The sequence below is a fragment of the Paenibacillus sp. JT22N7 genome, from assembly GCF_059383875.1.
Map to the genome: position 1 here is coordinate 458701 of NZ_JBXENY010000005.1, position 115343 is coordinate 574043.

80 protein-coding genes, 1 pseudogene, 1 CRISPR repeat array and 1 other annotated feature (2 of these 83 only partly in view) are annotated in these 115343 nt (G+C 50.0%); of the genes and pseudogenes, 9 read left to right on the forward strand and 72 right to left on the reverse strand.

The features are described 5' to 3' along the window. Positions 1-1801, reverse strand: the 5' portion of a protein-coding gene (locus AC50Y5_RS16500; RefSeq protein ID WP_056042050.1) for a CRISPR-associated helicase/endonuclease Cas3. It extends 560 nt beyond the left edge of the window; the window shows 1801 of its 2361 coding nt (coding positions 1-1801); the start codon lies at positions 1799-1801; its stop codon lies off the left edge, out of view. 962 nt (positions 1802-2763) lie between these two features. Between AC50Y5_RS16500 and AC50Y5_RS16505 the strand changes: the two genes are divergently transcribed. Next, positions 2764-3869 (forward strand): IS3 family transposase gene (locus tag AC50Y5_RS16505; protein ID WP_494862330.1). Its coding sequence is split into 2 segments (ribosomal slippage): positions 2764-2974 and positions 2974-3869, totalling 1107 coding nucleotides; the frame shifts between segments, so codons are not numbered across the junction. Between the two features lie 61 nt (positions 3870-3930). Further along, a CRISPR array of direct repeats spans positions 3931-5170; the repeat unit is 32 nt; unit sequence GTTTCAATCCACGCTCTCGCACGGAGAGCGAC. A gap of 236 nt (positions 5171-5406) precedes the next feature. Here the strand turns inward: AC50Y5_RS16505 and AC50Y5_RS16510 are convergent. The 10 genes from AC50Y5_RS16510 to AC50Y5_RS16555 all read right to left on the reverse strand — a co-directional run bounded on the left by AC50Y5_RS16510 (position 5407) and on the right by AC50Y5_RS16555 (position 22327). After that, positions 5407-6219 carry an SPL family radical SAM protein gene (locus tag AC50Y5_RS16510; RefSeq protein ID WP_056035257.1) on the reverse strand — a complete coding sequence of 271 codons (813 nt, stop codon included), beginning with the start codon at positions 6217-6219 and terminating at the stop codon, positions 5407-5409. A gap of 78 nt (positions 6220-6297) precedes the next feature. Further along, positions 6298-6993 (reverse strand): DNA alkylation repair protein, encoded by a 696-nt coding sequence (locus AC50Y5_RS16515; RefSeq protein ID WP_056035266.1) that lies wholly within the window; start codon positions 6991-6993, stop codon positions 6298-6300. A gap of 444 nt (positions 6994-7437) precedes the next feature. Next, the gene (gene tyrS / locus AC50Y5_RS16520; RefSeq protein ID WP_056035269.1) at positions 7438-8697 is read right to left on the reverse strand and encodes a tyrosine--tRNA ligase; all 1260 of its coding nucleotides are present in this window, start codon (positions 8695-8697) and stop codon (positions 7438-7440) included. Between the two features lie 420 nt (positions 8698-9117). Continuing rightward, positions 9118-9340, reverse strand: a binding site (T-box leader). Positions 9341-9575: 235 nt separating this feature from the next. Continuing rightward, on the reverse strand, positions 9576-10454 hold the full coding sequence (locus tag AC50Y5_RS16525; protein WP_235533157.1) for a carbohydrate ABC transporter permease: 879 nt from the start codon (positions 10452-10454) through the stop codon (positions 9576-9578). A gap of 51 nt (positions 10455-10505) precedes the next feature. Then, positions 10506-11447, reverse strand: coding sequence for an ABC transporter permease (locus AC50Y5_RS16530; protein WP_056035275.1), 942 nt, complete (start codon positions 11445-11447; stop codon positions 10506-10508). Between the two features lie 96 nt (positions 11448-11543). Further along, positions 11544-13055, reverse strand: coding sequence for an ABC transporter substrate-binding protein (locus AC50Y5_RS16535; RefSeq protein ID WP_494862143.1), 1512 nt, complete (start codon positions 13053-13055; stop codon positions 11544-11546). A gap of 137 nt (positions 13056-13192) precedes the next feature. After that, positions 13193-14755 (reverse strand): response regulator transcription factor, encoded by a 1563-nt coding sequence (locus AC50Y5_RS16540; RefSeq protein WP_494862145.1) that lies wholly within the window; start codon positions 14753-14755, stop codon positions 13193-13195. After that, complete coding sequence (locus tag AC50Y5_RS16545; protein ID WP_494862147.1) at positions 14730-16568, reverse strand: sensor histidine kinase; 1839 nt, start codon at positions 16566-16568, stop codon at positions 14730-14732. Before AC50Y5_RS16545 ends, AC50Y5_RS16540 begins: the two co-directional genes overlap by 26 nt. A 119-nt stretch (positions 16569-16687) precedes the next feature. Then, positions 16688-19486, reverse strand: a complete 2799-nt coding sequence (locus AC50Y5_RS16550) for an endo-beta-N-acetylglucosaminidase (RefSeq protein WP_056035285.1) — start codon at positions 19484-19486, stop codon at positions 16688-16690. A gap of 264 nt (positions 19487-19750) precedes the next feature. Further along, positions 19751-22327: a glycosyl hydrolase gene (locus AC50Y5_RS16555; RefSeq protein WP_494862150.1), complete on the reverse strand. Its 2577-nt coding sequence runs from the start codon at positions 22325-22327 to the stop codon at positions 19751-19753. Positions 22328-22496: 169 nt separating this feature from the next. On the opposite strand from AC50Y5_RS16555, the gene AC50Y5_RS16560 reads away from it, so the two are divergent. Next, on the forward strand, positions 22497-22634 hold the full coding sequence (locus tag AC50Y5_RS16560) for a hypothetical protein (RefSeq protein ID WP_200931617.1): 138 nt from the start codon (positions 22497-22499) through the stop codon (positions 22632-22634). Between the two features lie 134 nt (positions 22635-22768). Here the strand turns inward: AC50Y5_RS16560 and thiM are convergent, their stop codons facing one another. The 8 genes from thiM to AC50Y5_RS16600 all read right to left on the reverse strand — a co-directional run bounded on the left by thiM (position 22769) and on the right by AC50Y5_RS16600 (position 32519). Beyond that, positions 22769-23605 carry a hydroxyethylthiazole kinase gene (gene thiM, locus AC50Y5_RS16565; RefSeq protein ID WP_494862152.1) on the reverse strand — a complete coding sequence of 279 codons (837 nt, stop codon included), beginning with the start codon at positions 23603-23605 and terminating at the stop codon, positions 22769-22771. Between the two features lie 193 nt (positions 23606-23798). Then, a complete protein-coding gene (locus AC50Y5_RS16570; RefSeq protein WP_494862154.1) occupies positions 23799-24971 on the reverse strand; it encodes a benzoate/H(+) symporter BenE family transporter in 1173 nt (390 codons plus the stop codon). Positions 24972-25069: 98 nt separating this feature from the next. Then, positions 25070-26782, reverse strand: a complete 1713-nt coding sequence (gene ptsP, locus AC50Y5_RS16575) for a phosphoenolpyruvate--protein phosphotransferase (RefSeq protein ID WP_494862156.1) — start codon at positions 26780-26782, stop codon at positions 25070-25072. Continuing rightward, positions 26775-27047 (reverse strand): HPr family phosphocarrier protein, encoded by a 273-nt coding sequence (locus AC50Y5_RS16580; protein WP_056035297.1) that lies wholly within the window; start codon positions 27045-27047, stop codon positions 26775-26777. Before AC50Y5_RS16580 ends, ptsP begins: the two co-directional genes overlap by 8 nt. A gap of 35 nt (positions 27048-27082) precedes the next feature. Beyond that, the gene (locus tag AC50Y5_RS16585; RefSeq protein WP_494862159.1) at positions 27083-28540 is read right to left on the reverse strand and encodes a glycoside hydrolase family 1 protein; all 1458 of its coding nucleotides are present in this window, start codon (positions 28538-28540) and stop codon (positions 27083-27085) included. Between the two features lie 38 nt (positions 28541-28578). After that, positions 28579-29415 (reverse strand): BglG family transcription antiterminator LicT, encoded by an 837-nt coding sequence (gene licT, locus AC50Y5_RS16590; protein WP_494862161.1) that lies wholly within the window; start codon positions 29413-29415, stop codon positions 28579-28581. A gap of 32 nt (positions 29416-29447) precedes the next feature. Next, complete coding sequence (locus AC50Y5_RS16595) at positions 29448-31376, reverse strand: beta-glucoside-specific PTS transporter subunit IIABC (RefSeq protein WP_494862163.1); 1929 nt, start codon at positions 31374-31376, stop codon at positions 29448-29450. 255 nt (positions 31377-31631) lie between these two features. After that, entirely contained in the window at positions 31632-32519 is an 888-nt protein-coding gene (locus tag AC50Y5_RS16600; RefSeq protein WP_056035308.1) for a glycoside hydrolase family 43 protein, read from the reverse strand. Positions 32520-32764: 245 nt separating this feature from the next. On the opposite strand from AC50Y5_RS16600, the gene AC50Y5_RS16605 reads away from it, so the two are divergent. Next, on the forward strand, positions 32765-34066 hold the full coding sequence (locus tag AC50Y5_RS16605) for a hypothetical protein (protein ID WP_494862165.1): 1302 nt from the start codon (positions 32765-32767) through the stop codon (positions 34064-34066). A gap of 122 nt (positions 34067-34188) precedes the next feature. Here AC50Y5_RS16605 and AC50Y5_RS16610 read toward each other — a convergent pair whose 3' ends face one another. From AC50Y5_RS16610 to AC50Y5_RS16635, 6 genes are all read right to left on the reverse strand, one after another. Beyond that, positions 34189-35262: a hypothetical protein gene (locus AC50Y5_RS16610; RefSeq protein WP_056035312.1), complete on the reverse strand. Its 1074-nt coding sequence runs from the start codon at positions 35260-35262 to the stop codon at positions 34189-34191. 369 nt (positions 35263-35631) lie between these two features. Then, positions 35632-36624: a formylglycine-generating enzyme family protein gene (locus AC50Y5_RS16615; protein WP_494862168.1), complete on the reverse strand. Its 993-nt coding sequence runs from the start codon at positions 36622-36624 to the stop codon at positions 35632-35634. Between the two features lie 43 nt (positions 36625-36667). After that, the gene (locus AC50Y5_RS16620; protein ID WP_494862170.1) at positions 36668-38224 is read right to left on the reverse strand and encodes a sulfatase family protein; all 1557 of its coding nucleotides are present in this window, start codon (positions 38222-38224) and stop codon (positions 36668-36670) included. Between the two features lie 31 nt (positions 38225-38255). Next, entirely contained in the window at positions 38256-39071 is an 816-nt protein-coding gene (locus AC50Y5_RS16625; protein ID WP_494862172.1) for a carbohydrate ABC transporter permease, read from the reverse strand. Between the two features lie 12 nt (positions 39072-39083). Continuing rightward, entirely contained in the window at positions 39084-39977 is an 894-nt protein-coding gene (locus tag AC50Y5_RS16630; protein ID WP_494862174.1) for a carbohydrate ABC transporter permease, read from the reverse strand. Further along, complete coding sequence (locus AC50Y5_RS16635) at positions 39974-41485, reverse strand: ABC transporter substrate-binding protein (RefSeq protein WP_494862176.1); 1512 nt, start codon at positions 41483-41485, stop codon at positions 39974-39976. Before AC50Y5_RS16635 ends, AC50Y5_RS16630 begins: the two co-directional genes overlap by 4 nt. A 173-nt stretch (positions 41486-41658) precedes the next feature. Between AC50Y5_RS16635 and AC50Y5_RS16640 the strand changes: the two genes are divergently transcribed. Beyond that, the gene (locus AC50Y5_RS16640) at positions 41659-42459 is read left to right on the forward strand and encodes a helix-turn-helix domain-containing protein (protein WP_494862177.1); all 801 of its coding nucleotides are present in this window, start codon (positions 41659-41661) and stop codon (positions 42457-42459) included. Between the two features lie 105 nt (positions 42460-42564). Here AC50Y5_RS16640 and AC50Y5_RS16645 read toward each other — a convergent pair whose 3' ends face one another. The 5 genes from AC50Y5_RS16645 to AC50Y5_RS16665 all read right to left on the reverse strand — a co-directional run bounded on the left by AC50Y5_RS16645 (position 42565) and on the right by AC50Y5_RS16665 (position 47502). After that, positions 42565-43707, reverse strand: coding sequence for a Gfo/Idh/MocA family protein (locus AC50Y5_RS16645; protein WP_494862179.1), 1143 nt, complete (start codon positions 43705-43707; stop codon positions 42565-42567). An 83-nt stretch (positions 43708-43790) separates the two neighbouring features. Beyond that, positions 43791-44675 (reverse strand): TolB family protein, encoded by an 885-nt coding sequence (locus tag AC50Y5_RS16650; protein WP_235533154.1) that lies wholly within the window; start codon positions 44673-44675, stop codon positions 43791-43793. A gap of 63 nt (positions 44676-44738) precedes the next feature. Continuing rightward, a complete protein-coding gene (locus tag AC50Y5_RS16655) occupies positions 44739-45251 on the reverse strand; it encodes a VOC family protein (protein ID WP_494862186.1) in 513 nt (170 codons plus the stop codon). 289 nt (positions 45252-45540) lie between these two features. Next, the gene (locus AC50Y5_RS16660) at positions 45541-46554 is read right to left on the reverse strand and encodes a LacI family DNA-binding transcriptional regulator (protein ID WP_494862189.1); all 1014 of its coding nucleotides are present in this window, start codon (positions 46552-46554) and stop codon (positions 45541-45543) included. Positions 46555-46638: 84 nt separating this feature from the next. Then, positions 46639-47502 (reverse strand): helix-turn-helix transcriptional regulator, encoded by an 864-nt coding sequence (locus AC50Y5_RS16665; protein WP_494862193.1) that lies wholly within the window; start codon positions 47500-47502, stop codon positions 46639-46641. 160 nt (positions 47503-47662) lie between these two features. Here AC50Y5_RS16665 and AC50Y5_RS16670 point away from each other — a divergent pair, with 160 nt between their 5' ends. The 4 genes from AC50Y5_RS16670 (at position 47663) to AC50Y5_RS16685 (ending at position 58568) form a co-directional block, all read left to right on the forward strand. Beyond that, entirely contained in the window at positions 47663-49390 is a 1728-nt protein-coding gene (locus AC50Y5_RS16670; protein ID WP_494862196.1) for a glycoside hydrolase family 2 protein, read from the forward strand. Positions 49391-49641: 251 nt separating this feature from the next. Further along, entirely contained in the window at positions 49642-50430 is a 789-nt protein-coding gene (locus AC50Y5_RS16675; RefSeq protein WP_494862198.1) for a class I SAM-dependent methyltransferase, read from the forward strand. 195 nt (positions 50431-50625) lie between these two features. Then, entirely contained in the window at positions 50626-57255 is a 6630-nt protein-coding gene (locus AC50Y5_RS16680) for a DUF7507 domain-containing protein (protein WP_494862200.1), read from the forward strand. Next, on the forward strand, positions 57252-58568 hold the full coding sequence (locus tag AC50Y5_RS16685) for a DUF11 domain-containing protein (protein ID WP_056035338.1): 1317 nt from the start codon (positions 57252-57254) through the stop codon (positions 58566-58568). The genes AC50Y5_RS16680 and AC50Y5_RS16685 overlap by 4 nt, the downstream gene beginning before the upstream one ends. 174 nt (positions 58569-58742) lie before the next feature. Here the strand turns inward: AC50Y5_RS16685 and AC50Y5_RS16690 are convergent, their stop codons facing one another. The 37 genes from AC50Y5_RS16690 to AC50Y5_RS16870 form a co-directional block, all read right to left on the reverse strand. Then, complete coding sequence (locus AC50Y5_RS16690) at positions 58743-59666, reverse strand: nicotianamine synthase family protein (RefSeq protein WP_056035342.1); 924 nt, start codon at positions 59664-59666, stop codon at positions 58743-58745. Positions 59667-59853: 187 nt separating this feature from the next. Beyond that, positions 59854-61869 carry an amino acid adenylation domain-containing protein gene (locus AC50Y5_RS16695; protein ID WP_494862203.1) on the reverse strand — a complete coding sequence of 672 codons (2016 nt, stop codon included), beginning with the start codon at positions 61867-61869 and terminating at the stop codon, positions 59854-59856. 190 nt (positions 61870-62059) lie between these two features. Then, entirely contained in the window at positions 62060-62944 is an 885-nt protein-coding gene (locus AC50Y5_RS16700; RefSeq protein ID WP_494862205.1) for a cysteine peptidase family C39 domain-containing protein, read from the reverse strand. Next, a complete protein-coding gene (locus tag AC50Y5_RS16705; RefSeq protein ID WP_494862207.1) occupies positions 62941-63201 on the reverse strand; it encodes an acyl carrier protein in 261 nt (86 codons plus the stop codon). The genes AC50Y5_RS16700 and AC50Y5_RS16705 overlap by 4 nt, the downstream gene beginning before the upstream one ends. A 40-nt stretch (positions 63202-63241) precedes the next feature. Then, complete coding sequence (locus AC50Y5_RS16710; protein WP_494862208.1) at positions 63242-64297, reverse strand: phosphotransferase enzyme family protein; 1056 nt, start codon at positions 64295-64297, stop codon at positions 63242-63244. Next, positions 64294-65337, reverse strand: a complete 1044-nt coding sequence (locus AC50Y5_RS16715) for a hypothetical protein (protein ID WP_056035357.1) — start codon at positions 65335-65337, stop codon at positions 64294-64296. Before AC50Y5_RS16715 ends, AC50Y5_RS16710 begins: the two co-directional genes overlap by 4 nt. After that, positions 65321-66379: an LLM class flavin-dependent oxidoreductase gene (locus tag AC50Y5_RS16720; protein ID WP_494862211.1), complete on the reverse strand. Its 1059-nt coding sequence runs from the start codon at positions 66377-66379 to the stop codon at positions 65321-65323. The genes AC50Y5_RS16715 and AC50Y5_RS16720 overlap by 17 nt, the downstream gene beginning before the upstream one ends. Before the next feature lie 5 nt (positions 66380-66384). Next, a complete protein-coding gene (locus AC50Y5_RS16725; protein WP_494862213.1) occupies positions 66385-66651 on the reverse strand; it encodes a phosphopantetheine-binding protein in 267 nt (88 codons plus the stop codon). Then, positions 66638-67933 carry a UDP-glucose dehydrogenase family protein gene (locus AC50Y5_RS16730; protein WP_494862215.1) on the reverse strand — a complete coding sequence of 432 codons (1296 nt, stop codon included), beginning with the start codon at positions 67931-67933 and terminating at the stop codon, positions 66638-66640. Before AC50Y5_RS16730 ends, AC50Y5_RS16725 begins: the two co-directional genes overlap by 14 nt. Next, on the reverse strand, positions 67930-69024 hold the full coding sequence (locus AC50Y5_RS16735; protein ID WP_494862217.1) for an NAD-dependent epimerase/dehydratase family protein: 1095 nt from the start codon (positions 69022-69024) through the stop codon (positions 67930-67932). The genes AC50Y5_RS16730 and AC50Y5_RS16735 overlap by 4 nt, the downstream gene beginning before the upstream one ends. Positions 69025-69043: 19 nt before the next feature. Beyond that, on the reverse strand, positions 69044-69826 hold the full coding sequence (rfbF, locus tag AC50Y5_RS16740; protein ID WP_056035368.1) for a glucose-1-phosphate cytidylyltransferase: 783 nt from the start codon (positions 69824-69826) through the stop codon (positions 69044-69046). 146 nt (positions 69827-69972) lie between these two features. After that, a complete protein-coding gene (locus AC50Y5_RS16745) occupies positions 69973-70776 on the reverse strand; it encodes an ABC transporter permease (protein ID WP_056035370.1) in 804 nt (267 codons plus the stop codon). Positions 70777-70781: 5 nt separating this feature from the next. After that, positions 70782-71591, reverse strand: coding sequence for an ABC transporter permease (locus AC50Y5_RS16750; protein ID WP_494862219.1), 810 nt, complete (start codon positions 71589-71591; stop codon positions 70782-70784). After that, positions 71578-72570, reverse strand: coding sequence for an ABC transporter ATP-binding protein (locus tag AC50Y5_RS16755; RefSeq protein WP_056035376.1), 993 nt, complete (start codon positions 72568-72570; stop codon positions 71578-71580). Before AC50Y5_RS16755 ends, AC50Y5_RS16750 begins: the two co-directional genes overlap by 14 nt. 14 nt (positions 72571-72584) lie before the next feature. Beyond that, the gene (locus AC50Y5_RS16760) at positions 72585-73625 is read right to left on the reverse strand and encodes a Gfo/Idh/MocA family protein (protein WP_056035381.1); all 1041 of its coding nucleotides are present in this window, start codon (positions 73623-73625) and stop codon (positions 72585-72587) included. Between the two features lie 14 nt (positions 73626-73639). Then, positions 73640-74830 (reverse strand): radical SAM/SPASM domain-containing protein, encoded by a 1191-nt coding sequence (locus tag AC50Y5_RS16765; RefSeq protein ID WP_056035384.1) that lies wholly within the window; start codon positions 74828-74830, stop codon positions 73640-73642. 79 nt (positions 74831-74909) lie between these two features. Beyond that, positions 74910-76019, reverse strand: coding sequence for a radical SAM protein (locus tag AC50Y5_RS16770; protein WP_235533156.1), 1110 nt, complete (start codon positions 76017-76019; stop codon positions 74910-74912). Positions 76020-76054: 35 nt separating this feature from the next. After that, on the reverse strand, positions 76055-77185 hold the full coding sequence (locus AC50Y5_RS16775; protein ID WP_056035387.1) for a hypothetical protein: 1131 nt from the start codon (positions 77183-77185) through the stop codon (positions 76055-76057). Positions 77186-77215: 30 nt separating this feature from the next. Beyond that, the gene (locus tag AC50Y5_RS16780; protein ID WP_494862223.1) at positions 77216-78550 is read right to left on the reverse strand and encodes an ATP-grasp domain-containing protein; all 1335 of its coding nucleotides are present in this window, start codon (positions 78548-78550) and stop codon (positions 77216-77218) included. Next, complete coding sequence (locus AC50Y5_RS16785) at positions 78547-78786, reverse strand: acyl carrier protein (RefSeq protein ID WP_056035458.1); 240 nt, start codon at positions 78784-78786, stop codon at positions 78547-78549. The genes AC50Y5_RS16780 and AC50Y5_RS16785 overlap by 4 nt, the downstream gene beginning before the upstream one ends. 2 nt (positions 78787-78788) lie before the next feature. Then, positions 78789-79631 (reverse strand): class I SAM-dependent methyltransferase, encoded by an 843-nt coding sequence (locus AC50Y5_RS16790; protein WP_235533158.1) that lies wholly within the window; start codon positions 79629-79631, stop codon positions 78789-78791. A gap of 196 nt (positions 79632-79827) precedes the next feature. Continuing rightward, positions 79828-80859 (reverse strand): hypothetical protein, encoded by a 1032-nt coding sequence (locus tag AC50Y5_RS16795; protein WP_494862225.1) that lies wholly within the window; start codon positions 80857-80859, stop codon positions 79828-79830. A gap of 429 nt (positions 80860-81288) precedes the next feature. Continuing rightward, a complete protein-coding gene (locus AC50Y5_RS16800; RefSeq protein WP_056035399.1) occupies positions 81289-82827 on the reverse strand; it encodes a glycoside hydrolase family 43 protein in 1539 nt (512 codons plus the stop codon). Between the two features lie 51 nt (positions 82828-82878). Next, the gene (locus AC50Y5_RS16805) at positions 82879-83769 is read right to left on the reverse strand and encodes a carbohydrate ABC transporter permease (RefSeq protein ID WP_494862227.1); all 891 of its coding nucleotides are present in this window, start codon (positions 83767-83769) and stop codon (positions 82879-82881) included. A gap of 24 nt (positions 83770-83793) precedes the next feature. Then, a complete protein-coding gene (locus tag AC50Y5_RS16810; RefSeq protein ID WP_056035407.1) occupies positions 83794-84720 on the reverse strand; it encodes an ABC transporter permease in 927 nt (308 codons plus the stop codon). Between the two features lie 90 nt (positions 84721-84810). After that, positions 84811-86325: an ABC transporter substrate-binding protein gene (locus tag AC50Y5_RS16815; RefSeq protein WP_056035410.1), complete on the reverse strand. Its 1515-nt coding sequence runs from the start codon at positions 86323-86325 to the stop codon at positions 84811-84813. Between the two features lie 146 nt (positions 86326-86471). After that, the gene (locus AC50Y5_RS16820; RefSeq protein WP_494862230.1) at positions 86472-88070 is read right to left on the reverse strand and encodes a response regulator transcription factor; all 1599 of its coding nucleotides are present in this window, start codon (positions 88068-88070) and stop codon (positions 86472-86474) included. Next, positions 88070-89857, reverse strand: a complete 1788-nt coding sequence (locus tag AC50Y5_RS16825; RefSeq protein WP_494862232.1) for a sensor histidine kinase — start codon at positions 89855-89857, stop codon at positions 88070-88072. Before AC50Y5_RS16825 ends, AC50Y5_RS16820 begins: the two co-directional genes overlap by 1 nt. Positions 89858-90410: 553 nt before the next feature. Beyond that, the gene (sigK, locus tag AC50Y5_RS16830; protein WP_056035418.1) at positions 90411-91109 is read right to left on the reverse strand and encodes an RNA polymerase sporulation sigma factor SigK; all 699 of its coding nucleotides are present in this window, start codon (positions 91107-91109) and stop codon (positions 90411-90413) included. Between the two features lie 260 nt (positions 91110-91369). Next, positions 91370-91966 (reverse strand): hypothetical protein, encoded by a 597-nt coding sequence (locus AC50Y5_RS16835; protein WP_494862234.1) that lies wholly within the window; start codon positions 91964-91966, stop codon positions 91370-91372. A 17-nt stretch (positions 91967-91983) separates the two neighbouring features. Then, positions 91984-94659: a YhgE/Pip domain-containing protein gene (locus tag AC50Y5_RS16840; RefSeq protein ID WP_494862236.1), complete on the reverse strand. Its 2676-nt coding sequence runs from the start codon at positions 94657-94659 to the stop codon at positions 91984-91986. Between the two features lie 542 nt (positions 94660-95201). Beyond that, positions 95202-95495 carry a hypothetical protein gene (locus AC50Y5_RS16845; RefSeq protein ID WP_494862238.1) on the reverse strand — a complete coding sequence of 98 codons (294 nt, stop codon included), beginning with the start codon at positions 95493-95495 and terminating at the stop codon, positions 95202-95204. A 131-nt stretch (positions 95496-95626) separates the two neighbouring features. Then, the gene (locus AC50Y5_RS16850; protein ID WP_494862239.1) at positions 95627-97246 is read right to left on the reverse strand and encodes a response regulator; all 1620 of its coding nucleotides are present in this window, start codon (positions 97244-97246) and stop codon (positions 95627-95629) included. 2 nt (positions 97247-97248) lie between these two features. After that, positions 97249-99054 (reverse strand): cache domain-containing sensor histidine kinase, encoded by a 1806-nt coding sequence (locus AC50Y5_RS16855; protein ID WP_494862241.1) that lies wholly within the window; start codon positions 99052-99054, stop codon positions 97249-97251. A gap of 39 nt (positions 99055-99093) precedes the next feature. Next, positions 99094-99936: a carbohydrate ABC transporter permease gene (locus AC50Y5_RS16860; RefSeq protein WP_056035437.1), complete on the reverse strand. Its 843-nt coding sequence runs from the start codon at positions 99934-99936 to the stop codon at positions 99094-99096. 3 nt (positions 99937-99939) lie between these two features. Continuing rightward, a complete protein-coding gene (locus AC50Y5_RS16865; protein WP_494862243.1) occupies positions 99940-100884 on the reverse strand; it encodes a carbohydrate ABC transporter permease in 945 nt (314 codons plus the stop codon). A gap of 198 nt (positions 100885-101082) precedes the next feature. Next, a complete protein-coding gene (locus tag AC50Y5_RS16870) occupies positions 101083-102429 on the reverse strand; it encodes an ABC transporter substrate-binding protein (protein WP_494862245.1) in 1347 nt (448 codons plus the stop codon). Positions 102430-103355: 926 nt separating this feature from the next. Here AC50Y5_RS16870 and AC50Y5_RS16875 point away from each other — a divergent pair. Continuing rightward, positions 103356-104051 carry a uracil-DNA glycosylase gene (locus AC50Y5_RS16875; protein WP_494862247.1) on the forward strand — a complete coding sequence of 232 codons (696 nt, stop codon included), beginning with the start codon at positions 103356-103358 and terminating at the stop codon, positions 104049-104051. Positions 104052-104429: 378 nt separating this feature from the next. Here AC50Y5_RS16875 and AC50Y5_RS16880 read toward each other — a convergent pair whose 3' ends face one another. From AC50Y5_RS16880 to AC50Y5_RS16900, 5 genes and pseudogenes are all read right to left on the reverse strand, one after another. Beyond that, entirely contained in the window at positions 104430-109025 is a 4596-nt protein-coding gene (locus AC50Y5_RS16880) for a rhamnogalacturonan lyase family protein (protein ID WP_494862249.1), read from the reverse strand. Between the two features lie 1093 nt (positions 109026-110118). After that, on the reverse strand, positions 110119-111246 hold the full coding sequence (locus AC50Y5_RS16885) for a response regulator (RefSeq protein ID WP_056037443.1): 1128 nt from the start codon (positions 111244-111246) through the stop codon (positions 110119-110121). A gap of 16 nt (positions 111247-111262) precedes the next feature. Beyond that, positions 111263-114352 (reverse strand): hybrid sensor histidine kinase/response regulator, encoded by a 3090-nt coding sequence (locus tag AC50Y5_RS16890; RefSeq protein WP_494862252.1) that lies wholly within the window; start codon positions 114350-114352, stop codon positions 111263-111265. Between the two features lie 195 nt (positions 114353-114547). Beyond that, complete coding sequence (locus AC50Y5_RS16895) at positions 114548-115333, reverse strand: cellulose binding domain-containing protein (protein WP_494862333.1); 786 nt, start codon at positions 115331-115333, stop codon at positions 114548-114550. After that, positions 115319-115343 (reverse strand): annotated as a pseudogene (locus tag AC50Y5_RS16900) (glycoside hydrolase 5 family protein) (its annotated part continues 1118 nt past the right edge of the window); the annotation flags it as partial. The pseudogene AC50Y5_RS16900 and the gene AC50Y5_RS16895, both read right to left, overlap by 15 nt.

The following is a 115343-nucleotide window of genomic DNA, read 5'->3' on the forward strand; positions in this document are numbered from 1 at the left end:
TCTCCAATACAGAACGTGTAACTTCTGCTGTTGCGCTGAACCACCCCGGTGGTAATCCATATTCCGTTTCAAAAACATAGGTATATCCAACAGGAGCTTTACCGTTGCGATTACAGCGTCCTGCTGCTTGAGCAATAGAATCCAGACCTGCTATTTCCCTGTATACCGCAGGAAAATCAATATCTACACCAGCCTCAATAAGCTGCGTACTAATAACGGTACAAGGTAGATTTTCTTTTTTTAATCGTTCACGTATAAGTGCTAGGATATCTGTCCGGTGGAGCGGACACATTCGAGCACTTAGATGAAAAATTCCCTCTTTCATTACATCTTCACTACTACGCTTGAGACACTGTGCATAGATTTCCCGCGCTATTTTACGTGTATTCACAATACACAGCACCTGTTTATGAGAAGCAAGTTGTTCATCGATCTGATTCAAACTTAACGTTCCGACTTGCTTTATGCACACGCGTTTGAACTGCTCGAACCTCAAGGGCACATCATCTGTTAACTCTTCTAATTCAATAGGCCCATGAAACAGCTTCGCTATTTCCGGTTGCGTTGCTGTACACAGCAATACCGTTGCCCCATAGTTATGCGTTAACTCCTGCAAAGCATAAAGTGAAGGTTTGAACAAACCGCCATTCATGAGTTGCGCTTCATCTAAAATAATGATGCTATTCGCTAAATTATGCAGCTTGCGGCAGCTTCCACGCTTATTTGCAAACAAAGATTCAAAAAACTGCACATTAGTAGTTACAATAATAGGATAATCCCAATTTTCCTCCGCGAGTTGAAGCTTCTCTTTCAAATCAATGCTACCATCCTCGTTGTCTTGTTTCTTCTCATGCTGAACGTTAGAATGATGTTCCAGCACATTTTCATCACCTAGAACTTCTCTGAATATTCGCGCATTTTGTTCGATAATGCTTGTATATGGAATTACGTAAATAATTCTTCTTATAGCCTGATCGTCATTAGTTGTATGGTGAATGGCATGACGAAGTGCATATCCGAGGGAAATAAGCGTCTTGCCACTTCCAGTAGGTAGAGTAAGTGTCTTCATTCCTCTTGGGCTTTGCGCCCTAGTTATGCAGTGAGTTAGCAATTCTGAACGATTATAATTAATTGATGACTCAGGATCACCAAACTCATCTTGTATGTAAGTTTCAAATTTCTTAAACAGCTCTGGAAAATCTGCTATTTTTCCTCGTTTGGCACTCTGCTTCTTATTCGAGAAAGCCTCAGAATTAAGCGAGTCCGCATCAATTAAACAAGAGAAAATCATTCTTGTGAAAAAAGCGAGTTGAAATTCCGGCGATATTCCTGGCTTCAGAGAGAGCGAAAGTTTATCTAGGCCGAGCTGCTGTGGCAGCTCATTAAAGGCCGCTTCTTGATAAGGCTCCACCTCTTTTTTTAGCCTATTAAGCAGTGTCGACTGTTCACCGGCATCTGTACCGCAATCCGGAAGGCCAGCATGGTGCCCTGCTATGATATAAGCCAACAACAAGGCGTAATCGCCCTTTTCACGTTCCATCATATGCTGTGCTCCTGCTGTTGCGTGATCCACGGCTATTTGAGAATCATCCAGCCTAAGTTGAAATTTCTTCGAATACTTGCCTAAATCATGTAGGATTCCAGCTGCTTTCCCCCAATCTCTTGCACCAAAAGCGGCCGCAAAATGTCCAGCTAGCTCTGCTACCTCTTGAAGATGAACTATAAGCAGCTGCCACGTTGCTTTATCATCTGATTTTGTTCGATGCGCATAGTACAGAAGAATCACCTCGACATTTTTCACTGAGACCTATATACCATTGCTTTCCATAAGTGTACGAGGTAACCTATTGGTTGTAAAGACATTTTTTACCTAAAATACTATTTTAAAAGTCATCCTGGATCAATTAAAGGATGTGGATTGAAACCCTATTTTAAAGATTCCGTTTGGCGCTCCCCGTGAGGGGAGCATAACCTCTCTTACATTCATGATGCTAACTCCCTATTGTCCAACGTAACCCCAAAACTTCAATTTTGTTTAAATAAAGGCCGTAATCCACAGAGCTCTTATCTGGCGGATTACGGCCTTTTTGGCTAAAAAAATCTGATTGTCCAAAATCCAATGCTGAATATTCGGGAGTACTTGTACCTCAGCCGTGAAATTCTATCGTCGATCTTTCTGTCGTTAGTACAAGTAAACGCTTGCATATAATCGCCCCCTCGAAATCAAGCCTTAAACATTATTATGAAAAAGACGAAGAGGTTATTCCTATGCAATGAATAAAAACAAACTTAGACTACATACAAAATTTTTAAAATAGGGAACCATGAAAAAAACATCAAACCACTATATAGATGTAACAGTTTATCAGGGCATCCATGCAGTTGTACGACTTTTAAAATAAGTTGTCAAATGGAGACCAGCCTTATAGTTCAATCATTTTAAGAGATGCCTGAAAATTTCCAAAACTTTCATACGGAGAGCGACCAGAACTTACCTTCATATACCAACTGGTTCCTTCCGTTTCAATCCACGCTCTCGCACGGAGAGCGACCTATCGGTGTAGCCGCTTATATGTGGTGGCGTAAATGTTTCAATCCACGCTCTCGCACGGAGAGCGACGATACTTGCTAAATAGATTGTTGTTAGACTAAAAAGTAGACACGTAGAACCGAGAATCGGATAAAATAGACCTATCCAAATTCGAGGTGAACGAAGTGACAAAGAAACATTATGATCAAGCCTTTAAAAGACAAGTCGTCCAGATGATTCAAGAAGAGGGAAAAACGGCCCCTCAAGTGGCAGAGGAATTAGGGCTGCACGTCAATACCGTGTATCGGTGGGTATCTGAAATCAAACAAGATGGCGGACAAGCCTTTCCTGGCAGTGGTCAATTGAAAGAAGAGGACAAGGCCCTCAAGGCGTTACAAAAGCAAATCCGTGACTTGCAAGAAGAAAATGACATTCTAAAAAAGGCCATGCACTACTTTGCAAAAGACCGGCGCTGATCTATGCCTTCATCCACAATCACCGCTTCCATTGCCGTGTCGCAAAGCTATGTGCTGCTATGGGCGTTTCCAGAAGCGGTTATTACAAATGGACCACACGTAAAGTCAGCAAACGAGAGAAAAGCCGTAAAAAGCTGGTACAGCGTATTCGGCGAATCTTTCTAGATTCTCGTAGGCTTTATGGAAGCCCGAAGGTTACACAAATGCTACATAAACAGGGCAGGAAAATCTCGGAGAAGACTGTCGCTCGAATGATGAAGGAGCAGGGTCTGAAATCCCGAACCATTAAAAAATATAAAGCGACAACGAACTCCAAACACAACCTACCTGTCGCCGAAAATGTACTCAATCGCCAATTCAGACCCGAGGCACCCAATCAAACTTGGGTGACCGACATCACCTACATTGCCACGGATGAAGGATGGCTCTATTTGGCGAGCGTCATGGACTTGTATAGCCGCAAAATTGTGGGCTTTCAAATGAGTGATCGGATGACCAAAGAATTAGTCCTTCAGGCGCTTGATCGGGCGCATCAGCAGCAGCGCCCAACGGGTGAAGTGCTGCATCACTCTGATCGAGGAAGTCAGTATGCTTCTCATGACTACCAAGCCCGTCTAAAAACCTACAATATGAAGGCTAGTATGAGTCGCAAAGGCAACTGCTATGACAATGCTTGTATCGAAGCGTTCCATAGCGTTCTTAAAAAGGAGCTCATTTATTTGGAGCGCTTCAAAACGCGGGAGCAAGCACGTAAACGCATCTTTGAATACATCCTCTGCTTCTACAATGCCAAACGCATTCACTCGACCATCGGGTATCTCACTCCCAATGAATGCGAACGCAGGTACCGAAAGGCAGCTTAAAAATCTCGGTTTCTTGTGTCTACTCTATTGACAGAGATACAGATTATACCATATATTGATAGTTTCAATCCACGCTCTCGCACGGAGAGCGACCGGGGAATGCAGGCTGGGGGAATTGTTAAAAGAACGGTTTCAATCCACGCTCTCGCACGGAGAGCGACAATGGTGGTTTTGGTTGATCGTCGTATTTGTAATCGGTTTCAATCCACGCTCTCGCACGGAGAGCGACATCTGCCTTCTTTTCCGTCGCATACTTATAGTATTGTTTCAATCCACGCTCTCGCACGGAGAGCGACAGGTCATAGCGATGAATGGCGGTGGGGACATTCCGGTTTCAATCCACGCTCTCGCACGGAGAGCGACCGGGGCTGGCTTAGCAGCTGGTATTGAGGGAACGGAGTTTCAATCCACGCTCTCGCACGGAGAGCGACCACACGTACAAGTAGGGTTTTGTGTCCTCTCCCATGTTTCAATCCACGCTCTCGCACGTAGAGCGACGTTAGCGGAGGATCGGCGGTACTTGATCGAGTCAAGTTTCAATCCACGCTCTCGCACGGAGAGCGACATAGTCGCGGTGAGGACGTTCCCACTCCTGTTCGGTTTCAATCCACGCTCTCGCACGGAGAGCGACCAACCTTGTGAATCGTTTTCTCACCCAAACCAACGGATGTTTCAATCCACGCTCTCGCACGGAGAGCGACATAATGACGGCCTTTAATGCAGTTGTGGCCTTTGTGTTTCAATCCACGCTCTCGCACGGAGAGCGACAATGAAGAGGGTGAGCAGCCATGATCCAGTTTGAGTTTCAATCCACGCTCTCGCACGGAGAGCGACTTTTTTCTCCTCAACAGTATTATATAACTCCAACTGTTTCAATCCACGCTCTCGCACGGAGAGCGACGTGTTCCCGGCTTCGCTGTAAGAGGTGGAGGCATGTTTCAATCCACGCTCTCGCACGGAGAGCGACGAAAAGTGGTGCAAGCGTGAAAAAGGAATTGCCGGTTTCAATCCACGCTCTCGCACGGAGAGCGACAAGCGCAACGCGGGCGGGTATGGAGGGCTTCAACGCGTTTCAATCCACGCTCTCGCACGGAGAGCGACCGGATACGGTGAAGGAGGCAGTGAAGCGAATTGGAGTTTCAATCCACGCTCTCGCACGGAGAGCGACAGAGCCTAGGGTGTTGGACTTAGATAAACCTGTCGGTTTCAATCCACGCTCTCGCACGGAGAGCGACAAAACCTGTACAGCGGGAACTTTGGCGAGGACTGGTTTCAATCCACGCTCTCGCACGGAGAGCGACAGCATATCTCATGAAGCCTTGCGCAGCAAGGGGAAAATGGTACATTTCCGCGAACCTCTTCATTCAACTCCATTTCCTAATGCCCATGGAAATAAAAATCCGAGTTTTCCCTGATCTGGCGCAATGTGCGAAACTCCCGGGGTTTTCATGGGAGCTTAACGTTCGCGCGACACTCCTCTTTTATCCTAGCATCCAAATCTGCCACTTACAATCATTTCCTGTGAAAATTCACCCTCTCAAGGCTCAAACCCCGCCTGACTTATAAAAAGCTGCTCTTCCGCAAATACCTCACGGAACTGCCGATAAACAGTCTCGTAAGCCGAAGGCTCATTCCATTCCTCTGCTCCCAGCTGCGCATACAGTGTCTCTAGTCCAAGTCGCTTAGTTCGTTTACCGCCGCTTCCGTCACCCATAAAATAATCGTCTATGCACACCCGATCCACGAGCGGAGCTAGCTTGTCCGCAAATGCCTCGCTGCTTGGCAGCAATGGAGCAACCGCCGCCTGAGTTGGCACTCCTGCTTCCTTCAATAATTTTAAAGCTTTCAATCGAGCTTGAATAGGCGGAGCCATCGGTGAAAAATGCTTGCGAATCGCCTCCAAATCCGTCTCCACCGTCATACTGACGCGTACCCGACTTCCCAGGCGCAGCAGCAAATCGATATCGCGAGTGACCAGCGGGCTTCTCGTCTGAACTAGCAAAAAGTCCGGCGGTTCCTCCGCCATCGCCTCCAGCAAGGAGCGAGTCACCTGCTCCTTATATTCGGCTGGCTGATACGGGTCCGTACTGGAGGACATAAAAATCGTCACCGGCCCCTTCGCTTTTCGCAGCTCTTTCTTTAGCAGTTCGGCAGCATTCAGCTTGACATCAACCCAACTTCCCCATTCCTGTCCACGGAAGATAGACACCGGCATGCCACGCACATAGCAATATGAGCAAGCAAATGCGCAGCCTGTATAAGGATTGAGCGAATGGCTGTAGCCTGACAGAAAGCCGGTTCCTTTATTGAGCAGCGTCTTCGGCTGCTTATATAAAAGCTCACTTTTCATCGTAACCCCTCCAGCTTGCAGAAAGCAGGCTTTTCAGCTTTGCTCTACTTTACTCCTCTATACTTTTCTTCTGCAGCATTAGCTTTTCACGACTTTCCGCTTCATGCTGCGGATAATCGCTTTCGTATCCGGATCGATGCGGTACGATTCGGTTATTTTTTGCAGCGCTTTGTTATAAGTGAAAGTGTCGAGCGCATTATTTTTCAAATAGGCCATCGTCGGCTCCGGTTGCTTGATATAGCAAATGGATAGCGCCCATGCGACGGCCATTTTCACATAATACGCAGGATGGTCAATCTGATCGAGCCGCTGAAGCACCCGCTCCAAATATTCCTCCATTACATAAAAATTAAGCAGCATAACCGCGGCAAAACGCAAATCGTACTCCTGCTCCGAAGCAAAATACGGCTGGATAAAATCCCATATTTCCTGCTCATGTTTTTTGGTCACCTTCAGCCCCGCACAGAAGCTGTCGCAGACGGACCAGTTGTTGATTTTCGGCACAAAATCAGCAATATAGCGCTGAAGCTCCTTCATATCCGTCTTCACGAGGCCAATGACCATGCCTTGCAGCATGACCTCCTCGAAAAATTCATCGTCCGCCTCCGCCAAATAGGCGCGCCAGTCGCCCTTCGCAATTTCCGCTGCAAGCTTGCGCAGCTCCGGCAGCCGGACTCCCATTACATTGCTAATATTCGGAATCAGCGACGCAGCGAACTTCTGATAATCCGCCTCCGCACGCATAAGCAGCTCTTCCCTTATCGTTTTGGCCATTTCCATCCCCCCGCTATTCCATTTCGTTCGTCTTATCCTTACTATACCTCAAGTGACCAAGGCTGTAAGCCTCCGAGAATGAAAGAGCAAGATAACGAAATTCCTCATAAATAGTTAAAAAATATAGCCAAACAGCTTCCTTACGCTGTTTGGCTATATTTACGCCGACCCTATTTGGCCGGGCAATGGTTCAATCCGAAACTTTGGCGGACAGAGATGCCGCTATTTTCCCAAAACAACGCTTTATGGAGAGGTTCGCGGACTCAGGAGCCGCTAATGGCTGCGAATGCCCCGCTTTTGTGCAAAATTCCCATAGATAACGGATTTCCTGTCCGCTCAAGCGCTGAAATCAACCAAAAGCTTAAAATAGCGGATCGTCAGGCCGCGAAAAAGAAGTATGCTTCTTGCTTCTTGCTTCATGCTCCATGCTCCATGCTTCCTATTCTAGCTCAGCTTCACTAAGCTGTAGCTTTTTTTGCCTTTGCGGATAATGATGAACCGTCCGCCAATCGCATGCTCGGCTGTAACGGTAAATTCCAGCTCCGTCACCTTCTCGCCGTTCATGGAGATAGCGCCCTTCGTAATATCCTCGCGCGCTTGGCGCTTCGAAGGCTCAATGCCGAGATCGACGAGCCAGTCGACGATGTTTTTCGGCTCTCCGTTTGCTGTGAAGGTCGGCATTTCTTTAAAGCCCTGCTCAATTTCATCCGCTGTCAGCGAGCGAATATCGCCGCTGAACAGCGCTGCTGTAATGCGCTTCGCCTGCTCCAGCATGTCCTCGCCGTGCACGAATTTCGTCATTTCCTCTGCCAGCGCCTTCTGCGCCTCGCGTTTATGAGGCTCAGTTTGCACCTTCTCCTCAAGCGCTTCAATTTCCGCTTTGCTCAGGAACGTGAAGAACTTCAAGTATTTCACGACATCGCGGTCATCGGTATTCGCCCAGAACTGGTAAAACTCGAATGGCGTCGTTTTATTCGGGTCAAGCCAGATCGCGCCGCCCGCCGTTTTGCCGAATTTCGTGCCGTCGGCTTTCAGCATGAGCGGAATTGTCAGGCCGAACGCTTTCGCTTCTGCGCCTTCTTTTTTCCGGATGAGGTCAAGGCCGCTCGTAATGTTGCCCCATTGATCGGAACCGCCGATTTGCAGCTGCACATCCTCGTTCTGGAACAGGTGCAAGTAGTCGAGCGACTGCAAAATTTGGTACGAAAACTCGGTAAACGAGATGCCGCTATCGAGTCTGCTGGAGACGACGTCCTTCGCCAGCATCGTATTGATGCTGAAGTTTTTACCGAAGTCGCGTAAAAATTCAATGACATTGATTTTGTGCGTCCAGTCGTAGTTGTTGACCATGCGCACCTGATTGTCGCCGTCGGTCATAAAAAGCTTTTTCAGCTGAGCACTCAAAGCATCGACATTCGCCTGTACCTGCTCCAGCGTTTGCAGCGAGCGCTCCGTCTGGCGTCCGCTCGGATCGCCGATCGTTCCGGTCGCTCCGCCAATCAGAATGACCGGGCGATGGCCTGCCAGTTGGAAACGCTTGAGCATCATAAACGGAATTAAGTGGCCGATATGCATGCTGTCGCCTGTCGGGTCAACGCCGCAGTACAGCGATACCGCCTTCGTATTCGTCAGCTCGCGAAGTCCCTCCGCATCCGTCTGCTGGTTAATGGCATCGCGCCATTCGAGTTCATCCATAATATTCAAAGCAAACAACCCCTTTTCTATTCGATAATAATGGTCATGATTTACGTTAATGAGCACAATAACGCACTGGGCTAGGCTTTTTCAAAATATAAGAATTTATAAGTTTTGCACTTATAAATGGGCTTAAATTTCTCGGAATGAAACGAGCCGCGCCGCCAAAGAACGGCGATAGCCGTTTCACCTTGAAATATAAAAATTTATAAGTTTTTCACGTATAAATAGGCTTATATTTCTCCGACAAAGCTCTTCGCACGTCCCAGAAGGACGACGAAGTCGTTTTTGCTTGAAATATAAGAATTTATAAGTTTTGCACTTATAAATAGGCTTATATTTCTCGGACTGAAACGCGCCGCGCCGCCAGAGGACGGCGACAGCCGTTTCACCTTGGGCAACAAAAAATCGCCCCTCGTCTACTGGAGACATAGGGACGATTGAATAACCGTGGTACCACCCAACTTGCACAAACAGCTTGAAAAAAAGCTGCTCATACCGCTTTCGGCGAAATATCGTTCGCCCTGCCGCTTGGCATTACCCAAGATACTCCAGAGTGTAATTCGCAGCCCATGTATGTGTCAGGTCTCATCAACCCCTGACTTTCTGCAACAGGGACAAAGCTGCTACTGCGCTCTATCAACGTATAACATGTATTAGATTATAGACAGTATAGCGGAACGTGAAAATCATTGCAAGCCTAAACGTCTAGTGAAAACGTATGGTAAAAAAGAAGCTGCGCTGCATGAAAAGCTGGGCTTACGATCGCCATTACCCTTGAATTTCTTTGAATCAGCTACAATAGGTGAAATTTCAAGGGTAAAAGCGAACGCTGACGCTTCTTCCGCTCAACCTTTTCATTCCGCTACGCTTTTTTCACCGCCCTTTTATTCCTTTACCGCCCCTATAGTCAGCCCTTGAACGAAGTAGCGCTGGAAAAAAGGATAAGCCAGCACAATCGGTCCCGTCGCCAGCACGACCATCGCCATCCGCGACGTATCCTGCGGCATGTCCTGCAAAATGCCGGTGCTGAGCGAAGCATTGGTTGAGTTTTGCATAATAAACTGCATGCTCGTTTCAATTCGCATCAGCATCGATTGCAGCGGCACCAGATTAGGCGTGTCGATGTACAAGAGCGCATTAAACCAGTCATTCCAATAGCCGAGCGTATTGAATAGGCCAATCGTCGCAAGGCCGGGAAGCGACAGCGGCAGCACGAGCCGAATAAACGTTTGCAGCTCGCTCGCCCCATCGATTTTTCCCGATTCAATAATGGCGGTTGGCACCATCGTACTGAAAAATGTTCGCATAATGAGAATATAAAACGCATTGACGAGCATCGGCATAATGAGCGCCCATATCGTATCCTTCATATGCAGCAGCTGCGTAACGACGATAAAGGTCGGCACCATGCCGCCGTTGAACAGCATCGTAAAAATCGCAAAAAAGCTGAAAAAGCGGCGATATTTAAAGCTTCTCTGAAAAATGGCATACGCATAAAGCGTAATAATGACAAGGCTCAGCAGTGTCCCGACGACCGTTACAAAAATCGTAACGCCATACGAGCGCAGCAGCGCCTCGCCTGTCCGGAATATATATTGGTACGCCTCCAGGCTCCATTCCTTCGGAATAATCCGGTAGCCGTTCGAGGCAAGCGATTTTTCATTCGTAAATGAAATGATGACGACGAACAGAAAAGGAAAGACGCAGGCAATCGCAATAGCACCTGTCAGCAGGCTCAGGAGAAAGTTGGCAGCAGGTGAGATTTGATCGAAACGCTTTGATTTTTTTACGGGCACCTATAGCTCCTCCTTCGTTTAAAACAAGGCATTATCCTTATTTTTTCTTCTGACGATGTAGTTAGATAGCAGAACAAGCAGAAAACCGACGAAGGACTGATACAGCCCGGCAGCCGTGCTCATGCCGATTTCGCCGTTCACTTTCAAGCCTCGGAACACATACGTATCAATGACGTTGGTCATCGAATAGAGCAGGCCCGAATCCCTTGGCACCTGATAAAAGAGTCCAAAATCCGCGTAAAAGATTTTTCCGACAGCGAGCAGCGTCATAATCGATATGACCGGAGCGAGCAGCGGAATCGTAATATTCGTAATTTGCTTCCATTTGCCTGCACCGTCAATCATCGCAGCCTCATAAAGCGAGCGGTCAATTCCCATAATAGCCGCCAAATACACGACGCTGTTGTAGCCGACGAGCTTCCACAGGTTGACCAATATGAGGATAAATGGCCATTTGGCAGGCTCCGAATACCAATTGATCCGCTCCATGCCCATCCATTCGAACGTTTTATTAATCAGCCCTTTATCAAAGCTGAGAAAGCTGAATACAAAATAGCCGACAATAACCCACGATAAAAAATAAGGCATAAACATCGCCGTTTGAAAAAACTTGCTCAGCCGCCTGTTCGTCAATTCAACTAAAATAATCGCCATCGCTACGGCCAAAATGAGCCCTAAAATAATAAACGCCGCATTATAGAGCACCGTATTGCGCGTAATGATATAGGCATCCGAGGTGCTGAACAAAAACTTGAAGTTGTCCAGGCCCACCCATTTGCTATTCATGATGCTGGCAAAAAAGCCATCCTTGCTGTATCTGTACTGCTTAAAGGAAATAATCGTGCCCGCCATCGGCAGGTAGGAAAACAGCAAAAACCATAGGGCGCCCGGCAGTACCATCAGGAGCATCGCCCGATTGCGAAAGATGTCCCGCAAAAATATTTTCAGCTTGTCGCTCATATCGTTCCTCTCCTTAAACCGCCAGCTTCTCAATACTCATTATCGTTATAAAAAAAGAGAGGCAAATCCGAAAATTCGCCTCTCCCTCTCCGCGGATTATTTAGGATTAGCCGCTTTCCACGCATCAAGCTGGGTCTGGGCTTCGGCAATTACCTTATCCAGTCCGGCTGCTTTAAACTTCTCAATCGCTTTTGGCAAATATTCATTTGGATCAACTGTACCCGTCATTAACGCCGACCAGAACTCGCCTTTGACGTTCTGAATCGATGCCAGCTCGGTCGTGACGCTCGTTGAATCGAAGTTGAAGCCCAGCGTTGGCGCTGCTTTGCCCGCTTCGTTGAATACTTTGTATTCATCCCATTTGTTCTCAGGATCGCCCGTATTGAGATACGTCAACGTGACATTGCCTAGCGAGAAGGTTGGCATATCATAGTTTTTCGAATCATCCAAGTTTTCCATTGCGTTGTCAGCCGTTTTCTTATAATGAACGTTTTCGATGCCGGAATCGATCATATTGCGCAATACCGGATCAGTGTTCAGCAAGTTTAAAAATGCCATTGCTTTCTCTGGATGCTCCGAATTTGCTGAAATCGCCTGCAGCGAGCCCATGACGGACCAGTTGAAAATGATCGATTCGCTCGCTGGTGTTGACACGACTGGATAGCCATAGCTCGCGCTCCACAGATTATCGGCGAATGGCGTCGTCGCTGCGCGGTCAAGGAACCATTTGCCGGATTTTTGCGTATCATCCAGCCCATTCGTCGTTGCCGCCTCTGGCGAAATGTAGCCCTTCTTGTAATAGCTGTGCATCGTATCAAGCGCTGCTTTAAGCTCCGGCGTCTCCAGCACATTTAAGACTTTGTAGTCGCCTTTATCCAAGCTTACAACCATTGGCAGGTTGGAGATCAAATAATCGTACGGCAGCACCGGCATATAGTCCTTCGTTATGGCGAATGGGGTAATGTCCGGCTCGCTGTCTTTAATCGTCTTCAGCAGCGGCTCTATGCTTTCCAGCGTATAAATGCCGTCCATGCTCAGATTGTATTTATCGAGCAGGGTTTTGTTAAAGCGCCATACTTCAAGCGCCGGGAGCTCTTTTTTCGCCGGAATGCCGTAGTTGTGGCCGTCTACTTTGGAGCCTTCGAGGAAGGCTGGATCAAGCGTCTCCACAATTCCTTTGCCCTGCTCCTTCAGCAATTCGTCAATTTCATAAAAGGCTCCTTTACGGGCATTTTGCACGTAATCGAAGGCCCATGAAGAAGTAAACATGATGTCCATAGGCGTTCCTGATGAGGTAGCGATTTGCATTTTTTGCGTGTAGTCGCCCCAATCAATTTGGGTCATTTTGATCGTTACGCCAATTTTCTCAGCCGTATATTTGCTGACCTCCTCCATGACGCGGTTTACATCCTTTTGCGGGGTACCGATTGTGTACCAGCTCAGCTCCACCGTTTCATCTTTGCCCGCATTGCCGCCGTTGCCGCTGCCGCTGCTCTCCGCCGTTGCACCTGTTTCTTTTGCGCCGCCGTTTGTGCTGCATGCCCCTAGCAGCAGCGAAAATGAAAGCAGCACCCCGAGCAGCATCATCCAGCTTTTGTTTTGTCTCATCAATCGTTACCTCCCTTTTTTTGTAGCCCCTTTACTAACGCTTAACACTTACTTGTAGATTAACGGATGTAAGCACTTTCAAATAGAGAAGAAACTAAACAAACGCTGTTCAAAATAAACATATACAACGCTGCTCTTTATGTAGGAGAGTCACCCGATTCGCCGTTTGCTGCAAATAACATGCTTTTATAATCGGCTGGCGTTACGCCAACATATTTTTTAAACTGTTTATGAAAATAACCGCTGTCCCAATAGCCGACGTTTCGGGAAATCTCATGAACCTTCTGCGCCGTTGTGCGGAGCAGCAGCTTGGACTGCTCGATCCGGTATTTATTGACGTATTCCGTAAAGCTCTCCCCGGTTTCCTTCAGAAACAGCTTGCCTAAATAAACCGGATGAATATGGTATTTGTGCGCCAGCTGCTTGAGGGACAAATCGGTGGCAAAATATTGCTCCACGTATTTCAGCACCTGCTTGACCGTAGGGTTCGTCTCCTCTTTAACAAGCATCGTGGACATGTCACGGATTGTTCCTGTCATAATGGCAAGCAGCTCCTCCCATTCCGAAGCCTTCGCCGCCTTGTAAAAGGAAGCGTTCATATGGTCCGCAATAATGGCATTAACCGTATTGGCTCCGCCCAGCTCCTGATGCAGCCAGAGCAGCGTTTGCATCACCAGCATGCGAAGCCTGCTTGGCGTCGCCGCGTCGGATGCTTGAATCGCCTGGAAGTCGCCTGTCAGCTCAGCGACAAGCGCCTCCGTATCCGCAGCGGAAACTTTCTTCCTATAGCTAGCCCAGTTTAGTTCCGTATCAGGCAGCAGCTCGTCCTTTTTTGCCGCATAATCCTCATACAAAGCAATCTCTTCCTTATGCAGCAGCAAAAAATAGTCCTGTGCCCGCAGCGCCTGCTCATAGCTGAGTGCCTCCTGCACTCCTCTTGCCTGAGGAGCGCCGATGGAAATCCGATAAGGGCACGCCTCCTCTCTCTGCCTCAGCTGCAAAGCAAATTGCAGGGCCATGGCAGCGCAATCCGCTTCCTCCTCCGCCATAAACACAAGCACGGCATCACCCTCTACATTTCGCAGAAACAGCCTGTCATGGCTGGCATTTGCCGTTTGCCGCAGCTCCTGCATGAGTCCGTCCTCCCGCTCGCCGCCCCCTCTGAGCAGCATCGTCGTCATATAACGGCCGCTGAAATGGATATCCAGCAGCGCCGCCCGCTCCTGCAATTGAATGGAATCGATCGCAGCGGTCAGCCAGCGATAAAGAATCGTATCTTTTAAAATATCAATTTTCTCAGCTTCAAGAGCGCTGCTTCGCCTTGTTTCATCCAGCTTCTTGACCGTATGGGCAAGCGTTGCGGCCAGCTCGGCGAAATTAAGCGGCTTCAGCAAATAGTTTTCAATGCCCAGCTGCATGCCTTCCTTTAAATATTCAAAATCATTGTAGCCGCTCAAAATAATAACCTTCAGCTCCGGCCTGATCGCTCGCGCAGCCCGAATCAGCTCCAGCCCATTCATAATGGGCATGGAAATATCGGTAATGAGCAAATCAGCGGGAACCTGCTGCAGCAGCTCGAGCGCCTTGCGGCCATTTTCTGCTTTGCCCGTCAGCTCCAGGCCATGGGCTGCCCAATCTATGGCATCGTATAAGCCCTCTAGTATAAACGGCTCGTCATCGACTAGAAATACGCGGTACATTTTCCATCTCTCCTTTCCTTAAAGCCGGGAAGCTGAAAATAATCTTCGTCCCTTTTCCTTGGACGCTCTCGATGTCGAATCTACCGTCTTTGCCATAAATCAATTCAAGCCTTTCTTTCACACTTCGCAGTCCAAGCGAATCCTCCTGCTCCTGAACCGTATACTTGCCAAGCGACCGTTTAATCTGCTCCAACCGTTCCTTGCTAATGCCTGTTCCATTGTCCTCCGCTACAATCGTCACCATGTCGTTTTCCAGAGTGGCGGTTACTTTAATCAAGTTGTCCTCCTCCTCCGAGCGCAGGCCATGGACAATATAATTTTCCACAATCGGCTGCAGCGACATTTTAATCATCATGCGGTCCTTCAGCTCGGGATCACAGGCAATTAAATAGGCAAAACGATCCTTGTAACGAATGCGAAACAGCTCCAAATAAAGACGGCAATTTTCCAGCTCCTCCTCCATCGTCACGACGGTCTGCTGCTGTACAAAGCTCTTGAACAATACGGCCAAACTATAAATCATCTCGCTGACATCGGCAGCGCCATGGGAAAGGGCTCTCATCCGAATGACCTCAAGTGTATTGTAGAGAAAATGAGGATTAATTCTCGCCTGCAGCGCTGCAAACTCCGTATGCTTTTGCTTCAGTTCGGCCACATACACCCGGTCGATATGGCGCGAAAGCTCATCGAGCATTTTGTTGAAGCCTTGCGAGAGCTGCCCGATTTCATCCTCCTTCTCGTCGACAATCCGAATCGTCAAATCGCCCGTCTCTACCCGCCTCATGGAGCGGATAATCCGGTTCGTCCGGCGTGAAAAATTAAAGACGACAAAGGACGGAATGGAAATCGTGATCAAAATAAACGCAAAGCTCGCTGCAATAACCGCATTTTTCATAGGCGCATAAATCGCTTCCACTTCCCGCTTCGGCATGATGCCAAATACGGTGTAGCCGAGGCTGCTGGACGGAAGCATGGAAATGTAGGACTCCTCCTCCAATAAAGCGATGCTGTCCACCGATTTGATTTTGTCCACATAGGGATAGAGCTTGCCGTAATATCGGTCCGAAGAGTCAAAAATGACCTGTCCATCTCCAGACAAAATCAAAATATTGCCCCGTCGGTCCCGCCCCTCGCTCGCCAGCGCCGTTTTTAATGCATCCGCTTGAAAAAAGACGAGCAGCTGCCCGACATTGCTCAGCGTGCCTACTTCATTAATATGTACTCTGACGGAAAAAAGCTTGTCGTCCCATTGGCCAATCGTCCTGCGAACCCACGGGTTGGGCGTAGATACGACGCTGCTTTCCAGCGCCATCGCATCCGGGACATAGGATTTAGACGCTTGCGTCTGATACAGCTTCGTCAAATTGCTTTGTCCGAACATATAAAGAAACTGCTTCTCGGAGCTGAACAGCAGCATATTCGCAATATCAACATCGTTTTCAATCATTTTTTTAAAAAAATCCAAATCATCGACACCGCTGCCCAAATTATTGTAATAGCTGTCCATTTTGAAATTCATATATTCGGAAAAAGAGTGCTTCAGCAAATAGGATAAGGAATAGGAAAAGGACGGGTCGCGATAAATGTCCTGCACCTGCTGCTGAACGACGTGAGCCTTGCCAGCAAGCTGCTGATTGACGCGCTCCATGGACATTTTCTGCTTCTCCAGCTCATTGTCAGCCACCGACTGGGACATATAATCGACTGTAAAATAAGCGAGAGTCGCCGTGGCGCAAACAATAATAACAGCAAAAACAAGCATGATTTTGACAAACAAATTATTTTTGATCGCATCAATATACAGCTTCTTCATCCCTTCCCCCTTGCCGCTTGCTCCTTCATCGACGTTAACAGGAAAAGGAAGACAGGGTATCGCCCTGTCCTCCCGCTTCTACTAGTATAAGATGATCTGATTAACAAATGAATTTATTTTTAGCTGCGAACATAGAGCGGCTGCGATTGATTTCCCGCATAATCCTCCATCACAATATAGACAGTGGCAGCTGTCGACGTGAAGCTCAGGCTTGCCTTCGTCGTTCTGCCGCGAATGATTTTCGCAAAGCTGCCCGCGCTGCCGGAAATGTACGTGACCGGGAACGACTTCGCCACGCCATTTTCATACACGTACATATAGCGCCAGTCCCTCGTATTTGGCATCGGCAAATTCAGCGTATTGCCGTTCCAGGACCATTGCTCGCTGTAAGGCTCGGCTATTTTATCAATAAAATGGCCGCTTTTGCTGACGGAGCTTCCGCCTCCCGTCGTAACCGTTACGAGAAAATCATCGCCGTTAATGGGCATATTGCTGAAGGTCACGCTAGTGGCTCCTGCCGCCGCCGTCTGCTGGGCAACAATAGGCTGCGCCGTCGTAATCCAGTTCAGCGAACGCAAGCTTACCATCGTATTTCCCGCTGCATTCGGCGGATTTACCCAGCTCACCGACAACTGGCCATTTTCCTGAGAATTCACGCTAATGCCGGAAGGTGCCGCATTCAAATTAAAAGGAAGCGTTGCGGCAAAGCCCTCCAATCCGTCCGCCCCAATCGGAACGACCTTCAGCGTGCCTGCTGTCGACGGAAGAGCTTTTATATAAAACACTTCATCATATTTGCCGCCTACATAGACGTCATTGATATAGATATCGTATTGCTTAACCTTGCTGTAGTCGGTATCCATATTCCACTTAATGTTCATTTCCCCTGTGTCCACAAAGGCTTCCGTAATGGCAAGGCCAGAAGGAGCTGCAGGCTTAATCGCCGAACCGTCGAAAATGCGAATTTGCCCCACATTGAGCTGATAACCCGCAATCGCGCTTGACCCTGGAGCAACGACAAGCCCGAAAGCGGCAAGCGATTTGCCCGCATAGGCGCCAAGCTCAAGCTGCTGCGTAATCCAGCCATTCGTCTTGCTGCCGGCATTTGGAATGGCAACCTTCACGACCTGACTCGGATTATCTTTAAAAATAAGGCCGATATAAGCAGCCGATGCATCATTAGCCGATGGCTTGTTATATGTGATCGACAGCTTGGAGTTTGCATTTACGCTCAAATCGGTTTTGAACAGACGCAGGAAATTTTCGGCGTTTAGGTTGCCGTTCAGCACAAGCGAGCTGCCGCCATTGTAGCCGCCCAGCTTTTCATATTGATAACGCTGCGTAGCCGAAAAATCATATTTTGTGCCGTAGTCATAGTCCACCGTCAGACGATTGCCTGTCGTATCCTGCCACCACTGCCAAGTGACGGGCACATCCTGCAGGCTCATATTGGACCACTCGCTGTTACCCGAGACCGCACCGTCCTTGTAATAGGAAAGGCCATGGCCCGTATTGAAATTCGTGTAAAAGTTCGTACTGCCAATAACGGAGCGCTCCGCAATGACCGAGGCGATTCCCGGCCAATAGCGGTTGTCCGCATAGACGTCGGCTGCCGTGTTCGCAGCGGAAACCGTCGTATTTTTCGGATTCAAATTCGGGCCCGACCACCACAGCTGATCACGCACATTCGTCATCCATTGGTAGTTGTTTTCCGATCGGTGGCTCACCGGCCAGCTTTGCCCCATATCCTCATCCAAGCCCGCATGGACAAAGTCCGCACCGAGCGTAGCCAGACTTAGACGGGGCAGCCCGCTGCTCAGCTTGCTCGAAAGTGCCGTTCCCTGTGCAGAAGAAAAACGGTCTCTGCCTGCCTCTAGTCCCGCAAAGCCGATATCAAAAATCGTATAGGCTGTACCATTTGCGGCATTGTAGCTGGCTAGATAAGTATTCGCGCTGTTAATTTGCGTATTGCCTACACCATAGTCAAAGAAAAAGGAATTGGTGACCGCTTGGTGATTCACCTTGTCATGCAGCATCGAAATATTGTTATTGTTGAACGTGCGGGCAAACGTATTTGCCCCTGTAGACGTACTCAACGAGTCATACCATTGCACGTAAAGGCCGCCGCTTTGCAGCACTTTCAGAAATTCAATATACGCAGGAATGTCAGCTGTCGCAACGTTGGGCGACAATTCCTCCTGGTTCATAAAATAGCCGTCATAGCCAAAATAATCGGCCATTTCAATCATTTTTTGGGCGACTGGGAAATTTCCGCTGCTGTCTTTTACAATCATTTGTTTGTAGGTTTGCTGGCCGCGGTCATTGTTGGAGAAAAAAACGCCAGCGAGGGAGAGGACGCCGTTTTTATGCGCGGCATCCGTATACGTTGGGTTAGGGATGTTCAGCATGCCGAATTCAAACCATTTTTGCTGCCAATTCGATTGGGCCAAATCATCGTAATATTCAGGCGGAGTGTAAGCGCTTGCAGTTCCATGCCAATAAGAATAATAGTCAATGTATTGCCAGAAGTTGAAATGATACTGGGCAAACTTGTTCGTATAAGGCGCATTTTCGATAAAAGCATTGCCATAATCCCCTGCGACATTCATCATCTTCACATTGGTGCTCAGCGTCGGCTTTGCCTGTGTGCTGGCAAACGGCAAAATCCGGTTTTGCAGCGGCACCTTTGAACGCAGCTTCTCGGCACCCGGGTCTGTTGCCGGGCTCCAATTCGCAATTTGGCCACTCGTATAGCCGTGGACGCTTGGCTGATTGCTACCGTGTGCGCTTTCCCCCTTGAATGGCCATGTGTCGCCGGCATACGCAGCAAGCGGCATCATGGTGATGAGCATAGAAGCGGTTAAAGCAACGGCTGTCCATTTACGGACAGCTGCTTTTGTTCCTTTTGTTAATGCCATCGTTCCATCTCTCCTCGCATGATTCGATTTACAATGTAACCATAACCGATGAAAGCCCTTTCCATAAGCAGATAAATTAAACATTGGCTGTTCAAAATAAAGAAACAGCTGCTTTTTAACAAAAAAAGATGGACCATCCGTCGTCTTTCGACGACAAGACTGCTGAAAGGCAACGTTACATCACGATGAAGCTCGCAGAGACCCCTAACACAACAAAAAGGGTTCGAGCAGGGATATCCCCGATCCAACCCTTTTGTTACCTACTTACGGCTCAATTCCCCATACGAGCTGACCATTCATATAGCCGACAACCTGTTCATTGTTTACGAACTGATTGCTGGATGCCTTGAACGAGTAATCGCCCGCTTGGTTGTAATTGGACCAGTCGGTTTTGGAGAAGCGTGCTTGAATTTCTGCGCTCTGGCCGGGATTCAGTGTTCCAGCTGAGGTCGTAAAGCCAATTTCCAAAGCATAATCGGCACCCTCAACCGGAGTCGCCAGTTTGACGAATTTGCCGGTTACATTCGCATTTCCGATACTGGCCCAGTCGATCCAGAAACTCTGATTTCTCTCCCCGTCAATCGTATAATAATACCGGAGCAACACATCACTGAGCTGAATGGCTGCATCACCGGTGTTAACTACTTTGAATTTGGGTGAAATTCCGTTGGTGGAGGCACTCGTATTGCCGTTAAAGGCTTGGACCGTCAGCTCTCCCGCGGGTACGGAAACACCGCTGTCCACAACATTTAGCGTTAATATAGCTTGATTTCCTCCGCTGAAATGAAAGGTTATGACATTCTGGCCCAGCGGCAGTGTGGAAAGATAAGATTTGCTCAGAACGACACCAGCGCTTGATGCCGTATAATCCTGGCCCGATAGAAGGGTATAATTTCCATTTGAGATACTTACAAGCTGGTGCCCGTTTAAGGTAAGGGCGACGATAATATCCTGCGCTAGAGTTGCCGCTTTATCAAATGCTGCACTCACGGGTGCAATGGATGCGCTCGGTGTTGTGTCAACAATTTTGACTTTTAATACGGGATCTTGACCTTGATTGAAATCAAAGACAATCGAATGCTCGCCAATCGGCAGCGTCGCCAGAAATGCTTTTTTCAGCAGCAGCGTATTTCCACTCAAGGTATAATCCTGATTCGCTAACAAGGCATTGGCTCCTGCGCGGAGAGCGATTAACGTATTTCCATTTGAATTCACGGTTATCGCTGGGTCGATTTGATTGGGGGCATACTTGTCAAATTCGACGGTTGCTGGTGTGATGGACGCGTTTGGAATTGGATTTTCAACCTTTAAATCGGGCAGCTCATCGAGCGTAATGACATAGTCGCTTTGGTACAGTGTTGTTAAGGTCGCTGGGTAATTGAAGGCAGAGCTCATGAGATGTTCCCCATACCAAGGCAAGAAGTAGAGCCATCCTGCTTTCTCCTCTGTCAGATTCATTACGCTTGGGACGGTGTCGTTCTCCGTCATGGCCACCATTTTCGTGCCGCCCGTCAAATCAACAAGCTGATAAAAAATAGAGGTAATAGCATCCTCATTGGGGACACCGGACAAGCCGTCATAGCGGTTGTAAATGGTATTGTATTTATCGTATCCGATAATATCCACCTGATCGCCGCCGGGATACCATGCGGGAGAAGTGCTATACACATAACTGTTGTAGGTCCAGATCAAGTTGTGCAAGTCGTATGTCTCTGTAAGCTCGGTATAGATCAGATCCCATAGCTGCTTATACACCTCCGCGCCTGCCGAAGCCCACCAGAACCATGCACCTTCCCCATTCAATCCGCCGTTGCCCTCCGCCTCATGGAAGGGTCGGAAGATCACCGGCACATTGTTATTTTGCAGAATCTCCAGTTGCTCTGCCAAATCCTCAATGGCCATCATCACGTATTGATATTCTTTCGTGCCGGGAATCACCGCACTCGCTGTATTGAAATTGGTTTCCGTCGGTTTGTAGGTGGCTTCTTTCCATTCCACAAACTCTCCAAGCTGATAGGCCGTGAAATTTCGGGGTACAGTAATATGCCAGCTGCTTGTTGCGATCCCGCCCCGGTTGTTCACCCAATCGATCATCCGGGCGGTTGTACCATCCTCCCAGCCGTAAAGCGGATTATAGTTCAGAAAATCGAACCCGCGAATGGCCGGATACTTTCCGGTTAAATTGTGAATCCAATCAAACTCCAGCTCGGAATTGCCGTCATTTCCGCCTCCGTATATCTCCTGCTGGCCGGAGAGCATATGATTGCCGTAAACCTCTGTTAAATAATTCATCAGAAGTTGTGTTTCCGCTGTGGCCTCAGAGTCGGCGAGGACAGGCTGCACATTCAAAGGATCAAGAGCAGCATAATCCACAGTGAAGGTATCAAAATAAGCGAATCCCCAACCTGCCTTCAACTGAATGGTGTTGCTTCCTTGATTCAGCTTGTGATAGCCAAAATCGAAATCCGCCCAATTGGTCGTATAGGGCAGCATATACGAACCCTTCGTAACGCCATTAACGGTTAAAGATTGCTGCCTGCCGTCAGGACTAAGCTCCTGCATATAGCGGGTGGAGATCGTATACATTCCGGTTTCAGGGACAGTCACTGTAAAGGTAATGGTACCGGAATTCTGCATCCAGACAAATCCACTTCCGGAGTATCCGGGCTTCTGTTGTCCGTAAATTTGGGTCGTCACTTGAAGATCGGAGGTGAGCTGAGCATTTTCGCTTTCAATTGTGAAAAGTGCGTTGTCTGCATGAACGGGCGGTGCTGTCATTAATCCAAGCAGCAGAGCAAATGCCAGCATCATTACGCTTGCCTTCTTGATTAAATTTTTCATCCTTTCCCTTCCTCCCATGTCAAAAATGGTAATTGCAAGTTCAATATACAAGATATTGAATGCGCTTTCATAGCAACCATATCATAATCCCCATATTATGTAAATCCTATCTATATTGAAAATTTTTGGCCTTCATTTTTCCATAATTATAAAGAAGAAGGTGCAGACAGTGACCCGTGAAGTGCGGATAGTGGTCTATGATACGGACTTGCAGCTTGAAGCGTATCAGTTCCAAGGCATTATGCTTCGGAGAGAAAAGCCAAGCTGGCAGCTTCCGGCGCATAGGGATGAGCATAGAAGCGGTTAAAGCAGCAGCTGTCCATTTACGGACATTTAACAAAAAAAGATGGACGGTCCGTCGTCCTTCGACGTCTAGACTGCATCCATCTCCTCTTAAACTTGCTCGAATCCGATTAACGTAAAACTGCTATAGTTCAACTGCTATAGTTCAGCAGCTTCTATTATTGCTCGGCCAGCAAGCAGCTCGCCGTCCATCCGGCTAACCGCATCGATAATCGCAATGTGGAACGAGCCGCTGCCTTTGCCTTCCGTTGCTTCTGCGGCAAGCTCGCCGGCAATGCCCATTGCAGCTACGCCCGCCGCGGCCGCGAGCAGCAAATCCCCCTCCTGCTTGGCGCCGCAAAATGCGCCGATCAGCGTGGAGCACATACAGCCGGTGCCCGTTACACCGGACAGCTGCGGTACGCCGTTGCGAATAAGCAGCGTTCGCTCGCCATCGCTAATGACATCGGTCGCTCCGGTAAGTGCCACGATGCAGCCAAGCTTGCTCGCTGCACGCTCCGCAACCTCCTGCGCGGTCACTTCGCTTCTGGCCAGGTCGGCCTCTGAAGCGTCGACGCCCTTCGTCAGCGATTCCAGTCCTGCTGCAAAGCGGATTTCCGATAAATTGCCGCGCAGCACGCTAATTTTCACCTCGCGCAGCAGCTGCTCCACCGCGGCATTGCGCAAGGCCGAGGCTCCCGCTCCCACCGGATCTAGTACAACAGCAATGCCCCGCTCATTCGCCCGCTTCCCGGCGGCGACCATCGACTCGATCGTACGGCGGTTCAGCGTGCCGATATTAATGACAAGTGCCGAAGCAATGGCGACGATATCGTTCATTTCCTCCAGCTCATCCGCCATAATCGGCGAAGCGCCAACAGCGAGCGCAATATTCGCGCAGTCATTGACCGTCACGTAGTTCGTAATATGATGAACGAGCGGCTTATTGCGGCGCACCGCCTCCAATGATTCAGCAATCGTTTGTATGATTTCCATGTAGGAACATCCCTCTCTGCCGCATGACTAGAGCGGCCTTTTAATCTTATATATACCACAAAGCTGGGGTGAACACCTATGAGGATTGGCACAGCTGCATAAAAAAAACGGATCGGCACGGAGCATCTGCTGCTCTCTCTGCCCATCCGTTTGTGGCGGTGCTCTTTATTGCTGCTCGTTATTACTGCTCCTTCTAAACGCTTGCTTCATTTAATGGTTTCGGCTTGCCTTCCTTCAATACTTTGGCGATAAGACAGCCAATCAGCAAAGACCAGACTGGGGATGAAATGCCAAAAAAAGATACATTAGCAATCGCGATAATGAAGGCAAACAAGGTCGAAAACCGGTACGTCGTTTCGGAAAAAACAGCTTGCAGATTGCCAATCAGCACCCCAGCCAGCGAAAAGCCTGACAGCAGCACAATAAACGTCGATGGCAGCCGATTAATCAGCACAAGCATCGCTCCGGCAAACAGGCCGAAACTAATGACCAGCACGCTGCATACGATCCCCGCCCAGATGCGGCTTTTCCTCTCGCCTGCTTCTTCGCTGCTGCATAAAGCAGTCATCATGCCTCCGACGTTGACGGCATGTCCGCCGAAAAAGCCTACGAGCAGCGTACCGAGACCTGAAAATACTACCGTCTTGTTTACTGGCGGATTATAGCCATTTTTCTTTAAGGCAGCCAGCGATACCGCAATATCGTTGCTCAAAATCAATATCGCAACCGGGACGGATATAGAGATAAAGCTGCCCGTCGTAAAGGATGGACTAATCCAGTGCGGCATACTAAATTCAGCTGCCTGAGCCGCAGGAAAGTCATACCAAATGAGCAGGCCGATGACGCCAAATGCCAGCATTCCCAGCAAGGGCGGAATTGATCTATGCAGCCTAGGAACGATAAGAAAGCCCAGAAAAGATACTAAGCCGATCATTGGAAGCTCTTTAATAGCCGGAATAATCGCCACGACATAATGCAGGACAATTCCCGCCAGCATCGCATCCAGCATCGGCTTTGGAATGAGTCCTAGAAGCTTGCCGAATAGGCCGGTGGCGCCAAGCACGACAATAAGCGCGCCTGCCATAATAAAGCTGCCCGCCAGCTCCTTTATCGGATAATGCAGCGCCGACGCGCTTAGAAAAGCGACCGCGGTCAGCGAATGGCAGCCCGCAAACGGCATTTTATAGCGGAGGATAAGCCACAAATTCAGTGCCCCGCCAATCACATAAACCGCAAACAGCCACGATAAAGCTTCCGCCCGGCTAAGTCCAAGCGCATCGGCAGCTTGTATAATGAGCACCGCGCCGCCTGTACAGGCCATAATCGCTGTCGCGAGTCCGCTCGAAATATTTTTTGTGTTCAGCATACGTTTTCCTTCATGCTCCCTTCCCTAACACTCCTGCTGCAAGGAAAAATAACAGCATAAAGCTGGCTGAAATGACAGCCAGCTTTACACACATCCTCTTATTCTAGTATTTCTTCTACTAATTGTACAACCTCATGTCCTGTCCCGCACATCAGCGCCTTCGCAGCAAGCTGCTTCATCTCTTCCTGATTCAGCTTCGCCATGAGGCTGCGAGCGGGAAGAATCGAGCTTGCGCTCATGCTGAATTCATCCAGTCCGAGCCCGAGCAGCAGCGGAATAGCGGTTTGATCGCCAGCCATTTCACCGCACATGCCCGTCCATTTGCCCGCTGCATGGGCAGCATCAATGACATTTTTGATCAGACGCAGCACGGCAGGATTATACGGTTGATACAAATAGGAAACCCGCTCATTCATTCGGTCCGCCGCCATCGTATATTGAATCAAATCATTCGTGCCGATGCTGAAAAAATCGACTTCCTTCGCAAATTGGTCTGCCAGTACTGCTGTTGACGGAATTTCCACCATAATGCCGACCTGAATGTCATCCGACACCGCTTTTTCTTCGGAAAGAAGCTTTGCCCGCTCTTCTTCGAGAATCGCTTTCGCTGACCGGAACTCCTCCAGCGTCGCAATCATGGGAAACATAATGCGCAGATTGCCGAAGACGCTGGCGCGCAATAAAGCTCGCAGCTGCGTGCGGAACATATCCTGCTGCTCGAGGCAAAGCCTTACCGCACGGAAGCCCAGAAAAGGATTCATTTCCTTCGGCATATTCAAATAAGGAAGCTCCTTGTCACCGCCAATGTCGAGCGTACGCACGACGACCGGCTTCCCTTCCATTTTTTGCAGCACAGCTTTATAAGCGTTAAATTGCTCCTTCTCCGACGGCATGCTTTCTCTGCCCATATACAAAAACTCGGTGCGGAACAGCCCCACTGCTTCGCCGCCGTTGCCTAGAACAGCTGCCACATCCGCCGGTGTTCCGATGTTTGCCGCCAGCTCGACATGAATACCGTCCTTGGTTACGGTTGGTTCATTCCGCAGCTTCGCCCATTCCGCCCGCCTCGCTTCATACTCGGCTTGCTTGATTTTGTAGCCTTCAATGGTGGCCGCATCAGGATGCAAAATAACTTCCCCTGCCAAGCCATCAATAATGAGCAAATCTCCGCTTTGCACCTGCTCCATAATTTCCTTCGTGCCGACAACAGCCGGAATTTGCAGCGTTCGCGCCATAATGGCGGAGTGGGAGGTCCGTCCTCCAATATTCGTCGCGAAGCCTTTAACGAAGCTTGGATTGAGCTGCGCCGTATCCGACGGCGTCAAGTCCTCGGCTACCAAAATAACCTCCTCATGAATGGCGGTCAAATCCTGAAGCTCCACGCCAAGCAAATGGGAAAGTACGCGTTTCGATACATCGCGCATATCAGCGGCACGCTCGCGAAGGTAGGCGCTTTTCATATTTTCGAACATCTGTACGAGAATCGCCGATACCTCTTGCAGCGCAAATTCCGCGTTGACACGCTCGCTTTGGATTTTCTCCTCAATCGGGCCTACCAGCTCGGGATCGCTGAGCACAAGCAGATGCGCTTCAAATATTTCCGCCTTCTCCTCGCCCAGCTCTTCAAGCGCCCGCTGCTTAATTTGCTGGAGCTCGATCTTGGATTTGCCCAGCGCTTCATGAAGGCGGGTCATTTCCAAAGCCAGATCATCCACCTTCCGCTTTTCTACAATGAGCGATGCCGATTTTAATATCATCGCTTTGGCGATAGCAATGCCATCCGCTGCCGCGATGCCCGTTATTTTAAGCATGAACAACACCAAGCCCCGCTTGCGTCATTACATCCTCTAAAGCTGAAATCGCTTCTGCCGCATCTGCTCCGTCTGCGCTAAAGGTAATCAGCTCACCCGCTTCAAGATCGAAGGACAATAGGCCGAGAATGGATTTCAGCGTTACCTTTTTACCATTTGCTTCTGCGTAGACTTCCGTTTCAAACTTGCTCGCCGTATTGACAAGCGCCGTCGCCGGTCTTGCGTGGATTCCGTCTTCGTCTGTAATTTTAAATGTTTTTTGCATGATTTCTCGCTCCTCATCCATTGTTTATATTTATATTAAAGCCCGTTATTCGAGATAACGTCCTTGTACCAATAAAAGCTTTTCTTCGGTGTTCTAGCAAGTGTTCCATTTCCGTCATTATCCTGGTCAACGTGAATAAAGCCGTAGCGTTTTTCCATTTCGGAGGACGAATAGCTGATTAGATCAATACAGCCCCAGCTCGTATATCCGATGAGTTCAACACCGTCGAGTATTGCCTCATGCATTTGCTCTAGATGCTGCTGGAAATAAGAGATGCGGTAATCGTCCTGGATGCTGCCGTCCTCTTCCACTTTATCGTGAGCGCCCATCCCATTTTCCACGATGAATAAGGGCACCTGATAGCGATTGTACAAGTCATTGAGGAAAATCCTTAAACCGACAGCATCAATTTGCCAGCCCCATTCACTCGTTTCCAAATACGGATTTTTAACCCCGCCGATTGTATTGCCGCTAACCTGCTCCATACGTTCGCTATCCACACTCGTCACGAGAGACATGTAGTAGCTGAAGGAAATAAAGTCTACGGTATGTGCTTTTAGCAGCTCGTCGTCGCCCTCATGCTTTTCAAGCTGTATGCCCTTCTCCCGGAACAAGCGATCGATATATTTCGGATAAGCGCCGCGTACCTGAACGTCGGTGAAAAATAAATTAAACTGGTTGTCCAGATAAGCGACGAGCACATCTTTCGGATTTGGCGTATTCGGATATTTGATCAGGCAAGTGAGCATGCAGCCAATTTGCGAGTCTGCCACAATCTCATGGCAATACTTGACGGCAAGGGCGCTGGCAATAAATTGATGATGCAAAGCCTGATAAACGGATTGCTCCAAATTTTCGAAACGGTCCGGAACCATTCCTCCGCTCGTAAACGGATGGCGGATGATGCTGTCAATTTCATTAAACGTAATCCATTGCTTGACCTTATGTTTATAGCGCTCGAACACCACTTGGCAGAACCGGACAAAAAAGCCGACCACTTCCCGGCTCGTCCAGCCGCCATATTCGTTGACGAGATAAAGCGGCATTTCATAGTGGGACAAGGTCACGAGCGGTTCTATGCCATGCTTAATCAGTTCGTCGAATAAATCGTCATAAAATTGCAGCCCCGCCTCATTCGGCTCCGTTTCATTGCCATTTGGAAAAATCCGTGACCAAGCAATGGATACCCTCAGCACCTTGAAGCCCATTTCAGCAAACAAAGCGATATCTTCGGGATAACGATGATAAAAATCAATCCCTCTGCGCTTCGGATAATCTGAGGCATCTGCCGTCTCCATCGCCTCTTTAATCTGTTCCTCGCTGATTGAGTTATGCTTCTTGTAATCCGCTTTGCTTAGATGCTTCCGATACATCGCTACATCGGCGGTCGAAAGCCCTTTGCCGCCTTCGTTCCAGCCGCCCTCGACCTGATTGGCGGCGATGGCGCCGCCCCATAAAAAACCTTCAGGAAATTTGCGAAAATTGCTGCTCATCTGTTCCACTCCTATCTTCTATTGCCTGTTTATAACGGCTAGCCTCTTGAAACGACCCGTTTAATATGCAAAATGAGATACATTTTCTCTTCGTCCGAAATCGAATAGCCAAACTTCTTTTCTATATACTGCTTGATTTTCAGCACGCATTTATTCACTTCGGGGTACATGCCTACGATTTGGTCAGCCAATGCGTGATCGTCAGAATCGAGCATTTTGTTCTCCGTCAGCCGCTGAATGAAAAATTGCAAATGCGTCATAAATCGCGAATAATTGATCGACTGCGGTTCCAGCTCAATATCGAAATATTGCTTAATCATTTGAAGAATATCTTTATACGTATCCGTCATTAAAATAACCTGGCTCATATTATCTTCCGTTTGCTGGGCATTGACCAAGTGGAAAGCAATATTCGCCGCTTCCTCCTCAGGCAGAGCAACACCCAGCCGCTGCTCTATCAACCCTAGCGCATATTCGCCAATGCTGAATTCAAACGGGTAAAACTTTTTCACTTCCCACAGCAGCCGGTTTTGAATCGTCATATTAACCTTGAACCGTTTGACCGCCATATGCAGATGATCGGTTAAAGCAACGTAGAGATGCTCGCTGAGCGGCTTGTTCAAACGCCCCTTCGCAAACGTTATAATTTCATCTGCCAGAAAAAGATAGTCCTCGGGAATTTCCTTCATCAGCTTGGACAGGTTAGCGAAAATATCGTCGCTTTGCGGCACATAGATTTTTTCAATGTCGCTCTCCCTGATTTTATCGCCAGCCTTGCTGTTGTAGCCGATTCCCTTCCCAAGCACAATCACTTCCTTCTGATCGTCGCGTTTGGCGAGAACAACGCTGCTGTTGAGGATTTTGATTACTTTCATCTGCGAGCACCCCGTCGTTGATAATATTTAATTTATATAACGGTCACCAGCCGCGTATCGGGACCTGCCGGACTATTTTCATCCTGGGTCACAATTTCCAAATAATCCGCGGTATTCGTTACAATGACCGGAGTCGTCGTATCATAGCCAGCTTGCTTGATGGCCTCAAGGTCAAATTCAACGAGAAGCTGCCCTTGTTTAATGACGTCACCCGCTGCTGCATGAGCCGTAAAATGCTGGCCTTTCAGCTTCACCGTGTCGAGGCCGATATGAATAAGCAATTCCACGCCGGAAGCAGACTTTAACCCTAAAGCATGCTTCGAACGAGTCAGCGTCTCCAGCGTGCCGTCAAAAGGAGCGACTACCCTTCCGGCACTAGGACGAACGGCCATGCCTTTACCCATCAGCTCTTTGGAGAACGCCTCGTCTTTAATGTCGCGAAGAGCGACGCTTGTTCCTTCCAGCGGGCTGTAAATATAGCTTTTCGCATTGGATTTGACGATTTGCGGAGTCGGTTTTGCTTGCTCAGACGCTCCAGCATGCTGCGTTAGCGTAGTGGAGGAAGCAGGTGGGACAACCGTTCCATTTGCAGCTGCAGCTGATTGAGCCGTATCCTGAAAACCAATGAAATAAACCGCAAGGAACGTAATCACTGCCGAAATAATCAATGTGATAATTGCATTTATTATGTTAGCCGAAGAATCCGAGCTGATGTACATGGGAAGCGAAGCAAGTCCAGGACCGACTGCTGCATAAGCTTTTAGCTGGACAATACCGGAGTAAGCTCCGGCTATTCCCGCACCGATCATACAGCCGATCATCGTTTTCTTTAAGCGCAAATGAACGCCGTACAACGCTGGCTCTGTAATGCCGAACAAACCTGAAATGCCTGCTGAAATCGCCAGCGACTTGAGCTTGGCATCCTTCGTCTTGAAAGCAACCGCCAAAGCACCAGAGCCTTGAGCAATATTGTAGGAAAGCATTGCAACCAGCAGCAATGTGTCATAACCCGGCGAAGCAAGAGATGTAAATACGACGGGATAAAATACTTTGTGCATGCCGAACATGACGATGAATGGCAAAATAATCGCCATGAGCGCAACCGTCAGCCATCCAGCCCGATCCTGAATCCAATAGACTCCCGTAGATAAGCCATTGCCTACATAAGTTCCGAGCGGCCCAATGACGATCAAGCCGACAGGCACAACGATAAGCAGGACAATTAACGGCTTCAGAAAAATTTTAACGGGCCCTGGCGATACCTTATCGGCAAATCGCTCAATGTAGGACATGAACCACACAATAAGAATAATCGGGATCACCGTCGAAGCATATTGGACGACAGGTATTGGCATGCCGAGAAAAGCGATCGGCACCTTGCTGTTGAACAAAGCCGTCAAATTCGGATGAAGCAGCACGCCCGCAATCGATACCGCCACATACGGATTAACTTTGAACTTCTGCGCACTCGTGAATGCGAGTAAAATCGGCAGGAAATAAAACGCTGCATCGCCGACAATCGATAGAATCACATACACTTGATTCTCTTTAGCCAACCAGCCTAACGAAGTAACAAGCACTAAAAGCGCTTTCAACATCCCGGCAGCGGCAATCGCCGGAATGACTGGCTGGATAATGCCCGAAATGGTGCCGGCGAACAGGTTGAACCCCGCTTTAAACCCTTTTTCCCGTTTAACGCTGCCAGATTCTGCATCAATAGTGGTCATTTGGGCTAGCTCCCTGTACACATAACCTACATCATTGCCAATAATAATTTGATATTGCCCGCTGCTATTGACGACATCCAAAACGCCATCCAGCTGTTTAATCGCCTCTGTCTGCGCTTTCGCCGGGGTTTTCAAGGTCATTCTCAGCCGGGTCGAGCAGTGGATGACGCTGGAAATGTTGCTTTCGCCGCCAACCTTGTCCAGGATGGACTTCGCCGTCTCTTTGTAGTTCATAATGTTCCCTCCAGAGATTGTAAGCATGCAAATATAGGCAACAAAAAAAGACCTAAGACGGGCAGGTAAAAGTAAAGATTACCTACCCAATCTAGGTCTTGCCTGCCGAACAGTAACATGCCTGTATTGGATAAAATATGAAGTTATTGGTTGTGAAGCTTGATTGTTTAGTCTCGAGCTGTTTGGTAAATAAGCGCTTAGCCCTATTATAGCCAGATGTTTAGAAATTGCAAATCTTTTTTGCCGACATGCCGTTTATTCCATTTGATCAAGCAAAATAAATTGGCCATCCGCTTCTTCCAAGCGGAAAATGACGGGACGCTCCTGCGGGTGCTTGTTAGGCGCATGAATGGTCAGGCATAGCTGGCCTTCAAACGTTCTAAACAGCATGCCATGGCCCCCGTCCTTCGCAAACAATGGCTCGGCGTCCTGAATCCATGGCCCTGTAATTTGCCCGGAAGCCGAGCGGGCAATACCCATCGTATAGCCTTCCTGACCAGACGTCGACCACATCATGACCAGCTCGCCATTTGCCATGCGATATAGGAAAGGGCCGTCCGTGACGTAGTTTTGCTGATTGTCGCCACCGCCGACCGACCACACAGCATCCGAAGCTTTGAACAATAAGACCGGCTCGCCAATAGCTTGCTTGAAATCACGAGTAATCCGCACCGCATACATTTCGCCGTCCTGTACCTGCACCCACTCCTTGCAGAACACCATCCACGGATCGCCATCATTGTCGATGAACAGCGTGCCATCCAGGCATTCCCAATCCGGCGGGGTCAGCGCCCGGCTCCATGGCTCGAACGGCCCTTGCGGCTGGTCTGCCGCCAGAACGCCCGTTACCCGCGGAATGCCGTCCGCTTTGAAGCTGGCGAACATATAATAGCGGCCTTCCCACTCGTACACCTCCGGTGCCCAATAGTGATGGTCCGACCAGAAGTCCGGCTCAGGCCGGAAGCACGCAATGGGCCCCTCCCACTCAGCGAGATCGTCGCTCTCATAAACGTCAAAGCCTAGCGCTTTGCCGCTCCATACATTTTGCCCGGTGGAGCCGTACAAATAATATTTTTGGCGTGTTTGGTCGACTAGTATATATGGATCGCGAAAATGAATATCTCCCAGCTGTTTTTTGCTCAAATGAAACGCCCCTTTGCGCTATTTTAATCGTATTCACAAATGAATTAATGAAATCATTAATTAAAGAGCATATAAATTAACCTTACCTCATCATATAATTTGAAGGGCCTGATCGCAATCTTTTTTTGAAGGAGACAACTCTGTGCTAATTGTGACCCAGCATGCAACAAATTGTGCGTATATTCGTCTGAAATGAAAATGCAGGAAAATAATTAATCGTTTATTTCACTAAGGGAAGTGCAAACATGAAAGCAAAACATATAACCGTTCAAGGCTGTATTTTATTCAGCCTCTTAATAAGTGGTTGTTCGAATGATAGCCAAATAGGGACACCCACAGCAACCGAGAAGCCCATTTCAACGGCTCAGCCTGCGGCTGCCGTTACGAATTCGGCTGCTGAGCTGAGCAGCCTGAGCTTTACAACGAGCCGCAACGCCGATGGCAGCCTAAGTGCAGCTTTACCCGCTTCTTTCGGCCATTATTCAATGAGCAGCAGCCCTCCTGTCGAGCTTCAAGGAAGCATCTATCACATGGTCAATCTGTACCGCGGCGACGATAACGTTACAAATGCGCTTCTTTCCCACCGCCCCGGACAGGACGAGGTAAAGGTCGAATGGAGCGAGACGATTACCGATTCCAACAATCGCTGGTACAATTCTTTTCATCCCGGGAAGGAGCGGCAGCTTCTCAAACTGGACGAGGAACGGCTCGTGTTTCTTGAACCGGAAATCATTGGCGACAGTGGTCGCTACCACCTGTCCACTTTAAATGCAAAATCAGGTGAAATGGCACGGATTAGAGAGGATTTTTGGCCGCTGGCTGACGACTACGATTACATTTATCAATATCAATGGAACGAAGAGAAGCAGCAGCTGTTTATGCAGAGCTATTTGGGGAAAGTGTGGTTTTTCGACCTGCAAGGCGAGGACAACCAGGATCGGGTGCCGGAAAAGTTGCTCCGCGTCATCCCTCATTCGACGACCGGAGCCCCTTCCTTGTTCGTTTCACCTGACTTTGAACGTTTCGTCCACAACGATGAAAGCGGGGAGGTTACTTTTTACACGGCTGACGGACAACCGCTTAAAAGTGTTAAACTTCCGGAAAAACGCTATGTCGCCTCCGAATTGATGAAATGGAATCCGGCAGGCACCGTGGCCTGGATGGATACGGCTCCAGAGCAGCGGCATCGCATTACAGGCATCGATATTGATTACTTAAAGCTGGCTCCTCAGCAAATTCATTTTTATGACCATGATGGACTGCCTATTGCTTCGTTGAAAGCCGCGGCAGGCGATCATTCAGCGATAGAAGTCGTTCGGTGGCTTGATTCTAACGTCGCTCTCATCAAAGCCTATACCTATGCACTAAAAAACACTACGAATTATGACATAGAAGAAACGGATATTAGCTACTACAGCTATGATGTCATTCATAAAGTGAAAAAGCCCGCTGATGCAGCGCCAGCAGCACCGGTCAAGGATTCGGCCGCCAAGGCGGAACCGCGCATTTCCGAGGATGGGCGAACCCTTATATATGAACAAGGTTAAAAATGGGGCGTAATAAGCGGGCACTCTGCAGCAGCAGAGCAGCCTCTCAATCTTTATGAATTGCAAAAGGCTGACGATGGATTAATGCCCATCGTCAGCCTTGCATTTTTCAAACCAAAGCCTCAGCTATGCACGGAGGACGCTTCATCCAGCGTCTCCTGCTTCAAATTAATGCTGCCCGCGTCATCAATGAACCCAATCAGCTTCTCAAGCGCTGAAATTTCCAAAGCTTTAATCGTTTCCACACATTGCTTCATTTTGCCAATGAGGAGCAGGTCCTCACTAATTTCGAGTTTCAGATAGAGATTGCGCAGCACAAGCGTTTTGTCGACTAAAAGTGCAAATTCATCAGCTAACGCAGCTGACGGCTTAATCCTTCCTGTCTTGCTTAAATAGTCAAAAAGTAAGCGCATGCATTTTTTATGCTCATACAAAATATGAAAAGGCAAGCTTGAATGCGCGGTGCTCTGTTGTTCAATCCGATCAAGAAAATGCTGTAAATCCGTATAAACATCGATGCCGTATGAGGCCTGCTCCCTCGGCTTCGTGAATAAAGGCATTCGTTCGTATGAATTTCTAGCGTACAAATAATCCTTCAGCAGCTTGCTCGCTAACGAAAAATTAAATTCATAATGCTCGACTTGATTTAATTCAATGACCACGATTTTGGAGCGATTTAACACTTGTCCATAAATCCCCTGTTTCGCAGCATGAACAAGCGCCGGAATGGAGATGGTGACAGCCATGTACTGGGCGTTGAAATAATCCATCAGCGTAAATTCATTTTTCTCCAAATCATAGCCCGTAATAAGCAATTGGCTTCTTCTATTGGCCTTCCCATAAAAATTCGAATAAGGCACATAAAAATAATCGCAATTTATATAAACATATTGATTGTTGTCAATGCAGCTAATAATGAACTCATCTAATGGAGTCAATTGGTTAATTAGACTCAATTCTATTTCTTGCGTATAAATCCACGGGTTATTGTTGTGCCTCCAAATGAGGGGCTCCCCTAAATAAAAGCTCAGCCAATGAATGTCTTTATCGAAGGGCTTATCTGTATACAGCTGTATAAAATGATTCAATATCCAGGCTTGAGACTTTTCATCATTACTCATTACTGCTAAAAAATGGGAATATCTTTTGTACCCCACAACTATTGGTATCGTTACAGGCAGCATCTTTTTTGTCAAACGATCCTTCCTTTCTCATTATAATTGAGGGCTTGTCACAATTATTTTTTGAGAAACTCTAGATGAAGATGACACAGTATGTAGATCAAACCGCAGCAAAACACCCCTCCTTACATCCTTATTTGTAATAATTATCCTATAATTGTAACGTAATCATTCACCGGCTGCAATCCTTTTTGATTAATTGAACAGCCTCAGTCCAATACCGTACAGGGACGAGTCCGCCTTTAAATTTGTTTAGTGCGCTATCGTCTCCAAAACCATCAGAGGTCGCCAGCCAAATTCAACAGAAAGACTCTCCCATCTGTTCAAGGAACAGGTTGGAGAGTCCATTATTGAAACGCTGATGAACGACAGCTGTCACCGCACTCACTCAAGAAAAGAATCAGCAGCGCACCTAAATCCAATGTTGCCAGTTGAGCTATCAGGCGTGTTGCTGGTGCGTGCCGCAACGCGATACCGGTTGCAATAGGAGTCATGGCACAGATAGGAGCCGCCTTTCATTGTTTTGGAGGAGCCACGAGCAGAATTACGTGAACCATTGGCACTATGGTAGCTGGGACTAAACCAGTCATCGCACCATTCCCATACGTTGCCGGTCACATTGTATAAACCGTAACCGTTAGGCGGGTAGGCATCCACCGGGCATGTACCGAAGTATCCGTCCGGCGCCGTGTTTTCGTCTGGAAACTTGCCGTGCCAAATATTGCTCAGATTTTCTCCCTTTGGCTGAAGCACGTTCCCCCAAGGGAAAACTTGTCCATGCAAGCCACCGCGTGCCGCGTACTCCCACTCCGCTTCCGTGGGCAAGCGTTTGCCCGCCCATCGACTATAAGCTTCGGCATCATTCCATGACACATGAATAACGGGATGATTCAGCTTGTCGTCCACCGTTGTTCCCGGCCCTTCCGGCGCACTCCAGCACGCGCCATTGACGGCGAGCCACCATGGCGTGTGGAGGACATATTGGGGGTGAAGAGCCTTTATTTCCTCAGAAACAAACAGGTGGAAAACGAAAGACCATCCGAATCGCTCCGCTTCTGTTACATAACTCGTTTCTGCTACAAACCGGCGAAATTGCTCATTCGTCACCGTATATTTATCCATATAAAATGGAGCCACGTAGACTTCACGCGCCGGTCCTTCACCATCCGCTGGAAAACCCTCCGCTCCATTTGTTCCCATCAGAAAAGCAGTACCGCCCAAACGTACGCTCTGCGATAGGTCTGGAGCCAGAACGTGACGCTGAACGTTGCTCTCTTGCCACAAATCGGTTCGATTTTCGGCAGCCCGCCGAGTGCCTTCCGCTGGCGAAGGCACCCGGCGAACTGCGCAGCAGTTGCGGGGTGTTGACTCCTGCATGCGATTCCCTCCTCTTACTTATATGAAGACGCTGAACACCAGCTCATTTGCTTGACAGAAATGTCTTCTGCCTAAGCGTTTGCTGGAATGCTTGCTTTGTAGCCGCGACCTCCTCCTTAAACTCACCGGGATGCCTGCGCTTCAGCTCTTCAATATGATGACCGCGACCGGTTTCCTGCAACCGCTGTATATAATTTTTCAAATACCCTTTGGCATGGGCAGGCCCGCCCTCCTTGATTACCGTCCACAGCGGATCGGTATCATCTCCACTTCTGGCCATCATCTCGTCATGCCACTCCTGGAGGTAATAAACGGCCTCCCTACAGATGGCCTTATGCTGACCGGCAACATTGACCTGCTCATAGGGGTCCTCTCGTAGATTAAACAGCATCTCCTTGTCGAACAGATGAAAGCCGTCGTGGTAGGTCCGAATATAGATCCAGTCACCGAAGCGGACGCTGCGCTGGGCGACATGCGCGCATTGGGAAACCACAACGTATTCCCGTCCACAATTCTCGCTTTGGGTCAGCGTTCGGGCATAGCTAAGTCCGTCCCATAACGGTGAGGGACGTTCGCCCAGCAGCTCCGCAAAGGTCGGAGCCAGATCCAGATGGTAATGCAAGCCATCATCTACCCTTCCTTGCGCGATGCCCGGTCCGCGAATAATCATCGGCAAGCGGCACGTTCCCTGATTGGCTGTGGAGTGCTCGCCGTAGATGCCGAGATGCCCCATATTTTCGCCATGATCAGCCGAGATAATAATGATGAGTTCTTCCATCACACCTTCCCGCTCCAGACTGTCAAACAGCTGCCCGATATGATCGTCCATATAGCGAATGCCCGTATCGTAGCCGTCAATCACTCTGCGAAGCTCGTCCATGTCGCGAATTTCTCCAGGGTGGCGCGGATATAGTGGAGACGTTTTGTTGTTGTAGGTTTTTTCGACAAAATCAATATTGAGCTCCTGCGCGCTATGCGGTCCGACCTTCTGGCGATGCCCTTCCAGAACCTCAGCGGTCAGCCATTCAGGCAGCTGCTGCACGGCAAAGGGATTGCCGTATTCTTCTGGAGCGCGGTATGGCGTATGCGGGTCCCAGAAATTGATATACAGGAACCAGTCTTGTTCGGAGGCAGCACTGCGCTTAATCCAATCCAGCGCCACGGGCGTGACCTGATGCGCGGATTCCATGCCAAAGCCGCCCGTGTCATGAATTTCATTAAAACCCGCATAAAAGGCAAAGGTGGAATGACGGTACGCAAACGGACTGATTAATACCGTCTTCAGCCCGCCCGTTAATTGAAGAAACGAAGGCAGCGAGCCTCCCCTGGACAGCCTTCCCATTAATTCCCGATTAACGCCTTCGAGCTTCATGTCTCCGGCCGTGCCTCCATGACCCACAAGCCCGTTGCTAATACCGAAACGGCCGCTCATCAGCGCCGTCCGCGAAGGGGCGCAAGGTGCGTCCGAGGTATAATAATTGGTGAAGCGAACGCCCTCTGCTGCGATTTTGTCTATATTCGGTGATGTCTCGCGATGATAGCCGTAACAGCCCAAATGCTGTGGGTTCGTGGAATCCAAATCTAAAAATAATACTTTCACAAAACAGTCCTCCCTAAGCAATAATTAGATTTTAGCCCTTGACGGCTCCCGCCAGGCCGCTTACAAAATAACGCTGCAGGAACAAAAATATGACAATGACAGGCACTAGCGAAATCGCAGCACCTGCCGCAATACCAGTCCAGTCCACAATATTTTCACCTTTTAGCGCATATAGCCCTACTGCGACCGTCCGCAGCTCCGGCTTGCCTAGCGTCAGCACCAGCGGCATCAGAAATGAATTCCAGCTCCATATGAACTGCATAACGATGACCGTTACGATGACGGGTTTAGCCAGAGGCAGCATTACGCTTCCGAATGTCCGGATATAGCCGCAGCCATCCATCGTAGCCGCTTCCTGAAGCTCCTTCGGCATTTGGCGAAAATAGCCCGCAAACAACAGCACGAACAAAATATTGCCGCCCCCGACTTCCGCCAAAATAACTCCCGCCAGCGAGTTAAGCAGTCCAAGCTCCTTGATTAGTTGAAAAATTGGAATAATCGACGATTCGGCAGGTATAAAGACGCTTGCCGTCAGAATCGCCACCACGATCCCTTTTCCCTTAAAAGAATACCGCCCTATGGCATAACCGCTTATGGCTGTTATAAACAAAGTAATCAGAATGACGGATGAGGTAACTATGATGGAATTCATAAAATAACGGTCAAAGCGTCCTGCGTTCCATGCCCGCTCATAGCTGGACAAATCCAGGCTGGAAGGCCACAACTGTCCACCGAAAAAAGCCTCCTCGGGCTGCACCGAAACAGACAACATCCACAAGATGGGGTATAGCCACAAAATTGCTGCAGCAGCCAGCACCAAATGTGGAAAAATACGAAGCCACTTCATGGTAATCCCCCCTTATGCGCGCTTAAGCTTGCGCGTCGCGACATGCTGCACTAACGCTACCGCTATGATGGTTATTCCGAAAAAGATGCCCGCAGCTGAAGAGTAGCCAAGACGCGGCAACCCCATTTCGCTGGAAAATGCGTAACGGTAAATGTAGGTCGACACCACATCCGTTTTGAAAAACGGACCGCCTCCCGTCATCGTCATAATTAGATCAAATGCGCGCAGAGCCGATGCAATGTCCAGCAGCGCGATAATGGCTCCAATCGGCAAAATATACGGAAGTGTAATATGGATAAAGCTCTGCCAGCGGCCCGCCCCATCCACGCGGGCGGCCTCCAGCACATCCTTCGGCACCAGTTGAAGCGCCGTCAGCCAATAAATCATGCTCATCCCCATATGCTTCCAGGAATAAACCAGAATCGTCGTAACCAATGCCCAGTCTGCATCAGACAGCCAATTAATCGGCTTTTTCAGCAGACTCAGCTTCATAAGCACACTGTTTAGCGGGCCATCTGCTCCCAGCAGAAACACCATCAAAATGCCCACCGTCGATGCCATTGTAACAACAGGCAGAAAGATAGCCGTTCGGTAGGCCGCTACCCCCTTAATGGGCTGATTGAGAAGCAAGGCAAACAATAGCGAAACGACCACAATCACGGGAACCGAGCCCGCCGCAAACACAAAGCTGTTCCGGTAGGCATTCCAGAAATACTCATCGCGTATCAGCTCCGCGAAATTTTGCAGACCAACAAAGGTTTTGTCATTTCCTATCCCCGACCAGTCCAGCATGGCGTAATAGAAGCTCAAAAGGAGCGGCCAGCCTTGAAATAAAGCGTAAAAGATCAGATTGGGGGCAAGGAATATCCAACACCACGTCATGATTTTAGCAGATTGCTTTTTCATGGCAGTGATTGATAATCCTCGGCTGTGTAATCCTCAAGCAACTTCCAGTTAGAGAAAATAAAGTCTTCCGCTGATACATTTGTGCCTTTGGCTTTTGCCGTTTCAATAGCGGCTGCCCATGCCTCGCCCAATTGCCCAGACAGCTTGGACAGCGAAGCCTCGGGATCCTTCAATGCGCCGGAAACTACGGCAGCCAGCAGCTCCCCCGCATTGGGATGTACATCCTTAAAAGCCGCAAATACTTCTGCTGTCTGCGCATTGCGAACAATCGGATTTGGAACGATCCGTCCGTATTCCTTGGCAATTTCATAGTATTTCTCCAATTGCGGCATTTTCATATGGTTTTCATTAACGCCTTTAACAACCGAAAATCCGATTCCTTTCTCCACGAACTGCTCCTGATAATACCCTCCTGTGTACAGATCCTTGAGATAAAGTGCAGCTTCAGCAGGATGCTTGGACTTGGCCGAGAGGCCGATCCATGGCTGCGATCCATAAAGCGGCAGCGAGCCCACTCTCCCGGAATCCGGCAGCGGAGGTGCCATAACGCCGTAATCCAGATCGGATGCATTGCTGTTCCATACGCCCACATTCCATGCGCCTTGTACGATAAGGCCAGCTTGGCCTTGAGCGAATAACGCCCGCGCTTCGGGAGCCGTAATCGCAGCCGTTTGCGGATGATAGCTACCGTCCTCCGCGATGCCTTGGAACAAACCGAATAATTCCGTAACCGGCTTGCTGTCATAGCTCGTCTCATTCGTAACAAGGCTGACCGGGGAGCTTGCCGTCAAACCGCTGCCTGCCAGCGAGGACCAGTCCTGAATAGCGGACGTCCATCGTCCTGCCTGCTTGCCGCCCTCAACTATGCCGTAATAGCTGCCTTTTCCAGCTTCGGTAATCCGCTTTGCCGCTTCGCGAAACTCCGTATACGTTTTCGGAGGATTTTCAGGATCAAGACCAGCTTCCTTAAACAGCTTTTTATTGTAAAAGACAAGTGTTGTAGGCAGAGATTGCCCCTCCGGTATGGAATAAATTTTGCCATCCTTCACCGTTGTTCCTTCCGTAAAGGTCCCGTCGACAAACGCACTTTTAAATTCCTCGTCAATGTAATCATCCAGAGGCTGGAACCACCCCTGCGCAACGGCCGTGGACAGCTTCATCGTTGAGGGAACGGGAAACAAATCCGGCGCTTCTCCCGCTTGAATGGCCGTCAACACCGTATTGTTGAACTGGTCAATCGTTAGCTGCGTATATTGAACTTTAATATTTGGATATTTCTCCTCAAATTGTTTATTAAACTGTTCTCTTATAGCTTTGGAGCTATCGCTCCAATCCATCACCTGCAGCACAACCTGTTCAGAGCCGCCACCTTGTGTATCCGCATCGCTAACCGCATTGACGCCCTCCTGACCGTTTACTGCCGACTGCTGAGCTGAGCATGCGCTTACCGCCAAGGCAAATAAACCGACAGACAACAAACGCAGCGTACTTTTCATATTTTGCATCATTGCTTCTCCCCTTTTTCATTAAAACCTACTATTTAACTAGGCTTAGTTGTATAATAAAAGACAGGATCATTTTAAGCAATGTACATTTCTACGATTGAAAGGACAAAACGTTTGTAAAAACAAACAACAAAATACGGATTAGCCGGATAAGAAAACAACTGGAGGATAATGTAATGCTACGTGTGATGGGTGTATTTTTTGATGATTTTATTCAAACCTGGAGGAGCCGCGAAGCCATACTTCCTATGTATGTGCTCGTGCTTGTGACGCAAGGGAAAGTCATTTACCATTTGAACGAGCAGCAGTATGTGGCGGGTAAGGGGGAGATGCTAATCATTCCCAAAGGAACGCTGCGTGGGGCTGAAAATGATGAAAGCGGGCCGCATCAGAAATTTACCGTCTTGTTTGACTATGAGCAGAACAACCAGCAATATATTCCGGTATTGGACCGCAATACCGTTTATCAAATGCGAATTCGGCATTTTGATTATCTAACTACCCGCTTCGAACAGCTTTACCGTGAGCAAAAAGGTGCCGATTCCATTGACCGGCTCATCACACTGAATGGTCTACAGGAAATCCTGCTGCTGGTTAGCCGGGAAGCAGAGCTTGTTAATATATCGCCAATCAAGCTAACACTAGCCAAAAAAATAGAAAACTACCTAGTCGCCAACTTTCGTCAACCGGTGGAAATTGACGATCTGGCTGATTTAATCAGCCGCTCGCACAATTATACCTCTTCCATATTCAAGAACGTGACGGGGCAATCTCCCATTCAGTTCATGCATCAATTACGGATTGCGGAAGCACGGCGGCTCCTGCTGCATACGGACATGGGGCTTTCAGACATTTCCCAATACTTGGGTTATTATGACACTTCTTATTTCTATCGGATGTTCAAAAAAATTATGGGGACAACACCCACAGAGTTTCGAGCAAGAAATGTAGGCGTTCAGCAGCATCTGCGTGGCTAAGGATAACGGAACCTAACCCTATAGAACAATCCCAATGGCGAAAGGCACCGCTGGAATCGGACCCGGCGGTGCCTTTCGTTCTTCCCCTGTATTCTCCCAGCTGCTTTAATAAGCAAGTCCAGACTCTTCCTGAAATTTAAAATAAGAATTAGTCACATAGCCTCTCGGCAAAGCCGGCATGTTCGTAAAGGTCGATTGCAGAGCGATGTGCCGCTTCGTCTCGCCGCTTTTTACGATGCTGTGTAAAATTTCCAGCGCATGATAGCCCATCTCCTTGCTGGCCCGGTTCGCTCTGCCCTTGCGCATGGACCATGCCATTTCTGCAACGCCAAGTCCTCTGCTCTCCTGCGTGAAGCTATGGGATTGCTGCATCACCATCGGCTCCGTGTTCCCCTTCAATATAACGTTGACTTCCCCTCCAAAAAGGTTAGGATCTGACATATACATCACGCCATCCGTGCCGTACAGCACCAGCGTAGGCTTCTCTGGGACAATCAGTATGGAATTGGAGTCAAACAGCATGCTGCCGACCGCCCCGCTCGCAAATTGCAGCGTGCCGGCCATTAGATTTTCACACTGGATTTCGTAGGACTCATCGAGCTTCTCCATATAATAATGCTGCCGTTCCTTGTTCAGCGTCTTCGCAATTCCGGAAACCTCCGCCACAGGTCCCAAAAGGCTCAGCAAAGCGGTAATATAATAAATGCCCACGTCAAAACCAATACCCGCGCCGGGCTTAATCGCATTCGGAGACAGCTCCGCGAAGAGGGATACATCCCTGCTTAAGGCGCAGTGAGCGGATGTAATCGTTCCGATCATCCCGCTTTCGACTACATATCTGGCGGTCTGAATGCTAGCTCCAAGGAACGTATCCGGGGCGACGCCAAGGTATAGGTTTTTTTCATCCGCAATTCTCACGAGCTCGGCCGCTTCCTCCAGCTCCAGCGCCAGCACCTTCTCGGTATAAACATGCTTGCCAGCTTCCAGCAGCTGCTTGACGACACTGTAATGGGCGGTCGAAGCAGTCAAATTAACAACGAGCTCAATAGAGTCATCTTCCAAAATTTGTTGCATGGTGAGCGCTTTAATGTTGTATTTTTCGGCAGTGCGCTCGGTCTTGTCCAAATTACGATCATAGCAGCCGACGACCTCTAATATACGAAACTGGTTAATCATCGTGCTTAAATAGGCGTCGCTAATCGCTCCGCATCCAATAGTAGCTACTTTTACAGGTTTCAAAGCTGTCATCCTAGTCAACCCCTTCTATATTATAAAAAATAGCTCACGCCCAGAAAAAGAGAATCGTCCTTTGTTCATCCGGGATTAGAACGTTAAGCCTTCAAGCGGTACGAAACAAAGGCAAGCCTGCGGCTGTCCGGCGCCCATGAATTGACGTTAATCGTGCCTTGACCGCCGAACAGCTTGGCAATCGTGCGGGACGCTCCGCCTTCGGCAGGCATTAAGCGAAGCTCCACTTGTTTGTTCGGCGGGTGCTCGCCGGGGGCAACATCTTCGGTGCGGTAGGCCACATAACATACCCATTTGCCATCGGGAGACACATGCGGGAACCAGCTGTTCGCATCGTCAAAAGTCATTTGCTCCTGATTTTCCCCGTCAGCGTCCATCCGCCAAATTTGCATGAGGCCGCTTCGCGTCGAATTGAACCAGATCCAACGGCCGCATGGGGAATATTCAGGTCCATCATCCAAGCTTCCTGGAACATCGGTCAGCTGTGTTTCGTCGCCGCCGCTCACAGCAATCGTATAAATATCGTATTGACCCTTTCTTTCCGCACAATAAGCAAGCGTCGAGCCGTCAGGAGACCATCCATGCAAATAGCTAGGAGCATTCGGCGTTACAAGTTCCGGCGTTCCTCCCTCGAGTGGCAGCACGTAAATTCGGGAGCTTGCATCCTCTTCCGTAAAATGGCTGACCGCAAGCCTCGTGCCGTCGGGAGAAAGCACATGATCGTTGTTGCAATCGATCGCAAATCCGGTTTCAATCTGCTTAACCGTTTGGCTGTCCAATTCATAGGCGTACATGCGGCCATTGCCGTTATAAACTAGAAATCGGCCGTCCTGCGTCCAATTCGGAGCTTCAATGACGTAGTCGAATTCTCGTAAAACCGTCCGTTCCCCCGTAACGATATCGAGCGTTTCCAATAGGCTGTAGCTATCCCGCTGCTTCATCAAAGCTCTGAGCGCATGAATGTCCACTTTTCAATCCCCCTCTGATATTTAAAATAGCTTGTGATTTCATGTCTGATGCGATTAATCCGCTTATTTCACTTCGTCTAAAGGCTTGGCCAGCCCTTTGACCAGGAGCTCCATTAATTGGCTAGTGTCAGCCAAGTTGTTAATGCTGAGCTCTAACCCAAGCTGCGCTTTCGTGTCTACATAGCTGTACGAGCCTTTGCCGAAATAGCCGACATGATATGGCTGTTCTGCTCCGATGCCCTCCAGCGTGTCATACATTGCCTTCCGGTCATCTACAAACAGGCAGAAATGGAATACGCCTTGTCCGTTATTGTCCAAGAAGGTTCTCCATGGACTCGGCGTTTCCGCTGGCTGCATAAGCTCTAGTATGAAATTCCCCAGCTCATATTTGGCGACCTTGCAGCCGCTATATTCAGCGGCCTTCTCATGCGTATAGTGAAGCAAGCCTTCCGTTGGGAATATTTCTACAGGCGCCTGCTGGACGCCGAGCACCTTGGACCAATTGGCGCTGGCCTGCTTCGCATCATGAACGACAAGGCAGATCTGGGTCATTACAGGTGGCGATTGAGTCATCATTTTTTTCCACTCCTTCGATTCGTTTAAAAGCCATGCAGATGAATAACGATGCAAAAACATGAAGCTAGCTGGTGTTTATACAATATGTTAACGTTAACATATCAATCACAATCAATGTGTTAACGTTAACACATTGGCTATATAACTAGGCAATGCTTAACCGTGCTCACTCGAAAAATCTTCCAGATACCGCGGTGCGGACGCTAAAAAGCAAGGAGCAGGGAGCCCGATGGGAAAACCCGCCGGGCCGAAGGGAAGGCCGCCGTCTACCTTTTCAGACCATATGGCTTTAGTCGCCCTTCCATTCTCGCACCGTATGGCGATCCATCAGAAAAGGGTCTATCCCGATTGTGCAAGATGTGGCTTCCTGATCATTCATTCGCTGCAAAAGCAGCTGCACAGCATGATCGCCAATTTCCTTAAATGGCAAGCCGACGGAAGTAATCGGCGGTGACAGCAAAGCGGACAGCGTGTTGTCATATCCGATCAGCGATAGATCATCAGGTACGCGAAGACCGCGTTCATACAATATCTGTAATACTCCGCAGGCGTAAATATCAGAGGTCATAAAAATCGCCGTAGGCGGCTGTCCAGCCCTTAACAGCTGGTCGATTGCCATTCGGCCTGCATCGATCGAATATTCGGGCATCACCTGCACCCACTCTTCATGAGGGGCAATTCCCGCCTCGTTCAGCGCATCCAAATAACCGGCATAACGATCCTCTTCCACCTGATGCCCCAGCTTGGAGCCGATAAAGGCAATTCGCCGATGGCCCTTTTGCAGCATATGCCGGACGGCACCTAATGAACTCGCACGATCATTAACGACAATGCGGTCTACCATCGGCATATCATAGGTTCGTTCGATCATCACAACAGGAATATGATTTTCAATTAAACGCCCAATTAAGTCTTTGGAAATGGAATGATAGGAAGTCAGAATGACTCCATCCACCCGGTGGCCGATCAAGTCGTTAATTTGCTGCTCTTCCTCGCCGAGGCCCATATGGCTCGTCAGCGTCAGCACATGGTAACCGCTGCTTGCCGCTGCCGTATTAATCGCGGAGCTGATCTCCTTGAACTGCATATTGGTGTTGAATAGCGTCAAATGTCCAATAATGTTGCTGCGGCTGCTTTTCAGCCCCTGTGCAATTCGGTTTGGAATATATCCCAATTCTTTGATGATGCGCTCGATTTCCCGGCGCTTATCCTCAGATACATAACCGTTGTTATGCAAAACTCTGCCGACGGTCGCAAGCGAAACACCAGCTGCCTTAGCCACATCCGACATCTTAATATTCATTTTTAGTCTCCAGATTCCCATGTGTTATCGTTAACATATTAACATGTTATATTCGTTAGGGCAATATGATTGAAAACGCTTTTTTTAATCTTTCTTTTCGGGATGCTGTTCTCCCCTTCTCTGCATCGCTCGATAGGCGCTGGGAGAGACGCCGTTTAGCAGCTTAAACATTTTGCTGAAGTGAAACTCCTCGAAATAGCCGCATAGCCTGCCAACCTCTTTAACCGGATAATCTGTAAATTGCAAATAGCCGCAAGCCTGCTGGTTGCGCAGATGGTTCAAATATTCTTTCGGTCCCATGCCTGTATATTTGAGAAAAAGCTTTCGCAGATAGGAAGCGGAAATGCTGTATTCCTTAGCCAGCTGCTCAATTCGCAAGTTTTCCCTATAGCTGCCCTCCAAATGCTTTTTTATTTGTTCAAAGGCGGCGATGGCTCCCGATTCAGCCAAGTTCCAGTCCGGCTGTTCAATCTGGTGGAGTCTATGCAGCAATATTTGCAGTTTGGATTGGGCAACGCTAGCGCCAGCCGCAATTCCTGCGAACCAATCCTCATGTGCTTCACGAAACAACTCCCCTAGCTCTTCCGCTTGCTTTGGCTGATATTGACTTAAAAAAGGGAGCGTAAGCTTGTTTATTGGTTTAACCTCCCCCCACATCACATCATAGATAAGCTCCGCGCAATCGAAGAGAACCATCGTCATGCGGAGCGGAGCATGCGGCTCTGAGCGCATGGACATCTCAAGACCGGGCTTTAAATAAGCGAGCATGCCCGCCTGCACCTTATGCTCCGTGTTCGTCAGAAAGGTCCCCTCTCCCCCATGAATCCAGTACAAGCTGTGCACATTCACAAGATTGCGAACATCCTCCCAGCCCGGATACGTTATTTTATCGAGGACGAAATGAATGTGCAGCACTAGGTTATTCGTGTGATAGGGCATTAGCTCCATCTCTATACCCCCTCTTCGATCCCGCTTCAATAGAGGATCGATTTTTACATGCGATTGCAGGTTTATTCCATTCCGCCTCAAAACGCCGCATGCTATTATCCATATTATCAAACGATAGCCAAGCTGACTAATGCTTCCTAGCGAAGAAGGAGGAATACTGTTGTTAAGGACTTTTCGCGAGCATCATATTCGCAAGACAGCATTATTGGACGGGCCATGGGACTTTGTAACAGATTCAGGCAATGAAGGACTCCATGAAAAATGGTTCGATCGATTTCCACATGATTCAAAAGCTTTATACATTCCATCCTGCTGGAATAACGAGCTGTCTCTGTTCCATTACGAGGGCGTTGCCTGGTATAGAAAAAAGATTCGGCTTGCAGATGCGCAGCATGTCAGACTGATTTTCCATGCCGTGCTAGGCCATTGCGATGTTTATTTGAACGGACGTCATCTCGGTTATCACTATGGCGGCTACACCCCATTTAACTTTGTCGTTCCTTCGTTAAGTGCGGGAGAGCATGAGCTTATCGTGCGGACAGACAGCACATTGGATCGCCTTACAATTCCAACGGAGCACGTCGATTGGTTCCACTACGGCGGCATTATCCGTTCCGTTGAACTGCAGCTTTTGCCGGATCTGTATATTGAGCAGCTCAAAATCGACTACTTGTTGGAAGGAGCAGAGGCAGACCTCTCCATTCAAGTAAGGCTTAACTCCCTCTCGCAGCAAGCTATCACCACGACATTGAAGCTTTCCGAAGGCGGACATGTTTTTCACTCCGAGAAAGTTAAGCTAGAGGCAGGCCAGTCTGTAGATTGCAGAGTGAAGCTGCATTGGAGCGACGTTCGGTTGTGGAATGTCGGTAAGCCGGAATTGTATAAAATAGAGGCTCGTACCGATTTTGACGACAAAATCGATCGAATCGGCTTCCGCCGAATAGAAACAAAGGACCACCGGATTCTCATTAATGGCTCTGCAATTTATTTGAAGGGTGTGAACCGCCATGAGGAGCACCCGGAGTGGGGCTTTGCTTTTCCGCCAAAGCTGATGCAGAAGGACCTCGATATCATCCGGGAGCTTGGCTGCAACACCGTGCGGGGTTCCCATTATCCCCAAAGCCCTTATTGGCTTGACCTGCTGGATGAGCATGGCATCCTTTTCTGGAGTGAAATCCCGATGTGGGGAGCCTTTCTGCCAAACGAAACGGTCTGCGAGCCTTTGTTCCAGGATCGTGCGCTCACTATGATTTCAGAGATGGTTAGCCTGCACTTCCATCATCCATCGGTCGTGTTCTGGTCGGTTCATAATGAGATCGACTCCCGTACGCAGGATGCCTATGAGATGACGAAGCGGCTCGTTTCCTTAGTCAAGCAAATGGATACGTCCAGACTTGTTACTTACGCCACGATGCACCCGCTGGAGGATGTTCTGCTTCCGCTTTTTGATGTCATTGGCATCAACAAATATTATGGCTGGTACGAAGGCGATATAAGCGGCTTTCGGCAAATGCTCCAGCAGTTCCACGAGCGGGCGGAAATGCTAGGGGCGGGCGATCGTCCGGTGCTCATGACCGAGTTCGGGGGAGCGGGCATCTTTGGAGACGTCGGCTGGGAGCCACGATTGTTCAGCGAGGACTACCAGGCGCAAATCGTAACGGAGGCGCTGGACATCTTCCGCAACGATGCTAAAATCGGCGGCACCTATATTTGGCAATTCGCCGATATCCGGGGCGATCTGAAGAGCGACGGTCAGCATTTTCGCGACCGTGCGCGCAGCTTCAACAATAAAGGCCTGCTGAACGAATACCGCAAGCCTAAACAAGCGTTCCGCGAGGTGCGGCGCATATACCAATCTTGGAACGATACTGCGGATCTGCACGAATAGCCTAACGATAACGTTCCAAGCTCTCATCTACAAAAGTAGGAATAACTACCGCCGAACAATTCCCTGCCAAGCAGGAGTATTTTTCGGCGTTTTTTTGCAGAGCGGAATATGGAGACCATAGATATGTACCTTGCCTTAGTCCAAAGCTGTTCCTGCTTTGTCCGTGCTATCCTTCCAGTCACATCTTGACCTTCCCTAGGATACTTTATAGAGTGGGAGCCGTTGAATTTACACATACCCAGGAGGGATCGATGATGAAACTGGATTTGGGCTGCGGCGCTAGCAAGCACCCTGACTTTTACGGAATTGACTGCCGTCCTCTGGATGGCGTGGATTTGGTATGGGATGTGAACAACGGCATTCCTCTGCCTGATAATTCGATAGAATGGGTGTTGGCATCCCGCAGTCTACCTTATGTCCAAGATTTACATGCCGTATTGAAGGAAATCTATCGTATTTCTATTCATAAATCCGTCGTATGCATACTGGCCCCTTATGCCCACAGCTTCAGAAACGCAACAAATCCTCTGCTCCGGCATCGCTTTGACGAGCATACCCCTCGTTATTTAACGAAGCATTTTTATCAGCCGCCACACGGACCAGAATCTCCAGAAATCAAGTTTTATAATGACTTGGAGGAAATTCGATTTGATTTCCGCTTGCTTCGCATGGAATACTTCTACAACGAAATCTTTCGCTCCCCTATGTATGAATCGGAAGAACTGGAAGAACTTCAACGGCTTCAGGCCAATGTCGTGGATGAAATCATGTATCATTTCGTCGTCGTCAAAGAGCACATCTCGGCATCCGAGCTTGATCAATTGTCACGGCAATCCCAAATGGAGCCCTTCTGCGTAAACGCATTGCGCAAACTTGAGCCTCCTGCGGATCCGATAGAAAAAGCCGAGCCTCGCTTTCCAGAAGAAACCGATGCCGTTCCGCCAATCCCCCCCAAGCGTTCTTTGGCTCGGAGACACCTCCACAAAAAAGCGCCGCGATTTTCAGGCAATCCCAGGAAACGATCCCGTTATTATCGATAATTTATTTGCCTTGCCCGAATGTGGACAGACAAATTCAAGAGTTTAGGCTCATACTCATGAGTTGATAGAAACTTTTATGGAGTTGTCTTTCCGAAATGGAGGTGAATCAACATTCCACTTATCGTTCGGGCAACTGTTAATGCAACAGGCGCCATTACCTTTACGGGAAACACCCTCGGCCTCAGTCGTTCCGAGGTGTCTGGCATACCCGGAACTGCCGACAGCATTGGCGCATTCACTACAACCAATACCGCCCTGCGATATGGCACCTATCCTTTTGGCACCACGGATAATTATCTGCTCAACAGCTCGTCAGCCGTCCTGAATCTTCCAGCAGGAAGCACCGTGCTTTACGCAGAGCTGATCTGGGGCGGCACTTACGTCAACGGCACCACCAATCTGACGGCAGCCATTAATAATTCGGTGTCCTTCGCCACCCCCTTGGCCACCTCTGACGTATCGCCTGACTCGGCTACTAGCAACATCTTTGATCTGGGCGGAGGGGCGCTTGGATATGTGAGAACGGCAAATGTGACCTCGCTGGTTCAGCAGGGCGGTGCAGGAACCTATACAACGGGACGGGTCGTAGGCACCCTGACGATCAGCAGTGATCCAACCGCCAACAATGCCGGATGGACACTCGGCGTCATTTATCAAAATGCCACCCTTCCCTTTCGCAATATGTCTCTGAGGGCAGGGGCCATTCTCGTTCAAAGCACCTCATCAGCTGTTAATACTACACTTACTGGATTCTCTACGCCTGTATCTGGGGCTCTTGGAGGTAGAGCGTTATTCAGCGCTCAAGAGGGGGATGCCAACCGAAACGGTGATCAGGCGCTGTTCGGCCCTACAACTGCAACCTTGGTTGCTTTGTCGGGTACGAACAATTTCGCCAACAACTTTTTTGCCTCCCAGATCAATAATAATGCCGGCGCGTTGGATACAACGGGCACCTTCGGGAGCCGCAACCAGACCAACGGTGCGCCTGGAAGCAATATTGCGGGAGGAAGACAGGGCTGGGACATTACCAACGTGGATATATCGGCCAGATTGGTCAATAATCAGACCTCGGCTGTACTTCAATTAACGACCTCTGGCGATGCCTATGTCCTGAATGCCAATGCCCTGCAAATCGATATTAACGCACCGAGAGTCGGTGTGACCAAATCGGCTAATGTATCCGGCTCCCTGACCGGTGATACGATTCGTTATACCGTTACCGTCACCAATACGGGAACAGCCAATGCCACCGATATGATTGTGACCGACAGCCTTCCGGCCGGATTAACCTTCGTTGCGGGCAGCGTCACGGTTGCGGGTGCTGCAAGGCCGACCAACGATATTACGGCTGGCGTACCGGTCGGTACTTTAGCGCCAGGTGCCTCTATTGCCGTGGCCTACAGCACACGGGTAACTTCCATGCCCGGCACACAGCTGCTCGTCAGCACAGCCAGTGCCTCCTTCAATTTCCAAAGCATAGCCGGAGGCCCGATCACACCTGCTGTTATACCGTCAAACGGCGTCACGGTCCCCGTATATTCGCCGATTCTAGCGATGAAAAAAACAGCAAGCACAGCTAATGCAACTGTGGGAAGCACCGTCACTTACACGATTGTTGTGACCAACTCAGGCAATATCGCTGGCACGACAACCGTAACGGACCCGATACCTGCGGGCACTTCGTTTGTGCCGAACAGCGTGACCGTGGGAGGTGCGACCGTGCCGGGAGCCAATATTGCTGCAGGGGTTCCGGTTGGCTCCATTCCGGCAGGCGGCTCGGCCACCGTCACCTTTCGGGTATTGGTTCAAAATCTGCCCTCTCCTCCACAGCTGGTAAACCAGGCTACCGCCGCGTATACGTTCACGGTTCCCGACGGCCGAGCCTCTTCCGGCTCGGCAGCCTCGAACACCGTAACGTTGCCTGTTGCCCTGCCGAATGTAGCAGTCGTCAAAAGCGCCAGCGTACCTGATGCTTCTGTCGGAGAGGCTTATACCTATACCGCAATAATAGCCAACAATGGCACTGATCCCGTCACGAATGTAACTTTGACCGATGCCATGCCGAGCGGTTCTGTTCTTGTAGCCGGCAGCGTGACCCTGAACGGAGCCCCTCAGCCGTCGGCTAATCCTGCAAGCGGCATTGCTATCGGCACTTTGAATGCGGGCAGTTCAGCAACCATCACCTTCCAAGTAACATCATCATCGCTGCCCTCTCCGACTCAATTTGTCAACAGAGCTTCAGTCGCGTACAGCTCCGGAGCATTCAGCGGTGTATCGCTGTCCAATACCGTAACCATTCCGGTCTATCAGCCGATTGTACGTACAGTGAAATCGGTGAACCGGAACGTTGCCACCGTTGGAGATACTTTAACTTATACGGTGTTCGTCTCAAATACCGGCAATTTGGCTGCACAAGCGACCTTAACGGATACGCTTCCGGCAGGCACCTCCTTTGTGCCTGGAAGTGTCACGGTTAACACGGTTTCCGTCCCGGGGGCTTCTCCGCTAGCGGGTATTTCTCTCGGCTTGATTGCGCCCGGCAGCTCCGTTCCTATTACATTTCAGTTCCTTCTGAGCACGCTGCCCTCACCGCCACGGCTCGTGAATCAGGCAACAACGTCGTATTCGTATCAATTGCCAAGCGGACGCTCATTTACAGGCTTTACAGCTCCGTCCAATGTTGTCGATATCCCGGCCACCTCACCTAGTGTGACTGTAACCAAAGCGGTTAACAGCACGATTGCCACCATAGGCGATATTCTGACGTATACGATATCCGTCACGAACAACGGTGTAGAAGCGGTAACTAATGCTGTATTTTCAGATAACCTTCCCTCCGGAACGGTTTTTGTAGCGGGCAGTATCGTCGTGAACGGCACAGCCTTGCCTAATGCAGACCCCAGCGGCGGCATACTGCTTGGAACCATTAACGCTGGGAGTATCGTGCCGATCAGCTTCAACGTCCGTGTGGCAGCCGTTGCGTCAACTATCCCGGCACTGCTCAGCAATCGGGCTAATGTGAGCTTTACTTCAGGGAGTTTTACCGGATCCTCCTCCTCAGCGCTGGTCACAACGGCCGCTTACCTCCCCGTCATTAACGTGGTGAAAAGCAGCAGCGTCAGTACATTAACTGTAGGAGACACCTTTACGTATACATTAACCGTCAGCAATACCGGCAATTATCCGGCTGAAGTTCGATTAGAGGATGCGTTGCCTCCTGAGGTTGTGTTTGTGCCCAATAGCGTTGTCATTAACGGATTTCCGAATCCGGGTGTCGATCCACTTACAGGCATCGCTCTGGACACGGTGTCCGCAGCCGAAATCAACGTCGTCAGCTTCTCGGTTATCGTCGTTTCCTTGCCGAATCCACAGCAGCTTGTCAATCAGTCGAATGCGCTCTACACCTATACCCTGCCTGACGGCAGAATGTTTGCGAAAAATTCCTTATCCAACACAGTTACAATCTCTGTATCCACACCCAATGTATCCGTGCTCAAAAGCAGCAGCAGCTCATCAGTAGCCAGCGGCGACACGCTCACCTATAGCGTACTGGTCGCCAACAATGGTTTAGCTCCAATTAACAATGCGGTCATAAGCGACATGATGCCTCAGGGCACCAGCTTTATTTCCGGGAGCGTGTTTGTAAATGGTGCGTCCGTACCACTTGCAAATCCGGCTATCGGCATTCCAATCGGTACATTAGCCCCCAGCGCTTCTGCTACCGTAACCTTCGAGGTGATGGTCAACATGCCAGCTCCATCCGTAATTTCAAATCAGTCCACGGTCAGCTTTACCTCTGGCGCTTTCTCGTCAACGTCCCAATCCAACAACGTGAATACGCCAGTTACGCAGCCTGTCATCAATCTGGTGAAAACTTCGGATACGACCAACGCTTCTGTTGGAGGCTCGGTTACATATTCCGTCGCTGTTTCCAACACAGGCAATCTGGCCGCACAGGTCACCTTGACCGACATCCTGCCTAACGGCACAGCCTTTATTCCGAACAGCGTGGTGGTTGGAGGCTTGCCTGTGGCTGGAGCTGATCCTGCTACAGGCATTCCAGTAGGGTCTGTGGCTGCCGGGGCAACGGTCCTTGTCACCTTTAGTGCGCTGGTGACTTCCCTGCCGAGTCCTCAGCAGCTTGCCAACCAGGCCGCAGCAGCCTACACATTTGTACCGCCAGATGGACGTACACTGTCAGGCAGCGCTTTGTCCAATACATTAAGTATTTCTGTGTCCGCCCCCAATGTTTCGATAGTCAAAAGCTCCACGACGGCTAATACAACAATCGGAGACACGGTCCCCTATTCCGTCAGCGTGACCAATACAGGTATTGCGTCAGTAACCAACACCATATTTTCGGATCCTACTCCCGAAGGCTCGTCCTTCGTACCAGGCTCGGTTACAATCAATGGCGTACCAAGCTCTGCCGCTGTTCCAGCCGGCGGGATTCCACTCGGAACGATCGCGCCGGGAGCAACGGTTATCGTTACCTTTAACGTCCTGGTGGATTCACTCCCACCATCCGGCTCGCTCATTAACCAATCGTCTGCAACCTTTACTTCTGGAGCTTTTTCGGGATCAACCTTCTCCAACGTCTCAGTAACACCAATTAACCAGCCGATTCTGACGGCCGTGAAATCAGCAGGCGTTGTCGCTGCAACAGTAGGCGATACGCTGAATTATACAATAGCCGTTACAAATTCCGGAAACTATAGCGCTTCGGCAACCGTCACGGACACCATCCCGACAGGGACCTCCTTCATTCCGAACAGCGTTATCGTGGGCGGCGTGCCTCAAGCTGCCGCTTCGCCTTTAACAGGAATCCCTATTGGCGTCGTTGCACCAGGAGCAACCGTTCAGGTCATTTTCTCTGTCCTTATCGAATTCCTTCCTACGCCGCAGCAGCTTCTAAATCAAGCCACAACCAGCTTCGATTTTACGCTGCCTGACGGGCGTCCGTTCAGCAGCTCTGTAACCTCCAACACGGTTGTAGTAAGCGTAACGGCCCCTAACGTTTCTATTGTCAAAGCCACGACTACCACCGCTTCTACGGTTGGCGATACCATTGCGTACAGCATCAATGTGACAAATAACGGAATTGCAGCGATCAGCAACACGCTGCTTACCGATCCGATTCCTGTAGGTACGGCTTTGGTTCCGGGAAGCGTAACCGTAAACGGAGTATCACAGCCTGCGGCAGTTCCAGCTGCCGGCATACCGCTCGGCGATATTGCGCCTGGAGCATCTGTACCAGTGACCTTCAGCGTAACGGTTAATTCGGTTCCGAATCCGGCTTTCGTCAACAACCAGTCGTTTGTCAGCTTTACTTCTGGTGCTCTCTCGGCTACGGCCTTCTCTGACAATGTAGCCACGCCTGTGTTTCAGCCTGCTTTGTCCGTAGTCAAAACCGTCAGCAGCACGAATGCTACTGTTGGAGATACCATCGTGTATACATCCACGATTACGAACTCAGGGAATATTGGCGCAACGACAACTTTGACTGACCCGATTCCGGCTGGTACGACACTTGTTCCGAACAGTGTATTGCTGAACGGCTCCGGCCTGGCCGGCGCTGACCCTGCTGCTGGCATACCGCTTGGCGTGATTGCGCCTGGAAGCCCTGCAACGTTAACCTTTTCGGTTGTGATCACTTCACTTCCGCCAACCCAGCAGCTGGTGAACCAATCCACAGCCGGCTTCAGCTACACCTTGACAGATGGCCGCAGCTTTACAGGATCCGCCCCGTCAAATACAGTCACCTCAATGGTTTCCTCGCCTAATGTGACTGCTGTGAAAAGCACAACCTTTACCGCAACGACAATTGGCGACATTGTACCTTTTACGATTACTGTAACCAACGCCGGGATTGAAAACGTTACGAATGCCATTTTGGTTGACCCGATACCTGCCAATACCTCGTTTGTTCCGGGCAGTGTTAGCGTTGACGGCGTGCCTCGTCCTGGCAGCAATCCAGCATCCGGCATTCAGCTTGGAACGATAGCTCCTGCCGGCAGCGTTGAGGTTACCTTCAGCGTCACAGTTACAACCTTGCCAACGTCTGGCTCCTTCAGCAACCAAGCTACCGTCAGCTTCACTTCCGGCGCGTTCTCAGGTACATCCTTGTCCAACATTGTCACACTGCCTGTAGCTCAAGCGATAATTGGCGTACTAAAGGGCTCCAATGTGACTGTCGCTACGGTAGGCGATACAGTCATTTACTATTTGAACATCACTAATACTGGAAATACGGCGGCAACCGTTACGCTCTCAGACCCGGTGCCCGCAGGCGCCGAATTTGTCCCCAACAGTGTCATTATCAATGGCATGCCCCAGCCCGGAGTCGATCCTGACCAGGGCATCGTAGTCGGAACAGTTCCGCCAGGAGGTACGATTACCGTTACGGTAACCCTGCAAGTGACCATTGGATCGCTGCCATCACCACAGCAGTTGGTCAACTCGGCCGTAGCCACCTTCTCCTTCTTGCTTCCCGATGGAAGAACCGGTACCGGCTCGGCTCCATCCAATACGGTCGTCATTCCGGTTTCCTCTCCAGATGTCAGTGTGGTTAAGAGTACGCCTGCCATTGATGCCGTTTCTGGAGATACTATCACTTATACGATTCTTGTGACGAACAACGGCATTTCTACTGTCAACAATGTCGTCGTTATTGACCCGATTCCAGTCGGCAGCACCTTTGTCGCAGGCAGCGTCACCGTGGACACCGTATCGTTTCCGGCAGCAAATCCTTCTGTCGGCATAGCCGTCGGTTCAATAGCAGCAGGTGCCACGTCTACCGTTACCTTCCAGGTGACTGTATCATGACGCCCGGCACAGCCAAGGAAGAAAGCCTGCTAAACCAATCCCGCATCCTCTATAGCGCAGGTGGGACGGAATTTGTTACTTATTCCAATACGGTGAACACACCCATCGTAGGCCCTGTCATCACCCTAGTCAAAAGCTCTGAATCATCTCAGGCATTTCCTGGCCTCCCGGTCATTTTCGCTGTATCCATAACTAATTCGGGCAATCGGGACGCAGATATTGCCATCTATGATTTGCTGCAAGAAGGAACTGAATTTGTCCCTAACAGCGTACACCGGGATGGCATTCCGCTTCCGGGCGCCAATCCCGTGTCCGGTTTGCACCTTGGCAGGCTCGGCCTGCATCAGAGCATTCACATTACCTTCCAGCTTATGACCGCCCTGCAAATGACCAGCGAGCAACTGAGTAACCGAGTGCGGGCAGATTATACATTCCAGACGACCAATGGGCGGCTCGTCGAGGATAGCGTTTTTTCCAATACGGTCACACTTCCTGTAGTCCGAATCGGCAAGCCGGAGATTACGATTACCTTTTCGGTGAACAAAACCCGCGCCAGTCCGGGGGAAATCCTTCGTTACACCGCACGTGTAGCCAACATAGGAGACGTCGCCGCAGATGTTCTCCTGCTATCCACTATTCCGAGCGGCACGCTCTTCGTCCGCAACAGCATTACCTTAAATGGAATCATGCAAAGCGGGGAGCTTGTGGCCATGGGCATCGCACTAGGATCAGTTGCCCCCAGAACCCAGTCTATCGTAACCTTTGAGGTGATGGTCACAGGCAGCAATGCTGTATCACCAGGGCAGCTTTTAATCAACGAAACCCGCACAGAAGGCACCTATAGAAGCTCTGACGGCAGCGTTATACGGCTGGAGCCCTCGGTATCAAGCACCGTTTCAACAGAGGTATGCTGTCCGCTCTTTCAACTTGAGGTTAGCACGAATCCCTCTATCGTAGAGCCCGACGCTGTTGTTAATTATACCGGCCTGCTGACGAATTCCGGGAATTGGGCTGCTGATGTTACGCTGACCCGCCTTACGATCAGGCAAACGGTTCTAGTGCGCGGGTCCATCCTCATAAATGGGATACCCTCCGCAGATCCTGACGCCTCTGGCTCCATTAATATAGGGAATGTATCGCCCGGAAGCACAGTTCAAATCTACTATCAGGCTAGGGTAAGCTCGCTGGTAACGAGCCCTGTACTGCAAGGAATAGCCACAGCTCAATATGCGTATGAACTGAACGGAGTTCAGCACAATGGAGAAGCGGCCTCCAACGGTAATGTGATTTACATTGAATACTCGTATGAATGAGGAGCTTGGGCACATGAACTGTTCCATATGTAAAACAATCATTGCAAAAACAAGCTGGAATTCAGGCTATTGCCAGAATTCCAGCTTGTTTTAATGAAGCTACCGCTTCGCCTTATAAAACTCATGATCAAACGTCATGAGTGTTCTCTGCTCAGTCCGCGAGACCTACTCCAACTAATGCCCTGCCCTTCTCCTTTCTCCCTCCTCACTCCTTGCATCAGGATTAGTCGCACGATCCAGAAACAACGTTGAATTGATGACCAGATTAACATCAGGCCAAGTCCGTGCCAAAATCCGCCAACCCCGCTTATTCAGCTGTAATTCATCAATCGCTTCATACATGATTTGCCTCATGCCTACGGCCGTACGAACAGCTACGAGAGGACTTTGGGATGTACGAGCTATTTGTTCAAGCACCGCCAGCTTATTTTGCACGAGACTAGCTACAAAGATCCGGCTATAGCAGCTGTAATCGAACTCTGCCCCATCTTTCATCATGACATTCACTTTCGTTCCTAACCCCATTTTTTCGAGAAAAGAGCACGAGGTTTCACAGGCCGCTGGGTCGATATCAAGGCAGATGACCTCCACATCAGCTAATAGATGAAGAATAATCGCGCTAAGCGGCATCGGCCCGCTGCCAACAAATACAATCGGCGAATTCTCTATCTGACCATCTTGCCGATTAAACGGACGCAGGGTGGACAGCTCCTCGCTAACTAAAGCCATATAAATCGTCCAGTAGGGCAGCTGTGTGACGATATCCATTGCGGCAGCCTCCGCCCTGCAAATATGCTGAGAATCAGCCAGCTCTACTTGAAATTCGGCTTTTGACAGCTTATCCTGCAGCATTCGCTGGTTCATGACCATATATTCATCGCTTAGAACAGCCTTGATTTCTTCGGGCGAGTAGCAAATGCGCAATTGCTGTGAAAGGCGCCCGATCATGTTCGCCACCCGTAGATTGGCAGGAGAAAGATCCTCTTCTTTTTGAAGAAGCTCATTTATTTCACGAATAAAATCGATAAAATCATCAACCTTTTGAATGCTTGGCGCTCTCGCTGTATGAATAGTAGTATTTGTAGAAAAGTCCTCCATTTGCCCAATTCCTCCTTCAATCTGCATCCGCGTTCCCACTTCGAATATATTCGAATGGTTAGCAATGTAGACGAAGGTTAGGACTGGGTATTCAGCAAATCATCTTTAGCAAACGAACCGACGCTCATCAAATATGAAGAGTCGTCGCCAGCCGCATGCTGCATGGCCGCACAGGTCAGCATTGCACTTAGACGCACTCCTGCTTCGCAAGCAGTCGTTTTTTATCCACCTTTCCATTTGAATTAAGCGGGAATTCCTGCAGCTCGACAAACTGCTTAGGGATAATCGAGGGCGGCAGCCTCTGAAGCAAAAAAGCTCGCAGTTCGGTTACCGACACCGTTGCCGCTCCCGGCTGCGCCAAGCGATAATAAACGATCAGCTTTCCTCCTTCATCTTCCGGTGAAAAAAGGACAATAGCGGCTTGAATCGCCTGATGAGCTTCAACTGCTTTACGAATTGTTTCAGGATGAACGAGTATGCCATTAATTTTCAGCTGATCGTCGACCCTGCCGGCATATTCGACTAGCCCCTCTGGCAGCCATTTTCCAAAGTCTCCGGTGCGGTACAACATAGCTCCTTGTTCGAAGGGGTTCGGAACAAATCTTTGCTTTGTCAGCTCCTCGCGCTGCAGGTATCCCATAGCCAAGCCTTCTCCGGCGATGCAGATTTCCCCAATTACACCGATCGGGCATAGCTGCATGTGTGAATTAACGATGTATATGCTTGTATTTCCAATCGGCTTGCCAATCGTTACAGGCAAGCCTTCCTTCAGCTCGGTGGTTACGGACACGACCGTCGCCTCAGTCGGACCGTAGTGATTAAAAACCCGATATCCCTTGTGCACAAGACGATCCTTCAGCCCCTGCTCAAGGGCTTCTCCTCCGGAAATGACAATTTGCACGCTAGCGAGCCGCTCTCCTTCCGACAGCAGCCGATTGAGCAGCGTAGGGACAAGATGAATAACCTGTACCTGATGCTTGTCAATAAACTGCCGGAACGCGCGCTGATGCACCAACAGCTCGGTTTGAATCAAAACGACGCTGCCACCCCCTAGCAAGGTGCAAAAGATCGACTCTACCGATGCATCAAACGTCAAGTTGGCGGCTAGAAGCACACGAAGCGGCGCCTCTCTGCCATATTGGGCGTTAAACCAAGCTGCATAATTGACGACGTTCCGATGCCGGATCATCACCCCCTTAGAGGCTCCCGTCGTTCCCGATGTATAGATGATATACGCCAGAAGTTCTGAATCGGTCGACGTGTTAAAGCTCTTCTCAAAATCCGACTCGTCCGAGTAAGACGAAGCCTCATATGGGTTCAGCGTCTGGAGTCCCTGCAGCGGCGTGCGAGAGATCGCGATTTGGGCTTTGCAGTCTTCCAAAATGATACGGTTATGCGCCTCCGGTGCACGGAGATCGATGGGCAAGTATGCGGCGCCCGCTTTCAATATCGCCAATAAACCGATCAGCATTTCCGGCGTGCGGTCGGCCGTAATGGCAACGATCTGTCCCTTGCCTGCTCCCCTCTTGCGCAGCGATGCAGCAAGTCTGCTGGATTCTCTCTCCAGCTCCCCGTAAGTCAAGCTGCCAGCGTTTGAAACAACCGCTATGTGCTCCGAATACAGCGCCGCGCGTTCCGAGAACAGTCCGTGTATCGTCCTCTCCCGTGGAAACGCAAGCGTAGTCTCGTTGAAGCCCCTTGCGAGCTGAATATATTCATCGGCTAGCAGCATGGGTACATCCCTAAGCAGTTGATTGCGCTTGTGAAACATCGCCTCCTCCAAGCTGGCCACATGGGACTTGAAACGCTCCATAGAAATACTTTCGTGCAAATGCCCATTCCATCTCGCATCGTCATACACGATTTGTTCTAGCTCATCCTGCCATTCCGAGGAATATCGCTGCGGAGAAGCTTTAATAACCTCGTTTATTGAAGGAATGCCAAGCATGGCCTCCAGCCGCTGCAGCCATTTTTCAACCGTTTCGTCCACAGAGCAGTCTAGTTCCAAAAAAGTCCTATTGCCGGAGTCTGGTTCTTCTGGAGCTTTGCCAGTTCGCTTGCAGCTCCACAATGGCGGGCTCCCTTGCTCCTCCACGTACAGCTGAAGCTGCTCGGGCTCGTGGTATTTCACCAGCACAAGCCCCCAAGCCAGCCGTAAACTCGTTAATTGTACACGATCATGCCTAGCGAGCGTCATCGACATCTGCCCCTCCCTTGTAGAAGGTTTTAGTAGAAGGATTTGTCAGCTTAATCTTCTTCGTTGCAGAGCTTCGAGCATGGAGGCAAGAACCTCCTTCTCTAGCTTGCAAATCGTTTGCAGCCCATTTCCGATTTCCCTTGAAATCCCTGTCGGTCACAGCGTGCCATCACATCTTCGTCGCCATGTGCACCAGCTAACCCTTCGTCTCAGCTGCATGCAGCAGCTCAAGAAAACGATCAGCTGCATTCGGAAGCAGCGCCTCGCTCTCCTGATGGTTCTCAAGCCGGTTCTGTAGACGATCCCATATCGGCAGCGCCGGCTGAAGCAAAACCCTTGTAGCGAGATTGACCGTCACTCTCCAGTCGTCTATATACTGAACAATGCTTTGCCTCAGCTCCGACACGGCCTCTCCTTCTCCTAAAGGCAGCGGCGCAGCATCCACCATTCGGATAAAGCCGTACAGCCGATGATGGAAATGGCGCGTTGCCTTCAGGATCATACATTTGCGCAGCACCGTCTCCTCCGAGGCCAATAATCGCTGTGCAAAGTTGCTTAAGTAGAAGGAATCCGCCTTGAGCATGCGGGATACGTAGCCAATCGCAGAAGCATCCGTCACCTGAAGCATGCCTGGCACAAACCTCTGATACGGCAAGCCCAATGCATCATGGGCCGTCTTTAGTGCTGTCCGATCCATCCCCCCGCAAAACGCGGGATGATCGTCGAAGATCAAGTAGCTTCCGTCCGGCAGAAGCTCACGCACAACAATGTAGTGTCCTGCATGCTCTTTGCCGTAAAATACCTTCGCATGCGGCATGTAGAACAGATCGCAAGGGAGCAGTACCAGATGCCCGCTTCGCAGTGCCTCATCGATCCAGTTGTTTTCATAACTCCGCTCAATTCCATAGTGTGCAAGGAGCTGTTCCTCCGTAGCCAGCACCCGGCTCAAATCTACCTCCTCGCCTTCCTCGTCCCATACCGGCTTGAACGCCCAGCGGTCTATCATTGCCGCATAAGGGTGAATGCCTGGATAGAGGGTAAGCAGCTTGTCGATGGAGCAATCCACCCACGCGAGATTCATGGCTGCAGCTTTCCGCAAATGCTATCGACCATATGCTGCAAGGTGGCAAAATTTTCGAAAAGCAACTCCTCGTCCTCAAAGACGATATCAAAATTCGTTTCGAACGCTACAACAAGACTCATCGAAGCAAACGAGTCCATCCCATAGCTTGCCAGCTCATCATCTGGCGCGACATCTTCCTCCAGTTGAAGCTGTTCCTTGATTTGCGACTGCACATAACCCGCGATATGTTCCTTGGTCCATTCCGTACCGTTCATAATGGATCTCCTTTCTAGGCTTAGGATGCGATTAGCTTGTTCATGCCAAATCCTCAGGCTTCCTGCCAAACAAGGTGCCTCCTATAATATCTTTCCTATAACGGCTCAAGGTCCATCTCTCTGTAATTCCAGCAGGCCGCTCCCCCCAAGACCGGAAATACGACATATAAAGCTGGATATGACGAAACATCATCCAATCGGGAATATGGCGCTGAAGCTCTGCTGAGACGGTCCGGCAAACGGTATAGCCTTCCAAAAAATCATGCAGGAATAACTCCGGAGACCAACTGCTCTCACTCGCCCGGCTATGTTCCGCCAATCCGTAATATAAGGCAACCGCAATGTCGCTCGCATAATGATGATGCGTCAACCCGTCGAAATCGAACATTACGATGCCTTCCCCGGTCCAATGAAAATTGCGAGGATGCATATCGTTGTGGATTAAACCGAACTCCCCCGTACGCTCGGGAATCAGTCTTACTTTGGTTATCCAGGTGTCAGCCGCTGATCGAAGCTCCGGGAACGAGCTGAGGGCACACACGTCTAACGTTGGCAGCAGCTCAGATTCCTCCCAGCTGGGACGAATCCATTCGGGCTGCTTCGGCGCGTAAAGCTCGGCAAGGCTGTGCAGCCTTCCCATGGCCATCCCCCATACTTTGTAAAGCTTGGGGCCATAGTGGCCGGGACCGACGCGCTCGCCCTCTGCCCACTCGAAAGCATACGCCCAGTATCCCGAGCTTCCGCCACTTCCTTCGCCGTCCACTTTGCCGTCAATGGCATCCATGCCATTCATGCTATTGATGCTGCCGCTGATGTTTTCTACGTATTGCCCGCTCCTTGCAACGATGGGCCTAGCCACGGAAACGCCATGAGAGGCAACAAATTGAATAAAATCGATTTCTCCCATCAGCTGTTCCCGAGTTCGACGGCTTTTCCGGGTCATTTTTAAAATAAATTTGCGACCCTTCAATTCCCATGCGTATACTCCGCTCTCATAGCTCTCCAGCGGAACGAATGCGACCCGTTCTAGAGCGAAGCGTCCGATCGCTTCTTGAACGAGTCTGTTGTCGTCTTGTACAAACAAATTAGCTTTCATCGGCTGGCAGTTCCTTGTTCCTCGTCTACCGCTTTCAGCAGATCACACAGCAATTTTTCGTGCTCGTCAAGAAGCAGAGTGAATCGATCCTGCAGCAGGCCGATCTTATCGCGCTGGACGGATAAGCCAACCTTGTATAACTGCATCAGTGCTTTGCGCCATTTCTCCCGCAATCCTTCCACGCGGTATAGAAGCTCTTGGCCCTCTTGTGGCCATCGCCCTTCATAGCGCCCGATATATGCAGCAAGGTATTCAAGCTGATGAAGCATCCCCCCGACCCGGAAGCAATAATACACGTTCCGGCACACAGCAGAGAACGCCGGAGCATCTAACGCAGGCAGCTTAGCGTAGTCCCTTACATACATACGGTAGGCAAGACTGCCTTGGTACCTTTGGTCAGGCAATTCTAAGCCTTGATTAAATGAGCGAATGTTTTGGAGCACCTCATTAAATCGTTCTAAGCCTGAGAAAAGCTTCTGCTCCGCATCAGTCTCGAACCAAGCGTACCCCCATAATCCTCTTCGCAGCGCATCGACCGTCAACACTCCTTCATAGGTAGTGACATGCCCCGCCTGATCGAGAAAGGAGCTGTCGCCGATCAGCACCGAATCGCTGCCATCGTCCCAGCCAAGCAGAAGGACAAGGTGATTTCTCTCTTCTCCGTCTCTGAATACCTCATGGTAGTCGAGCGATGTCGTACGTATAAACAGCAGCGGCATGCGGCCTCGCAGCACAGCCTCCCGCAGGCGCAGCAGCGCGGCACCCGGATTCAGCTCCACCTCGAACGAGGCATGCGGCTTAAGTCCGTAAGTTTGGGCGAATCGTTCTACAATGTCCTGCTGAGACGCAAGCCAAACCCTGTTCAGATCGCCGTAGTACTCCAAATTCTGCCCGTTCGTCTCGAAATAAATATCCGCTTCATCGCTCTCCGCTGCCGCTTCCGGCCGTTCTCGCTCCAAGATGTGGTACAAACCGGAGAACAAGCAGTGCAGGCCCGCGCGTATGGCAAAAGGTTTTTTATGCTTAATGTCCATTTCCATGGGTTGTGGCCTCCTTTACCGCCGGCGAGAGTCTCGCAGGTTCCCCATTTCCTCTTACATAGGGGAGAATGTACTCGCCGATGCGCAGCTGTTCATCGGGCCCCGCGAGCCCGCTTAGAATAAAATAGTCTACGCCTAGCTGTTGGAACTTCCGAATCGACTGCCGCACCTCCTCGTACGATCCGACGATGGAAAACCCGTTTGATGTATTCAGCTGCACGAGTCCTGCCCATAAGTGCTCGGATACTTTTGCCATCGGGTCTGCATAATGCGCTTTGTAGCTCTGAATCCCTGCAGCATCGCAATTATTGCGGAACAGCCGGTTCGTGCGCTTCTCTAAAGCGCTCGCTCCGCCAAGAAAACGCTCTGCTGCGGCCCAAGCCGATTCAGTCGTCTCTCTGGCTATAATATCGATCATAATGCCGCACTTAGGACGATGCAGACTTGCCTTAGGGATATATCCGCGAAACGTTTCAAGCCGATTGCTGACAACCGGATAATCATGCCCGTACGTTAAATAATGGTGTCCGCTGGCAGCCGCGATTCGCATAGCCTCTGGGGAGCTGCCGGAAATGAACACGCTGCCGCGAGCAGGCGGCTTCGGATACAGCTCTCCTTGATTTACCTCGAACCATGAGCCTCTAAAGTGGACAGTCCCGCCTTCTTGCAGCCGGTGAAACAGCTCTACAAATTCCTTCGTCCGCTCATAGCGCTGCTCGTGGCTAAGCGCTTTCGTCATGCGCCCCATCTCAATGGCCGAGCTGCCGGTTACCACATTTATATCCGCTCGGCCGCCAGTAAGCAGATTTAATGTGCTTAGCGCTTTTGCTGCTGCCGTTGGCAGAATATAGCTCGTATTTTGCGCGATCAGAAATCGCAGCTTCCCGGTTCGCTCGGCCAAATACGCGGCAGCAAGCCAAGGGTCCATGTATTCGTTCGCGTTGATCAACAATACGGAATCAAAGCCGTACCCTTCGGCCGCTCTAGCCTGCTCCGTTATCCGCTGAAGGTCACCGTGCGGAAGCATCCAGCAAAAAGCCATTTCGCTCACTCCTTCGAAGGCTGCATCTCCTTGTATTTCGAGATCAGCTCCCCGATTTTTCGCATCGTGGAGACGTTTTCCGTCAATAAATCTTCATCATCGATCATCAGGTCAAAATATTGCTCCAGCTCGACCACAAGCTCGACCACAAGAACAGAGCTTAAATACTGCTCCGTTAAATCCGCATCCTCTCCAAGCGCCACCAGCAGCTCCGGCTCTAGGTTCAGCAGCTTCGCCAAAATATTCACGATATGTTCCTTATTGTCCAGCATGAACAATCACCCCGCTTTGCTCTTCCGTATATCTGCCGTCGATGACGGGCTTGCCCGAGAGCAGATGCCTTTTCTCTTTAAATTCCTCCCAGCTGGTAATGATCGCGATAACCTCGCTCCCCGAAACCAGCTCCTCCATCGTTTGCGCATAAGAAATGGGCAGTCCATAAGCATGGTCGAACGCCTGCATCGATAGCGGGTCATAAACAGCGATGTTCAAATATCCCATCCCGAGCATTAGACGTATGATTTCGAAAGAAACGGCGCCGCGTACATCGTCGCTGCCCGGCTTGAATGAAAGACCCAGAAGACCAATCTTTCGATTCTTATCGTGTCCGGCAGCAGCGGCAATCCGCTCCGCCATTCTCATCTGTGCCTTTTGGTTCACGTCAACCGCAGCCTGCAGCAGACCAGCTTGTTCGCCAATAGCGGAAGCATGATGAATCATTGAAGCGATGTCCTTAGGCAAGCAATACCCTCCGTAACCGCAGCCCGGATACACGTAATCGGTCATCTTGGCCGGCGTGCCTTGCCAGCGCTTGTCCTCGTGAAGCAAATCGAACGCCTGAGGAATATCGATGTCGCCAGTCCGCTCTGCAATCATCGCCATCTCATTCGCGAAACTGATCAGCGTGGCTAGCAGCGAATTGGACATGTATTTAACAAATTCGGCGGCTGTGGCTGATACGCGGCGGACGGGAGCATCAAAGCCCAAAGCATACAGCTCCGCAAGCATCCTTCCGCCGATCGGCTCAGCTTCCCCAATGACGATCCGGTCTGGCTCCATCACATCGCGCCACGCCGAGCCTTCTCTTAGAAACTCCGGGTTTGCTGCTAGACCGACATGTTCCCCAGGGCGTAATCCGAACTGCTCGAGCAGAGGCGCAATTACGCGGGAGGTCGTACCCGGCGGTACTGTGGACTTTATGACCAGCACGCGAAACCGTCCGTCCGACAACACCTCGCGGCTTGCCTTCAGCCCATCCAGCAAAGCGTTCAGGTCCGTGCCGCCATCGGCAAGAGCGGGAGTGCCAACGCAGTAAAAAATATATTCCGCCCTGCGCAAAGCTTCTTCAAGCGTATCGCAAACGATGAATCGATTGCCCAGATAGCGGCCAAGATGCTCCTGCAGCTCCGGCTCGTGAAACGGGATCTTTCCCGCTTGGTACAGCTCCCTTTTGTTCGAATCGCAATCGTATGCGAATAGGGTACAGCCGAGACGATGGGCAAGTCCAAGCCCGGTCGTCAGACCGACGAAGCCTAGTCCGATCACCGCGATCATACGGAGATCAGCTCCTTCTGCAGAAACCTCAAGTAACGTCTGACTCCTTCGGACACTTCAATCTCGGGCCGGTAACCGAGCACACCCCGGGCTTTGGACAAATCTGGACAGCGCCTGGACGGGTTATGCAGCAAGTAATCCTTCTCCGGGGAGGCAGCGTAGTGGATATCGCCCGTGTAGCCTTGCAGCTCGGAGGCAGCCTCACGGTATATGCCAGCCAACTGCTCAACGGACAGCTCGCCGCCGTCCATGCCGATATTAAAGCAGTCGAATTCGTCATGCAACAGGACGCGGAGGTAGCCGTCAATTGCGTCGGCAATATAGCAAAACGTCCGGGTCGGCTTGCCGTCCGAATGAATCACAATCGGGTCATCCCGGAGCACAGCAAGCGCAAAGTCGGCAGGCACCCTGCGGTCCATAAGCGACATGCCGGGACCGAAATTGTTGAACGGCCGCACAATACGGACCGGCATGCCGAATGTCTGATGATAGACGTAGCACAACGTCTCGCCCATTCGTTTCGACTCATCGTAGCATGCGCGCGGTCCAATGCTCGGCACATGTCCCCAGTACGACTCAGGGGTCGGTATGAAATTTGGGTCCGGATCGCCGTATATCTCGCTGCTGGAAAAGAACAGAAGGCCCTTCAGCGGGCGATGCTTATAGAAGTCGAGCAGCCGCTGCAGTCCCATGACATTCGCTTCAATCGTTTCCACTGGAAACTGCCGATAAAACGTGGGCGAGGCGATGGAGGCCATATGAATGACGTAATCCGCGCACTCGGCACCCTGTACAAGCTCAAGGCTGTCTCTGGCAATATCGAACGTGTGCGCCTCAATATCCTGATGCTCCGCCACTAGGGAGGAAAGCCACTCCGGGATGCCGGAACGGAATGTATCGAGCAGCAGCAGCTTGTCATAGGCATAGCCCTGACGCTTCAGATGGACGAACAAGTGAGTCAGGTAAAAGCCGATAAAGCCGCCGCCGCCGGTAATCAGAATCCTCATGCCGGCGAAGCAGGCTGGGTTGACCATTTTATCTTGGATATACGCCATATCTTCCTGCATGATCGGATTATTCATCGCATCCATAGACGCTTCAGCCCCTCCCTTAATTGTCGTGCCAGCGCTTCCAGGGGGCTTCCCCAGAAGCCCAAAGGCTCTCGAGATACTGCTTGTCGCGCATCGTGTCCATGCAGTCCCAGAACCCGTCGTGTCTGTAAGCCATAAGTTGTCCTTCCTCAGCCAGTCGTGGAAGGACGTCGCTTTCAAGCACATCCGTATCGTGACCGATATATTCAAGCACGCCTGGCTCAAAAACAAAAAAGCCGCCGTTAATCCAGCCACCGGTATCGGCCTTCTCCTTGAAACAGACGACCTGATCGCCTATCAGATCCACGGTGCCAAATCGGGCGCGTGGCTTGACGAGCGTAACCGTGGCCAATTTGCCATGGGATTTGTGATAATCGAGCAAGCTCTTGACGTCGATATCGCCTACTCCATCCCCATAGGTCGTCATGAAGGTATTATCGCAAAGCTGATCCCGAAGCCTGTGCAGCCGCCCGCCCGTCATGGTGCTCAGCCCTGTATCGAGCAGATGCACCGTCCAATCCGGCTGCCTGTGCCTGACAATATCGACGGTCGCTTGGCTCATATGGATGGAGAAATCGTTTTGCAAATACATATAATTGAGAAAATATTGCTTGATCATTTCCTTCTTATAGCCTAAAGCGATAATAAACTCATTGAAGCCGCAAGCATCGTAAATGTTCATAATATGGCATAAAATCGGCATGCCTCCGATCTCTACCATCGGCTTCGGCCGCAGCACCGTTTCTTCACCCAGACGGGTACCGAAGCCGCCGGACAATAAGACGACCTTTGTTTTCTCCATCTCCGACGCTCCTCTGTTATGAACTTGTATCATGTAATGGTCATGCTTTTGGCGTCCTCGCTGCTATGGCGGTTTCTGGGCATTCGCAGCCCGTAATTGGGCATACCCCACTCGACTCGACTAGGCTCCACACCGCACCCCCACCGCTAGCTGCTCGCGCTGGAGTAATTACGGATGGCTACGTTCCACAGCTTCCGCGAGAGGAATAAAAACAGCAGCGGAGCGATCAGGAACCAGACCATATGCACCCAGGTCAGCCGGTCGAGCACGAACAGCGGCGGAAAATTAGTAATGACAAACACCGGGAACAAAAACGTGCCTGCATGCCGAACCGAGCGGCCATATATGTGCATCGGCACATGGTTCATATCCCATATGGCGGTTGACATCTGATTGACCGCCGCCGTCTGTACCGTCCAGAACGAGATCAAGGATGGCATCAGGAAGATGGCATATTTGAGCACGATGCCGAGGAAAATGAACAGCAAAAACATCACTACCCGCGAAAGTGTGACCGGAATGCCCATGCGCGACCAGGCAAGGATAATCATCCCTGCCCCAGCCACCACGTTTGTAAATGAAAATCCGAAGTCTACATTGCGAAGCGTAGCGATAAACTGCAGCGAAACCGGCTTTGTGATGAGCAGATCCAGCGTGCCGTTTCGAACATGATTGCTCAAATTCATGAAGTTCGAATAAAAGAAAAGACAATAAAAGCCCGTCATCATCGTAAAGGACCCGACAAACATCATCATCATATCCGGTGTATAGCCGTTAATGACGACCCCGACGCGGAACGCAACCATCACATAAAGCAGCTTGATGAATAAATAAGCGATTTCGATCGTGTTCGCGAACAAAAAATTGATCCGGTATTCCATCTGGGCGATAAAGCAGTTTTTGACGAAAACCTTGTAGATCAATGCGTATTTTTTTAATGTCTTTAACAAGGGACCTACCCTCCCACCGCAATATACTTCGTGAGACCCTGCCTCCACAGCAAGGTCGAGAGCGCGGCGAACACCCCAATCCAGACCAGCTGCATCATTGCCCCGGCAGCAATCTCCGGGCCGGTCAACATGCCGCTGAGCAGACGAATGGGAAAATAAATCACATAATTGAATGGCAGCGTCAGCAGAATAGCCTTGGTAACCGGGCCGTAAATATCCAGCGGGAACAAACCCCCGCCCGCAATATTGGCGAGCAGCGCAAACGTCCGAAACGCGCCATTCGCTTCCGTAAACCAGAAAGCGACGGCACTTAAGCTATAATAGATGAAGAAGTTCAGCATTAAGGCGCTGGGCACGACGCATAGAAACAGCAAAATATGGGACAGGTTGACCGGAAAGTCCAGCCACACGTTCAGCAGCAGCATGACGATCACCGAAAGGGCGAGTACAACGAGCATTTGCACGCTTTTTTCCCCAAGAAAACAGAAAATCCGGTATGATAAATACCCTATCGGCTTGACGAGGTACTTATTCAATCCGCCGTCCTTGATGTCCCGGGCAATTTCGTACTGGAACGTGGTGCCGATCAGCTTGGACATCAAGACCGCCAGAACGGAATAAGCAATCATCTGGTTATACGAAAATCCGAATACAATTTGTTGGCCCGAGCTAGTAAACACCGCTCTCCAGTAGAAGTACTGAATTAAAATCGGAAAAACCGCGCCAAACAGATTCAGAAAAAAGTTCGTCCGGTATTCCAGCGAATTTTGCACGCCCAGTGAGAAGGTTTTCAAATACATGCTATGCAGTCTCATGCTTCTCACCGCCACTTTGGTACAGCAGGGCGATGCCCTCCTCAATCGGAATATCCTCGATGGTGAAATCAATTACGGGCAGGTGGTCAAGCACCCAGCGCGACATTTTTTTAATTTCCGACTGCTCGAACACGAACTTCACATGAGTATCCTTGAATTCCTTGACTTCTCCGACCTGATTCAGCATCCATTCTTCAACGGGCTCGGAAAGCACCAGCTTCATAATTTTTTTATGCCCAAGCCTTTCATTGACCTCACTCAGCCCTCCGTCAAATACGATTCTTCCGTGGTTGATGATAATGGAGCGATCGCACAGTTCCTCAATATCGTTCATGTAATGGCTGGTCAGGACGATGGTCGTTTTTTTGTCGCGATTGTAATATTTGAAAAACTCCCTTATTTTGCGCTGCGAAATAATATCGAGACCAATGGTCGGCTCATCTAAGAGGAGGATTCTCGGCTTATGAATGAGAGCGGCAATCAGCTCCATCTTCATCCGTTCGCCTAGCGACAATCTGCGCACCTGCACCTTCAGCAGCTCCTTCACGTCAAGCAGCTCGGTCAGCTCTCCCAGCGTCCGCGCATACTCCGCATCGTCCACCTCGTAGATGCATTTGTTCAGAAACAGCGACTCATTCGCGGGCAGATCCCACCAGAGCTGATTTTTCTGTCCCATGACGATGGAAAATTGCCGTTTAAATTCGTTTTTCCGCTCCCATGGCGTGTAGCCGAACACTTTGGCGCTGCCGCTCGTCGGATGCAATATGCCCGATAGCATCTTGAGCGTCGTCGTCTTGCCGGCACCATTGGGCCCGAGGAACCCGACGACCTCTCCCTCCTCGATGCTAAAGGAAATATCCGACACCGCATGTTTCGTTTGCTGCTCGCGGCGGAACAAATTTTGGATCGAACTTTTAAGTCCCAACTCCTTCTTATGGTAAGTGAAGGATTTGGATAAGCCGTCAACCTCAATGATCATCCCTGTTGTCTCCTTTACTTCATACGTTCCTCGACATGGCGCTTGCGGTACACAGCGGCCGCATGAATCCGCTCCTGGAGCCTGACCCGCTCCAGCGATTCACGAAGAAGCTCGAGACTTCCTTTGCCATTGCCAGTCCCAGTCAAGACGCTGTCGCGGAAATACTCCAGCTGCTTCTCGTAATAATGCTGCCGAACAAAGCTTATGCTGCCGAGCGGACGGCCGGTTCCGGGCTCCTCGATCTTAATCGTGATTTTATATCTCCCAACGTTGGCGCGAAAAAAATCGTTTACTACCAGGGCGGCATGCTCCAGCCTCAACACATGCCGCGTGCGGTAAGGTCGCTCGAAGGAAGCCGATAGTTCCGCAGCGAACCCGCTGGCATAGGCGAGCGATGCGTCGAACGTCCAGTCGCAGCCCCGCGGACCGTCAAACTCTGACTCCGCTTTCAGCTTCGTGGGCTTGGCTGCCTCAAAGCCAGGCAGCTGCTGCAGCGTTTGCAGCCAGTAGCAGCCAAGGTCGGCGAAGACGCCTCCTCCTCGGCCCGGATCGCAGCGGTAGCTCGTCAACGGCAGATCGCGCATCGGTATATGCATCTCCGTGCGCATCTGCAGCAGCTTGCCATAACGCTGCCCCTGAATCAGCTCCCGGAGGGCGCTTTGCCACGGGTGATGCTGGATCATCAGCCCCTCCAGCACGACCGCCGATTGGCCGGCTAGCCGCTCCGCAAGCTTTGCGCACTCACCCGCATTCATCGCGATCGGCTTCTCCACGAGCACGTGCTTGCCCGCCTCGACCGCGCGCAGCACCCATTCGGTATGAAGATCATTACTCAGCGCGATATACACGGCGTCCACATCCGGGCTTGCCAATACGTCCTCAAGCTGCTCAAATACGCGCGGGATGCCGAATTCGGCGGCTAGCGCCTCCGCTCGCGACCTAGTACGGTTGGCAACGCCCACCACCCTAATGCCTCCGACGAACGGTAGCGGCTGGAATACCGCCCTGCGAACGATCGACGCGCAGCCGATGATGCCTAGAGCTAAAGTTCTCATGTTGTCATCAGCTCCTATATGTGCTTTAGCGCCGAGACGCCATGCAAATAAAGCACATTGCACTTGGAGCATGCCGGGGTCAAGCCGTTATTGATGGTTTCACGAAGACGATCGTATTCCTCAGAATTCCATATTTCCTCAAGGCTTTTTTCTTTTAGATTGCCAACCGTGAACTCGGAGAAAAATTTGCAGGCCGAAATGTTTCCCGTCGGCGTTACGTCAATACGTGTAGCCAGCGCCAGACAATCGGTCGCACAGCGGCTGGTCATGACCTCGCCTGTGACGAAACGCTCAATTTCGTCAAATTCGAGCCCCGGCTGGTAGCGCAGACGGGTGTGCCAGACACGCTCGTTCATTTTGCGAAGCTGCTCCAGCAGGGAGGGAAGATGATGCGGCTCTATCCGGTATTTGAAGGCGTGCCAGCTGCTCTTCTCTCCCTCTTCAATATGGCGCAGCCAGTCAAACTGCTCGCGAAAATAATCATCCATCTGCAGCGACGTATCCTGAGCAATGTACCAGGGGAACGTCAGCAGCACGAGATCAATTCCCCGCTGCTCGAAGCTCTCCATCAAGTCGTATAAATAATAGATGTTTGCGTTATTAATGACGCAATGGACCGAAATCCGTCCATGGAACCGGCCCTCCGATCGAAGCGCCAGCAGCTGGTCGATGCCTTTCATCACCTTGCTGTAAGAGCCCTTTCCCCGGATGAGATCGTGATCCTTCTCAAACCCTTCCACGGCGATAAGCAGCTCCAGCTGTTCAGAAATACGCAGTATTTGCTCCATATATTGATCGAAGAGCAACCCGTTCGAGCAAATCGTGACCTCTCGGGGATCCTCCTCCAGCATCGTCAAAATGTCGCCGAACTGCCGGTGGAACATCGGCTCGCCGCCCCACAAATACAAGCGGGATTTCGCCTGCTTCGTATCCTCGAACAACTGTTTCACAATGGACACGTCGATATCCAAATTTTGCTCAGCCGTTTCCATCTGATGATGGTAGCCATCCTCGTTCCATTGGTAGCAATGCTTGCAGCGCAAATTGCAGCGGTTGGTCAGCTTAATGGCGACAACCTCGGGAAGCTCCGTCTTGTATTTCGGGTTTTCCCTCTTCTGCCTCATCGGGATTGCTGCGTTTCGAATCGTTCGCTTTAGAATCTCGAACGATTTCTCATCCATTCGGATATTTGTTTTAGGCTGCACGCTTACTTCCCTCCCCTTAAGCTCAGCAGAGACTTCTGCGCGGAGCGAGCCTCTACCGTCTCAACTTTGGTAAGGCCGCTCAGCGCGGCTTCTCGTTATAATACAAGCAGCAGCCCGGACAAATAGAGAACAGCTGCTTGCGCAAATAATCCCTGTACTGCTTGTATTTCGTGCCGTTCCAGATCTCCTTTAAGCTGAGCTCATTGACGTTCCCAAGCGATAGATCGTAGAAATTGTGGCAGGAGGTTACCTCGCCTCTAGCACTCACCTCCGTGCTGATCCATGGAAAAACGCAGCGCTTCTTCATATTGGTAACCTTGGACCATTCCGCATTAAAATAATGGCGGATATTTTCCTCGCTGATTACCTTCGGATACGCATTGAAGTACATGCCGTGCTCCGCACAGTGGCGCTCGATTCGCTTCAACTGCCGGCATAGCTCCGCTGCATCGACTTCCGCGAACTGCGCAGGATCAGCGATGAAGCCTCTGGCAATCGGCGCGGCGGCAATATCGAAATGCTCCCGCAGCACGCCTGCGTAGTGATCGTAGCGCTCCCGGGTGACATACTGCTGCAGCTCGACGCTAATACAATCCAGCATCGCAAGGTCTACGCTTTCAAAGTAGAATCGCTCCAAATGCCTGTAATTCGTCGGCGTGACGGTCGTACTGATGCCAATTTTCGGGTATTCGCTGCCCATCGCTTCCCTAAGCTCATAGAGCTTGCGGATGCCTTTCATTGCTTTGCGGAAGACGCCTGCTCCCCGCTGTGCGTCATTAATTTCCTCAGGACCATCAAGCGACACCCAAATGCGCTCTGGCGGAAAGGCCATAATCATCTCCGCATGCCGCTCCAGCAAAGTACCGTTTGTAGGAAAATGTGCTTTGCTCCCCGTTGTATGAATGAGCTCCAATACTTCGTCGATCCATGGGTAAAGCAGCGGCTCTCCCCCGTAAAGCTCATAATAGGGACGTGTATCCTTGCAATCCTCAATAATCCGTTTCACCACGCCGATATCGAGCTTTTTCAGCTCCGGCTTCTCCTTGTAAGAGCCGTTCTCCCCCCACTCGAAGCACATTTTGCAGCGCAAATTGCACGATTCGATCAGCTGCAGAAAAATCCACTTGGGACTGTGCAGGTCTAACGCTTGAGCCGCGGCAGGCGCGGACTCCGTTCTGATTGCCATCATCTCGCCCTCTTCCCTGAGGTTACCGTCCTTCACCCTCAAACGATTCGTTCCAAATAGTCGTCCGTATACGATCTCGTAGCCGCTCGTTTCGCGAGCAGCCGTTCATGAATCGTCGCTAGCGCCTCCTCTGCAAATCCCGCCCGCTCCCAATCCTCATAGGTAATTCCGAGTCCGTGCTCCAGCCATACTTCCAGGTTTCTCTTCTCATGCTCGCCGAACGGTTCGAGCATAATGACTGGCGTGGCCGAGGCCAGCGAATCCATCAGCGTCCCCGCACCGGGCTTGCTAATGATGCCCTTCGCCTGACGAATGACATCATAGAGACCGTGGTGGGACGGCAAATTGGAAAATGACGGTGCAGTATCCGGCCTAATCTCGCCGAACCTTGGAAATTCATGCTCCCCGGATTCTCCTTTATTCCAAGCCGTCCACTCGGGATCGTTCATGTAATAACGATTGCCAAGCTGCTGCCCCTGAGCCTCCGCCGGCTCATAAGCAACGACATCAAGGGCAAACCCCAGCTGCGCAAGCTCCGGTATTTTCCCTTGATACGTCCCCATCCCCCAGCCTCCGCCGTGAATGACATACCTCGGCGCTCTACCTGCGAAAGGCAGCGGTTCTCCGTCGCCAACACGAATTTGCAGATGAATAGACAACGTTGACGACGCATACAGCCACACCTCTCGGTAACGGTCCGGATAATCGGGCATATATTTTTTGAGGCTTTTCCAAGAAGGTGACAGATCCGAATCCACATACAGCAGATCGACCTCCAGCTCGGCGGCGGCGGCACCAAGCTTCTCTCTGTACAGCTCCAGGATGTACACCCAATGCCCAGACAAGGAAATAAACCTCCTTCGTCCCTCCGCCGCCCAGCTGTTTAGCAGGTCAAAGATTTTTTCCGGATCGAAGCTGTCCCGAATATCCTTAGGCAGCTTAGTGGCGATTTTCGCAAGTGCGAAATTGGCATGATAAGCCTTCCTGCTGTCTACGATTTTTGCTTGCTTTTCTAATTGCATGAAACTTTCGAATACCAGCACCTCGGTCAGTATGCCGCGCTGTCTCAATTGATAGTTCACAATTAAACCAGGGTTATAGAAACCAAGACCGAAGCCTGAGCAAAGAATCGTGGTAAAGTGATTGTCCCGATTAGCCCTATTGCCCATCTTATTTTCCTCCTCATTCCCTTTAGGCGCTTAATTGGTTACGGCAATACCGCGAGACTTCAGGAGGGCTCGCATGCGGGCAAGCAGCTCGCTGCAGCATTCTATCCGCCCCGCGACCGCGGACAAATAGAGCCTTCCCTTGCGCTTTAAACCGGGTGCTTGATTAATCGTGAACGTACCAGCACTAAGCGGGAGAATTCCCTCTCCCCGTTCAGGCCGGAAGAGCAGCCCTTCGCGGTCCATAGCCGCAAGCAGATCGGCGTACTCCACGATTCCAAGGCAGATGACGGACAAATAGGTAAGGTTCCCCTGAAGCGAAAATTCGGCCAAATAATCGTCCAGCCGTTTTTTGATCAGACTCATCGACTTGCGCGCGTTAATTTCTACAATAGGCACGAGACTGCCGTCCGCCAGCAGCATCGAATCGACACAGACGTGGCCGTTGTAACCGCTCTCATAAAGCATCTCGGCCGTTTTTTGCATCAGCTTGAAATAGCCTTCGCGCTCCAGCTTCTCTATGAGCTCCACACTTGCACTGAACGTGCCCTGATAGGCAAATTCGGCGTTCAAAACCTGCTGTACGGAAATGAGCTCATAGCCGCCGTCCGCATCAATATGGAATTGGCATGAAAAATCAGCTTCCTTGCCCAGCAGTGGCTCGAGCAGAAACAAGGTTGATTTTCCCTTCTGCTCCTGGACAGCGACATACCCGGCTATACGCTCCAGTGTCGCCGTGCTTTGGATCAGCAAGTTTCCCTTGCCAGATACCCCAAACGTATCTTTAGCAAGCACGGGGCCAGCAAGCAGCATAGCTTCGGCGGCGCGCCTCAGCTCCGTATGACTCCTCACAATCCTCGTAGGCGGGCCATACCCCAAACCTTCTCTCAGCTCTGCCGAATACAGCTTGGAATTCACGTGCCGAATCGTCTCCATAGCTGGATAACGCCCATCGAGCCGATAAAGCGAGGACAGCTCCTGCAAGCCGTCCAGTACGGCAAACGGCTCTATAAAGCCGCCTGGCGGAAGCAGCTCCTTATACTTGCGCACTGCCCCTTTATTCAGCATTTGCTGGAAGGGATTTACGTCCTGCGCTCCGCCGCTATCCTCAAGTGGCTCATCGCTAGTCCTGAACGTCAAGCCGATGTCGCTCAAATACCGAAGCTGCGCCGGAGCCACCGGATTCCGGGTAAGCAGCACGTCCGAGCTTTCGCAAAATAAAAATAACAGCTCGTCCATGGCGCCAACTATCGCCTTCGCCTGCGGGTCAGGCAGGGCTGGCAGCTTCGCCAGCGTCTCATCCCGCCACAGCGTCTCCGCATCGAAGGCGCCGCAATGGATCGTCGTTACGCCTCCAGCCCGCCTCATGCGCTCTTGGCTTGAATAAAGTCGCAAAATATATCGATAGACTGCAGATGCTCCATATCAAATTGGTCAAAATCGATTTCGATTTCGAATTCGTCTTCAATCCGGAGTATGAAATTAATCAGCTGGAGCGAGTCCAGCCCCGCATCGTTCAGCATGTCGGAAGCTCCCGTCAGCGTAGCTGCCAGGTCGGGCTCGTTCTTGATTTCGGAAATAATCGTAATAATTTGCGTCTGCAGCATTACTTGTTCTCCCCTTCGTTTCGTTTTCGAATAACCGCCAAAATATCGGTTTGCGGGTATTTCAAATTATAATTGGTTAAGTGCGGCTGCCGATTTTCCGTGATCGAAATGAGCTCCAATTCCCCAGGTAGTGAAGCCAGCACGTGCTCGATGAAGGCTTGCTTCGTAAAACGCCAAATGACGCCGTCAATAGACGAATTGGCCATATAACCCGCGCTCATTTGTTTGCCTGAGCCCTGCTCCTCCAAAATAACAGGATCCAGAATCCACAATTCCCCTCCTTTATTTAGTAGTCTTGCACATTCCTTAAACGCTTTTTTATGATGCCGGATGTGATGAAAGCACCTGGCGAAGACGATCTTGTCAAAGCTTTCATCCGCCTTGTCCACCTGATAAATGCCAGAATGGATGCAATTGTGCAGCCGGCCCTTCTTCATGCCGAATTGCAGATATTTTTCATTAATATCGAGATTAAAAAACTCGGCATGCCTCCATCCTTTCGCATGCTTGTTCAGAAGCCCCGTCCCGCAGCCAACCTGCAGCACTCTTCCTTGTAATTCAGGCAAAAAATGATAAACCGCTGTCGGTCTTGGAAAGTTCAGCACAAACATCGACAGCTCATACAGCCGGGGGTGCTTTTCTACCAATCGCACGAGCTTGCTGACGTAGAAGGGATTTTTTTTCGTTTGCTTTTTGAAATCGCGTTTGTTCCAGAAATAATAAGGCGGGTACAGCAAGGCGTAATACATGAGGTAAATCAATCGCAGCAGCATAACGCCAAGCAGACTTGTGTGTCGACTGACCTGATGCTGAATCGGTGAGGTTGTAAGCGTTGTCTTCATTGCCAAGCGGGTGAACAACTCCTCTCATCTACAACATGGTCGATGTAGCTTCTGTGAGTCAATGGCCTTCCTCAACTTTATAGACATCGGTGTTCGCTGTGCAATAAGACTTTTTTGATGAACGGTTTCTTGCTTTGAATAAGTGTTATTTCCTTCTATTGCACTTTTTTTAAACATTTGCACTTTTTAGAAATCGTTAAGTAATAACCAATTGATTCAAGCATTTTTCCAAAAATAACGCCTCACTACGCTTTAACTGCTGCGTGCAGCGAATGGCCTTAACGATGTTGCTCGGGTCCCTTCTGACCCGCTGCTTCACACACCATTGATGAAGGATTACGGTTTGCTTAAGCACATCCTGCCCCATCGCAAACAGACCGTTATCGGAAATCAGCTTGTGAGCATGCAAGTACTCGATTCTTTTCATCATCCATTGCTTATGATTGACGAGCGTCTGGAGCGCTTTCATATGAATGAGCGGCTGCTCTGATTCCAGCTCCCTTTCAAGGAATTGCTCAAGCAAATCATACAATCGCAGGCCGAACCAAAAATGGATTCTTTGCGGATTTTTTTCGGTCAACGGCTTGGACAGCAAATACTCCTCCAGTGACCTTGCGATAAAATGAACGTCAAGCTCAAAAGCTGGCGTACTTAAATCCCGGTATGGATACTGGATAATCTCTAGTGTCTGGCTGATACGCTGCCTGATGGGCCCAGCATGCCGAAGCGATTCTCGCAGCAGATCGAAGCTTACCGGTCTACCCGAGTCATAGACCGGCGGATTCGAAAAGTAGCCGGCAACATAGAACAGCTGCTGCGAAACATCGACGCCGTGAATAAGCAAATGATGCACCTGCTGCTTGGTTTGATAAGAGGACGTGCCGGGAATATAATATTCGTCTAGCGCGATGGCTAAATATTGATTTTTGTGCAAGCAATCGATGAAGAAGGATAATGTATCATCAAACCACGACCTCAATTGATCCGTATGCAGCTTTGACACAAAGGTATACGGCAGTTCGTGAAAAAAAGAATAGGATGCGAAATGAATAAAGTTGCCCTTATCAAATTCGGGAACGCCAAACAGATGGATGTAGTGGCTAAAGAGCCACGGCAGCGACAACGCTTCGTCCGTCAGCACAATTGCTTGGGAGAAAGCATGGTACGAATTGACATCAATGATTGGCTTGCGAAGCGGAAGGATATGAGAAGTGTTTACAGCTTCCAAATAGATCGCCTCTTTTCAGTGGGATAATCCCACCATAGGTTAATCTCTTTTTTCCTGCAATTGCACTTTTTTGAAATTAGGAAAAATCAAAGCGATTGGCGCTTCCGTTTCCGCTTTGCTCAGGAATGTGCAGAACTTCAAGTATTTCACCACATCGCGGTCATCGAATGATCTTAATTTACTGTGGCTATCATGCGGGGCCTCTGACTATCTGTTGTGGGTAAGCCAGAATTTCCATAATAGCTTGAACAGTATGAATATCCCGCATCATCTACGGTAAGCAATTTGGTGCAGAAGATGAAGCAGGCTTGGTTTTAAAAAAATTAAACATTATCAGTAAAGTGCGATATAAAAATAAAAAAGACCGCTAATCAATTAGCGGCCTACGTCCAATCTTGGTCGTACAGATTTGAAAATTAATCCTGAAATTTAATTAGTTCTATAATCAAAATAATCGAACTGTGCCGGTGAGTCACTTGGTATCCCATTGCCGGAAGCATACAAGCCAACGTAGACTCCTGTAAAACCGCCGGCCACTTCGCTTGACAGATAGAAACATTCTCCCCGTCCGAGCTCCGTCTCCTCCTTACCGTTCAATGTAAAGGCAAAGACATAAGTAGTCGCATCTGCTGCGATGCTTAGAAGGATGGAACCTACGGGAATGGTCTCCTCCCGCTCCACTTTCCACAAGGAGCCTATTCTCCGGCGAAACAGTACCGTCTTAACCCCGTCAATGCGAGTTACGGCAATCTCATAATGCCCCTTCTCATTCATATAAATGGTTAAGCCAGCTTCCTCTCCATCTCGAGTAGGCTCGAAATCCAGCAAGGCAGATACCTTACATTCCAAATGACGCTGCCGCTGGCCGACGAACGTCTGACGTTCGGTCCCATCAAGTCCCTGTTCCATACCGAGGAGCGTTAGCCAACCTGGCCGGCGCGTGAGCGAATACGCCTCTGGCACCGGATTGCGAAGGTAATTCCAATGCAGGTTGAGCGACTCGCTGTTAAAATCATCACGACAAATGCCTTCGCATTTACCAAGACTTCCTTCATAAAAGGATGGGCCCTCAATTTCTAATTGAGCCTTGCCATCATATCCGATAACAGGCCAACCATCATCCGACCACGTAATTTGAATTAAAAACGTTTCCCTACCTAAATGATGATAGAACGGATAACCAAGAGGACGGATACCCAGGTAGACTGCCCACCAGCTTCCATCATGCGCTTCGACGAAATCGGCATGACCCGTTGCCTGAATCGGTAAGCCGGTACTGCGGTTACTCAAGATAGGATTGCTCGGACAAGACTGGAATGGACCGTAAGGCTCCTTGCTTCTTGCAATTGTCACCATATGACCGAACTCAGTACCACCTTCCGCAATAAGCAAGTAATACCAATCGGCTATACGATACAAGTGCGGACCTTCGGGGTAGCTGCCTCCCGTTCCCTCCCAGATCAGCCTGCGCTCCGTAAGAATGGCTCCCGTATCGGGATCCATCTCCGCCTGATAGATGCCCGGAAGCTCATCTCCTCCTCCGGTACCAGTCACGTACACCTTTCCATCTTCATCGAACATGAGCGAAGGATCAATACCGCCCCACTCCAGCCAAACGGGCTCTGACCAAGGCCCTTCCGGCCGATCTGCTGTCACAATGAAGTTCCCACCATGCTGTACGTTCGTGGTGATTAAATAAAAGCGACCGCCGCGATAACGCAGAGTAGGTGCATAGATTCCCGTGAAGCTGAAGGCCCCGCCGCCGCTAGTTTTAGTCCCTAGAGGCAATTGGCTTTCCCTAGTCAGCACGTGCCCGATCTGAGTCCAATTGACCAAGTCGCTGCTGTGAAAGATCGGAATGCCGGGGTAATAGTTGAATGAGCTGTTGACTAAATAATAATCGTTTCCGACCCTGCATATGCTGGGATCGGGATAACAACCGCTCAAGACGGGATTGGAGAATTTCATTGTCTTCAACTCCTATAGTCCGAATAGCTGATAATGACGGCCCTGCCAGGTTTATTTGACAGCTCCGATCGTAATGCCCTTGACAAAATATTTCTGGAAGAACGGGTACGCAATGAGGATCGGAAGCACGCCGACCGCCGCAATCGCCATTCGCACGGAGGTGCTTGGCAGCTCAGAAATCGCTTGGCTCGCGCCCGTGCCGGCCGCGTTGCTGTTGCTCGTCAGAAACTGGATGTCCGTGATCATCTTTGTCAAAATAGTCTGTATACCGAACAGACGTGAATCGGTCAGGTAGATAAGACCGTTAAACCAATCATTCCAATAGTTAATAGCTTGGAACAGCCCGATCGTCGCCATGATGGGCAGCGACAGCGGAAGCACAATCCGATAGAACGTTTTGATCTCACCCGCGCCGTCAATGTTAGCCGCTTCGATCAAGGCAGGTGGAATGGACGTTATGAAGAATGTACGGACAAGCAGGACGTTGAAGCCGCTCATGAGCAACCCCGGCAGTAACAGTCCGAATATGGTGTTCTTGATATCGAAGAGTTGAGTGTACACCAGATAAGTCGGTACCAGCCCGCCATTGAATAGCATAGTAAAGAACACGAGAAACGTCCAGAAGTTGCGCAACGGCATATCCCTGCGCGATAACGGATAGGCAAGCGCCGAGGTAATCGCAAGACTAACCGCCGTACCGACAACTGTGATGAACACGGTAATGCCGTATGCTCGGCCCAGCTCAAGATGATGTGTCCACAAGTATTCGTAAGCAGACAAACTGAATTGCTCCGGAAAGAATGTATAGCCGTTCCGAATAATGCTTGCTTCGCTGCTAAGCGATGCCATGATCAGTAGCGCGAATGGTATGATACAGGCCAACGCGAACACCGACAGCGTTACATTAGCGATCCAGTTTATAGCTTTATTTTCGATAGCCATGGTTGTTATGCTCCTCCACTCGCCCTAGAACAAGGCGTTCTCCCTGTTGATTTTCCGGACGATATAGTTCGCGCCCAATACGAGCACGAATCCGACGAGCGACTGGTAGACTCCTGCGGCGGATGCCATGCCGATGTCGCCCAGCACCATAAGACCGCGGTAAACGTAGGTGTCGATGACATTGGTCGTATCGGCGATCGCTCCAGCGTTCATTGGCACCTGATAGAATAGGCCGAAGTCGGAATAAAAGATACGTCCGATGCCAAGAAGCATCAACATCACGATGACTGGCGTAATAAGGGGGATGGTGATCGCACGGATCTGCTGCCACTTACTCGCCCCATCGAGTGTTGCCGCCTCGTAATATTCGGTATCGATGCTGATAATAGAAGCCAGATAAATGATACAAGAGAATCCTACCGACTTCCATAGATGCACGATGGTCAGAATGTATGGCCAATACTTGGGCTCTGTGTACCAAGATATTTCGTCAATGCCCAGAAGCGGCAGTATCGTCTTGTTCATGAAGCCCGTCTCCATGCTGAACGCGGCGTAAGCCAGATAGCCAACGACTACGAATGAAATGAGATGCGGTAGAACGATGACGCTCTGATAGAAGCGCGACAGTACCTTTTTCCTCACTTCATTTAGCAGAATAGCGAACGCGATGGCGAGGACCGTTCCGAGAATAATGAAAACGGCATTATACAGAATCGTATTTCTTGTAATAATAAAGGCGTCACTCGTCTTGAACAGATACTCGAAATTGCTAAAACCTACCCAGTCGCTCGCGAAAATACCCTGAGAGTAATTGATGTTCTTGAATGCAATGAACATGCCAAGCAGCGGTAAGTAGTTATTGATCAGCAGGTAAGCAAGACCCGGAAGCATGAGCAGTGTAAGCGGTAAATATTTAAAGAACGTACGGTGTCTTTTTTTTGTATAATCCATTCCTATCTCGTCCCTTTCCCGAAAGGTCTCTTCTTTAAGAAACGATCCAATCGGCTCTGACGTCCGGTTGGATCGTTGTACGTTCTCATCCTATGTGCCGTTCGTAGCCGCCCACTCATTCAGTTGGCTCTGCTTCTCTGCAATAATCTTGTTGATGCCCGATTCCTCAAGCTTCTTGAGGAATTCAGGCAACACCTTGTCAACATCAACCGAGCCACTCTCAAGAACGCCTTTGTATTGTAATAAGACTGCGTTACTAGCGGCAATTTCATTCTTCACGTTGTCGCCGTTGAACGAGAAACCAAGCGCCTTGGATTTAGCAGCGTTCTGGTTGAATGCCTCCATTTTGACGTAGACGTCGGGTTCGTCACCTTCAAATACGTAGGACAGGAATTGGTTACCGTGCATCCAGCCATAGTTCTTGTACCCCACGTTATCGCCTGTTATACCATCGGGATACTTAATCATATTATCCTGGCCTTCCATCTTCACGTAATGCTTGCCTTCAATCCCCCAGTCAATCAGGTTAACAATCTCCTTGTCGGTATACATCAGATTCAGGAATTGTAGAGTCTTCGCCGGATTCGCTGACTTGGCTGCCACACCAATGGCCACGTTCGTGACCGTATCGGTCTTCGCTACAGGCTCAACCGTCTGCACCGACACCATGGGATGGCTGGTCATACGGCTTTCCTGGGCATCAAAGCCAGGCTTCATCTGGGTGAAATAACCTGCCGCTTTGCCGGACTTCACGATGGCGTGGTTTGATTCCGGATTCGTCGCGGCGTCCTTGAGAATGTAACCCGCTAAGTACCATTCACGAAGTTGACGCACCATTTTCTCGTATTCTTCCGTCGCAAACCAGTTTACGACGTTCAAGTCGGCAAGTCCGCTATTCAAAAGGACGCCAAGCTCGTTGCCCAACGGATCGTAGGTCCGGTAAGTGCCAAGTATCGTGCCACCAGCGAGATTTGTCGCACTAACCATATCAGGTTCATTCTCCTTCAACGTCTTGAACGCCTTGCCGAATTCCTCGAAGTTCTTAATCGTTCCTAACTCGATATTGTATTGGTCCACGAGATCCTTGCGCATGACGAACCCGAAATTTTGTGCCAAGTCCCGGATGCTCGGCACGCCGTAGCTAATGCCGCCGACCTTGGTCGCATTGTAATAGTCCTCACCAAGCGCGTCGATAATGCCCTGCGCGTTTTCCTCCATGATATCGCCCAGAGGATATAAAACACCGCGTGTGACTTGTGTGCTATAGTTGCCCAGCATGGCGATCATGTCCAGCTTCTCTCCGCTCGACATCATCAAGTTGATCTGGTTTGTGTAGGCGCTGTTGCTGATTGGCAGCAGCTTGACTGTGACATTAATCTTCTCTTTGGCGATCTTATTAACCTCGTCTTGGACGAGCTGAATGTCCGCAGGAACGTTGTCAAATGTTGGGTATGCGTATACGATTTCGTAAGGCTTCTCCTCGTTACTCCCTGCAGAAGTCGCTCCGTTCGAAGCGTTTCCAGCATTACTGCCGCCGCCCGAGCATGCGGACATCAGCATCGACAAGGCAACTAGCGCGCCTGTCCAACCAATCTTTTTGTTCATGTGTCATCCCCCGTATCTAGTGTCGTGGACTCTTATGTTCGCGAGCCTGATCTCATTGTACGGTCAATGGCAGAATAGCCACTACTCCGAAATCGACATGCCAGTTGACTATTATCGACTATTCGTTCATCTAGCATGGAAGCCATCTATTTGGAATTGGCAACGTTTTTTTTACGGTACTCATGGGGACTGAGTCCCGCAAACCGTTTGAACCTCCGTGAGAAATGGGCAAGGTTGGAATAACCCGATTGCACCGCTATGGTGCCAATGGGAAGCTCCGTCTTGAGCAGAAGCTCCAACGCAAGCGCCATCCGCTTGTTTATAATTAACTCTGTGACGGAATGACCCGTCTGCTTCTTCAGCAGCCTGTCCAAATAATCAGGATTTAAGAACATGTAGGCAGCAACGTCTTCCCGCGAAAGCTGCTCCGAATCCAGCCGTGCGTTCACGTATTGCTCGACCTTGTCCAGAATGGAAGGCGATTCCCTTATGCTCCGGACCTGATCCATTGACTTGCCGATTATATGCGTCATCCAGCCCACCATGTCGGGAACGGATCGGGACGCGTTGCGGAATAGGTCGGCAGACTTATCATCACCGAACAAAAGCTGCGCATCAATTCCCTCTATCTTCAGAACGTAGAACACCATTTGGAGAAAGTTATGATGGAATCGGTACAGCGAATCCACGTCCATACTCGCTGTCGCTGTCCACAGGAATGCCTTAGCCTCATCGAGTACGCGGCCTCCTTGTCCTTCCTTAAGCATAATCGACCAGGCATGCATGTCGGGAAACGTGATCGTTTCCCGCGTCTTACGAGCACTATCGTAGAGAAATACGTCCTTTGCAAGTGCGATATTTTCCTTGTCTAGCTCCCGCAGTCTTCCTACCATGCCATTCAATTCATGACCTTGAACGGCATTTCCGATATAAATAGCAATGTCGCAATAGAAGTACTCAGACGCATAATCGATTAACGGTCGTGCCTTCTCCTTGAACTGCTCCCGCAGCGGGGCCGCATCTCCTTCGATAGGAATGAGTGCCATCAATTCGCGGTCTGTAGTTGTAAACAGAAGTCCCTGACCCTCCAGCCCAAGCGTCTCCTCGCCACTGTTCTTTAGCGCATATTCCAAAACCTTCTGATCCCGGGGAGAGAAATCCTTGTGATAACGTTTCACAGAGATTAACAATGGTAACAACTGTAGCTTCTCATCGAATGGAATACCTCTCTCTCCTGCCTCCCGCTTAATGGAATCTGGATTCGAGGGGATAACATGATGAAGCAGATCTAACCAGAATTGTTCAGCAATTAGCGGTTGCCGGCGCGACCAGAATTGCCCGATCCGACTGTATTGCTTCTCCTTGCTCTCCTTCATAATCTTCGCAACTACCTTACCTCCTACGCTCAGCAATTCGTCCGGCGGAACCGGTTTCAGCAAGTAGTCGAAGCTCCCCAGTTGCATCGCTCGCTGTGCCAGTTTGAACTCGGCATGGCAGGTCATGAAAACTGTCTCTGTGTCGGGATGATTCTCGCGCACCCAAGCTAGAAGCTCTAGTCCGCTTCCCTGAGGCATCTCGATATCACATACCATAAGATGGATTCTTTCCCGCTCGAAGATCTCTTTTGCTTGGCGCGAATTATAAGCAGTGAATACTTTATCGAATCCGAGAGAAGTCCAATCTATGTCACCTTTCAATGAATCTGTAAGCAGTTTCTCGTCATCTACGATGATCAGCGTAAGCATTAGTCCATACCTCCTGGGTCAAGCTTGTCCTTCTCTTTGTCATTTCGGGGCGAGAGAGGAATCGTCACGTCCACTACGGCGCCACACAGCTCCCCGTCTCTTAAGACAACCTGCGTCCGCTCTCCATATATCAATTGCAACCGCCTCTTCACGTTCCAAATGCCGATATGATCCCCTTCGTCGTCCACGATTCGCTCACCACGATCGATACTCTCCACCACAGTAGGGCTGAAGCCGGGACCGTTATCCCTTATTTCAATATGAAGGGCAGCTTGTGGTGTCTCGAGCATCTCAATTGTTACTGATAAGGATAACTGTTCATCCATTGTCATGGCATGTTTGATGGCATTCTCAACAAAGGTGTGCACAATCAGAGGCGGAACCGGTGTAGACAACAGAAAAGAAGGGGCTTCGATTTCGTATGTCAACTGGTCGGGATACCGTAGTTCTTGTATTCGCAAGTAATTGCGAATATGCTGCAATTCGTCTTTAAGCGCAACGAAGCTCAGATTGCTTTGGAACATGTACCTGAAGTACCTCACCAGACACAGTGACATTTCCTCCATGCGCGTAACGTCCTTCGTACGGGCTAGCATATACATCATGTTAAGGGTATTAATAAAAAAATGCGGCCTAATCTGCAACTGCAGATGCTGAAGCTCCGCTTTCTGCTTATTCAGCTGCTCTTCATACACGCTGATTCGCAAATGCTTGATCTGCTCCATCATGTTGTTGAACGTATCATTAACGACCTTGAACTCCAAAGAAGTTGGATAATCCTTGATCTGAGTGTCGAGATTGCCTTGCTGAATTCGGTTCATAACCTTGAGCAAGCGATTGAGCGGAAGTAAGAGCGTCTTCCGAAGCAAGAGCAACGCCGCTGCCAGAATCAGGACCGCGACGAACGGAAGGGAGTAGGAAATAAGCTTGTATGTGGAGAGATGCTGGAGCATCACATCCTCCGGGATAAACGCATGTAGGCTGAACTCTCCTTCGCGGGAATCTTCGCTAACTGCTAGGAATTTCTCCGTCGAGCCAGTAAGATAATAGCTTTCCGCTTGCGGCTCAATCGTAATGCCGTGTTCACTGACAAAACCTTGATTGACAATCGCGTTGCCGCGCCCGTCGCCTAGCAGCGCCGCTCCTTCTTCGCCGATGCCTAGCAGATCAAGCGGTGTCTGCAGCGACTCCGCGTTAGTCCACGCACCGACGATGGAGTCGTTGTCGAGCACAAAGAAGCGGAGAAGGTAAACGCGGTCGCCATTCTTTTGAACATACCACATCCTTTTTTGGGTGATCATCCTCATGTCAGAATTCTTACTTACGTTATCCGATATATAGGATTTAATGTACATGCGGTCGATCATGGTGGAACGGTCGCGGAAGGAGTATAAGTATTGATCATCTGAGGGTAGATAGACGAATAACCCGTCCAAAACGGGATACCGAAGGATAGAATTTGTTAAGTTCGACGCGATACGCTGCGACGCGAAAATGCGATCCTCGGGCTGCGGGGAAAAATCGATGTTCGAGAGATCCGGGTCCTGCATGAGCCCGATTAAATAATTATCTGCTTCGACAAGGCGTGCGTCCACCTGGTCACGATACAGCGTTAATAAGTCCTTGCTAGAGGCAGCCACCTGGTTGCGGACGACGTCGATTGCATAGCCATTCATATAAATCAGGAATCCAATCAGCGGCAAAACGATAAGAAACAAGCCTGCTATCATCTTCATCCTAATGGATTGTATGCTGCCCCATCGGTCTATTTGCAAAGAACGATTCATTTCGTATATCTCCTTTCCTTACTATCCATGATTCAAATTCACAATTACTATGAGAGCTATTGTACTTCAGATCCAAGATGAATAAAACCTTTTGCATTTATCGGGAAATCTCGATATTAATACCCCGTTAATAGCATTGCAATAAAAAAAAGACCGTTAATAAATCAGCTCCTGACGTCCAATCTAGCATGCACACATGCCGGATAGGAATGAGAGCAAACTCTAGAATTGTAAGTATGCGTAAGCAAATATATAATCAAGTAATCGAAACCTAGAGGTACGGGTAAAATTCAAAAGGGCTGGAGACAAAATTCGTCCCCAGCCCTTTCGTGCATTACGTACCTTAAATTTGATTATCAAAAGCTTCTCCAGTCATTCTGCTGAGCTTCTGATACGCCATCCACATCGATCATGGGACGAAAGTAGCTATCATCCACAGCAACCGTGATAAATACTCGGTATCAGCCATGTGCGACATCCTGCAAATCGCGAGAAGTACATTTTATAATGTTGACAATCCATTACTGAATCAAAAAGCCTTCAGGTAAGGCACCTATTTCTTCACCTTATAAAACTCATGATAAAGCTTCATCAGCGCCCTTTTCTCAATCCTCGATACATAACTGCGGCTAATTCCCAACTCCTTAGCAATCTCTCGCTGAGTCCGTTCTTCCCCGCCATGCTCCAAGCCAAATCTGCCCATGATGACTTCCTTTTCACGTTCATCAAGAATGACTAAATTTTTATAAATTTTACTTTTTTCCATTTTTAGCTGCACGGTTTCCACAATTTCATTTGGATCGCTTCCCAGAATATCGACGAGCGTAATTTCATTGCCTTCTTTGTCGGTGCCGATTGGATCATGCAGCGATACGTCCTTGCGCGTTTTTTTCAAGGAACGTAGATGCATTAAAATCTCGTTTTCAATACAACGGGCAGCAAATGTCGCCAGCTTCGTGCCTTTGCCCGTCTGGAAGCTCTCAATGGCTTTGATCAGCCCGATTGTACCAATAGAAATCAAGTCCTCCAAATCTTCGCCGGTGTTATCAAATTTTTTGACGATATGTGCAACAAGGCGCAAATTATGTTCAATAAGTAAATTGCGAGAATGTGTATTGCCTTCGGCCATTAGTGCGAGATGCTTCGCTTCTTCTTCTTCGCGAAGTGGCTGTGGAAAAGCGTTATTTTTCACGTACGATACAAGTAGCGTTAACTGTTTAATAAACAAAGCGATTGCAGCAAATAATCCCATCGTCTGGCCCCCCTATGCTGTATTACCGGGCATCCTAATCAGCCTCAGCGTACACCAACATCAATTTTACATTCTATGTAGGCGGGGGCCTATATGTGCATGTACAAGGAATTAGAATAAATAAACCAGTTGGAACTCGCAATAGCTTAATATTGCTTCGTCAGCACATAGCTCTCTTTGCCTCGAAAATTGGTATGAATAAAACCAATATGGTTAGTTCCTTCAACCTTAACCGTCTGGCACTACAACCATGCCGCAGGCTACTTTGAATCCTTTTTGATAAACGGCAGCTCGCCTATTGCGATCAAAACATCGTTAACCTCAGCCATAATCGGGCCAACACCGGAATCCGAAAGCAGGGGAATGCTCCAGTGCTGCTGCGCCGATATTTTAGAAATATGATTTTCGCCGCTGGCTTGAATAATCAGCTCCCATTTTATAACCGGAACGTTCGTATGGCCCATAGACTTGCGAAAAATCGTCAGCAGCTGCTGATTGATTTCATCCGTCATCGTTTGAAAATTTTCCGCTACCTCGAACTCGTACTGAATATGCAGCTGTGTACAAGGCTCATCCTTAACGGCATCGTCGTCGGCGCTGCGCATGACAGCGAGAATTGGCTGCAGCGCCGCCTCTTCCCTTTCGCGAAGCGATTCCGCCGTCAACACGCTGCTCCATTCAAAATACATATAGGCGCTCGTCTGATACGGCTGCTGGTGAGTCCTCGGCGTACAAAAAAACGAAAACTCGCGATCCAGCGACCTTGTCTCCAGCCGGTTTTTATTTTGATAAATATGCAGCCCCGCAGCCTGCGCCGCCGCAATCATTTCTCCCACGAACTGTTCGTACGTTTTCATACGTTTCCCCTTAATCTCTATGCTATAATTTTGGTCTTCTTCGCATTGTCAGACGAGCGCTTAATGATGCCGCTAAGCGGGCGTTTGTGCACGAGGGCAATGAACATGCTAATGGCAATAAAGCCGAGCAGGAACAGCACATCCTTCAGCACCGTTTCCCACAAAATGCCCCCAACTGATTCGCGCAGCAAGCTAATCGCATACGTAAATGGCATAAACGGATTCAGCGCTTGGAAAAAAGGCGACGTCATGCTGATCGGAAAGGTACCGCCTGAGCTGGAAAATTGAAACACCATAAAAATAATCGCAATCCCTTTGCCCGCATTGCCGAACACAGACAACAGCGTGTACGTAATAGTGACAAATACGATGCTGACGAGCATCGCAAATAAAACAAACCACAGCTTATCTGCAACATAGGCGCCTAATATAAAAAAGTCTCCCAGCGTTACGCATAATGCCTGCAATAAACCAATTGTTAAAAAAGTGCCGAGGCGCCCCAAATACAGCTGGTAGCCGCGATAGCTTCCATTCGGATTGTCTGCCTCTGAGCGCAGCATCGAAATGAGCAGCGTGGCGCCTACCCAAAGCGACAGCACACCGTAAAAAGGCGACATTGCCGAGCCATAATTAGGGATCGCATACAGCTGGTTTTCCTTAATAAGCACGGGGCTCGCCAAAAACTCGCTTTCCTTCTCAATATCGCCGCGCAGCAGCTTCGCAAGCTCCGCAAAGCTGTTATCAGCCTTCACTTCGCGCAGTTTGTCAGCCGCTTTACGAATCGCTTCCTCCAGCTGCGGCAAGTCGTCGCGAACAAGTCCGGCAACGCGTTTCACGCTGTCTGTAAGCTCCGGGAGCTGGTATTGGACGAAATCCGCCAGCTTTGCCAGCTCTTTTTCCGCCTCAGGCAAATCATTCTGAACAAAAGCTGCGGCTGCGTCGATTTTTTTGCCGATGGCTGGCAAGTCATTGCGGATAAACGGTGCTGCCGTGTTAATCGCGTTCACGAAGGCGTCCGTCTTGCTTTGCAAAGTCGTCGCTATTTCATGCACCTTCGTGCGAATTTCCGGCAGCTCTGCCTGTATGCGGGTCAGCTCCTGCTGCCCAAACGTCAGCCCTTCACGCGCGGCCTTGAGCAGCTCGGCGATATCCGGCAGCTTGCTCTTTGCCGTTTGCAGCACATCGGACGATGCCGCTCCAAGCTGCTGCAATTTGCTCAAGCCTTCGGTGATCGCAGGCACAATATCGCTGTCGTAATGCTCCAGTACGTAGGCAAGATCGCTGCTCACCTGCTCCGTTACCGCATGCAGCCGCGCTACAATCTCCGCTGGCGGTGCGGTTCCCCGGTCCATCGCATCCTTAATGATGCCGAGCAGCTGAATTTGCGTATTCAGCTTTTCGGTGAGACCGCTCAGCCGCTGAATGGTCCCGCTTAGCTGCCCATCCGGCAGATGGCTGTTAATCGTCGACATCACCTTGGTTATGCTGCCGATTACGCCTGCTGCTGTACTGAGCCGCTCAGAGAGCGTCTGAACTTCCGCCGCGGTCGGCAGCTTGGTAAGATCAGCTTCCTGCAGCCTTGCTGTCAGCAGTTCGGCAGCATCAGCAATTTGCTTGACCAGCAGCAAATTTTGCTTCAAAGTCGGGCTAATCGCCTGAAATGCCTCCTGGCTCGACGCTAAAAAATCGTTCAGTCCATCCGCAAAAGCGATCGCGTCTCCCCCCAGCGCCTCAAGCTTCGGCAGCTGCTCCTCAGCCGTCGTCACAATGCCAAGCGCTGTATTCGTTTTGTCCAGCGCCGTGTCGACCACCTCGCTCACGCGGTCTAAATTGGCATCGACCTCCTGAATGCGCTGCGCCGCTTTCTGGATTTCAGGGAGCTTCTCCTGAATAATGAGCACCTCTGAAGCCGCATCGCTGATTTTCGGCCAATATTGCTGCAGCTTTAGCACATATTGCGCAGCTTGATTAATCTCTGGCAGCTTCTGCTGGAGCTCGATTATTTTTTGCGCCTTCTCGTTGATTTCCGGCAGCTTGCTCTCGACTTCCAGCACCTTCTGTCCAGCCGCTTCAATTTCAGGCAAATGGCTTTCCAGACTGAAAATGCCGTTCTCGACCTTGCGTATCGTCGGCAGCTCCGCTTCCACTTCTACGCCCGCTTCCTTCAGCTTCGTCAGCACCGTTTCGCTTACAGCTTCTGTGAAGCCTTCATTAATTTGCTTCGTGATGGCGGAAACGCCGGAGCCGGTTATTTTCGGCGCAATGGCATTCACCTTTTCATTGACCGTATAAACCACTTCCGGCCGCTCGATTTTGCCTTCGATAATGCCAGTTATTTTGGCAGAGAAATCAGCTGGAATAAGCAGGCTTGCATAATAGGTGCCTTTTTCAACGCCATCCATCGCTTCCTGTTCACTTACAAACGTCCAGCCCAGCTTCTCGTTCGTTTGCAGGCTTGTCACTAGGTCCTCACCGATATTAACCGTCTTGCCTTGCACGCTCGCTCCCGCATCGAGGCTCGTGACTGCAATTTTAATGCCCTGCGTGTTGTTGTAAGGGTCCCACACCGATTTAATATTGACCCAATCGTACAAGCCGGGGAGCAATATAATCGCTAAAATAAGAAAAATGCCGGTAGGCACACGTAAAATATGGAGCCAATCTGTTTTATAAATATGCCAAATATTGCGCATAAGTAGACCGCCTTTGCTATGTCAGAAGTTGTGGAGCGGCCTTTGCAATACCCGATTGCCGCTAATCAGACCTTAGTTTAGCATTAACAGGGAAAAGAAGAAATATCATGATGATTTTTTTCGGGGAGTATGGCTTGGAATAGCATATAAAAGGGGCAGGAAATTGTGGGGGATATTACGTACGGATTACATCCATTATTTCTTCCATTCATTGTGGAAGGTTCTTTAGCGTTATGAATGGATGCCCACTCTTTAACGTCATGTGATTGTTGCAGAAACAGACCACTGCGGCTGAGGCGACGGAGCTCGGCATGCTCACTCCTTTTTTCGAGGACTGAGATTCCGCTATTCTGGCTATTTACCCGATTTTAGGCCGTAAGCGGACAGGAAATCCGTTATTGCCCTCATCAGCTCGTCAAAATGGCTTTTTGCAGCATAATAGCGGCTTCTGAGTCCGCCACATCTCCCTTATCCCGTAATTCGGTTGAAATAGCTGCTGCTGTGTCCGCCAAATTTCTCTTTATGCATTGTACTGCTGCTATTCATTCGTTCATCAAATCAATCGAATCATCAAAAATCCGATTAGCTTCTAGATGAATGTAACGAAGCAATGCTACTAGGTCAGCCAATCGCTTTTCATTTGAATAATAACAGCGGTCAGGACGAAGCCGCTTTATATTAATTGCCTCATAGATTAACCCATGCCACTGTTGAGGTATCACTCCACCATGTAATTGGATTAATATCAGCACCATATCCATTTGAATGAACTTGTTTATTATAGTAGGATATTCGAATGGTTCATACTTAAACAAGTGCATAAAACTCCACATCATTATCCAAATATCCTGTTGTGTAGCTGTATACAACTGCCCGTTAACCCAATGGATTAGGAAAAAAGCAAAAACAGCCCACAATAACGATGTGGGCCTTTCTGCTTTCTTTAGGCTACACGTCTCCTATCCCCTCACATCCGAAAATAATCCGAAGGGCTTTTGCCCGTGCTCATTTTGAACACTTGGCTGAAATAGGTCGGATTATTGAAGCCGACCATCTCGCTGACCTCGTACACCATATGATGGCCCGATTGCAAATAGTCGATGGCTTTATGAATGCGGTAATCGTTCAAATAATGCACAAAGTTTTGCCCTGTTACCCGCTTGAACAGCTGGCTTAAATATTTCGGGTGCACGAACAGCTCCTTGGCAATCGCCGCAAAGCTGATTTCCTGGCTGAAATTCGCCGCCACATACTGCTTCACGCTATCGACAAGCCGATTGCTTTTCCGGCCGGAAATTTCCTGCGCCGCGCTTTGCAGCCATTCCTCTACGAGCTCATTCATCCAGCGTGCCAAGTCGCCAAGCGTCAAATGCTGCTGGATGCCCTGCAAAAATTGCGACAGCGTACGCGGCGGCTGATGCTGGGCGAACGCCTCATTCCAGAAAAAAGTCAGCGAGCTGAACAAGCCGACGCAAATCGTCTGAATATCCGTGAGCGAGCCGCTCGCTTCCTTTTGCAGCTGATTATAAATCGCTTCCCACTGCTGGGCTGCCCGCTCCAAATCCTTGTCTGACAGCGCCTCATTCCACTGCTTGAGCAGCGGTGCATATTGGTCATACGTCGTATCCAGCTGTGCCCATTCCGCATAAGGGTACACCTGGCTCGTCCCTTGAAATTCCGCTGCCTCCAGCGCCACGCGGCTTTCCAAATACGAATCGATCAGCTCATGCAAGCTGCTGCGTACCGAACCGATGCCTGCGGTAGCCTCCAGCTTGAGCAGCGCTGTTATTTTTTCCGTCACGCTGTAAGCTAGCTCCTCACATGCCTGGTAAAGCTCGCCCTCCTGTACCTGCTCCGACAGCAGAACGAGCACGAACAGCCGGTCGGAATAATCAATCGCGTAGCCGTGGATGGGCGAGCCGCCCATTTTGCCCGCCAGCATTTCGCGAATGATGTTGTTCGCGCCGAATTTGAGCAGCTGCCAGTCCCGCTCCTTCAGCTTCGTTAGCAGCGCAGGGCGCGTCATTTGCAAGCTCACCGCCGCCACGTGCTTTGGCGAAGGAATGTTCAAATAAGCGAGCCGCTCCTCATGCAGCTCATGCGGCTGATAGCGCGTCGTCAGCAGCTCGGTGAATAATCGCTCGCGCAAATACGGCAGCAGCCGGTCGAGCTCCAACTTGTAATGCTCCTCCAGCCGCAGCTTCTCCGCCTGCAAATCGAGCTCGCCTATAATTTCAGCGAGCACGCCTTCAATTTCCGCTACAGCAGCCGGCTTCAGCAAAAAATGATGAACGCCCCAGCGCATCGCCTGCCGCGCATTTTCAAATTCATCGAAGCCGCTCAAAATAACGATCGGCAGGCCCGCATCCTCCTGCCGCAGCGCTTCGACAAGCGCAAGTCCGTTCATCTGCGGCATATTCACATCGGTAATAACCAGATCCGGTTGAAGCTCGCGGTAGCTCGCCAGCGCCTGCACGCCATTCGCGGCCGTTCCTGCAATGCGCAGCCCCAGCTTCTCCCAGCCCACATGCCGCGTCAGCGCCGCAATAATATGCGGCTCATCGTCTACAAGAAGCACTGATTTCATCCTTATTCACCGTCCAGCAACCGTTTTAATTGGGCTTCCGTTTCAATAATCGGCAGCTTTACTGTCACCTTCACGCCTCCCTGCTCGCTATTTGCGAGCTGTAAGCCATACCATGGCCCGCAATAAAGCTGTAAGCGCGTATGCACATTGCGAATGCCGATTCCTGTCGCCTTGTCCATATGCCAATCATCTGGTAAGCCCCGCCCATTGTCGGTCAGGCTAATCTCCAAATAAGGCGCTTGCCCCGGCACATGCTGCTCGCGAATATCCAGTGCCAGCGCCAGCTTCGACGAGCTGTCCGCTGGGCTGCCATGAATGACCGCGTTCTCAATTAGCGGCTGCAAAATAATTTTCGGAATATAATAGCCGCGCATTTGCGGGTCCATCACCTGCTCGGTATAAGCGATCGGAAATGTCATCCGCTCCTTCTGAATGCTTAGGTAGCAGCGGGCATGCTCCAGCTCATCGCGCACGCGGATGAACAGCTTGCCACCGCTCAGGCCAATTCGCAGCAGCTTGCCGAGCTGGGTAATCATAAAGCTGATATCCTCAGCTTTATAATCGAGCGCCCGCCAATGAATCATATCGAGCGTGTTATACAGAAAATGCGGCTTAATCTGCGCTTCCAGCAAGCTTGTCTGCGCATCTCGCTTCGCCTTGCTCTCTGTCTTCACGTCGTCCATCGACTCCTTCAGTCGCGACACCATATGGTTGAAGCTGTAGGAAAGCTGCACATATTCCTCGGTGAAGGCGCTTGTCGCTTTCGCCTGGAAGTCGCCGCGCTCCAGCCGCTTCATCTCCGCCATCAATCGGCGCAGTGGCTTAATGATGCTTTTCACAAACCAATAGGTCAAAATCGCAGAAAGCAATAAGCTTAATATTCCGATGCCTAGCACATACCAGCCCGCCTGATAGGTCGCCTTCAGCAGCGTTCTGGTCGGGATCGTCTGTACGAGCCGCCACTGCACTGAGCTTGGCTTGGAGAACACGACCAAATACGATTGATCATCCCTGCGCAGCAGCTCATATCCATCACTGAGCGTTTTCGAACGGTCACCCAGCCATTCGGCATCGAGGATGACCTCCTCGCCCTCCACCTGCGAGTCGTTCACCTTCACAATAATGTTGCCCGCCGTATCCACAACGAGCACTTGCCCCTCCAGCACCATCGGCACATCGGCAAAATTACGCAATACATCCTGCTGCGACATGCTGATGACCAGATAGCCCATCGTCCGTCCTTTGCTGTCGAACATATGCTGGGCATACCCGATCAACGATTTCGAGGAAGCGTTTTCTTCTTCCGGAATCCAAATAGCATCCGCCTTCTCTAAGGCTGAAAACCAGTTTTGATCAGCGATTTTGCTGACGGGAAACACTAAATCGGTTGAGCTATACGGAACATCATTAAATTTATCCGTGTAAATTTCAATCGAGCTGATGCCGGAATTGACGACCAGCGTATGATGCAGCAAATCCGAAATGGCCCGCCGTTTGACGAGCATATCGTATTTGGATATGGCGCCAGCCTCCAGCATTTCCTTCACATCCTTGTTGCTGACGACGGAATAGGCCGTATTCGTCATATCGGTCATGAAATCGAATCCGCGATTTGTGCTTTCATTAAGCAAAGCCAGCCGCGCCTTGCTAATTTCGCTAAAGGTCACATCCGAGAAGGAACGGTAGGACAGCCAAATAATCACAAGTAAAAACAATAGGTTCAACAGCACGAAGCAAGCGACCATCAAAGTGGACAGCTTGCTTCTTCGCAAAATCGATTGCCGTAATGAAAAATCTATCGTACGCATCGTAATGTCATCACCCTGACCGTTTGGAGTAAATGAAGCTTACCCTTTAATGCCGGAGGTCGCAATACCTTCAACAAAGTATTTTTGACAGATGATGAAAATGATAAAGCAAGGCAGCAGCGACAGCACCGACATCGCAAACATGGGACCCCAGTCAGATTGCGAGCTGGAATCAAGGAACAGCCTCAGGCCGAGCGGAACCGTGAACTTCGTCACATCGCTCAAATAAATCAATTGGCTGAAAAAGTCATCCCACGTCCAAAGGAAGGTGAAAATGGTCGTCGTAATGAGCGCCGGTACTGCGAGCGGCAGCACAATGCGCCAATAAATTTGAATGAGCCCGCAGCCGTCAATCGTCGCCGCTTCATCCAGCTCCTTCGGCAAGCCGCGAATAAATTGCACTGTCAGAAAAATAAAGAAGCCATCGGTCGCCAGCCATTTTGGCGCAATCAGCGGCAGGAAGCTGTTGACCCAGCCAAGCTGATTAAACAAAATATATTGCGGAATGAGCGTCACATGATGCGGCAGCATAATGGTCAGCAGCATCAGCCCGAAAGCGGCCGCCTTAAATCGGAAGCTTAGGCGGGCGAACGCATAGGCCGCCATCGAGCAGGACAGGACATTTCCAAGAACCGCCCCGATTGAGACGATCATCGAGTTGCCGAGAAAGCGCGAGAATGGATTGCCCTGAATGCCGCTCCAGCCCGCTAAATAATTGCTCCATTGCCACTGCTGAGGCCAAATGCCGATTTCCGTGAAAATCACATTATTGGGCTTAAACGAGCTGCCGACCATCCATAATACCGGATATAACATGACGAAGGCGATCAGCATAATCGCCAAATGCTTGAGCCATACCGTTTTGCGCAGCGTCTCTGCCATCGCTTATTTCCCCCCGTCCTCGTAATGCACCCAGCCTCTGCTGGAGCGAAATATAATGAAGGTGAAGCAGCCGATAATGAGCAGCAGCACCCAGGCCATCGCCGATGCGTAGCCCATTTGGAAAAAAGCGAAGCCTTTTTTGTACAAATAGAGCGAATACATGAGCGTCGAATTCAGCGGGCCGCCAGAGCCGTTGCTGATGACGAATGCCTGCGTAAACGATTGAAACGACGTAATAATTTGCATGACCAAATTGAAGAAAATAACCGGCGTCAAAATGGGCAGCGTAATGCTCCAAAACTGGCGGATTTTTCCCGCTCCATCGACCGAGGAAGCCTCGTAATAATCGGTTGGAATTTGCTTAAGTCCCGATAGAAAAATAATCATCGAGGAGCCAAACTGCCATACCGAGAGCAACACGATGGAATAAAGCGCATATTTCGGGTTCGCGACCCAATCCGGTGCGTGAATGCCTACCTTAAGCAGCACCTGATTCACCAGGCCGTCGCCGCCAAGCATTTTCCGCCATAACATGGAAATCGCAATGCTGCCCCCCAGCAAGGACGGGATATAATAGATGGTCCGGTAGATGCCCAAACCTTTGATTCCTTTGTTAAGCAGCAGCGCCACGCCGAGTGCGAAAATCAGCTTAAGCGGCACCGATGCGAATACATATGTGAAAGTAACCTTGAGCGACGTTCCAAACAGCTTATCAGTCGTAAGCATTTCCGTATAATTGCTGAGTCCCACCCAATTGGGGCTTGCTAGAATGCTGTAATCCGTCAGTGAAAAATAGAGCGACGCCAGCACAGGGCCGAGCGTAAGACAAATGAGGCCGATCAGCCATGGCGCGAGAAAAAATAAGGCGGCGCGGTTATTTTGGCTGGCTGCCGATTTTTTAGCTCGTTTGCTGCGTTTTTGCAGCTTCGTCATCGATGTTGCTGTCATCGCGTTTCCCCTCTTCCCTTGCTTCATGCGTAAACGGCTATCGCCATCGTTGGGCGGCAAACACACGTTTCGCGGTGAAAGATACGCCGATTATCGGGCATGAAGCCTATAATGGCTTTTATATCCAAGGAAAGGCCGCCTCTTTTGCGGGCGGCCTCCTTGGCTGCTGCTATTTTGCGTTATCGCTTCATTTACTTGTTATTTAGCTTTGCTGAGCACCGCATTGGAGCTGGTCATAAACTCGTCGATGTTGCTGCTGAGCTCGCCTTGGCCGAAGGCAATCTGCTCGCTAAGCGTTCTAAAGCTTTTATCTACTTCCGAGAAGCCTTGCGGATAAGGCGGGTCAATGTCGCTTTTATCTTTTGCTACCGTATCGACGAAGTTGAAAATCATTTGGTCGGTTTCCGACAGCGTGGACGCCATCTGTGTCCGAATATCCGAGTTGACAGGAACGCCGCGCTCCGAGCCAAGAATAGCCGTCGCTTCTGGATCATTCACCAGGAAATCAATAACCATAGCTACCTCTTTCGGGTGCTGGGTTTTGGAGTAACCGGACATAAACTGTCCTGGCTTGAGGTATTCTCCGCTTTTCACCTCGCCCTTCAAATGGGGCAGCACTTGAATTTTCAACACATCATCCGCATCCTTCATCGCTTTCTGGAACGCGATTAACTGATTTGACCATGTAAAATCCATTGCCCCCGTGCCAAGTGCCAGCGGCCGCGTCTCCAAAGCCGTCGTCATGGTTGCCGTTGCTTCCGGTGAAGTAATAGCCCCGCCCGCCCGCAAATCGTTCCATAGCTGGAACCAGCTTGTGAAATCCTCCTTCGTCGCGCCGAACTTGCCGTCTTCAAACAAAGCGCGTCCGTTCTGGCGAACCATAATTTGAAAAATATTAAAAGTGCCGGAATTGTCAGCCGCCCCGACGTAACCGTCGCCCTTGGCATCTTTAATTTGCTGTGCGATTTTCGCGAAGTCCTCCCACGTCCAGCTTGTATCCGGGTCTGCAATATTCAGTTCCTTGAAAACCTTTGAGCTATATACGACACCTGGCGCATTCACCCCAAGCGTGATCGCGTAAAGCTTGTCATTTACCGTACCGGCTGTAATCATGCTCGGATCATGCTTGTCAATTTTCAGGTCTCCGCTTTGCGTATACGTATCCAAATCAAGAAGCGCATCGCGGTTCGCATAATCAGTCAGGAAAGCGTAATCCATTTGAATGAGATCAGGCGCGTTCGCTCCAGCCACCTGCGTGGACAGCTTGTCAAAATACCCATCCCATCCGGAATACTCCGGCTTAATGACGATATCAGGATGCTTTTGCTGGAACAGCTCGAGCGCTTTGATGGTCAAATCATGACGGGTTTGCGAGCCCCACCAGGTCATTCTCAGCTCGATCTTCTTCGAGTTGCTGCTGCTTCCGCTTCCATTATCTGTGCTGGCCTGAGCCCCTGGCTGTTCCTTGCTGCCTTGTGCCGAGCATCCCCCAAAGATTAGCGACAGGGAAAGGACCATTACGATACCAAACTTGTTTTTAATCATGCTTGACCTCCTGTAACCATTCTTTTTGTAAGTGCTTACAAAAACCATTGTAGACGATTTTTCCGCAACAAAGAATTAACTATGGTAATCTAAATCATCAAAAAGGTAATGCCCCTTTCCCAGTTGCCCTACTAAGACGTGTCTGCAAATGTTAGGGAGCCAGCTGCTGATCCAATTCCAGTTCCTTATCGAAGCCAGCGTCAAACGGATTTCCTCTACTACCGGGAATGTCATCCCACATGAATGTGAACCTAGATCCCGAAAGGCAGCTTCACGCTCTTCGTTCATGCTCTTCGTTCATGCTCTTCGTTCATGCTCTTCGTTTCAGAAGTATATTCACCGCACACAGAAAGATTTGCTGGACTCAGGAGACGCTATTTTAACGAAATCACGGGTTAAGGGAGGGGTGGCGGACTCAGGAGACGCTAATGCGCTACCAAAAGCCATTTTGACGAGATAAAGAGGGCAATAACGGATTTCCTGTCCGCGTAAGACCCGAAATCGGATCAAAAGCCAGAATAGCGGAATCTCAGTCCGTCAAAAAAGGACGAGGGAACGTGCCGAGCTGCGTGATCTCAGCAGCAGTGATCTCTGCAACAGCGATCTCACCAGCAGCGGTCTCTGCAACAGCAATCTCTCCAACAGTGATCTCTGCAACAGCGGTCTCACCAGCAGCGGTCTCACCAGCAGCGGTCTCACCAGCAGCGGTCTCACCAGCAGCAATCTCTGCAACAATGATCCCAGCAACAACCGCATGCTGCGGTTCCCAAGTCTTGAATCGTCAGATGAGACTGTCCTCAAATAAGTACTAAGCAAGCCGCATCAGGCAGACTTTGGTTTACATACACACTCTTCAATCGCTATTTTTATGCAATTATTCATTTATGCTAGAATAAGAATCATACGTAATTAAGGAGGATTTTACCATGGTGGCTATTTTTCATAATGATTGGGCGGAGCTGCTGAACGCTGAGCTTGCGGAGCCCTATTACCGGGAAATGCGCTCACAGCTCGCCCAGCAATACCGTACCACTACCATTTATCCTAATATGCATCATATTTATAATGCCCTTCATTATACTTCTTTTGAAAATACGCGGGTCGTCATTTTAGGACAGGACCCTTATCATGGCGCCAACCAGGCGCATGGCCTCAGCTTCTCCGTCCAACCCGGCGTGCGCATTCCCCCATCGCTGCAAAATATTTATGAGGAGCTGGCAAATGATCTCGGCTGCACGCCTCCCGCCCACGGCTATCTCGCCTCATGGGCCAAGCAGGGTGTACTGCTGCTTAACGCCGTGCTCACCGTAAGAGCCGGCAGCGCGGGCTCACATCAAGGCATGGGCTGGGAGCGATTTACCGACCGAATCATTGAGGTGCTGAACGAGCGGGAGCAGCCCATCGTATTTATACTGTGGGGCAAGCATGCTCAAGATAAAGCATCCCGTATTGACCGTTCCCGGCATCACCTCATCGCTTCTCCCCATCCAAGCCCTTATTCGGCGGAGCGTGGATTTTTCGGGAGCAAGCCCTTTTCCCGCGCCAACGCCTTCCTTCGCAGCATCGGCAGCGAGGAAATTGACTGGCAGCTGCCCATGACGGCGGAGCAGCTGGAGGGATAGGCTTTTCGCCAGCACAACGAGCAGCTTCAACAACAACAACAACAACAACATGCCTAAAAAACATAAAGCAGGCGCTCGTCCGGCCGTACAGCCAGATGGAGCGCCTGCTTTGTGTTTACATTACTATTGCTGCTTATCATGAATAACCGCACACCGCCTTCATATAGACAGCAAAATCAGCATGCAGCGAAAATAACCAGCACCATCAACAGCTGGGTTCCGCATCCTACGCTCATCTCCCCATCCCCTCTCCTTCAATCGATTTAAGCTATTTTGCAAATAAAGGGAAAAGGCTGCGCATCGCTGCGCCGCCTCTTCCCCTTTTCTACTTTCTACCATCCATATCCTGTTTCCTGTTATTCCCTGTCCGCAGTCTGCTTAATTGTTCGCCCCAAGTAGCTGGTTAATGATAACCGCAGCCTGTGCTCTTGTTGCATGGTTCTTCGGCTCGAAGCTGCCATTGCCTGTTCCTTTAATGATGCCTGCGCTTTGCATAGCATCTACTGCCAGCTTCGCATAGCTGGAAATAGCCGAGCTGTCATTAAACGCACTTGGCTGACCTTGTGCATTCAGCTTCAGCTCAAGCTTCTGAATGACGCGGTGGGCCATAACGGCCATATCCTCACGCGTAATCTCATCATTAAAGCCAAAGGTGCCATTGGCTTTGCCTTCAACAATTCCCAGCGCCTGCGCGCTCGCCACGGAGCTGTAATACCAGCTGCCTGGCTGCACATCGCTAAACGTGCTCGCTGCATCCACCTGCTCCAAATCGAACGTTTGCAGCAGCATTTTCAGAAATTGCGCACGCGTTACTTGCTGATCCGGCTTAAAGGCCTGATTGCCCATGCCATCAATAATGCCTCTGGCAGCAAGCGATTCAATGCTGTCCTTTGCCCATGCTACACGGTCAATATCTTTAAATTGAATGTTGACGTGCGCTGCTGCATATTTGCTGAAATGCTCGGGTCTAAAGGTGACGAGGCCTGCCGATGCATCATATTTGCTATTTTTCACAATTTGCAATTCGCCATTAGCATCCATGTAATAGACGACCACTTTATTCGGACTTTCTCCTGCTTTCAGGCTGTAGTCCAAAGCCACTTTAACATGGCCCCCGAAAGAGGAAATCGCTTTGCCATCAATCGTCAACGTCAAATCATACACTTTTGCATTCCCGAGCTGAGCTTTCGCTTCGGAGGAAAGATTGCTTATATCGGCCTCAGCGGCGGATATTTCCAGCTTCCCTGCACCAGCCCCTATTTGTCCGGAAAGCCAAGCTGTATCCAGCACAAAACTCGCTAGCCCTAGATTCACTTCTAATTGGCTCACTTGTTTGCCGGAAGCCGCTTTCAGCGCCTGCGCTGGAAGCGTTACTTGAATGGAGCTTGCTTCACCAGTTGGCACAGCGGTAATCGCAAGATTTTTGCCTGCTGCTTCGTCCAGTCCTTTCGTCAGCTCAGCCGAAGTCACTTCTGCCGATGCTTTGCCGCCAGCATCTACCGTTACGACAGGCTTAAGCTCAACATGGGCAGGAGCCGGAGCTAACGTCGGTGGAGTCGTTGTCCCCGTTCCACCCGATCCAGAGCCTGATCCAGGGTTCACCGTTCCAGCCGCCTTTATCGTTACAACGAGCTCGCCGCTCACTGCTGAGCCGTCATTTGCGGTCGCCGTCACCTTCACTTTGCCTGCCGCCACTGCCGACAGCAAACCATTTGTATGAATCGTTGCAAGCGTTGTGGCTGAGCCATCTTCATTTGCAACGGCCCACGTTACCGACTTGTTCGTCGCTCCGCTAGGCGAGAATACCGGGCTAAGCTGCAGCTGTTGTCCTGCCGTTACCTCCTGCGAAGGAGCGGAAATACTAAGGCCGGTTGCTGCAATCGCGTTCGTACGAATATTCGGTCTTGCTGGCATCTCCATATCTGTGCCTAGATAGAAGCTTGTATGCGGCGGCTGGTTGTAGCCCGTATTTTGCCAGGCGATGCCGAGTCTGTACACTGGATCATGCATGAGCGTATGAATCCGATGCTCCGTTACAGCAGTCGTGGTATAAATGCGCAGCGCGCTGCTGTCTTCCGTCCGCAGCACCACCTCCTCGCGCCAGTCTCCAAGTAGATCGGCCTGCAGGTTCGGATTGCCTTTCGTATCATTATTGGAATAAGTGCCTGTAAATGTTTCTAAGTTAACGAGTGTCTCGTTCTCATAATCCCACTTGTCGATTTTTGGCACGCCTACACGAGGATCGCCGAGCCAATTATGATCAAGCAGCTCGCGGCTGAGGTCGCCATCCCACCAAATCGCAAAGTTGGACGTTGGAATGCTGGAGGACAGCTTTTCCCCTTTCGCATTAAACAGGCCACCTGTCGAGCTGTTCCATGCGCCGTCGATTGCCCATGATTCCGCGCCTTTATGCCTTGGGTCAATGTCGGCTGACAAACCGCGTCCAGCATCTATGCCGAGCTGCAGCTGCCCCCATAATACACGGCCTGTTCGCGCATCCTTCATATCGTAGGAATATTTAACGGCGGTATCCTCTTGCACCGCAAACAATTCAAGTCCCAGTCGATCCGGATTAAGATTGCTCAGATGCATCGCATCGCCATGACCAAGCTTGGAGCTCCACAGCCCCTTTCCATTATCGTCAATAGCTGCCGCGCCTGTAATAATTTCATCCCGTCCATCATTATCCACATCAGCAACGCTTAGCTGGTGATTGCCTTGGCCGTAATAATCTTCATTGCCTGGCGTTTTGGAATCGAACGTCCATACCTTCGTCAGCTCGCCATCGCGATAGTTGTACGCGACAAGCACCATCCGCGTGTAATAACCGCGCTGCATGACGATGCTTGGACGCTCGCCATCGAGATAGGCAATCGCCGCTAGGAAACGGTCAACGCGATTGCCGTAAGCATCGCCCCAATCCGCGACATTGCCCCGCTCCGGCTCATAAGCATCCGTTGCCAGCGCTTTGCCTGTCGCACCTTCAAACACCGTATGGAACTCCGGTCCGGTCAAAATATATCCGCTGGCGTTGCGGTGATCCGCATTGGCATCGCCAATGACAACGCCGCTTCCGTCAATTGTGCCATCCGCTGTGCGGAACGTCACCTCGGCTTTGCCGTCACCATCCAGATCGTAGACCATTATGTCGAGATAGTGGGCGCCTGCGCGCATATTTTTGCCTAAATCCATTCGCCACAGACGTGTGCCGTCAAGCTTATAAGCATCAACATACACATTGCCTGTATAGCCAGCCTGTGAATTGTCCTTCGCATTGCTAGGCATCCAGCTCATAATAATTTCGTATTGCCCGTCTCCGTCCAAATCGCCAACGGAAGCATCATTCGCCGAATACGTATAAGCTACGCCATCTGGGGTTACGCCGCCTTCCGGCTTCTCAAGCGGAATATTCAAATAATTCGTATCCCATACGTCAACCGATTCCGATTGCGGCTGCTCCACTCCACCTGTAATGGCCCGCACATAATACGTTGAGCTGCTGCTTCCGCTCGCATCCGCGTAGTTCGTGCTGCCTGTAATTGGCGTGCTGTTCAGCTTCGCGCCATCACGGTACAGGTTGAAGGCAATATCCTTTGCATCGGTGCCCAGCAGGCGCCAGCCTACATACACATGATCGGTTTCCTTTACAGCAACGAGGCCGCGGTCGAGCGCTTCCATTTGGCGAGGTGCCAGCTTGATTGGCGTTTCGCTTATTTCCACGCCGCTTGCCTCGCTAACCGCTTCACCCGCATATTCATAAGCGCCTTTGACCACGAATGAATAGGTCGTTCCATTCGATAGCCCCGCTATTGTCGAAATGTATTTGCCCGCTGGCACCGTATCGGCCAGTGTCAAGGAACCGTCTTCATTTTTCAAATAAACGCGAGTTTCCTTAAAAGCAGGGTCCTGAGGCTGTTCCCAGCCGATTTTGACTGTTTGATCATGTGCTTCGGTGACGACATACGTCACATTAGGCGACTTTTCCAGCTTATTGACTTTCACCTTGTACGTACGGCTAATGTCTGTAAAAGCAGACGAGCCTACCGAAATGCCAAACTCCGTCTCGTCGCCTGTCAAAGGTATGGTGCTCTGCTGTCCGCTGGCTATCGAATTGGCATCCAATTTCAGTCCAACAAATCCAGCGTTGCTTGCCGTTGGTGTTACATCCAGCGAAGTCGCCGAATACGGCACCTCTACCGAATAATCGTACACGCCTGGATCAAATGGCGGATTAAGCACAGGTGCAAAGTCGCCTGAGCCAAGCACTAGGCTAGCGAGCTTCACGTCAAGCGCGGTTACACGCACATTCGTCACATTGATTTGACCGCCATTCGGGTTGACATAGAAGCCAAAGCTGCTGATCCGCTCCCGATTGCTGTAAAAAGCGGATGGCCAATTCACCGTCTCGTCCGTCGTCAAATCGGTAACGCTTACATGATATTGCTTGCTTGGCACATTAAATACCATTTTGAAACGGTACCAATGCGTCACATCATAAGCAATCTGCTTATCCGCAGCTGCGTTATGCTGCTTGATAACGCCAGCATCCAGCTGGTAGCGAGCAGCGGCTGCATTGGTTGCATTCACCTTGCCATCCATTACCCATAGCGAGCCGCCTTTACCCGTTGGCAGATTGACATCAAACTCGACGATTAAACCGCCGCTTTCTCCGGCAAAACGTTGGCCAATATAAGAGGAGCCAGTCGATTCATTCGTAACCGCCCCATAAGTAGAACCTGTAACGGAATCCTGCTTAACTATAAAAGCTGGCGCAGCGCCTTCCTTCGTCCAAGTGTTACCGCTTCCAATTGTTAAATCGCCAAGCGCATAGCTGCTGAAATCATCGGCTACAAGCACCGAATCAGCTGCTGCGGCAGGCATAGAAAAGGCTGGTACTAAGAGAGTAAGTGCTAAAAGACATGACAGGAACTTCGACATCGCTGCGGTTCCTTTCCCCTTCTTGCGCATGAGCATTACCGTTATGACCTCCCTGAAATTAGGTTTGTATTCCGCCTTTCTCCAGCAGGGCTGCTATCTCCCACGCGGAAATAAAACGCTTTCCAAAATAGGCAAACCTGCCAAGCGTAAACGGCTTTCGCCGTCATCTGGCGGCAAAGCTACCCACCATTGCCTGTCTGGAGAATACTTCTCCAATTATAGGGAATTTCCCGAAATAAACCACGCCAAAAAACAGAGCTGTTTGATTAAAAACTAGACATTTTATCCAATTGCATTTAAATTTTTATCTGGATTGTACCGATTCCAACTCCGTCCTAGGGCGTGTATGCAAACGTAAGCGAGTCCGCGCCCGAACCTGAACCCGATAGATGCCTGCGTCAAACATTCTCCTTCTACTACCGGGAATGTCACAACTTATGAATCTAAAACTATCTACCGAAGGTCTGCTTCATGCACTTCGTTCAATGGTTCGCTCCCTGCACCTAGGACACAAAAACAGAAAGACACAAAACACAAAGACGAAGACCAAGACGAAAGGTAGACTTCGTGGACACAATTCGGCGGACACAGCAGCCGCTATTTCAACAGAATCGAGGGTTTTGCACAGGCTGCGGACTCAGGAGCCGCTAATGTGCTGAAAGTCGTCATTTTGAAGGGATTACGAAGGCAATAGCGGATCTCCTGTCCGCTTAAGGCCCAAAATCGAAGCAAAAGCCAAAATAGCGGAATCTCTGTCCTAAAAAATGGAGTTGTGCGTCCCAAGCTGCGTGTTCTCAGCAACTGTGGACTCAGCCAACAGTACTCTGAGCAACGGCAGTCTCAACAACAGCAGTATCAACAACGACAGTTTCTGCAACGGCAGTATCAACAACGACAGTATCAGCAGCAGTCTTCCCAGCCACAACGAACTCCGTAACAATTGCATGAACTTGTGTCTTATGACTTAAATAAACAGTTGAAAGTCGCCTCGAATTAGCGCCAAGCTAGGTGCAGCATCAGGAAGGGCTCCCGTTTGCATACACCTCCTAGTTCAAATTAAAAAAAGCGGCCCAGCCGCACTGCCCTCCAAAAAAAGGAAAGGCAAATCCAGCTGAACCACCGTTTTCTTTTATATAGTGCCTTTAAAATGCTTCATCACAAGCTGTGTCTCCGGCTCCGGCTCGCAATTTAATTCTTCATGAAGCAATCTTGCAAAATCATCGTAATAGAGAACAAGTGCCTCCTGGTCGCCCATCTGGCCTAGCAGATTTAATATTTGCCGGCACAGCTCATCCGAATATGGCTCCTGCTCATGCAGCAGCAGCAGCCTTTTGAGCGCCTCCTGCTCGTGACCAGCATTCATCTCATAATGGATAAGGCTGCGGACAAGCCGCACATATTTCGCTCTAAGCTCATCCCGGCGCTGCCTCGCCCACAGAAAATCATGCTCTTCAAAATAGTCTCCCGCATACAGGCTGAGCGTCTGTTCCGCCGCAATACGCTGCTGCTCCGTCTCAATGGCGCGGATCGCGGCAGCTCCCTGCTCAAACTGCTCGACATCCAGCTTTAATCCATTGCTTGTCAGACGATAGCTGTCGAGCGCAAACTCAACGAGCGCCACTACTTTCCAATCTTTCATCAGCTTGCGAATTTGATAGACGGACGTATGCAGCAGCATCATCGCTTTCTCATAATCCGAATCAGGCCATAACGTGTCCAGAAGCTGCTGCTTGGCGACCCATTGATCTTTATAATGCAGTAAAAAAGCAAACAGCTCCTGCGCTTTCAGCGTCCGCAGCCGGAGGCTCGTATTCGTTTTTCCATCGTCATGAAATGCCAGCCGCTTGAAGCAGAGCACCTGCCTGCCGGGCAGCTTCTGCTGCTCCGGCTTGCCCCGGCTGTAATCTTCTATAATTCGAGTAATTGTCTTTTTAAACCGTTCCGGATGAACCGGCTTCAGCAAATAATCGAGTGCATTGAGCTCAAACGCTTCAATCGCGTATTCCGAGTAGGCCGTTATGTATACGATGCGTATGTCAGGGTTAATGCTGCGGATATGCTCCGCCGCCTCAAGACCGTTGAGCCCCGGCATATTAATGTCCAGAAAAACGATGTGTGCGGGTGTGGCCCGTACACTTTGAATGCCATCTCTGGCCGAAGTAAATTTTTCTGCCACCTGCAAGCGTCCGTCCCGCTCGAACAACCATTCAATGTGAGCGAGCGCCGGCTTTTCATCATCAATTAAAATGACTCTCATCGCCACCGACTCCCTTTTATGCTTCGTTATACGTGCCTGCCCGCAGCTCCTTCGGATAGCGGAAGCTTACCTCTGCCCCGAGCTGCCTCTGCCCATCAATGACCAAGCCGCTGCCGTACAAATTAACCAGCCTCTGATGAATGTTGCTCAAGCCTACACGGCCTGTCCCTTTGTCCGAGAGCACCTGCGATAATCGTTCTGGAGTAAAGCCTACACCATCGTCCTCTACAAGAACCATAATACAGTTGTCTATTTCAGAAATTTTCAGCTTAATCGTGCCGCCTTCTTCTTTTTTCATGACGCCGTGATTAACTGCATTTTCCACTATTGGCTGAATGGTCAGCGGAGGAATAAGCGCAAGCGCATCGCAGCTAATTTCGTATTCAATTTTCAGCCTTTCATCAAAACGCGCTTTTTCCAGCGTCAAATATGACTTGACCAGTTCCAGCTCGCGCTCGATCGTCGTCATTTTGTCGCGATTATGGAAATCAAAGCTGCTGCGCAAAAACTGGCTTAATTCAATGAGCAGCTCCATCGCTTTATACGGATCTACCGGACAAATAGCTATAATCGTATTCAAGGCATTGTATAAAAAATGGGGCTTGATTTGCGCCTGCAAAAACGCCATTTCCGCCTGTACGGCCAGCTTAACTGACTTGCGCAGTGCCAGCAGCGTCTGAACGCGGGCACGCAGCTCGCCGGCATCAACGGGCTTGCCAATATAATCGTTGACCCCTGCCTCAAAGCCGAGCTTAATGTCCTCCGGCTTCGTTCTGGCCGTGAGCAGCAGCACCGGAAGCTCCGACAGCAGGAAGCGTTCGCGAATTTTGCGGCAAAGCTCAATACCCGACATTTTCGGCATCATCCAATCCGTAATGACCAAATCGTAACTGGCCGGAGCAGCAAACGCCTCTTCCAGCGCTTCATCTCCGCTTCTTACCGCCGTTACCTCGCAGCGCTCAATGGAAAGCAAATTAATGAGCACCTGCAAATTAATCGGATCATCGTCAACGACGAGCACGCGGAATTCAGCTGCTGGCGGCGGCACATTCAGCATAGCGGTAAGCTCGATTGCGGCGGCCTGCTCCTGGTAGGCGATATCAGCTTCGTCTATTTGCTGGCCTTGGGCGATCGGAATGGTAAAGCTGAACGTTGTCCCTTGTCCGGCAATAGAATGGACGCTGATGGTTCCACCACCCAACTCCACAAGCTGCTTTGTAATACGCAGTCCGAAGCCCGAGCCTTGAAAGATCGCCTGCCCCGCCTTTGCTTTTCGTTCAGATAAAAAAATCGTTTCGAGCTGCTCGGGCGGCATACCGATACCCGTATCCGCAATGTCCACCCTCACCTTATTTTCCTGCGTCGCCGCACTGATGGTTATTTTCCCCTGAATGGTCGCCTTCGCCGCATTGCCAAGCAAATTGTACAAAATTTGCCGCAGCCGATCTTCATCCGCATCAAGCAAAGGCAAATTGGCAGGCAGCCGCTGTTGAATCTGAACTTGCTTGTCGATGAGCAAATGCTCCACAACCTCTACAACCGCATGAAGCACGGGCTGAAAATAAATCTTTCGCTTCGCAAGCTTCATTACACCGCCCCGCAGCTCCGCAAACTCCAAAATATCCTGAATAAGGGCGGACAGCTGCTTTCCTGTCGAAACAATCATTGATAAATGCTCCGCCTGCTTCGTATTGTTGAGCGGTCCGGCAGCGCCTTCCAGCATGGAGGCTGCCATATTAATAATGCCATGCAGCGGCGTCCTCAGCTCGTGCGAGGTCATCGTCATAAATTCATCCTTGAGCCCATCAAGCGTCAGCAGCTTCTCCGACAGCTGCTCCACCTCGCGAATCGATTTTGTAAAACGTTTGGCGAACAAGCCCGCATGGGCGAACACAAACAGCAGCATTTCGAAAGAAATAAGCATTGCGCTTTCCATAAATCCGTATGCCCGCATCATGGAAGCCAGCATCATCATAACGATGCTTTGAAGACTCAAAAACCAGTAAGGGTCCGCATACACCTTGCGTCCGACACCACGGATAATAACATAAATATAATAAACAATCATCACAAGGCCTTGAGCCATAATTAAAATTTCCAGCCTTGAAATAAATAATGGCGTTGCCACGAGCTCCAGCACAATCGTAAATCCCGCAAACCATTTCAAAAACCGCATCACTTTGGAATGCACGATGCCTGGCAGCATTTCATTCACGATGCATAATAAAAAATAATACACAAACACCGATGAGATGGGCTGCAGCTTCAGCACGAAGGAATAAGGCAGATCAGGCAACAGCTGGACAATGATTCGTTCCCCTTGAGTCATCATAAAAATCATCGACGAGAGGCAAAAAAGCCCGAGGAACATCAGCCCTCTCTCCTGCCTTCTAAGCACGTATAACAGCAGGCAAAAGAGGCCAGGGATGAGAAATCCGGAAATAATCAGCGCCCCACGTAAAATATCTATCTCCCGGTTTTTAATAATCGTATGCTGGTCTCCGAAGGCGATGGAATAAATGATGCCGCCTGTAGCATAGCTGTAATTAGCCACCTGCACAATAAGCTCGACCGAATCGCCCGCAACGGTACCAAGACCAATATAAGGCACATTGTTTTGAACGCCGTCGTATTCATTGGCAGCAGGGGCACCGCTGGCACCAATCATTTGATTGTTTAAATAAATGCGATTGGCCATGCGAATGTTCGAGGTGTAGACCCCATATATTTCGCGTAAATGGCTGGGGAGCTGAATTTTCAAACGATAAGTGCCGTAGCCAATGCCCGCCCTGCTGCCTTCTCCAGACAAATAAGCATTCCATTTCCCCGGTACATTCACCAGCTTGCTCGGTAGAGCCTGCTCCGCTGGCAGCTGGCTAGCAATCGCAAAATCTTTCGGCGTCAGCAGCTGGTTCGGATAAAACTCCCACTCGCCATCCAGCTTGACTGCCCCATTTTCTACAAAACTCCAATTACTCAAGTCCAATACGCCATTTACAGCACGTACATCCTGTTTATCCGCCAGCTTAAGGAACATAAGCACAAAAATCGTGCCCGTAATTCCTAAAATCATCAGGAACATGCCAATGTTCTTTCGATTAAGCATTCATAGTCTCTCCCCGCAGCGTTACGATGCCTCTTATGTATCGTCTATACAATATAAAAGCCTGCTGAGTCGTACTCACCAGGCACTGCTTATTCGTGCAAGCTATCGTTTTCGTTTCTATCTCCTATTATAACTTCTATTCTGAACCTTTTCTGAACATATTTCGAAGAAAAAATAGAAAAGAAAGAGCCGGCATTACGACGGCTCTTCCCCCCATACGAGCACCCCGCTGCGATACAAGGTGACGCGGCTGGCATCGGCAAAAGCTGTATTCGCCGCATTATACGAATAGTCATTGGTCTCAGCATAGTTGGTCCAGCTATTTTTATGGATGCGGTTCTGCATTTCGCCGGTATGGCCGCCGCCAGCTGAAATATTCCCAGCTCCCGTACCAAAGCTGATTTCCAAATAAGTGTCGGCATTTGCGCTCGTCTTGCCTGACGCGGCAAAGCTGCCACTAAGATTGGAGCAGCCTACGGTTGCATAGTCACAATCGAAAATTTGCGGCTGCGAGCCATCTGCCGAATACCAATAACGAATAGTGAGCTCATGAAGCGGCACCGCTGATGTACCCGAATTGACGATGCGGAATTGCGGCTTCAATTGATTGTCCAGAGCGGCAGAATCGCCGTTCTTGTATTGGACCTTAAGCTCGCTTGGGCCTGTATTTGGAAGAGCTGGCGTTGCACTTGCCTGCAACGAATTTACCGATTCGCCCACGGTGTTCACCGCGCTAACGGCATAATAATAAGTCGTCCCATTGACCAGCCCCGTGTTCACATAGCTGGTGCTGCTTGTCGTGCCTACTGTGGCAAAGGGGCCCGCACTTGAAGCTGCGCGCTTAATGTTGTAGCTGGTCGCTCCGCTGACCGCCTGCCAGGACAGCGCCGCCTGGCTATTGCCTGCCGTAGCTGTTACGCCTTGCGGCGCTGCCGGCACTGTCGGTATCGGCCCAGTACCCCCGCCCGATTTGGCATTCATCACATTTGCG

What these genes read in the sequence shown, in the direction of transcription:
- AC50Y5_RS16510 (WP_056035257.1), bottom strand. Translation starts at nt 6,219, where the DNA reads ATGAAAAGTGAGCTTTTATATAAGCAGCCGAAGACGCTGCTCAATAAA.
- AC50Y5_RS16515 (WP_056035266.1), bottom strand. Translation starts at nt 6,993, where the DNA reads ATGGCCAAAACGATAAGGGAAGAGCTGCTTATGCGTGCGGAGGCGGAT.
- AC50Y5_RS16530 (WP_056035275.1), bottom strand. Translation starts at nt 11,447, where the DNA reads ATGAGCGACAAGCTGAAAATATTTTTGCGGGACATCTTTCGCAATCGG.
- AC50Y5_RS16535 (WP_494862143.1), bottom strand. Translation starts at nt 13,055, where the DNA reads ATGAGACAAAACAAAAGCTGGATGATGCTGCTCGGGGTGCTGCTTTCA.
- AC50Y5_RS16540 (WP_494862145.1), bottom strand. Translation starts at nt 14,755, where the DNA reads ATGTACCGCGTATTTCTAGTCGATGACGAGCCGTTTATACTAGAGGGC.
- AC50Y5_RS16545 (WP_494862147.1), bottom strand. Translation starts at nt 16,568, where the DNA reads ATGAAGAAGCTGTATATTGATGCGATCAAAAATAATTTGTTTGTCAAA.
- AC50Y5_RS16550 (WP_056035285.1), bottom strand. Translation starts at nt 19,486, where the DNA reads ATGGCATTAACAAAAGGAACAAAAGCAGCTGTCCGTAAATGGACAGCC.
- AC50Y5_RS16555 (WP_494862150.1), bottom strand. Translation starts at nt 22,327, where the DNA reads ATGAAAAATTTAATCAAGAAGGCAAGCGTAATGATGCTGGCATTTGCT.
- thiM (WP_494862152.1), bottom strand. Translation starts at nt 23,605, where the DNA reads ATGGAAATCATACAAACGATTGCTGAATCATTGGAGGCGGTGCGCCGC.
- AC50Y5_RS16570 (WP_494862154.1), bottom strand. Translation starts at nt 24,971, where the DNA reads ATGCTGAACACAAAAAATATTTCGAGCGGACTCGCGACAGCGATTATG.
- ptsP (WP_494862156.1), bottom strand. Translation starts at nt 26,782, where the DNA reads ATGCTTAAAATAACGGGCATCGCGGCAGCGGATGGCATTGCTATCGCC.
- AC50Y5_RS16580 (WP_056035297.1), bottom strand. Translation starts at nt 27,047, where the DNA reads ATGCAAAAAACATTTAAAATTACAGACGAAGACGGAATCCACGCAAGA.
- AC50Y5_RS16585 (WP_494862159.1), bottom strand. Translation starts at nt 28,540, where the DNA reads ATGAGCAGCAATTTTCGCAAATTTCCTGAAGGTTTTTTATGGGGCGGC.
- licT (WP_494862161.1), bottom strand. Translation starts at nt 29,415, where the DNA reads ATGAAAGTAATCAAAATCCTCAACAGCAGCGTTGTTCTCGCCAAACGC.
- AC50Y5_RS16595 (WP_494862163.1), bottom strand. Translation starts at nt 31,376, where the DNA reads ATGAACTACAAAGAGACGGCGAAGTCCATCCTGGACAAGGTTGGCGGC.
- AC50Y5_RS16605 (WP_494862165.1), top strand. Translation starts at nt 32,765, where the DNA reads ATGAAAGCAAAACATATAACCGTTCAAGGCTGTATTTTATTCAGCCTC.
- AC50Y5_RS16615 (WP_494862168.1), bottom strand. Translation starts at nt 36,624, where the DNA reads ATGCAGGAGTCAACACCCCGCAACTGCTGCGCAGTTCGCCGGGTGCCT.
- AC50Y5_RS16625 (WP_494862172.1), bottom strand. Translation starts at nt 39,071, where the DNA reads ATGAAGTGGCTTCGTATTTTTCCACATTTGGTGCTGGCTGCTGCAGCA.
- AC50Y5_RS16630 (WP_494862174.1), bottom strand. Translation starts at nt 39,977, where the DNA reads ATGAAAAAGCAATCTGCTAAAATCATGACGTGGTGTTGGATATTCCTT.
- AC50Y5_RS16635 (WP_494862176.1), bottom strand. Translation starts at nt 41,485, where the DNA reads ATGATGCAAAATATGAAAAGTACGCTGCGTTTGTTGTCTGTCGGTTTA.
- AC50Y5_RS16640 (WP_494862177.1), top strand. Translation starts at nt 41,659, where the DNA reads ATGCTACGTGTGATGGGTGTATTTTTTGATGATTTTATTCAAACCTGG.
- AC50Y5_RS16645 (WP_494862179.1), bottom strand. Translation starts at nt 43,707, where the DNA reads ATGACAGCTTTGAAACCTGTAAAAGTAGCTACTATTGGATGCGGAGCG.
- AC50Y5_RS16655 (WP_494862186.1), bottom strand. Translation starts at nt 45,251, where the DNA reads ATGATGACTCAATCGCCACCTGTAATGACCCAGATCTGCCTTGTCGTT.
- AC50Y5_RS16660 (WP_494862189.1), bottom strand. Translation starts at nt 46,554, where the DNA reads ATGAATATTAAGATGTCGGATGTGGCTAAGGCAGCTGGTGTTTCGCTT.
- AC50Y5_RS16665 (WP_494862193.1), bottom strand. Translation starts at nt 47,502, where the DNA reads ATGGAGCTAATGCCCTATCACACGAATAACCTAGTGCTGCACATTCAT.
- AC50Y5_RS16675 (WP_494862198.1), top strand. Translation starts at nt 49,642, where the DNA reads ATGATGAAACTGGATTTGGGCTGCGGCGCTAGCAAGCACCCTGACTTT.
- AC50Y5_RS16685 (WP_056035338.1), top strand. Translation starts at nt 57,252, where the DNA reads ATGACGCCCGGCACAGCCAAGGAAGAAAGCCTGCTAAACCAATCCCGC.
- AC50Y5_RS16690 (WP_056035342.1), bottom strand. Translation starts at nt 59,666, where the DNA reads ATGGAGGACTTTTCTACAAATACTACTATTCATACAGCGAGAGCGCCA.
- AC50Y5_RS16695 (WP_494862203.1), bottom strand. Translation starts at nt 61,869, where the DNA reads ATGTCGATGACGCTCGCTAGGCATGATCGTGTACAATTAACGAGTTTA.
- AC50Y5_RS16700 (WP_494862205.1), bottom strand. Translation starts at nt 62,944, where the DNA reads ATGAATCTCGCGTGGGTGGATTGCTCCATCGACAAGCTGCTTACCCTC.
- AC50Y5_RS16705 (WP_494862207.1), bottom strand. Translation starts at nt 63,201, where the DNA reads ATGAACGGTACGGAATGGACCAAGGAACATATCGCGGGTTATGTGCAG.
- AC50Y5_RS16710 (WP_494862208.1), bottom strand. Translation starts at nt 64,297, where the DNA reads ATGAAAGCTAATTTGTTTGTACAAGACGACAACAGACTCGTTCAAGAA.
- AC50Y5_RS16715 (WP_056035357.1), bottom strand. Translation starts at nt 65,337, where the DNA reads ATGGAAATGGACATTAAGCATAAAAAACCTTTTGCCATACGCGCGGGC.
- AC50Y5_RS16720 (WP_494862211.1), bottom strand. Translation starts at nt 66,379, where the DNA reads ATGGCTTTTTGCTGGATGCTTCCGCACGGTGACCTTCAGCGGATAACG.
- AC50Y5_RS16725 (WP_494862213.1), bottom strand. Translation starts at nt 66,651, where the DNA reads ATGCTGGACAATAAGGAACATATCGTGAATATTTTGGCGAAGCTGCTG.
- AC50Y5_RS16730 (WP_494862215.1), bottom strand. Translation starts at nt 67,933, where the DNA reads ATGATCGCGGTGATCGGACTAGGCTTCGTCGGTCTGACGACCGGGCTT.
- AC50Y5_RS16735 (WP_494862217.1), bottom strand. Translation starts at nt 69,024, where the DNA reads ATGGATGCGATGAATAATCCGATCATGCAGGAAGATATGGCGTATATC.
- rfbF (WP_056035368.1), bottom strand. Translation starts at nt 69,826, where the DNA reads ATGGAGAAAACAAAGGTCGTCTTATTGTCCGGCGGCTTCGGTACCCGT.
- AC50Y5_RS16750 (WP_494862219.1), bottom strand. Translation starts at nt 71,591, where the DNA reads ATGAGACTGCATAGCATGTATTTGAAAACCTTCTCACTGGGCGTGCAA.
- AC50Y5_RS16755 (WP_056035376.1), bottom strand. Translation starts at nt 72,570, where the DNA reads ATGATCATTGAGGTTGACGGCTTATCCAAATCCTTCACTTACCATAAG.
- AC50Y5_RS16760 (WP_056035381.1), bottom strand. Translation starts at nt 73,625, where the DNA reads ATGAGAACTTTAGCTCTAGGCATCATCGGCTGCGCGTCGATCGTTCGC.
- AC50Y5_RS16770 (WP_235533156.1), bottom strand. Translation starts at nt 76,019, where the DNA reads ATGATGGCAATCAGAACGGAGTCCGCGCCTGCCGCGGCTCAAGCGTTA.
- AC50Y5_RS16775 (WP_056035387.1), bottom strand. Translation starts at nt 77,185, where the DNA reads ATGGGCAATAGGGCTAATCGGGACAATCACTTTACCACGATTCTTTGC.
- AC50Y5_RS16780 (WP_494862223.1), bottom strand. Translation starts at nt 78,550, where the DNA reads ATGAGGCGGGCTGGAGGCGTAACGACGATCCATTGCGGCGCCTTCGAT.
- AC50Y5_RS16790 (WP_235533158.1), bottom strand. Translation starts at nt 79,631, where the DNA reads ATGAAGACAACGCTTACAACCTCACCGATTCAGCATCAGGTCAGTCGA.
- AC50Y5_RS16800 (WP_056035399.1), bottom strand. Translation starts at nt 82,827, where the DNA reads ATGAAATTCTCCAATCCCGTCTTGAGCGGTTGTTATCCCGATCCCAGC.
- AC50Y5_RS16805 (WP_494862227.1), bottom strand. Translation starts at nt 83,769, where the DNA reads ATGGCTATCGAAAATAAAGCTATAAACTGGATCGCTAATGTAACGCTG.
- AC50Y5_RS16810 (WP_056035407.1), bottom strand. Translation starts at nt 84,720, where the DNA reads ATGGATTATACAAAAAAAAGACACCGTACGTTCTTTAAATATTTACCG.
- AC50Y5_RS16815 (WP_056035410.1), bottom strand. Translation starts at nt 86,325, where the DNA reads ATGAACAAAAAGATTGGTTGGACAGGCGCGCTAGTTGCCTTGTCGATG.
- AC50Y5_RS16820 (WP_494862230.1), bottom strand. Translation starts at nt 88,070, where the DNA reads ATGCTTACGCTGATCATCGTAGATGACGAGAAACTGCTTACAGATTCA.
- AC50Y5_RS16825 (WP_494862232.1), bottom strand. Translation starts at nt 89,857, where the DNA reads ATGAATCGTTCTTTGCAAATAGACCGATGGGGCAGCATACAATCCATT.
- sigK (WP_056035418.1), bottom strand. Translation starts at nt 91,109, where the DNA reads ATGGGATTATTTGCTGCAATCGCTTTGTTTATTAAACAGTTAACGCTA.
- AC50Y5_RS16835 (WP_494862234.1), bottom strand. Translation starts at nt 91,966, where the DNA reads ATGAAAACGTACGAACAGTTCGTGGGAGAAATGATTGCGGCGGCGCAG.
- AC50Y5_RS16840 (WP_494862236.1), bottom strand. Translation starts at nt 94,659, where the DNA reads ATGCGCAATATTTGGCATATTTATAAAACAGATTGGCTCCATATTTTA.
- AC50Y5_RS16845 (WP_494862238.1), bottom strand. Translation starts at nt 95,495, where the DNA reads ATGATGTGGAGTTTTATGCACTTGTTTAAGTATGAACCATTCGAATAT.
- AC50Y5_RS16850 (WP_494862239.1), bottom strand. Translation starts at nt 97,246, where the DNA reads ATGAAATCAGTGCTTCTTGTAGACGATGAGCCGCATATTATTGCGGCG.
- AC50Y5_RS16855 (WP_494862241.1), bottom strand. Translation starts at nt 99,054, where the DNA reads ATGCGTACGATAGATTTTTCATTACGGCAATCGATTTTGCGAAGAAGC.
- AC50Y5_RS16860 (WP_056035437.1), bottom strand. Translation starts at nt 99,936, where the DNA reads ATGGCAGAGACGCTGCGCAAAACGGTATGGCTCAAGCATTTGGCGATT.
- AC50Y5_RS16865 (WP_494862243.1), bottom strand. Translation starts at nt 100,884, where the DNA reads ATGACAGCAACATCGATGACGAAGCTGCAAAAACGCAGCAAACGAGCT.
- AC50Y5_RS16870 (WP_494862245.1), bottom strand. Translation starts at nt 102,429, where the DNA reads ATGATTAAAAACAAGTTTGGTATCGTAATGGTCCTTTCCCTGTCGCTA.
- AC50Y5_RS16875 (WP_494862247.1), top strand. Translation starts at nt 103,356, where the DNA reads ATGGTGGCTATTTTTCATAATGATTGGGCGGAGCTGCTGAACGCTGAG.
- AC50Y5_RS16880 (WP_494862249.1), bottom strand. Translation starts at nt 109,025, where the DNA reads ATGCTCATGCGCAAGAAGGGGAAAGGAACCGCAGCGATGTCGAAGTTC.
- AC50Y5_RS16885 (WP_056037443.1), bottom strand. Translation starts at nt 111,246, where the DNA reads ATGAGAGTCATTTTAATTGATGATGAAAAGCCGGCGCTCGCTCACATT.
- AC50Y5_RS16890 (WP_494862252.1), bottom strand. Translation starts at nt 114,352, where the DNA reads ATGCTTAATCGAAAGAACATTGGCATGTTCCTGATGATTTTAGGAATT.
- AC50Y5_RS16895 (WP_494862333.1), bottom strand. Translation starts at nt 115,333, where the DNA reads ATGAATGCCAAATCGGGCGGGGGTACTGGGCCGATACCGACAGTGCCG.